Here is a 110076-nt window from a genome sequence, read left to right as displayed (position 1 = left end):
ACGGGCCTGCTCGAACAGGTCGGACTCGACCCCGGGGCCGTGCGTGCCCGCTCGCCCGCCGAGCGGCTGGCAGCGTACCTCGAGACGCCCTTCGAGCGCATCGAAGCCGAACTCCCGGCCTGGCCGCTGGCGACGTACGTCGACGGCGGGACACGGACCGTCCGCTGTCTCCCCCACCTGCTCGACCGACTGAGCCTCGTCTACCCGGCCGCCGCGTCGGAACTCGACGGCAGTTCGCTCCTCCGGCGGGCCCTCGACGGGTTCTACCGGGGGCCGGGGACGGCCCTCGTCGACGGCACGACCGAACCGGCAGCGGTCCCGGCGGACGGCGACGGGGTGACGACCCGGTCGGCCGGCGACGTGGCGACCGCGGACCGGCTCGCCCCGGAGCTCCGGAACGCCCGGCTCCACGGCTGGCTCGCCGACGGGACCCCCATCGAGGCGTTCAAGACGACCCCCACCGCCTACCGGAACCGGCTGGCCGCCCAGTGCGACCGGGAGGGGCCGCTCGATATCGCCGTGGTCTGCAACGACACCGACATGACCGGCGAGCGAGCCGTCGCCGACATCTACCGCGACCGGGCGGCCGACCTGGAGGTCGACGTGACGGTCCACGGCTCGCTCGACCGGTACGCGCTGGCCGACCTCCTCCAGCAGCCGTGTGATTTCGTCCACTACATCGGCCACTGCGAGCGCGAGGGACTGCGATGCCGGAACGGCTACCTCGACGTGGCCGACCTGGAGACGGTCCGGGCGCGGACGTTCTTCCTGAACGCCTGTGGCTCGTACCAGCAGGGCCAGCGCCTCGTCGAGCGCGGGAGCGTCGCGGGCGCCGTGACGCTGACGACGGTGTTGGACCGGCACGCGGCGACCGTCGGGACGGCGTTCGCCCGCCTGCTCATCCGCGGGGTGGGCTTCGAGCGAGCCCTCTCGCTCGCCCGCCAGCAGATACTGATGGGTAGCGACTACGCCGTGGTCGGCGACGGCACGTACGCGCTGGCACCGGCGGCGTCGCCAGCGGTGCTGCACGTCTCCGAGGGCGAGAGCGAGGGCGAGGGCGGGTTCGAGGTGGGCCAGGAGGTCCTCTCGGCCGACGCCACCGGGCGGAGCCACCGCTCGCCGTTCGGCCGCTGTGACCGACTGGACGGCCGGCCGGCCAGGGTCGAACTGAGCCGGGAGGAGACGGTCGCCCTGCTCCGGGACCGCTCCCTCCCGGTGTGCTACGACGGTCGCCTCCACTGGTCGACCGACCTCGCCGCGGAGCTGACGGTCGGCGACACGTGACCACGGTCACGCTGACGGTCGGCGACCCAGGCAGGGTCGGGACGGCGATCGGCGACCCGGGCGGGACGAGCCGGGAGCCTTTTGTATTACTGGACCGAATAACCACCCGACACCGGGCAATCGTCCTCGATCGCCCGATGACCGCCGAACGCGCCCCGTCCGCGCTCGAGACGCCCAGTTCCTCACAGTTGGCCAATAAATTAATATATACTTCAGGTCATAGTTACACCAGCTATCATGGATGCTAATCTACTCGAGAACAGTATCGCCGAGGTACTCTCGGAAGCACTAGACAACGTCGACGAGTCGGTCTTCGTCGTGAATCCGGCCTCGGAGACCGTCGAAGAACTCGTCGACGTGCTCTCGACCGACGGTGGGCCGACGGTCCACCTCCTCGCCGACGAGGGCGTGCTGAAGGCCGTGCTGGACGACTTCATCGTCGCCAGTCGCGCCGCCGACCTCGTCGAGGCCGGACGCCTCGAGCTCCGGACGTACCAGAACGGCGACAACACGCTCCTCGTGACCCAGGACTCCGTCGCAGCACTCGTCGCCGGTGGCGGTCGGGTCGCCGCGCTCGCGACCGACGACGGGGAGTTCATCGAGGGTGCGTACGACGAGTACGCCGACGCGTGGGAGGCGGCCGAACCGTACAACCTCCGGACCCCCGCCATCTCCCGGGTCCGCGAGACGCTGCGTGAATCGCTCGGGCCGGACTCCGCCGACGACTTCGACGCCGTCCTCGCGACGCTGGAGACCGCCCGCGGCGACGGCGAGGGGCTGGACGAGGTGACGATCAGCCTGCTCGTGGCCGCGAGGAACCGCGAACTCCTCTACGACGTCAGCAAGTGGGGCGAGGACATCGGTATCGCCTCGAAGGCGACGTTCTCGCGGACGAAGACGAAACTCGAGGAGAACGACCTCATCGACACCGAGAAGGTGCCCATCGACGTCGGGCGACCGCGCCTCCGGCTCCTGCTGGGCGACGAGGAATTGCAGGACTCCGACATCGAGGAACTGGTCAGCGCCACGCATTCGGCGCTGGCCGCGGCCTGAATCGGAACCCAAGGGGAACGGAACGGGACGAACGGGGACGGGACGAACGGTGATTTCTCGTGGGGGCTACTGCTGATAGCGGCGCGTGTCGTCGCGGTCCGGGGGGCCACCGGCGCCGGCGGCGCCACCCGTCATCTCCTCGTAGGTCATCCCCGAGAGGTACTCGTCGTAGGTCACGTCGTACCCCGAGCGGAGGTGGAAGTCGATGTTCCCGGTCTCGACGGCCGACTGGAACAGCATGTGAACCCCACGCCGGACGAGTTCGTCCAGCTCGTCGGGGTCGTAGGCGGCCGCCAGGAGCGCCAGTTCGTTGCGCGTCTCACGGTCCAGCGACAGGTCCATCGCCTCGCCCAGTTCCGCGTACGTCGCCTCGATGTCGGCGGACAGCTCGTCCAGACTCATACCCCGACCGAGACCGGCGACGGGCTTGAGGGCTGTGCTGTCCGCGTGTGGGCGAAGCGACCCGACGGCGTCGCCCCACCCGACCCGGGAAAGTGGTCCATCCGACTGAACTCTCCAGTTACCCAGAATACTCGGAACTTATCCCGGATCCTTCTCGGTTATTCCACCGGTATCGGAGCTCATTCGTGCTGGAACGTGGCGTCGAAGAAGGCCACCTCCAGCTCCACCGACCGGCGGAACAGCCGGTCGACGCGCTGTGCTCGACGGGGGGACAGCGCCGGACCCACATCATCCAGCGCCTCGCGCAGCCACCCGACGAACTCGCGGAACGCGGGCACGGCGTGCAGGTCGATCCACTCGTCGAGGTAGAAGCGGTCGGGGCGAGGCTCCTCGGCCGCTGCGGTCGCCCACTCCAGATACACCCACTCGACGGGAACGAGGACGGCCAGCGACTCGGCGTAGCCCGCGCGGGCCGCGCGCCCGAGCAGATCCTCGAACGCGCGGGTGACGGCCCACAGGTCCGGGTCGGTCCGGTCGCCCTCGGGAACGTCCAGCGCGTCGAACGAGCGCCGGAAGAACTCATCCTCGTCGGTCCCCACCGTCGTGAGGAAGTCGGCCAGTTCCACGCGTGCCTCGACGGTCGGGGCGTGCCCCGCGGCGTGGCCGACCAGCGACGTGAGCGCGTCGACGAAGGCGTAGTCCTGGACGAGATAGCGACGGAAGACGGCGTCCGCGAGCGTGTCGTCCCCCAGTTCGGTGACGAACCGGTGTCCGGTGGCGTCGGTCCAGTCCGCGCCCGTCCGGGCGCGGAGCCACTCGGTGTAGCGGTCGGCCTCGTGCTCGGCGAAGTCGGCCGGAACCGTCGCTCCGGGGTCGTGGTCGCTCATACGCCCCACCCCTCGTCGCGGTACGCGGCGTCCCAGAAGCGGTACTCGTAGCGCGCCGACGTGTGGAACAGGTCCCGATAGCGCTCGCGAGTGCGCTCGGGCGCGCCCGCGGCGACCTCGTCGAGCAGTTCCCGGCACCAGTCCGCGAGGTCGGCGAACTCCTCGCTCGTGTACGTCCGTATCCACTCCGCGTAGCGCTCCTCGTCGGGGAGGCCATCGGCCGCGAGGCGCTCGGCTGTCTCGTTGAAGCCCCACATGCACGGGAGGAGCGCGGCGACGAGGTCGCCGAACGTCCCCAGCGCGGCGACCCGGACGAGGAAATCCGTGTACCCACGGGTCGTGGGCGAGGGGTCGGTGGCCTCCAGCTCGGCCTCGGAGATACCGAACTCGGCGGCGTACGACCGATGGAGGTCCATCTCCGTGTGGAGCGTCTCGTGGAGCAGTTCCGCGAACCGACCCATCCGGCCGAGGTCGGGGGCCTTCGCGGCACCGAGCGCGAACACGCGGTTGTACTCGACGAGGTAGACGTAGTCCTGCCGCACCCAGCGCCGGAACGGTTCGGGGGCGAGCGTCCCGTCGCCGATACCCGCGACCATCGGGTGCTCGACGATGCCGGTGACGACCTCGTCGTGGAGGGGTTCGAGTTCGTCCGTGAATCCCATGTCGCTCCTCCGTGACGAACCGACTTATCAGTTGATGGTATCAACTAGTTATACCCACGGCGGCCGCACCGCGCTCCCGGGTCGCAACACCCAACTCCGCCACCGAAACACCAGTCGGGATAACCCACCACATACACGAAATCCGGACGAATCGGACGTCATCCATACATTCTCAGGAAGTTGGAATCACCGTTCAGGATGATATGGATACCAGTCGTAGGTGTATCTGTAAGGTGACCACTGATGTCAACTAAGACCCCAACCCGAGAACTCGACACCGAGATATTCGGTCGTGAGGCGCACTTCGAATACAGCGAACACTGGCTCGGCTACGCACTGGTCTCGATGCGGGTCGTCATGGGCTGGGTCCTCCTCCAGGGCGGACTCACGAAGCTCATCACGTACCTCGACGCGAACCCGGAGAACAACTGGACCGCGTCGGGCTTCCTGCTCCACGCGATTCCGGAGGGCAACCCGCTGACCGGGTTCTTCGCGAGCATGGCCGGGATGCCGCTGGTCGACGGCCTCGTCATGTGGGGACTGACCCTCACCGGCCTCGGCCTCATCATCGGCGCGGCGGTGCGCTGGAACGCGTTCTGGGGCGCCGTCATGATGATGTTCTTCTGGGCGGCGAGCCTGACGGGCGGCATCATGGCCGGACTCCCCGTGGCCCACGGCTGGGTCGTCGACGACCACCTCGTCTACGCGGCCCTCCTGTTCGGCCTCGGCGCGGTCGGCGCGGGCCGCATCCTGGGCGTGGACGCCATCGTCGAGAAGATGGCGGTCGTCCAGAACAACCGCTGGCTCCGCCTGCTGCTGGGCTGAACCCACTCTTCTTTCGCGTGCTACTCGACAGCTAGCTCCGCGTCCGCCTCCTGCTCACTCCTCGCTCGCCGAGCGGTAGCCCTGGCGGACATCGTTCAGATAGGAGTTCGCGATGGCGGCGACGACGAGCAGGAGTCCGAGCCCCGTGAGCGCCATCCCGGCGGTGACGCCGACGAACTGGCCGGCGAGCCACGCCACCGCGAGGCAGACGACCGCCGCGACCAGGAGCCGACCGGTCGTGTGCATGGGTGGGGCTCCGATGGCCAGCCCTTTGAGGGTGGTGTCGCGGCGCCCCCTCCGGTGCGCGACGCCGACCACCCGGAACCGCCACCGGTAAAGTACCGCCCGCCCGGACTCCGGGTGATGACCGACGCCGGGCCCGGGCCCGAGGAACTGGCAGACGGCACCGCAGCGGGCGCTGCCCACGAGGACGGCGATGCACCTGCCCTCCCCGACGACACCGAGGCGGTCGAGCGGGTCCGCGAGGCGCTCGTCGCGTGGTACGAGGCCGACCATCGCTCCTTCCCGTGGCGCGAGACCGAGGACCCCTACGAGATCCTGGTCTCGGAGGTGATGAGCCAGCAGACACAGCTCGACCGCGTGGTCGAAGCCTGGCACGACTTCCTCGACGAGTGGCCCACCGTCGAGGCACTGGCCGACGCCGACCGTGGGGACGTGGTCGGGTTCTGGACCGACCACTCGCTGGGCTACAACAACCGCGCGAAGTACCTCCACGAGGCCGCCCGACAGGTCGTGGCGGGTGAGGTGGATGGCGTCGATGCGGGCGAGTTCCCTCGGACGCCGGAGGGACTGCAGGAGCTGATGGGCGTCGGCCCGTACACCGCGAACGCGGTCGCATCGTTCGCGTTCAACGAGGGGGATGCGGTGGTCGATACGAACGTCAAACGGGTGCTGCATCGGGCGTTCGATACCCCGGATGAGGACGACGCCTTCGAGCGTGTCGCTCGCTTCCTGATGCCCGCTACCGAGTCCCGCGTCTGGAACAACGCCATCATGGAACTCGGTGGAGTCGCCTGCGGGAAGACCCCGAACTGTGACGAAGCGGACTGCCCCTGGCGGGAGTGGTGCCACGCCTACGCGACCAACGACTTCACCGCGCCGGACGTGCCCACCCAGCCCGACTTCGAGGGGAGTCGGCGACAGATGCGGGGCCGGGTCGTGCGTGCGCTCTCGAGCCACGGGGAACTCGGGCTCGACGACCTCGGGCCGCGCGTCCGGGTCGACTACACGCCCGACGGGGAGTACGGCCGCGAGTGGCTCCGGGACCTGGTCGAGGACCTCGCCGACGACGGGCTGGTCGCCGTGGCCGACGCCGACGAGGGGGTCGTCGTGGAACTCCGGCGCTGAACTGTCGAGGAGCGCGTCGCTGCGAGGGGCTACTCCGCTACCTGCCCATCACTCGTCGGTGCCGGTGCCGCCGTCGGCGTCCGGCAACAGCCCTCGCCGGCGCTTCGCGCGGCGCCGGTACTCCCCGTTGGGGTCCTCGGGACTGAACGGCGCGGGCGCGCTGTTGACCGCCTCGGCGCCGCACTCGGGGCACTCGTCGCCGAGCGTGTACACCGGCCGGTCGTGGGCCTCGCGCCAGTCGGAACAGACGTGGATGTCGGATTTCATGGGAATCGGGCAGATTATCGACCGCCGGTCGTGATTGTCGAGCTATCTCTCCACCCCACCACTTATGCGCCGTTATTCGTCGTCAGTACGGCGCTCGCGGTGGAACTCCCCGGTGCCACCGGCGCCCTCGATGGCCTCGCGGGCGCGACTCGCGGCCTCCTCGAGCTGGCTCTCGGCGGTCTTGTAGTTGGGCGCCTGCACGCGGATGCGGTACTCGGGCGCGCCGACGTACGTGACCTCGAGGTCGATCTCGTCGGGAACCTCGCCGTTGCCCTCCGCGGCCTCCAGGGCCTGCCGGACGGTCTCGACGCCGTCCGGGCCGGGCGCACGCAGGTCGACGTAGCCCGTCACCTGCACGTACGGGACCGAGACGTTCTCGCGGGCGGTCTCGACGATAGCGTCGGCGTCCTCGTCGGAGAGGTCCGTGGACTCCAGTGCCTCGTGGCCGTGGATGGCAGCCTGCTCGAAGCCGTCGTACAGCGACCCGAACTCGGCGAACAGTGCGTTCGCGACGGTGCTGTACTGCTCGTCGCTCATGTCCTCGCCGAAGGCGAGCTCCATCCACTTCTCGGCCTTCTGCTCGGACTTCCACTCCTGGATCTTGTCCGAGCGCTGGTGGTCGTTGACGTCCTTGATGGAGAGGTCGATCTGCTGGGCGTCCTCGTCGACCTCGAGCACCTTGCAGACGACGCGCTCGTCGACGCCGACGTGGTCACGGACGTTCTTGATCCAGCCGGAGGCGACCTCGCTGACGTGGACCAGTCCGCGCTTGTCCTCGTACTCCTCGAGGTCGACGAACACGCCGAAATCCTCGATCTCGTCGACCCGGCCGACGACGAGTTCCCCGGGGTCGGGATAGCCGCTGAATTTCATACGCGACGCTAGCCCGCTGGCGGGGATAAACCCACCGAGAATCGCGACCGCCCATCTCGGGGCCGAGTGGGCCGTCCGCGGGGCACGAGACAGCGGCCACGGCGCTGGTCAGGCTAGCGGTTGAGCGAGAGGAAGACGAACCCGACCATGACCGCCATCCCCACACTGGCGAGGATGAACGCGACACCGTCCGAGAGTCCGCTCTGCCGCAACGAGACGACGGCGGTGAGCGTCACCGCGACCGCGACGGCGGTCGCACCGACCCAGAACGCGCCCTTGCGGGCGGCTCCCTTCCACCGGGGCTCGTTCTCGCGCTCGTAGTCCTCGAGCAGGGTGTGCTCCCCGTCCTCGGCGCTGGCCGGCGCGTTGATGACCTCGTCCGGGAGGTCACCCGGGTCAGGGTCGGAATCGGGGCTGGGGGCACCCTCCGCGACGGGCTCTGCCGACTCGTCCGGTGACGCAGCCGGCTCATCGGGGTCGTTCTGGGGGGCGCTCGACCCGTCAGGGGCTGTTTCGACCCCGTTGATGGCCGCCTCGACGTCCTCGTCGGTCGCCTCGGGGTCGACGGTGTCCTCGGACTGCCCCTCGGACGACTCGTCCATACCACCCTCTCGCCCCGGTGGGGGAAAAACCGTTGCGGAGAGCCAGGGCGATTCGCGCCCCGAGTCCCGGCGCCGGCCGATAACTGCTGGCGCCTCGGGGCAACGTTTACGGTCGCGTCGGGAGTGGTATCACCCGCTATGGCAGATATCGAGTCCACCACGACGAACGACTCCGGTTTTCACAGTCTGAGTATCGTCGGCGAGTTCGAGCTGAGCATCGACGCCACGACCGAGGACGGGCCCTCCCCCAACGAGGTGCTGGTGGCGAACTACGCCTCCTGTTATACCTTCGCGTTCCGCGCCGGCGCCCAGCGTAACGACTACGACGACCTCGGCAAGATCCAGACGGATGCCTCCGCCGACCTCGACGACGACGACGACCTCGAGTCTATCAGCTTCGACATGCACGTCGAGGCCGACCTCGACGACGACGAGCAGGACGAGCTGAAGGAGCTCGCCGACGACATCTGCCACGTCCACGCCGCCCTCCGTGAGGGACTCCACGCCGACGTCAGCATCCACCCCGGCGCCGACCTGTAACGGGGCCGAACGCCGTTCTCCGCCTGCATCCCGCTTCGCAAGTTCTATTGCCGGCTGTCGGCTACCGGTGGGCATGGACCTGCGCGTCATCGAGAACGAGGAGACCGAACTCTCCATCGAGATCGCCGGCGAGGACCACACCTTCATGAACGTCCTCAAGGAGGCCCTGCTGGAGACGGAGGGCGTCGCCGCGGCGACCTACGACATGAATCCCGAGCAGTCCGGTGGTCAGACCGACCCCATCCTCACCATCAAGACGGAGGACGGCACGGCGCCGCTGGACGCGCTGGAGGCCGCCGCCCAGAACGTCAGAGACAAGACGACGACCTTCCGCGACGCGTTCGAGTCCGCTGCCGCGTAACACGCTCTGAATTCCTACGCGGATTCCTGCCAGTCGTCTCCGTCGGCCGTCCAGTGACGCCGATTCTCTCCCCGCGACTGCGGAGCGGAAGTGAAGCCAGCAGCATCGTGCTCCGCCTGTCCGGTCGGTACGGGACATCTGTTGCCGTTCCGGTCGCCAGCTGGAGTCGAAACACGGGGCAGCCCTTAGAGCCGGACCGGGACCCCGCGCTCGTCGAGATAACGTTTGACCTCGTCGATGGAGAACTCGTCGAAGTGGAAGATGCTGGCCGCGAGCGCCGCGTCGGCGCCGGCCTCGGTGAACACCTCGTAGGCGTCCTCCGGGCCGCCACAGCCCGAGGAGGCGATGACGGGGGTCGAGACGGCGTCACAGACCGCCCGCGTCAACGGGATGTCGTAGCCGTCCTTCGTCCCGTCGGCGTCGATGGAGTTGACGAACAGCTCGCCCGCACCGCGCTCCTCGGCCTCCTGGGCCCACGAGACCACGTCGGTGCCGGTGCCCTCGCGGCCGCCCTTGACGGTACACTCGAACCAGCAGGACTCCCCGTCGACCTGTTCGTAGTGCTCGCCCGCCTCGTCGTAGCGCCGGCGGGCGTCCACGCTGATGACGATGGCCTGACTCCCCACCGAATCGGCGCCCTCGGTGATGAGTTCGGGCCGCTCGAGCGCGCCCGTGTTGATGGAGACCTTGTCGGCACCCGCGCGGAGCGTCTCGACGATATCGGCCTTCGTTCGGATGCCGCCACCCACCGTGAGCGGGATGAACACCTCGTCCGCGACGGCGGAGACGGTGTCAAGCATCGTCTCGCGGCCGTCGGCCGAGGCGGTGATGTCGAGGAAGACGAACTCGTCGGCGCCCGCGCGATTGTACGCCCGGGCCATCTCCACCGGGTCGCCCGTGTACTGCAGGTCCTCGAAGTTGACCCCCGTGTACACCTTCGCGTCGCCGTTCTCGTCCAGGTCGACGTCGATGCAGGGGATGATGCGTTTGGTGAGGGTCATCGACTCGTATCCGAAGGGAGTCGGCGGGCGGCTTTGACGGTGACGGTTCGGGCGATTCGTCGCGCACCCGACCGGCGGCCGGTCGGCGCTGTCGACAGGGGAAACCTTATGCGCCGGAGCCGTGGCATCTGCTGACATGGGGGGTGATGCACGAAACCGATTCGGCGGCAGGACGACCCGTCTCGGAATCGCGGTGGCGACCGCGACGCTGGTGCTCATCGCGGGCTGTACGGGCATCCCGTCACCGGGGGCGAACGACGGCGCGACGGCGACGGCCACACCGTCACCGACAGTGACCGCGACAGCCACACCATCGCCGACAGCGACCGCGACTGCAACAACCACGCCGTCACCGACTGCAACCGCGGGCGGCGCCGGTGCCGAAACGCCGACGCGGACACGGCAACCGACACCCACGTCCACACGAACGCCCACGCCCACACCAACAGCCACGGTAACGGCGACTCCGACACCGCGCTCGCCCGAGACACGGACGGCGACGACGGAGCCGAGCGGAACCCCGACGCCGCGCGATGCCGACGCGGACGGGTACACGGCCGAGGAGGACTGCAACGACACCGACGAAACGGTCCACCCCGGCGCCGAGGAGGTCCGCGACGGGAAGGATAACGACTGCGACGGGGAGATCGACGAGGGCACCACACCAACACCCACAGCGACACCGCGGGACGCCGATGACGACGGATACACGGCCGAGGAAGACTGCAACGACACCGACGAAACGGTGTATCCGGGGGCGCCCGAGCGGCGTGACGGGAAGGACAACGACTGCGACGGACAGGTCGACGAGGGGACGACTCCAACGCCGACACCCTGACCGGGAATCCTGCCCGGTCCGCCGGGGCGCCGATGTCGTGAAGCGACCCCGGTACACCCTTCAACCCGCCCGGACCTACCGGTAACCAATGAGTACGGAGGTCGAGACCGACGGGCCCGACCGTGACCCCGCAGACATCAGCAAGCGCGAGGCGTGGGTGATGGCGGCCCGGCCACAGACCCTCCCGGCGGGCGCCGCACCCGTCATCGTCGGGACGGGTCTCGCGCTCCGCCTGGGCGAGTTCGCCGCGCTGCCCGCGCTCGGCGCGCTCGTGGGGGCCCTGCTCCTGCAGATCGGGACCAACTTCGCGAACGACTACTACGACGCGGTGAAGGGCGCCGACACCGAGGAGCGCGAGGGGTTCACCCGCGTCACCGCGGGCGGGCTCATCCCCGCCGCACAGGTCAAACGTGCGATGTACGCGACGTTCGGCCTCGCAATCCTCCTCGGGACGTACCTCGTCTACGTCGGCGGCCCGGTCATCGTCGTCGTCGGCCTCTCCTCGGTCGCGGCGGGCATCCTCTACACCGGCGGGCCGTACCCGTACGGCTACCGGGGGCTGGGCGAGTTCTTCGTCTTCCTGTACTTCGGCCTCGTCGCCGTCACCGGCACCTACTACGTGCAGGCGGTCGCCAGCGTCGCCGGCATCCCGCCGTTCGACGCGCCGCTGTCGGTCGTGCCGCTCGCCGCCGTGGTCGCCGCGCTCCCGGCCGCGGGCCTTTCGTCCGCGATCCTCGTCATCAACAACGTCCGCGACCGCGAGACGGACGCCGAGGCCGGCAAGCAGACGCTGACCGTCCTGCTGGGCTACCGTTTCTCCCGCGTCGAGTTCTGCGCGCTCGTTGGGATGGCCTACGCGGTCCCCGCGGTGTTCGCGGCCACCGGCTGGGGGCTGTGGACGCTGCTCCCGCTGGCGACGCTCTCCGGTGCCCTCGACATCGGCGAGACGCTGCTCGAACGCACGGACGGCGCGGCGCTCAACCCCGCGCTGGAGAAGACCGGGAAGCTGCTGGCCGCGCACTCGGTGCTGTTCGCCGTGGGGCTGGTCCTGCCGCGCTTCGTATGAACGTCGAACCGTTCGCGCTGGCGCTCTCGCGGCCGCTCGCCACTGCTCGCGGCGAGATATCCGAGCGCGAGGGGTTCGTGGTCCGCGTCTCCGTCGACGGGACGACCGGCGTGGGCGAGGCCGCGCCGCTGCCGGACTGGACGGAGTCACTCGCGGAATGTGAGGCAGCACTCGAAGCGGTCGGCGCTGGCGACGAGCCACCGACTCCGGACCACGACGCGCTCGCCGGCGCGCCGGCGGCCCGCCACGCGGTCGCGAGCGCGGTGCTTGACGCGAGAGCGCGGGCGGCGGGCGAACCGCTGGCCCGGACCCTGGCCGACGAGGTGGGCGAGGGGTCTACGCCCGCGGCGTCCGTGCCGGTGAACGCCACCGTCGGTGACGGCGACCCCGAGGCGACGACCGACGCGGTCGCAGCGGCCGTCGTCGACGGCTTCGGAACGGTGAAGCTGAAGGTCGGGGCGCGGTCCGTCGCGGCCGACATCGAGCGCGTCGCGGCCGTCCGGGACCGCTGTCCGGATGTCACCCTCCGGGCGGACGCCAACGGCGCGTGGGACCCGTCGACGGCCGAGCGCGCGCTCACGGCGTTCGCCGACCACGGCGTGGCCTACGTCGAGCAGCCACTCGCGGCCGACCCGACCCCGGAGTCGGGCACGCGACGCGACCTGCAGGCACACGCCGAGCTCCGGGGGCTGGGTGTCGGCATCGCGCTCGATGAGTCACTGGCAATCGGCGAGTCGCCCGTCACGGCGGCACTGGACGCGGACGCGGCGGACGTACTCGTGCTGAAGCCGATGGCACTCGGCGGCCCCGACCGCGCCGTGGCCGCCGCTCGCGCGGCACGTGAGGCCGGTGTCGAACCGGTCCTCACGACGACCATCGACGGGGCGCTGGCGCGCGCGACCGCCGTCCACGCGGCCGCCGCAGTACCGGACGTGGCGGCCTGCGGCCTCGCGACGGGCGATCGGCTGGAGCGCGACCTGCTCGATATCGACCCGGTCCCAGTCTCCGACGGGCGGGTGCGGGTCCCGGACGGCCCCGGCGTGACGGGGACGACGCGATGGCACCAGGGAGGAACCGACCGGGTGTGAGATTGCGGAAGACGGAGCGAAACAGCAAATACCCCCACGTCGCAAGTCCGTTGTCGTGCGCGACTGGTTGGCCCACCGGGCGACAGCGACACCGGGAGCGACGGCGCTCCGCGTCGCCGACGGTGCCGCGGCAGCCGGCGACGGTGAAGACGGGCCGACCACCTACCGCGAACTGGACGACCGCGTCGAGGAACTCGCCGGGCGCCTCTCGGCGATGGGCGTCGGCGTCGGAACCCACGTCGGCGTCTGCCTCCCGACGCGCCCAGTGTTCGTCGAACTCGTCCACGCGGTGATGCGGCTGGGTGCCGTTCTGGTGCCGTTACACGCCCGCTCGACCGCGGCGGAACTGGCCGAGCGGGCGCTGCAGGCCGACTGCGGGCTCGTCTGTGGTGACGCGGCGACGGAGGCCACCGTCCTGGCGGCGGCCGAGCGCGCGGCCGACGCGGGTACCGACCTCCCCGTGGCCACCATCGACACGCCCCGCGAGGGCGCGACGGCGCTCGCCGACGCGACGCCGGAGACGTTCGACCTCCCAGCATGGTCGCCGGGGCGGCGGCTCTGCCTGCTGTTCACCTCCGGGACGACCGGCGACCCGAAGGCGGTCGACCTGCGGATGGGCAACGTCCTGGCGAGCGCCACCGCCTCGGCCTTCCGGCTGGGGCTGGACCCGGCGGACCGCTGGTTCGACCCGCTCCCGATGAGCCACATGGGCGGGCTGGCGCCGGTCTACCGCTCGGTCTGTTACGGAACCACGGTAGCCCTCCGGGGCCCCGACGCGCCGGGGCAGCAGGATGACGGGGACGGCGCGGCCGACAGCGTCGGCGGCTTCGACCCCGACGCGGCGCTCGACGCGATGCACGAGACGGGCGCGACCTGTACATCGCTGGTGCCGACGATGCTGTCGCGACTGCTCGACGCCGGTAGCCTCCCCGACTCGCTCCGATTCGTCCTGCTCGGCGGCGCGCCGGCGAGCGACGAGCTGCTGGAGCGGTGCGCCGAACGCGACGTGCCCGTCGCGCCCACGTACGGCATGACCGAGACCGCCTCGCAGATCGCGACGGCACGCCCGTCGGAGGCACGCGCCAACCCGGGGACCGTCGGGAACCCCCTGTTCACCACGGAGGTCGCCGTCATCGGCAGCGACGGCGGGGCCGTGGCGCCCGGTGAGCGGGGCGAGCTCGTGGTCAGCGGGCCCGCCGTGACGCCGGGCTACTACCGCGATTCGACGGCGACCGAACGGGCGTTCGGGCCCCACGGATTCCACACGGGCGACGCCGGTTACCGTGACGAGGACGGCCGCCTCTGGGTGCTCAACCGGCTCGACGACCGACTCAATCCGGGCGGCGAGACGGTCGACCCCGGCGAGGTCGTCGATGCCCTCCGCGCGTTCCCGGGTATCACCGATGCGGCGGTCGTGGGGCTCCCGGACCCGGAGTTCGGCGAGCGCGTGGCGGCGCTGGTCGTCGCGGACGGTGCTGTCGAGGCGGCGGCACTCGAGCGCCACTGCCGGGAGCGACTGGCCGGCTACAAGCTCCCGCGGACGGTCGGCCTCACCGATGCGCTCCCCCGGACGGCCTCGGACACCGTCGACCGCGAGGCGGTCCGCGCCCGCCTGCAGGCACCGGACGCCGACACCACCGTCTTCGAGCTGGGCGACGGCGCCAGCACGGAGGCCGCCGACGCCGAGGGCGAGGACTGAGCCACCGCTCCGTCCGGAACCCCGGGGCGCGCCCTTTTTGTACGCCGACCGGCTATCGCCGCGTATGACCGTTCTATCGTTCGACGAGAAGGGCGCCGACGTGGTCTACGAGGGGACGGAGTTCCGGCTGGACGCCGAGCTCATCGAGGAGGCCACCCAGAAGAGCTACCCCGACGTGACCGACCACGAGGTGCTCCAGATGGTCGAGGAGGACCCCGCACTCTCCGGCGAGCCGCGACGCGTGAAGGATATCCTATCGTAATCGAGTTATCCAGCCCATAGGAATCAGAAGCAGCAGATACGTGAGAAATCAACACCATTCTGAAGTAGCCGAGTAGCTTCGGACTTACTCCGCGAGGACACCTCGCCGCCGAGCCAGCACCACCACGCCGGCCACGAGCGCCACGGCTGCGGCAGTGGGGCCGAAGCCGGGCTGCCCGCCGCTGCTGGTTCCGTTCGTGCCGTCGGTCGGCGGGAGCGGCGTCTCCGTCGGCGTGGGTTCGGGTGGGGTCTCCCGGAGGACCCCGTACGCCCGCTCGCGGTCGACGCGCGGGAACGACCGGTCCCACTCGCCGGGCATGTGGACCGTCGTGCTCTCGTTGACGGCCGCGAGCGCCCGGACGTCGGCCTCAGTCGGCCGGACCGGCACCGCCCCCTCGGCGTAGACGTACACCACGGAACCGCCGTCGGGTCGCGGCCGGGCGACGGCCTCGCGGACGACCAGGTCGGTCGGCAGTTCGCCGGTGGTATCGTTGCGCAGGAGCGGGCGGAAGGCACTCAGGTTCCCGAAACGGGCCGCCCCCTCGATGCGTGCGGCCTCGTCGGTCACGTTCAACTCGAAGCGGGCCGTCCGGAGGTCGCTCCGTTCGAACGCATCGAGCACCTCCTGGGTGTCGTTGAACTCCTCGCGCTCCGCGGCGCGTTCGGCGGGCGAGGCGAACTCGTCCTCGACGCCGGCCCGCGAGAGGTTCCGGAGGCCGTCGACGGCGTCGGCCAGCAGCCCCGGCCGGACGGCCGCCACGCTGGCGTTACCCCGGAGATGGTCACCGTCGGCGCGTGCGTGCAGGTCGCCCGTCAGGTCGAGCTGCGTGACGCCGCGCTCGTCCAGCTCGGCGACGTACGCGTCCCAGTTGGTGGTCCGGTAGCGACCGGTCACCTCGACGGTCGCCTCGCGGGCCCCGGGCCGCTCGTAGGTCGTCCCGAGGCGGTACTCCCGGACGAGCCCCGCCTCGCGCGCGGCGTCGAACCGGGTCCGGAAGCCCCGGACGTAGCGCGCGACGGTCTCGTTGGCGGTGAGGTTGTACGCGGTCGCCAGGTCGAGCGCGCCGTCGATGGCCCGGTCGTAGCGGTTCAGGCGGAGCTCCGTCGAGCCCTCGAACCGGCCGTCACGGTAGGTCGCGTCGACCGCGGCTCGCTCGACCCGGAGCGCGAACAGGTCTGCGGTGATGCGCTGGGCCTGCAACGGGTCGAGCCCGTTCTCCTCGTCGGCCGTGAGCGCACCCAGCGCCAGGGGGCGCAGCCGGGCCTTCACCCCCTCGTACCGGACGACGTAGCTGACGACCACGCGACCCCCCTCGCCGTCGCTCGCGTTCCGGAACGCGTAGTCACGGAGTCGGAGCGACGTGTTGGCGACCTGCCGAGCGTCCTGGCCAGCGAAGCGGCGTTCGAGCGTCGCACGAGCCCGCTCGCGCGTGGACCAGTTCCCGACCGCCTCGGCACCCACGCTGCTGTTGCGCTCGACCGCGAGTCGGTAGACACCCGGCTCCTCGGTCAGGACCGCCGAGAACCGGAACGGGTCGGCCATCCCGGCTGCAGCGGGCGCGACCCGTGCCGTCCCGTTGCTCCGGAGCGTGAGGTTCCGGGGCCCGACCCGGGCGTACGAGTCGGTCTCCGCGCGCTCCAGCACCGCTCCCGCCGCCGCGGAGCCGTTCAGGGTCACCGTCGCGCGCCCGTCGAGCGTCGCGCCGGCACGCTCGCCCGTTCGCGCGCCCTCGAGGGCCAGCCGGAACGCCTGCAGCTGGGCCGGGCGCTCCGTCGCGAACGTCCCGCCGGCGGCGAGCCGGTCGGGCGCTGCACGCGTCGCGAACGAGAACGTCCCGGGGAACGTCTCGCCGTCCTCGGCGAGCTCCGAGCGGTCCGTCTCGTACAGCCCGTACAGCAGCCCCTGCCCCGTGACGAGGCCGAACGAGGCGTTGCGGACCTCGTCGAGCGAGTCGTCCTCGACGGTGGCGTTGGCCCTGCTGGCGGCGTCCGTGCCGTTCGACACCAGTATCACGTCCCCGTCACGCTCGACGTAGACGTGGTCGGCGTCGAGCCCGTCGCTCTCGTTGGTGCCGTCGGACTGCGCCAGCGCCGGGCGTGGCGTGGCCCCGACGGTGGTCGGCCCGGGGGCCATCGCGGCGGCCGCCGCCGGCTGGATGGCGAGGAGGAGGGCGAGGACGAGGGTCGATACGACCGACAGACGGTGGCTCGGTCGGAGCGAAGCCATCGTCCGATGGGGTACTCGCCGGAACGAAAAGGTTCGCGCTACCGGGATGCTTACCGCGTGCCGATGTCACCGCCACGGCGGGCGGCGGTACTCGCCCCCGGCCGCGCCCGCCGGATGGACCGGGACGGGCGCCCCGTCCTGCCACTGCACCACGCGCGGGACGCCGGCCCCGAGGTCGGGCGGGGGGTCGTGGGGGAACCTGCTGTCCGGGCCCTGGAAGGCGAGTCGGCGGTACGCGGCGCTGTCCTCGAGCGTCACCCGTTCCAGCCGGTCGATGAGTTCCCCGACGGGCATCCCATCGTTCGGCGCGGCGACCCGGAGTATCCGGACGGCGTCGTACGCGTACGCGGCCTCCGGGGCCGGCGCCCGGCCGAACCGGTCCCGGTACGCCGCTACGAACGGCGGCGGGTGGTCGGGGCGAGCGGGAACCGCCGCCGGGACGAGTGTGAACGCACCGGCCGCGTAGCCGTCGACCGACGCCCCGAACGAGGGCCGCGCTACCGGCGGCAGGTAGCCCCCGAGCGCGAAGGGTGGCCGCTGGTCGCCCCAGTCGCGGACGAGCTTCGATGCGCAGGTGTCGGCGACCGCGACGAGCGCGTCGGCGCCCGCCTCGGCCACCTCGTCGAACAGCCCGGCGTACGTCGTCCCGCAGGTCCCGGACTGCTCGACCGTCTCGACCACCTCGACGTGGTCGCGGAGCCGGTCAGCCAGGTGCTCGCCGAACGGGGCGAACCAGGGGCGGTCCGTGACCAGTGTCGCGACGCGCTCCCAGCCCGCGGCGTCAGCCTGCCCGGCGACGAACCGGGACAGCGGCTCGACCAGCGTCGCCGTGTTCGGCGGTCCGGCGCGGAACAGCCCCCGGTAGTCGTCGTACCGCTCGCCCACCAGTCGGGCGAGTCCCGGCCCCGACGCACCGGTCGTGAGGTGGACGGACGACGACCCGACGTGTTCCGCCAGTTCCCGAACGACCGGGGTGAGGTAGCCGCCCACGGTCGGTCCGACATCACCGCCCGATACTCGCTCGGTGTACGCCCCACTGGCGACCTGCGGCGACGCCGCCGTGTCGAGGACGACCGGCTCCAGGGGCCGACCCGCCAGTCCACCTGCGCGGTTGACCGCCGCGGCGCCCAACCGCGCGCCCTCGGCGATGGCGCGCCCCGGCGGGAACGTGTCGGGGTCCGGGGCGAAGACGCCGAGCCGCACCGGCTGCTGGCCCGTCGTCGGCGACCGCTCCGTCGGTTCGGAGTCGCCGAGCAGGGCCGAACAGCCGCCGAGCACGGCGCTGCCGAGCAGCGAGAGGGCCCCGCGGCGACTCGCACTCGGGGGGACCATACGTGCGGGACGGCGAGGGCGCACGGAAAACAGTTCCGTCGGTGAAACCGTCGTCAGTCGTCGTCGGCCGAGAGGCGGACCCGGCCGCCCTCCTCGATGGTCTCCGGGAAGATCTTCCCGGGGTTGAGCGTGTCTTTCGGGTCGAGCGCGCCCTTGATGCGGCGCATCGCCTCGACGGCACCCTCGCCGTGCTCGAGTTCGAGGTACTCCCGCTTGCCGCCGCCGATGCCGTGCTCGCCGGTGCAGGTGCCGCCCATCTCGATGGCCTTGCGGACGACCGCGTCGTAGATCTCCTCGCCCGTCTCCACCATGGCGTCGTCCTCGGGGTCGACCATCACGGAGTAGTGGACGTTGCCGTCGCCGGCGTGCCCGAAGACGGGGACCATGATATCGTGCTCTTCGCCCAGTTCCTTCGCGTAGCGGATGATGTCGGGGTACTTCGAGATGGGGACCGTGATGTCGCCCGGGTGGATGGGCCGGAGATCCGGGTCGTAGCTCTGGAGGGCGAAGGCCAGTTCGGTGCGGGCCTTCCAGAGTTCGGCCATCCGCTCCTCGTCCTCGCTCATGTCGAACAGCGAGACGTCGTGGCTCTCGAAGATGGTCTCGCAGAAGTCGATCTCCTCCTGGACCCCGTGGTTGGCGTGGAACTCCAGGAACACCATCGGCTTGTCCGGAAGGCCCGTATCGAGGTAGGCGTTCGACATCTCGGCGGCGAGCGAGTCGATGAGTTCGATCTTCGCCACGTCGACGCCCGAGCGGACGGCGTCGTAGATGGCGTTGGTCGCATCGTCGAGGTCGTCGAAGACCGCGCGCCCGCCGCGGATCTGTTCGGGCAGCCCCTCCAGTTCGAGCGTCGCGCGGGTGACGACACCGAGCGTCCCCTCGCTGCCGACGAGGATGTCCTTCAGGTTGTAGCCGGCGCTGGTCTTGACGGCCTTCGACCCCGCCTCGATGACGGTCCCGTCGGCGAGGACGGCCTCCAGCTCCAGCACCCAGTCGCCCACCTCGCCGTACTTCACCGTCTTCTGCCCGGAGGCGTCGTTGACGATCATCCCCCCGATGGTCGAGATGTTCGCCGAGGACGGCATCGGCGGGAAGAACATCCCCTCGGACTCGACGGTCTCGTCGACCTTGCTCCCCATCACGCCGGGCTGGACGTCGATCTGGAAGTCGTCCGGGCGGACCTCCAGCACGTCGTTCATCCGGGTCACGTCCATCGAGATGCCCTTGAACTGCGGGACGGCATTGCCCTCCAGCGACGTGCCCGCGGCGTACGGCGTCACGGGGACCCCGCGGTCGTTGGCGGCCTCGAGGACCGTGCTCACGTCCTCGGTCGACTCGGGCCAGACGACGGCGTCGGGTGTGACGCCGCGGCCGGCCTCCTCGGCCCCCCAGTCGGCAGCGTGACTCCCGCGGTCGGACTCCCCGAACGAGACTTGCTCCTCCGGCAGCAGGTCGGCGAGGAACGCACAATCGTACGACATACCCGGTAGTGCACGGGCAGGCGATGATAAAGCTATCCGCGCGGTTCCGGGGGGGTTCTTGTCGAGGCACTGCGCCGCCGCCTCGTCACCGAGTCACCGCGGCACCGCGGCACCGCGGCACCGGCTACCGCCGTGGCGTATCGGCCCGAAGGGACAGGGGAAAGAACGCGTCGGCGCGGTGGTGGGTCCGCGCCGACACGGAACGGGACGGAGCGGAGCACCCGAAACGGGGAAACGGATGCTCCACTTCCGCCTGTGTCGCTTACAATGATAAACGTTTGGAGCTTTTCGCCTAACAGTATCGTTTATACGGCGGGCGAGCGACGACCAACCCATGCGAGCCATCCAGGTGTCCGCGTTCGGTGACGCGGGCGAACTCGAACAGATCGAGCAGGACGTTCCCGAACCGGACGACGGGCAGGTCCGTATCGAGGTGAAGGCCGCGGGCATCAACTTCGCGGACATCATGCAGCGCCGCGGCCACTACCACGGCGGTCCGCAGCCGCCCTACACGCCCGGGATGGAGGTCGCGGGCGTCGTCGACGCCGTCGGCGACGGGGTCGGCCGGGAGGTCGGCGACGAGGTGGTCTCGATGGTCAACGGCGGCGGCTACGCCGACTACGCCATCGCCGACGCGATGGGGCTGATGGACATCCCCGGCGAGATGAGCTTCGAGGAGGCCGCGGGCTTCCCGGTCCAGTACCTCACGGCCCACAACTGCCTGTTCGAGTGGGGCGGGCTGGAGGAGGGCGACTCCGTGCTCGTCCACGCCGCGGCGGGCGGGGTCGGCACCGCGGCCGTCCAGCTCGCCAGCAACGCCGGCGCCGAGGTGTTCGGCACGGCCTCGACCCAGGAGAAGCTGGACAAGGCGGCGTCGCTGGGCTGTGACCACCCCATCAACTACACGGAGGAGGACTTCGTCGAGGTGGCCAAGGCCGAGACGGACTACGGCCTGGACATGGTGCTGGACGGCATCGGGAGCGACACCACCGAGCGCTCCGTGGACGCGCTCAAGGAGTTCGGCACGCTCGTCGTCTACGGCGCCGCCTCGGGCGAACCGGGCGCCCCACCGACCGACAAGCTCCTGTTCGGCAACGTCACCGTCGAGGGCTACCACCTCGGCCGCGCCATCGAGCGCAAGCCGATGGAGGTGATGGGCGCTGTCCCCGAACTGACCGAGCTGCTCGGCGACGGCACGCTGGAGGTCCAGGTCGGCGAGACGTTCGACCTCACCGACGCCGCCGAGGCCCACCAGTACATCGAGGACCGCAAGTCCTCGGGGAAGGTCGTGCTGACGCCGTAGGCAGGTAGCAGATTTTCATTCCACTTCCCATACCCAACACAGCGTATTACTATACAATCCCGAATATAAGCCATATAAGATTCAACTAGACTATATACCGACACCAGAAGCGACCTATACCGTCGTTTTGTGGTTCCTGAACTTAGAGAAGATTTTTACAACCCGTGGCACGATTCCGGACGATGCCCCGCTCAAGACGGTCCCTCCTCGAAGCGACAGGTCTCGCGCTCGGCGGTGGAGCGCTCGCAACACTGGCCGGCTGTACCAGCACCTCCCCGACCGGCGGCGCCAGTTCCCCGGCCGGGCCCTCCGCGACAGACGAACCGACGCCGGCGGACGGGACGACCGAGTCGGTGTCGGTCGACCTCGCACAGTGGCTCCCGAACCCGGCCTCGTCGCCGTTTCGGGACGGCTACGGTGTCCGGATGTTCGATATCGCGGCCATCCGGCGGCACCGGGAGGCGATGCACGAGAACGCCTATCGCCGCCTCGAACGGGAGATGCTCTACCCCGCCCCGGACAGGTACGTCGACGCCGCCGACATCGCTGCCTCGGTCGGGGTCGGCGACGCACGGGTGGCCATCGGCTCGTTCGACCCGGATGCCATCGGTGAACGCATCACCAGCGACGGCGACTCGTCGACGCCGACCGCGGAGCGAACCCCGACGACACCGACGCGGACGCCCTGGTCGGAGCCCGAGCAGTACGAGGGCTTCGACATCTACGGCACCGAGTACGTCTACGCCGTGTCGGAGGACGTCCTCATGGAGGTATCTCCGATGAGGCCCGAGAGCGACGGCGCGGGTCCGTACGCGAAGGCCATCATCGACGCGGGGGCCGGCGAGGCGGCCAGCTACGCCGACGGCAACGCGTACGTCGACGCGATGCTCGGCACCGTGGACGACCCGCACGCGCTCTGGTGCTACCCGGAGGCGATGGACGGCTCCACGACCCGCGGGTTCCGGGCGGACGAGATAACGGGCGGACTCAAGTCGTGGCGGTTCGGCACCGAGACGACCCACCTCACGTTCGCGAACACCTACCCCGACGCCGAGGCAGCCGAGGCGGAGAAGCTGGCGTCGTACATCGAGTCCGAGTCGGACCGGTTCGGCCCGTACGACGGCCTCGACGTCGAGGCCAGCGGCCGGCTGGTCTGGACGGACGGCGATATCCCGACCGGCGAGTTCGACCACCTGTCGGCCGGTGGTCCCGAGGACGGGGTCACCACGCCGAACTGAGGCCTACGCGTCCGGCTGGAACGTCGTCGCGTCGCGCAGGGCCCGCACCTGTTCCAGCAGGTCGCTGATGTCCTCGCCCTCGCTCCCGACCTGCGTGACGTGCCCCAGCTTCCGGAGCGGCCGGGCCTCGCGCTTGCAGTACCAGTGGAGGGCAGCGCCGTCCGCCCGCAGCACCTCGTCGACGCCCCGTAGCTCCGCCGGCCGGTTCTCGTCGACATCGCCGAGCAGGTTGGCGTTCGCGGTCGGCGCCCGGCGGTCGGTCGCGCCGAGCGGCCAGCCCAGCACCGCGCGGACGTGGTTCTCGAACTGCGAGGTGAGACAGCCCTCGATGGTCCAGTGCCCGGAGTTGTGCGGGCGCGGGGCGATCTCGTTGACCAGGATGGCCTCGCCGTCGTGGTCGTCGGGGTCGACCTGGAACAGCTCGATGCCGAACGCGCCGCGCCCGTCCATGGCGTCGAGGACCTCGTCGGCGACCTCCTGAGCCCGGACGCGGATGGCCTCGTCGGCCCGGGCCGGCGAGATGGACTCGCGGAGTATCTCCTCGCGGTGGATGGTCTCGGTGACGGGGAACGTATCGCGCTCGTCGGCGCCGCGCAGGCCCATCACCGCGAGTTCGCGCTCGAAGTCCAGCATCTCCTCGGCCATGGCTGGCCCGGCGATGGCCTCCATCGCCGCCTCGACATCGCCGGGGCCCTCGACGGGGACGTTCCCGCGGCCGTCGTAGCCACCCTCGCGGGCCTTCAGCATCAGCGGCCAGCCCAGCTCCTCGCCGGCGGCGTGGAGGTCGTCGGCGTCGTCCACCTTCCGGTAGGCCGGGACCGGGATACCCCGCTCGACCAGCGCCTCCTTCTGGACGTACTTGTCCTGGATGGTGCGCAGCGTCTCCGGTGCGGGGTGGACGGGCGTGCCGGTCTCCTCGGCGACACGGTCCAGCGTATCAGGGTCCGCCAGTTCGATCTCGAAGGTGAGGAGGTCGGCGCGCTCGCCGAGTTCACGGAGCGTCTCGTAGTCGTCGAAGTCCCCGACCACCTGGTCGCGGACGACCGAGCGCGCGGGACAGTCCGGCGTCGGGTCCGAGACGACGAGTTCGACGCCGAGCGGGCCCGCGGCCTCGCCCAGCATCCGGCCCAGCTGTCCCCCACCGACCACGCCCAGGGTCGGGCCGGGAGTGGCCAGCGTCCGCGCATCGAGACCGTCGGAATGAGTCATGTCCGGGCGTCCACGGCGCCCGACCCTACCGCTTTCGCTTCCGGGTAGGCGGGAGAAACAGCACAGAGCGCCAGCTCGGGCGAGGTTAGCCGGCGGCCCGGAGCCGCGCCTGCGCGGCGCGGGCGTCGTGGACAGCCTCGTGGGTGTCGCCGGACGCTGCTATGTCGGCCCGGGGTGCCGACCGCTGAACGTCGGCCCGGGGTGCCGACCGCTCGACATCGGCCCGGGGTGCCGACCGCTCGATGTAGACGACCGTCGAGATGGCGTCCTGACGGATCAGCACCGTCTCCTTGCGGTAGTCGTCGCCGAGTCTCTGGTCGAGTTCCTCGGCGTGGGACCCCCGAGCGACGACGACCGGCGGGACCGACTCGAGCGAGTCGAGTTCCGCCGTCGAGTTGGTGCAGGCGACCTGCATCCGGTCCTTCTCGAAGTACCACGGCATCGGGAGTATCTTGAACCACTTGATGCAGGCGGGCGTGCGGACGGCCGATTCGGCCCCGTCGACGTAGTAGGAGCCGTGGACGAGCACGTCCGTCTCGGCGGGGTCGTTACCCGCCGAAACGGCCTGCATCTCCGCGATGAGCGGCCGCCACTCGCCCTCCGGCTGTGCGTACTGGACGAGCGAGTCCGGCCCCTCCTCGGGTTCGGCGTAGACACCGGTCACGCCCTGGTAGCCGGTCGCGCCGGTCGCAGCGAGCACCAGCACGAGGACGAGGAACACGCTGATGCCGTCGTCCTCGCGGTAGGCGTCGACGCCCCAGCGGAACAGGATGGCCGCGCCGACGGCGGCAGGAACCGCGAGCGGGACGAGCGCGTTCACGACGATCCACGCGCCGTAGATGTCCGTCCCGAGCGGGTAGCCGACGACGGAGGCAAAGCCCCAGAAGGCGGCGAACATCACCAGCGCCCGCGGCCGGCCGGCGGTGTAGCGGTCGGCGACGAAACCGACAATCGAGAGGGCGAACAGCGGACCCGCGTAGAGGACGGTCGATTCGAGGAACCGGGCGAGGAAGCAGAGGTACCCATCGATGAGGTTGTCCTTGTTACACCCCGCCTCGGTCGAACCGCCGAACCAGTACTCCAGGCCGGTCTCGATATCGGAGACCGTCGCGTCGACGAGCGTCGGGAACTGTCCGGGCTGGCCGAGTACAGCGTACAGACCGACGCCGTCCGGCGCCGCCGCGCCCCGCGGCGCGTAGAAGAACAGCGTCACGACGCCGACGATGAGGAGCGCGACGAGCGCGTGGCCGATGTAGTAGCCGGGACTGACGACGAAGCGTGTCAGGGCGGCCTCGATGCGGTCGAACCCGCTGGTGCCGGGCGTCGAGAGCAGGCGGTCCGAGACGAGCACGCCGGCGCCCGCCCAGCAGAGCAGGTACACCAGCGCGTTCTCCTTCGCGGCGAACGCCAGCGCGACGAAGAACACGCCGACGTGGAAGTACAGCGCGGGCGAACGCGTCGTCTCGAGGCTGAACAGGTCGGCCAGCACCCCGCCGGTCCTGCTCGAACGAGCGGCCACCGAGGTGCCGCCGTCGGTCGCGGCGGTCTTCGACTCGTGGCGGGCCCGGCGGGCGTCCATCGCACGGACGAAGAACCCGAACGCGACGAACGAGAACCCGGCGACGAGGATGGTCGACCGGGAGAACCGGGAGTAGTACAGCAGGATGGGGTTGAAGCTGAGGAACAGCGCCATCGCGACGAGTTCGCTCCGGCGCAGGTGCTCGCGGAACAGGAGCGCCGTGGCGGGCAGGAGGCCACCCACCAGCGCCGGGACGACCCGTGTCGCGAAGTCCGTCGTCCCCAGCACGGAGAACAGGAACGTGTTCAGGTGCTGGATGAACGGCCCGTGGATGATGTAGCGGTAGCTGAACGAGCTCGTCCGCATGTACTCCAGCGTCCACCAGGCGACCCGGCCCTCGTCGAAATGCTGGACGCGGTCACCCAGCAGGACGAGCCGCGCGACGAGCGCGAGGACCGTGATGCCCAGCACCAGCCGGAGGGTGCGCTCGGTGCCGGTGCCGAGGTAGTCGGCGAGGAACGGTCGCCGACCGGTGCGGACGCGCTCGGCGGCCGGGTCCGGGTCGGAGGAGGATATGGACCCGGTCCCGTCGGCTGGGTCCGGGTCGGGGGAGGGCGTGGACCCGGTCCCGTCGGCCGGTTCACTGTCGGTACCATCGTCGGCAGCGGGGGCCTCACCATCCGTGGGGGGAGCATCTGTTGGCCCCGGATCGCCGTCGTCGGCGCCGGGGTCGTCGTCAGGGGCGGCCACCATCGCTACGGACTGTAGCCGCTGCCCTTAGAATCCTTCTGGTTGCTCCCGAACCGAGACACACCGCTATCGGCACGCACCGGGCGGGAGGGGTGGGGAGGGGAGTTACGCCTCGAACGGGTCCTGCACGACGACCGTGTCCTCGCGCCCGGGACCGACACCGACGGCGTAGATGTCGGCGTCGAGTTCGGCCGCGATGTAGCCGAGGTACTCCTGGGCGTTCTCGGGGAGGGCGTCGTAGCCGCGCTCGGCCACGTCGCTCCAGTCGGCCTCCGGCCAGCCGTCGAACTCACGGTAGACCGCCTCGCAGTCGGCCCACTTCTCGGTCGTGGCCGGGATGGTGAGTTGCTCCTCGCCGTCGCGCTCGTACGCGTGTCCGACCTTCACCGTGTCGAGGCCGGCGAGCGTGTCGACGTGGTTGATCGCGAGGCCGGTGAAGCCGCTGGCTGTGGCAGCGTGCCGGAGCATCGGCATGTCGAGCCAGCCGACCCGCCGCGGGCGACCGGTGACGGTACCGTACTCGCCACCCTCGTCGCGGATGTAGGTCGCGAGCTCCTGACCGCGCTCGGAGGTGTCGCCGCCCTCGGGTGGGGTCTGCCCCTCGACGTGGCCGAGTTCGGTCGGGAGCGGACCCATCCCGACCCGCGAGATGTACGCCTTCACGATACCGACGACCTCGCCACGACCGACCACCGTCGGCCCGAGTCCCGTCCCGACGGTCGCGCCGCCGGCCGTCGGGTTCGAGGAGGTGACGTACGGGTAGCTCCCGTGGTCGATGTCGATGCCGGTGCCCTGCGCACCCTCCATCATGATCTGCTCGCCCGCCGCGCGTCGCTCGGCGAGGAAGGCCCCGCAGTTGACGGTCATCCCCTCGTCGGCGAGCCGTTCGCCGAACGCGCGGTAGCGCTCGAACAGCGTGTCCTCGTCGAACGCCTCGGGGACGGTGACCTCGATGCCGAAGTCGTCGGCATCGAGCCCGTCGAGGTCGAGGTCGTACACCTGCTCGACGAGGGCCCGCTTCTGTGGCACCACGTAGTCGAGGCGGTCCCGGAGCACGTCGGGGTCGAGCAGGTCGCCGATGCGGACCCCGCGCCGGCCGGCCTTGTCCTCGTAGGTGGGGCCGATACCGCGTCCGGTGGTGCCGACGGCGATGTCGTCCTCGCTCTTGACGTCCTCCTCGAGGCCGTCGAGGACGCGGTGGAACGGGAGAATCGTGTGTGCGCGCTCGGCGACGCGGACGTCGGGGTCGAGCCCGCGCTCGCGAAGTGTATCGAGTTCGTCGAACAGCGTCGCCGGGTTGACGACACAGCCGTTGCCCAGCACGCCGATCTTCCCACGGACCGCGCCCGAAGGTACCAGCGAGAGTTTGTACTCGATGTCCTCGTGAACGACGGTGTGGCCAGCGTTGTCGCCGCCCTGGTACCGCACGACCACGTCCGCCGCCTCGCCGAACACGTCGACGATCCCCCCCTTCCCTTCGTCGCCGAACTGCGAACCGACGATAGTGACAGTCATCCGCCCCAGCGTGCGGCGTGGCCGAACAAACCGATTGCGGTTCCCCGGGGCCGCCGCCACTCGCGCATCTGGGCGCGCGTGCGCCCCGAGCGCCCCCGATTCGGCCACTCGGAGGCTGCCGCGGTCGGAAGGGTTAACATGGTCCGAGTGGTACGCGGTACCGATTCCGGACATCCGTCCGCCGGGACGCCCCCGAATCGGACGGCGTGAGGGCAACTTTTAAACCCTCGTCTCACGAGTTAACACGTGCCATGATAGATCGGCTCGAGAAGGAAGTCGACATGCTCGAACGCCATCTGCAGGTCTTGCGGATGGTGATCGAGAACGAACCCATCGGCATCGTGAAGATGTCGAACGAGACTGGATACCCCCACCACAAGGTCCGCTACTCCCTCCGGGTGCTCGAGGAGGAGAACCTCATCGAGCCCTCCAGCCAGGGTGCCATCACGACGGAGGACACCGCCGACTTCGTCGACGACCTGGACGGGAAGATCGACGAGATCGTCGAGAAGCTCGAAGGGATGAAGATCGAGGACATCCCCGAGATCGAGGGCTGAAGCGGCCGACCCTGTCTCAGAGCTCCGGCACCGAGAGATAGAACGACTCGTCGCGGTCTTCGACGAGGCAGAGGTGGAAGCCCCGGCCCCGCGATAGTTTCACGTAACTCTCGCGCTTGTCGCGGCTCAACAGGCTCCCACCAGTGGCCTCTTCGGCCGTCGCGAGCGCCTCCGGCTCGAAGAAGGCGCCCGTGGCGGCCATCGCGCACGCCAGCGACCCCGACTCCTCCGACACCGTTGACCCGCCACGGACGAGGGCCGCCAGTTCCTCGTCCTGTGTCGGCTCGCGGGAGTCGTCCAGCGTGGCGATGACCAGCGGCTCGCCCATCCGGTTTCGGGCGACGAGGTCGAACGTCCGGTCGTCGGCGACCGTCGCACCGAACTCGATCCGGTCGATGTCCGGCAGGGCGCCGTACAGGTCCGCCAGCTTCCCCTGAGCCCCCGTGTCGCGGATCTCCAGCGGCAGCTCGCTCACCAGCCACCGGGCGAACCGGTACTCCTGCGTGCTCTCGAGGAAGGCGTCGAACTGCCGCCCGTCGACCGCGACGGCCTCGGCATCGAACTCGGTGTGATGCTCGAGCCGGAGGTTCTCGATGACGCCCTCGCGGCTGACGCCATCCGAGAGGTCGTCCAGGGTCGGCTCGCTCTTCGAGCGGTAGCGGACGAAGAGGTTCGTCCCCGAGAGCGCCTCCTCGGGCGTCATCGCGGTCTCCGGCGCGGCGGCACCGGCCCCCAGGTCGTGGAGCCGCGTCTCGAGGTTCTCGACGCGCGCGGCGAGGTCGTCGCGCTCGTCCCGGACCGTCCGCAGCTCCGATTCGAGACGGTCGACCTCCGCCTCCAGCCGTTCGACCTCGTTCTCGCGGTCGTCGAGCGTTCGCTGGAGCGCCGCCATGTCCTCGCCGGACGCCGCCGGTTCCGAGGATGCCTCGGAGGCCGACTCCTCGTCCGTGGGTGTCTCGTCCGGCGACTCGGCCATGGGGGGCCCGTCCGACGACGCTGCCGCTCCTGGCGGCTCGGACCCGGGAGCAGCCTGCTCGACGGAGGTTACCGCCGCCTCGATCTCCTCGTCGTCGGCCGGGCCCGCCGCGGGCGCGGGCGAGGAGTCGGCTTCGGCCGTGTCGGCTCCGGGGCCGCCCACGTCGCTATCGTGACCGTCGCCACCGTCATCACCGTCGTCGCCGCCGGTCAGGTCCACCGCCAGCGTGTCGGCGTCGTCTGCCGGCGTGCCGGATGCCGTGTCGCCGGGAGATGACGTGTCGGACTCATCGTCGCGGGCCGACCCGGCCTTGGCATCCGCCTCGCCCCCGGGCTCTGTCTCGGGCTCGCTGGTCGAGTCGGGTCCAGACTCGGGGATGTCGGCGTCCAGACGCGGGTCGTCCGCGCTGGTCCCGGTACCTGCTCCAGCGACACCCTCGCTCGCGGACGAGTCGGACTCCCCGGCTGCTGCACCGGCGCCAGCCGCACCAGCGGCACCCGCGCCGGCCGCCCCGGCGCCGGCTGCACCAGCCGCGCCAGCGCCCGCGGCCGTCCGGTCCTCGCCGCCGGGGATCTCGGTTATCTCGAGGTCGACCGCGGTGACGGTGTAGATGCCGACCTCGTCGCATGAGCGTTCGAACGCCTCCTCGTCCTCCAGCAGGCGGCGGGACTGGCCGACGAAGGCGACGTGCTTCGCGCGCCCGCCGTGGTAGACGGAGTAGTAGTCACCCGAGAGGACGTTCTCGGAGAGTTCGACGTAGCCGGTGAAGCCGCCCGAGAGCCGCTCGTGGACCTCCTCCAGCGGCGTGTCCTCGGTGTAGTAGCGGCCGCGCTCCTCGCCACCGGTGGCCTGCATGGTGAACAGCAGGGGGAGGGCGGCGTGTGGTGCCTCGTACGCGGTCCCGGTGGCGTCCTCGAAGGCGTCGATGTCGCCGGGACGGAGCCCGTGGTCGGCCTCCTCGTCCGTCTCGAAGACGCCGACGACGCGCCCGCGGAGCATGAAGCAGACGGCGCCGTCGGCCTCCACGGCGCCGGTGAACTCCCGGTCGGCCAGGTCGTGTAGCCCGCCGAACCCGCCGTCGTACTGGCGGCCGTCCCACTCGCGCATCTCGGCGACCGCGCGGGTTGTCATGTCCAGCGGTGGGATCGGTCCGCCCAAAGACCTTCCGGGCACCAGCATCCACCCCGGAACCGGCGGCTCCGGGGCGGCGTCCGGGAACTGCCGACACCGGAGCGAGGAGTTTACGCTGGTCAGCGACCCTCCTGTATTACCTAACACCTGTAACCCATCCCGGTGGTATTAAGCCGGAGCGTGTGCCACACGTGCTCGCATGACTCTGGAACTCGAGGATATCGACCGTGTGACCGTGCTCGGTGCGGGGAGCATGGGTCACGGCATCACCGAGGTCGTGGCGCTGGGCGGCTACGACGTGACGATGCGGGACATCAAGGAGGAGATCGTCGAGGACGGCTACGACGACATCAAGTGGTCGCTGGAGAAGCTCGCGGAGAAGGGCCTCGTCGACCAGGACCCCGACGAGGTGCTGGACCGCGTGGACACCGCGGTCGACCTGGAGGCGGCCGTCGAGGACGCCGACCTCGTCATCGAGGCCGCGCCCGAGAAGCTCGACCTGAAGCGCGACATCTACGGCGACCTCGAGGAGTACGCACCGGACCACACCATCTTCGCCTCGAACACCTCGTCGCTGCCGATCACGCAGATCGCCGAGGCGACCGAGCGGCCCGAGCAGGTCGTCGGCACGCACTTCTTCAATCCGCCGGTGAAGATGGACCTCGTCGAGGTCATCTACGGGGAGGAGACCACCGACGAGACCGCCGATCTCGCCTACGAGTTCGTCGAAGATATCGAGAAGACCCCCATCTACGTGCGGAAGGACGTGCGCGGGTTCGTGGTCAACACCGTCCTCGGTCCGTTCGGTGACGAGGCCGCGTGGATGGCCAGCGAGGGCGTCGCCAGTGTCGAGGCCATCGACGCCGCGATGGTCCACCAGCGGGGCTACCCGATGGGGCCGTTCGAGCTGTCGGACATGACCGGCATCGACATCGGCTACGACGTGGCGAAAGAGGCCGGCCGCGAGGTCGCCCCCATCGTCGAGGAGAAGGTCGAGGCCGGCGACCTCGGCCAGAAGACCGGCAAGGGCTACTACGACTACGAGGACGGCGAGGGCACGACCTACGAGCCGGGTGACGGTGAGGGCGTCGACACGCTCCGCATCGAAGCCCGCATCATCAACCGCGCGGCGTACCTCGTCCGCGAGGACGTGGCGACGCCGGAGGCCATCGACACCGGGATGCGCCTGGGCACCGGGTTCCCCGAGGGGCCGTGCCGCCGCGCCGACAAGATCGGCCTGGACGTGGTGCTCGAGAAACTGCAGGACCTCCACGAGGAGTACGGCGCCGAGCGCTACGAGCCGGACCCGTGGCTCGTCGAGAAGGTCGAGGCGGGCGAGACCGGCGAGGACGCCGGGAGCGGCTTCTTCGACTACGGCGGCGGCGAGGACGGCACCCGCGACTACACCACCATCAACCACGAACTGCACGACGACGGCCTGCTCGAGATCGAGCTCGACCGGCCGGCCCGGATGAACGCCCTCAACGACGACCTGATGCAGGAGACCGTCCACCTGCTCAACACCGTCGACACGGACGAGGTCCGCGCGGTGACGTTCGAGGGGAACGGTGACCGCGCGTTCTCCGCGGGCGCGGACATCACCGGTTTCTCCGGCATCGCCCCGCACGAGGTGGAGGTGACGGAGTTCTTCCAGACGGTCAACGACTTCCCGCGGCCGACGCTGGCGAAGATCGACGGCTTCTGTCTGGGCGGCGGCCACGAGCTGGCGCTCGCGTGTGACCTGCGCGTGGCAACCGAGGATTCGGAGTTCGGCTTCCCGGAGATCGACCTCGGCCTCATCCCGGGCGGCGGCGGCACCCAGCGCGCGATGCGGATGCTGCCCGAGGCGCGCGCGAAGGAGCTCGTCTTCCGCGGCAACCGCATCTCCGCCGAGCGCGCCCACAAGTGGGGGCTCATCAACTGCGCCGTCGACAGCGAGGACTTCGAGGAGATCTGCGAGGAGTTCGTCGACGACCTCGTCAACGGACCGCCCATCGCGCTGAAGAAGGCCAAGCAGGTGATGAACAAGGGCGCCGACGAGAACATGGAAGCCGGCCTCGAGATGGAGTCCCAGGCGTTCGGCCTCCTCCTCACGACCGACGACATGGAGGAGGGCGCCATGGCGTTCATGGGCGACCGCGAGCCGGAGTTCGAGGGCAAATAGTGACCGGAACGGAGGGTGACGGCACCGAGTCGGCGGCCGACGCGGCCGATGCGACCCGCTCTCGCGACCTCGTCGGCGGCTCCGGGGACCCGGTGGACGCCGACGCGGCGGACCTCGCCGGCTCCGAGGCGCTGGAGCAAGAGCTCCGGGAGCACGGCCTGTTCGCCTGGCTCGACCTCGACATCGTCGCGGTCGAACCCGGGCGGGCGGTGTTCGATCTGCCGTTCGACGAGAAGTTCGCGAACATCTCGTCGGGGACCGTCCACGGTGGTATCACCGCGACGGTCATCGACACGGCCAGCGGCTTCGCCCTCCGCTCGACGTTCGAGAACCCCGCCCACGCGGCGCTGACGACGACCGACCTCAACGTGCGCTACGTCCGGCCCGCGCGCGACGACCTCCGCGTCGCGGCCGAGGTCGTCCGCGCCGGGTCGAGCATGGGCGTCACGGAGTGCGAGGTCACGACGATGCACGAGGGCGAGCGGAAGGTCGTCGCGACCGGCGGGACGACGTATCGACTGTTCAGGAACGCGGACGCGGACGAGGACGAGGACTGACAACCGATGACAGACACAGACGACGGCGACGACTACAGCATCTACGCGAACACCGAGGAGGGCGACACCGACACCACCGGCGGTCGGACCATCACGGAGGCCGACATCGCCAACTTCGCCGGCGTGAGCGGCGACTTCAACCACCTCCACATGGACGAGGAGGCCATGAAGGAGTCGATGTTCGGCGAACGCATCGCCCACGGGATGCTGGTGTTCTCGGCCGCGACAGGCCTGCTCTGGCAGAACCGCACACCCGAGGAGCGCGACGCCGTCGTCGCGTTCTACGGCATCGACGACCTGCGCTTCCGCGGGCCCGTCTTCGCCGGCGACACCATCCACGTCGAGGCCGAGGTGGTCGAGAAGCGCGAGTCCGACAACCCCGCCGCGACGGGGACCATCCAGTACGACGTGGAGGTCGTGAAGCAGGACGGCTCGACCGCCATCTCCTGCTCGATGCTGTCGCTAGTCGAGTAAAGCGCACATTTTCTATTTATCCGATGTAATAATCTATAATTCTTCGCCAACCCAATATATTCTAGATCCTCATCTATTATCGGGACCGACAGTCACGACGAACCTGAGTTGAAAGCCCTCGCCCGTTCTCCCTGTCACGACGCGCCCCCACACGACAGAATCCTGTTGAAAGCCCCCGCCCGCTCGACTCGCGCGGCTCGCTGCGCTCCTCGGTCTCACTTCGTTCGGCCTGCGGTGCTTGCGTCGCCGTGCTTCGTCGAGCGAGCGGCCCCTTTCAGTCCCGCCCTGTCGCTCGTTCGACCGAGCGTTCGCGCGTGGTGGTTCCAGCGGGGCGCTAGCGTCCCCACACCTCCCCGCGCTCGCGCCGGGGCGGCTCCCCACGCTCGCTTCGCTCGCGGGTTCGCCGGGATGGCGCGAGCGCGCTTCCTGTTCTCGGAACCGGCCGGCCGTGTAACTGCTCTCCGGCCGGGAGCGCGTGGTGATCAGCTTGTCTGCGAACCCGCGCGACCCGGGGAAGGGCAGGTGCGCCGCGAGCCTCGACAGGCCACGCCCCTGGTGGACTCGAAGGGCGAGCGCTCTCGACCCCGCCCGGACGACGCAAGGACCGCAGGCCGCCTCTGGCGGCCGAGGACCGCAGCGAGGCCCGGCGGGTCGAGAGCGCGAGGGCTTCGGAGGTCGTCTCGTCGCTGCGGTCCCTGTCGTGTGAGCGCGCGAGGGCTTCGGACAGGACTCCGGTGTCGCCGCCACCGTCGCTGCCGTCGTAATCACGAGAGAGCGTTCCCCCCTCGGCAGCGTGGCCGTCGTCGTCCGAGAGGGCTAGCCTCAAAACACTGGAACCCCAACACCAGGGTGATGGAACCACCGCGCGGCGAGTCGTCGGTTCGCGGGGGTCGGTCGGCGGGTGGCGACGCGGACGCGGGCCTCGTCAGTCGCTCCGTTCGCGTCGGGGCGCCACCGTTCCGGGCGGTCGTCGCGGCGGCGGAGAGTCCGCGGACGGTGTGGGCCGCGCCGGGCGAGGCGACCGTCGTCGGGAGCGGCGCGGCGGCCACGCTCACCGCGACCGGTGACGACCGGTTCGCGGCGGTCCGCGAGGCCGCCGCCGACCTGTTCGCCAGCGGCGACGTCCATGCCGGCACGCTCGCTGCGCGGCCCCGCCTGTTCGGCGGCTTCGCCTTCCACGAGGAACACGTGGCCCAGGGCGGCGAACCGCCGTGGGGCGACTACCCGTCGGCGGGCTTCCTCCTGCCGCGCGTGCAGCTCACCTACACCGGGACGGACCCGACCACGGGCGACGCGGACGCCGGGTCGGAGGCGTGGCTGACCGTCACCGCTGTCGGCCCGGACGCGTCGGCGGCGGCCGTCGAGACCCGGCTGGACGAGGCTCGCGAGACCGTCGAGTCGCTGCCGGCACCGGGGACGGTCGCCGACCCGCCGGGGGTCGCCGACCGCCGGCGGACCACCGACCGCGGCGCGTGGCGCGACTCGGTGAACGCCGCCCTCGGCCGCATCGAGGCCGGCGACCTCCGGAAGGTCGTCCTGGCCCAGGCGCTGGAGGCCGACCTCGAACAACCGCTGGACCTCCCCGATACGCTGACCCGCCTCGCCGGGCGCTACCCGGACTGCTATCGTTTCCTGCTGGAGCCCATCCACCCCGACGATGCCATGGCCGACGCGGGCGATGCGGGGGACGCCGACGACCCCCGTCCGGGCTTCTTCGGCGCGACGCCGGAGCGTCTCGTCGACCTCACCGGCCGCACCGTCGAGACGGGCGCGCTCGCGGGGACGACCGGGCGCGGGGAGACGCCCGCCGAGGACGAGTGGCTGGCCCAGGAGCTGCTGGCCGACGACAAGAACGTCCACGAGCACGAGCTCGTCGCGGACGCCATCCGGGAGCAGCTGGCGCCGTACGCTGCCTCCGTCTCGACCGGTGAGCGCCGCATCCGTCGGCTCGCGACGGTCCAGCATATCGAGACGCCCATCACGGCCGAACTCGCCGCGGACCACCACGTCCTCGACCTCGTGGAGGCGCTCCACCCGACGCCCGCCGTCGGGGGACTGCCGCCGGACCGTGCGCTGCAGACCATCCGCGACACGGAGCCGTTCGACCGCGGCTGGTACGCCGCGCCGGTCGGCTGGTTCGACGCCGCCGGCTACGGCTCGTTCGCGGTGGCCATCCGCTCCGCGGTGGCGAGTCCGGACGACCGGCAGGTGACGATGTTCGCGGGCGTCGGCCTCGTCGCGGACTCGGACCCCGACCGCGAGTGGGACGAGGTCCAGCTGAAGTACCGGCCCATCCTCGACGAACTGGAGTAGCTGACGACACCCAGCCCGGACCGCCGCGCCCGTCCGGTGGTTCTTAGCGCCGACCGTTCGTAGCCGGAGGTATGCACCAGGCCACGCACGACGGCGACGGAGGGACAGCGTGACCGACGGCCCACGCGACGACGACCCGCCGACGACCGACGCACCCAACCGGAACACGCTCTGGGGCCGCGTCATCGTGCAGGAACTCGTCCGGAGCGGCGTCCACGAGGTCTGCCTCACGCCGGGCAGCCGCTGTACGCCCCTCACCAACGCCTTCGCTGAACACCCCGACGTGCGGACGTTCACCCACATCGACGAGCGCTCGTCGGCGTTCTTCGCGCTCGGCCGGGCGAAGGCCACGGGCCGGCCGACGCCGCTCGTCTGCACCTCCGGCACCGCGCTCGCGAACTACCATCCCGCGGTGATGGAGGCCGCCAACGCCCGGGTGCCGATGCTCCTGCTGACGGCCGACCGCCCCCGCGTACTGCAGGATTCGGGCGCCAACCAGACCGTCGACCAGGAGAAGCTGTACGGCGACGCCGTCCGCGCGTATCGCACCCTCCCAGAACCGGAGGTCGAGGACCGGAAGGTCCGGGCGCTCCGCACGGCCGTCGCGCGGGCCGTGACCACGTCGACCCGGGAGGCGGGGCCGCCCGGCCCGGTCCATCTCAACGTCCCGTTCCAGAAGCCGCTGGAGCCGACGCCCGTGGCTGGCGACGTGCCCGGGGACTGGGGCGACGACACACACGCGCTGGCCGCGAGCGGGCGCGCTGACGAGCGCCCGTACGTGGCGACGACGCCCGGGCGACCGGACCTCTCGGCGGCCGACCGCGCCCGCGTGGTCGAGGCCGTCGAGGACGCCGAGCGTGGCCTCGTCGTCGCCGGGCCCGCGGACGCGCCGACGCCCGACCGCGACGCGCTGCTCGGGCTGGCCCGCGCGACGGGCTTCCCGGTCCTCGCCGACCCGCTGTCGGGCCTCCGCTTCGGCGAGCACGTCGATACCGACGGCGTCTTGGTGTGCGGCGGCTACGACTCGTTCCTCGACGCCCCGGCGTTCGACCCCGCCGCCGACGCGAGCACCCATCCGGCTCCGGACCTCGTCCTCCGCTTCGGCGCGTCCCCCACCTCGAAGACGCTCCGGCACTACCTCCGGGACGCGACGCGTGTGGCCGGCACCCGCCAGTTCGTTGTCGACCCCGCCGGTGGCTGGCGTGAGGCCGAGTTCGTCGCCTCCGACCTCGTCGTGGCGGACCCGACCCGGCTCGCGGCCACCGTCTCCGGCCGTGTCGAGGCCGGCACCGACCCGGCGTGGCGCGAACGGTTCGTGGCGGCCGAGCGAGCCCACTGGGCGACGGTGGCGGAGGCTCCGGACCCGGACGAGCCGCCTCACGAGGGGCAGGTCCTCGCGACGGTCGCCGACCGCATCCCGGACCCGGCAACGCTGTTCGTCTCGAACTCGATGCCGGTCCGGGACCTCGACCGGTTCGGCGAGCCACGCATGGCGGACCTGCGCGTGCTGGGCAATCGCGGCGCCTCCGGTATCGACGGTATCGCCTCCTCGGCGCTGGGGGCGGGAGCCGACGACGACCCGCTCGTTCTGGTGACGGGCGACCTCGCGTTCTACCACGACGCGAACGGCCTGCTCGCGCTCCCGCGCAACGACCTCGACGCAACCATCGTGGTCATCAACAACGACGGCGGCGGCATCTTCCACGTCCTCCCCATCGAGGAGTACGAGGGGTTCACGGAGTTCTTCCGGACGCCGCTGGGGGTCGACCTCTCGCACCTGGCGGCCATGTACGGCTACGACTTCGGGCGCGTCCACGCCGAGCGCGACGGGCTGGACGCCTTCGCGGACCTGTTCGACGCCGCCGTGGGCGCACCCGGCGGTCACGTCGTCGAGGTGGTCGTGGACGGCGAGGCGTCACACCGCACGCGAGAGGCGCTGCACGAGCGCGTCCACGAGGCGGTCGAGGAAGCGGCTGGAGCGGCTGTCAGCGAAGAGTAGCGGGCGTCGAGGTCAAGGAATCAGCTCTATGGCGTCTCGATGACGATGGCCTCCGACCCACAGAGCATACAGCCGCCGGCGTGGCGCCGGGCGACCATCTGCCGGCCGCAGTCCAGACAGTGGAGGAGCTGGTTGTCGCTATCGCGGAGTTCGGCCACCACCTCTGGAGTCTGCGGGGGGATGCAAGCGGTCGGGCCGTCCCCGGTGTCGACCCGCTGGTCGGTTTCGTCGGGCACATCCGGATTACCGGCTCTGACGGTAAGTGTCTCCCGGCCATCCACCGAGCGTCGGACTTAACCGCGTGCACCGTACCTCACCGGACGTGTTCGCGAGCGACGATGCCGACGGCAGCTGGCTCGGTCGGTGGCGCCGATCCCTAGCACTCGGCGGACTCACGCTGGTCGGAGCCGTCGGTGCCGGACTGGCATGGGCCCACCACCGCGACCTGTCCCCCGAAGAGCTCGAACCGGAGTACGCCGAGGGCGAGGACGACTTCCTCGACGTGGCCGGGATGCGGGTCCACTACCGCGACGACGGCCCGCGCGACGCGCCGGTCCTGCTCTGCCTCCACGGGACCTTCTCCTCGCTGCACACCTGGGACGGCTGGGTCGAGGAACTGACCGACGAGTACCGTGTCGTGCGCCCGGACCTCCCGGGCCACGGCCTGACTGGCCCTCACCCCGACGACGACTACACGATGGCCGCGTACGTCGCGTTCGTGGCCGCGTTCCTGGACGAACTCGGTATCGAGGAGTGCGTCGTCGCCGGGAACTCGCGGGGCGGCGAGATCGCCTGGCAGTTCGCGCTCGACCACCCCGAGCGCGTCCCCGCGCTCGTGCTCGTGGACTCGATGGGGTTCCCGATGGCCTTCGACAGCCCGTTCGGTATCATCGAGTTGCCGTGGGTCCCGAACGCCATCGCCCGGCTGACGCCCCGGCGGCTCATCCGCCGGAGCGTCCGCGACATCTACGGCGACCCCTCGCGGGTCTCGCCCGAACTGGTCGACCGCTACCACGACCTCATCCGGCGCGAGGGGAACCGCGACGCGGGCGTCGAACTCGTCCGGCGCGATGTGAACGCCGTCCACCGCCACGGGGAACTCGCCGACCTGCGGGTGCCGACGCTGGTGCTGTGGGGCGAAGAGGACTACCTCATCCCGCCGTGGTTCGGCAAGGACTTCGCCGAGACGCTCCCGGACGCCGAACTCATCACGTACGCGGACGCCGGTCACACGCCGATGGAGGAGATTCCCGAGCGGACCGCGGCCGACGTGCGGCGGTTCCTCGGTGCGCGGCTGGACGGCGAGGGATGACCGGTGCGCTCCCGGCCGTCACCCGGGTGCGCGCGGTCGGTCGAGGGCGCCTCAATCCAGGTACGTCGAGACGTACGGGCCGTCCTGGAAGTAGCCCAGCTTCTCGCGGTAGTACTCCCGGACGCCGATACCCGAGATGACCGAGAGCTTCGAGTAGCCCGCGTCGCGGGCGCGCTGCTCGGCCTCGCGCAGGAGCTTCCGGCCGTACCCCTGGTGCTGGTGTGAACCGCCGTCGCCGCCGCCGGCCTGCCCGACGCCGACCTCGTTGCCGTAGACGTGCAGTTCGCGAATCAGCGCCGCGTCCTGTAGCTCCCGGCGGACGGGCTCATCTGGGAACCGCAGTCGGCAGAACCCCACCAGCAGGTCCTTCTCGAAGTCCTCGTAGCTGATGAACTGCTCCATGCCGCCGGCGGCCTCGTACTCGATGGTGTCGCGGGTCACGTTCTCGGGCTGTTCGTCGTTCATCCCGACCTCCCGGCAGCGGATGCACTCACACTCCCAGCCGTGGTCGTCCATGACCTGCCACGCGAGCTGTCTGAGGTTCGACTTCTGGACCCCGGCCTCGATGTGGCCGGCGGGGATGTCGCGTTGCACCCGCTGGAGGCGGACGTACCGCGGCAGGTCCCGCATCACCTCGGCGACCAGTTCGGCCGCGCGCTCGCTGGACAGGGGCTCGAACTCGCCGCGGCGGTACATGTCGTAGGTGACGGTGTCGTCGACCACCAGGGTGGGGTAGATCTTCAGGTAGTCCGGGCGCCACGCGGGGTCGCTGAACAGCTGCCGGAAGTCCTCGACCACCATCCGCTCGCTCATCCCGGGCTGACCGGGCATCGTGTGGAAGCCGACCTTGAACGCCGCGTCCCGGAGCCGGCGGTTCGCGTCCATCGACGCCTGCACGCCGTGGCCCCGGTGCATCTCCCGGTTCACGCGCTCGAAGGTGGTCTGGACGCCGACCTCGACCTTCGTCCCGCCGAGCGACAGCATCCGGTTCACTTGCTCCGGGTCGCACCAGTCGGGCTTCGTCTCGAACGTGACGCCGATGCAGCGCACGTCACCGGTCTCGTTCTCGGCGATGACGTCCTCCAGGTACGAGAACTCGGGCGGCCCCTCGGGCGCGAAGCTCTCGGACTCCGAGGGCGTCGCTTCGGCCCCGGGGTCGAACTCGTTCATCGCCTCGAGCGCGCGCTTGACGAACCACTCCTGATAATCGTGGGAACGGGCGGTCATCGTCCCGCCCATCACGATGAGTTCGACCTTGTCGACGGGGTGGCCGATCTTCCGGAGCTGGTTCAGTCGCAGCGTCACCTGCCCGTACGGGTCGTAGTCGTTCTGCTGGCCCCGCGCTGCGGCGGGCTCGTCGCCGGTGTAGCTCTGCGCGCTGGAGAACTCGCTGTCCGGGCCGCCGGGGCAGTAGAGACATTGCCCGTGCGGGCAGTTGTGGGGCGCGGTCATCACGGCGACCGGGGAGACCCCCGACGCCGTCCGGACGGGCTTGCGCCGGAGGACCGACTCCAGCTCGTCACGGCGCTCCGGGATGGCGTCCATGATGTCGCTGTTGCGCGGCACCTTCGGCGCGCCGTGGCGCGAGCAGGCGTCGAGCTTGGCGCTCTCGACCTCGTCGCGCTCGAGGTCGCCCGCGAGAACGCGCTCGGCCAGTTCCTCGATGACGCGCTGGAACGCCTCGGTCTCCTCCGGTGGCTGGTCGGTGTCGGTGCTCATCGTCCGCTGGTTGCTGGTGTTCGGGTGGGCGCGGGCAAATGTCTCCCGGTCCAGACCCCCAGCCCGGTAGACGCCCCCATTCTTGTGGGTTCCGTGAGTCACCGCGCCCATGAGCGACGACGACGCACCCATCCCCCGCGGCGTGAGCCGCGACACTCTCCTCGATATCCTCGCGGGCTGGTACGAGGCGGGCGCCGCCGAGGAACCGGCCCACACTGGAACCGTCGCCGACCGTACGGGGCACCCGGACGCGACCGCCCGGCAGACGCACTTCTTCGAGGCCATCGGTGCGCTTGAACCGGCCGACGACCAGCGACACCGCCTCACGGAGCGCGGGACACCGCTCGCCGCCGCAATCGCCGACGGCGAGGACGACCTCGCCCGTGAGCGCGCGTACGGGCTGCTCGCGGCCTGGCCGCTCACGGTCCGCGCCCGTGACCTCCTGCGTGGCGACCCGCTCGGCGAGGACGACCTCCTCCCGCGGCTGGCGTCGTTCGCGGACGCCGACCTCGACGCCTCGCGCGACCGCGTCGGCCTCCGGACCCTCGTCGACGTGTGGACGTGGGCGGGCGCGCTCGACCGGGCCGACGACGGGCGCTACCTGCCCGGTCGGGTCGACCCGGGGAGCGGTGGTGGGGGGCCGGGAACCGACGCGGGTGGAACGGCGGACGAGACGGTCCGTGTCGGCCTCGAACTCTCCGTCGACCTCGACGCCGAACAGGTCTCCGAACTGGTCGCGGGCGTCAAACGCGGTCTCGAAGCGGGCGAGGGGCCCCACGTCGAGACCAGCATCTCCGGCGCGGACGTGGCGGTCGGGCCGCCCGGCGACACCGACGGCGAGGAGTAGCTACCGTCCGCCCTGCACCACACTCGCGGGGTACGCGACCGAGAGCGCCTCCGGGACCACCTCGCAGTGGAGGTCGGTCAGGTCCGGCAGCGGCGTGCCGTCGATCTCGGCGGGCAGGGTGCCGCTCGCCGCGCCGGTGCCGGCGCCCGCCCGCACGTCGAACGTCCCGCCGGTGAAGTGGTGGACCGCGGGGTGGTCGAGGTGGTCGCCGTTCCGGGCCGCCCGCGCGATGGCGAGCGCCTCGCGCCCGCCCACGGGTTCGAGGACGAGCGCGTGGAGGGTCCCGTCGCCCGGACGCGAGTCCGGCAACAGGCGTGTCGTGCCGCCCCGGTAGCGCCCCCCGCCGACGGCGACGAGGCGAGCCTCGCCCGCGAACAGGCGCTCGTCGGCGCGACCCACCCGGACCGCCACGGGGTCGGCGAACAGCGTCGCCGTGGCCGTCCCGAGGAGGTACGCCAGCGGCCCCGGGAGCGCGCGGAACCGCTCGGCACCGTCCAGCGCGTGCCGGAACAGCCCGACCGTCACGCCCAGCACGGAGTACCGGGCCTCGGTCGGCGGCTCCGTCTCCACGGCCGCCAGTTCGAGCGGTCGCCCCACGACACCCTCGCCCAGCCGTGCGGCCAGTTCGCGCCAGTCCGTGTCGCCGTAGAGGTGCCGGTAGACGCTGTTTCCCCGGCCCGCCGGGACGACGAACAGCGGCGGCGGGTCCCCGCCCGTCTCCTCGCTCCACGCGTACAGCGCGCTCGCGACCTCGCGGAGCGTGCCGTCGCCGCCGACGCTGACGAGCAGGTCCACCTCGCCCGCGAGCGCCCGCGTCGCCCGGGGCACGTCGTCGGGCCCCTGCGTCACCTCGCGCTCGACCGTGTCACCGTAGCGTGCAGCGAACGTCCGCGCGAGCCGCCGGCCCTCGCCGTCGCCGGAGGTCGGGTTGACGACGGCCCCGACGCGGTCGGGAACGGTCGGGGTCGCACCCACCCGGGCGACCGCGTCGGCGTCGGCACCCGCGTCAGCGTCGGCGTCGTCGCTCATGGTCCCAGCACCGCATCCACGTCGGCGAGCGTGGCGTCCGTCTCGTGGACATCCCGGACCGCCCGGGCGATGCGCTCGGCGTCGTCCGTCTCGGCGCCGCGGGCCACCATCGCCTCCGAGAGCTTCCGGCGGGCGATGGCGCGCGTCTCGTCGAGCGCCCGCCCCGCGAACCCGGGCGGATGCTCGCACGTCTCGCTGAACTCGCGGCCGTCCGCGAGCCGGACGGTCACCCGCGCGCCCATGGCCTTGTCCGCCCCCGAGAGGTCGTCGGGCAGCGGGCGCTTCCGGACGAACCGGAGCAGCGTCGGGAGGTTCTTCAGTGCGGTCACGGGCCCGACGCTCTTCGCCGAGTACGGGATGACCTTCCAGCCGACCCGTCGGAGCATCGCGCCCAGCGGCACCTCCGACCGGAGCGCCCGCATCGTGAACTCGGGGTCGTGTTCGATGTGGACACGGTCGGCCAGTTCCCAGACGGCCTCGTCCCCGACGCGCTCCGGGCGCAACTGCCGGGGCGTGTGCTCGCCGTCCCGGAGCGCCACGGCCACGTTGTACGGGATGGAGAAGTTGAGCGACGCGAGCGGGCTCTCCGTGCGGTCGGTGTAGCGGTTCGCCAGGCGGTCGACCTCGTGGCTGAACAGCGAGCCATCGACGCGGACGCCCGTTATCTCGGCGCGGTCGCTCTCGGGAGCCACGGCCTCTCTCACCTCTTTCCGGACCTGCAGTGCGGCGTGAACGGGCGCCGTCACGTACGCACAGCCGGGGTACGGCTTCACCGTCACGGCGCGGGTGTGCCAGCGCTCGCCCAGCCCCCCGAGGAACTCGGGGAGTGGCAGGTCCGAGAACTCGTCGAGGAAGCCGTCCTCCGCCGCGACGATGTCGGGGTTCCCGGTCAGGCCGTTCCGCGCGGCCGAGACCGCCGACAGGCCCGTGAGGGTCGGCTCGGCCGCGGACAGCACCTTCGCGTCGGACCCGAGGAAGTCCGGGACGAGCGGCCAGGGCGGCTGTCCGAGCGCGATGGCGATGGCGTCGGCCAGCGTGTCGGCGTCGTCGCCCTCGACCACGCCGCGCGCGACGGCAGCGCCGACGCTGTGGACGTATGCGGTCTGCTGGCCCCGGAACGGGCCGACCGCGGCCGCGCTGGCGATGCGCGCGGCGATCTCGTTGGCGGCGACGTGGGCCCGGAGCGCGCGACGCCCGGGGTACTCGAGATCGGCCGCGTGGGCCTCCGCGAACAGGTACGGGACGAGCGCGGCGCTGTGGCCGGTGTGTCCCCCGAGAACCGTGTCGTCGAAGTCCATCGCCATCGCGAGCGCGGCCGCGCCGTAACACGCCCCCCGGACCGGCATCGGCCCGGCACCGGGGAGCGTCGCGGTCGCGCCCTCGTCGGCCGGGAACTCCGCCCGGACGGTGTCGAGGACGTGCTCGCCGACGGGGTGGTCGAGCGTCCAGACGGCCGCGCCGACGGTGCTGGTCAACTGCGCGGCCGCGGCCCGCCGGACCGGGGCCGGGATGCGACCGAACCGGAGCCCCGCCGCCCACTCCGCCGCGGTCTCGACGAACGGGCGCTGCTCGGGGCCGGCCTCCTCGGGTGCCTCCACCGCGTCCCCGGCCGCCACCGCACCCTCGGGCGCCGCGTCGTCGCTCGCCACCGTGGACTCGCCGGGCGCGTCCGTCGCCATCAGGCCGCCCTCCGTCGGTGTCGTAACGGGGTCGTGATACGGCGTCTCATACCGGCTGGTGCGCCGAGAGTGACTAATCGGTGTCGGTCATGCGGGCGTGGGGCGGGCGGCGGGAGCGATGGGGGCGATGGGCGGGCTCAGGCGGTCTCGAGATAGATACTGACCGACCCGTCGGCCACTCCGGACTCCAGCTCGCCGCCAGCGCGCTCGACGAGCACGTCCGCGACCGAGAGGCCGACATCGCTACCGACCCCGCCGAGCATCGGGTCACCGCCGTCGGGCGTCGTCTGCCCGGGGACCGTGACGCTGACGACCACGCCGTCCCCGTCGAGCGTCGCCGAGAGTGTCGCCCGCCCGCTCGTCGCGAGCGCCTCCGTCAGCAGCGAGTTGACGGCCTCCCCGAGCGCGGGCGAGGAGCGGACGGTCACGTCCGGGAGCGGCTCCGCCACCGAGACGGCGGGGTCGCCGTCGGCGTGGGTGGCCCGGAGCTGTTCGACCTCGGCCCGGAGAAGCCGCGGGAGGTCGATCTCGCTGGCCGGCTCGTCGTCGGGGCCCGCGATGGCGCTCACCTGCTCGACCAGCGTGACGATCTCCTCGCCCCGGAGGCGTGCGTCCCTGAGGTCGTCGTCGACCTGCGGGTCGTCGCTCCGGTCGCGCGCGAGTTCGACCTTCGCAAGCAGGATGTTCATCCCGTTGAGGAGGTGATGCCGGAGCAGCCGGTTGAGATGGTCCAGCTTCTCGCGCTCGCGCTCCAGTTCCTCCCGCTGTTGCTCGGTCCAGACCTCGTAGAGCCCGATTCCGAAGCCGGCGAGCGCCCCGCAGACGACGGTGCTCGTCAGCACGAACACCGGCTGGTCGATGACGTACCCCTCGCGCTGGAGGAACAGCGCCAGCCCGCCGAGCGTCCCGATGCCGGCCATCCCGGCCGTGCTCCACTCCAGCATCCGCGTCGCGGTCCGCTCGTCGAGCTCGTCCGTCAGCAGCACCCAGAGCCCGGACCCCACGAGCGCGATGGCGAGGAAGGACGGGAGGACCGTCCCGAGCGTGATGGCGAGCCGGCTCTCGGTGGGGTCGTAGGCGCTCCAGATGACGAACAGTCCGGTCACGCCCAGCCCTGTCAGCACCGTAGCGCTCCCGAGTCGCCGGGCGCCTTTCATCGTCTGAGATGGAAATCACGCGCCCATAAAAGTGAGAGGGGCGTTATCAGTTCGTGAAAACACCCACCTACAGCCGCTCGCCGCGGTCGGCTGCCCGGACGACGACCGTATCGGCCGCCAGGTCACCGAGCCGCTGTTTGTCGTCCGTGAGGTAGATGGCGACGAGGCCGACGATGTAGAACACCGGCAGCACGTCGACGATCCGGAGCACCGTCCGGATACCGGCGTCGGTGTAGTCACACGCCTCGCCCCGTTCGGTGACGACGACCAGTTCGAAGACGTGTTTCCCCACCGTCTTCCCGTACGTCCCTTCGAACACGAAGAAGTAGAGGAGGAGCAACAGCCCGGTCAGGCCGCCTCCGAGTTCGGAAGGGAGACTGAACGCCCCCGCCACCAGCCCCCCGACGATGGCGACGAGGATGGCGTCGACGACGAACGCGCCGACGCGGCGTAACACCACGTCGTCCTGCGTTCCCATCTGCGGTTTCGGTCGCTCGAACAGCTCCATGACGCGCCGTGCGTGACGGCCCATTATAAACCCCGGCGGGTCCGTCCGACGCGTGTCCGCCCTCCCACGCGTCGCCCACGTTGCCGTCCCCGCCCGCGGTCGTTCGCGACTGGCGCCCCACCGCCGAACCGGTTTGAGTCCCCGGGTCCTCCACGGCGTATGCGACGACGACGGCTCCTCGGCGTGCTCGGCGCCGCCGGGGCGACGGGGCTGGCGGGCTGTACTGGCGGCGGTAGTGGCGCCCCTGGGGGTGATGGGTCGGGGAACGGGGACGGAGCCTCGACGACCGGCACCGGGACGCCGTGGGGGCTTCCCGACCACGCCTCGCTGCCGGGACTGGACGCGGAGCCGGTGGTCGGCCCACCCCCCGGCGAGGCCCCGGGGCTCGTGGTGGCCTTCGAGGACCCGTCCTGTACCGTCTGCCAGCGGTTCGAGAAGAACACGTGGCCGAGACTGGAGTCCGAACTGGTCGCGAGCGGGCAGGTCAGCTTCGTCTACCGGGTGATGCCCATCACGTACCAGTGGGGCAAGCCGGCGACACAGGCACTTGAATCGACGTACGCGTTCGCCCGCGAGGCCGGGCAGGACCGAGACGCGCCGGCGTTCTGGGGGCTGAAGGCCGCCTACTACACCGAGCGCGAGCGGTTCGCGTCGGGCGACGTGCTCGCGGAGACGGAGGCGTACCTCGCGAGCGAGACCGACCTGGACGCGGCGGCCGTCGTAGCAGCCGCCCGCGAGAAGCGCCACGATGCGGCCGTGCAGGCCGACCTCGCGGCGGGGAACGAGGCGGGCGTCAGCGCGACCCCCACGTTCTTCCTGTTCCGGGACGGCGAGTTCCGGACGGCCATCAGGGGCGCACAGAGCTACGACGTCTTCGCTACGGCGCTGGGGTTCTGATGGTGGGCCCCACGCGCTCGGCATCGTGGTCGCTCCCCCGGCTGCCGACCCGGAGCGACGACTGGCGGCTGATGGCCCTGACCGCACGGCTCGTCCTCGGCGGGCCGGCGTACGCCGCCCTCGCGCTGGGGGGTGCGGTCGTCGCGCTCTCACTGTTCGTCTTCTCGCTCAACCTCCCGCTCGTCGGCTTCGCGCTCTCGCCCGGCATCCCGGTGGCCGACCGGCTGACGCTGCTCGTGGAACTCTACCCCTTCCTCGGCCCGGGGTTCGGCGTCGTGCAGGGCGTCCTGTTGCTCGTCGTGGCCGCGCTGGTCGGCGTCGACGTGTCCATGGCGGTCTACCACGTCCGCGAGCACGACCTCTCGGCCGCGAGCGGCAGCGGCCTCGTCGGGGTCGTCCTCGGGACACTCGGCGCGGGGTGTGCGGCCTGCGGGTCCGCCGTGCTGGCGGGACTGCTCGCCCTGTTCGGCATCGGGTCGCTGACCATCCTGCCACTCGACGGGCTGGAGTTCGCGATCCTCGGGCTGGTGGCGGTCCTGCTCTCGATATTCTGGTTGGCCGACGGGATGCGTGGCGGGGAGATACGCGGCTGTCCGGTCGACCTGTAGCCTCGTGGGCCGCCGACCCCTGGCGGCGGACGCGTCGAGCGGGTTCCGACGTTCGAAGCGGTCGCGGGGTTTTTGCTCGGGCGTCCCCGTTGCCGGGTATGGAGGCACGGGAGCGAGCGTTCCGGGAGTTCGCCACGCTCGTTCGGGACCGGGAGGGGTCGTTCGTCGACCGCATCGACGAGGCACTGGAACTGGGTCGCTCGGCGCTCGGCGTCGAGTACGGCTCGCTCGCCCGCATCGACGACGGGGAACACACGGTCCTGGCCGTCGCCACGGCGGGTGAGGCGCTGGGCACTGTCGGCGACAGCCGACCGCTCGGGGAGACGTTCTGTGAACTCCCCGTCGCGGACCGCGAGCCGGTCGCGTTCGGACGCGTCGAGGACGGACCACCGGGCACCGCCGACCGGACGGTCCACACCGCCGACGGGTTCTCCTGTTACGTCGGCGCGCCCGTCACCGTCGACGGCCGTGTCTACGGCACCTGCTGTTTCACCGGGCGGGCCCCACGGGACCCGTTCGCCGACTGGGAGCGCGAGCTGGTCGCGGCGCTCGCGAGCTGGATGAGCGACGGCCTCACCGCCCGGGCGCGGGAGCTCGCCCTCGCCTCGGAGAGCGACCGGCTCGACGGCTTCGCCGCGATGATCGACCACGACATCCGGGAGCCGCTCTCGACCGCGCGCGGTCACGCACAGCTCGCACACGAAGCCGCGGCCGACATCGACGGGGCCGTTGACGAGGTCGCCCGGCACACCGAGGCCACCGTGACGGCGCTCTCGCGGACCGAGCGGCTGGTGGCCGACCTGCTCCGGCTCGCCAGCGATTCCGAGCGCGCGGGCGGGGCGGGCCCGGTGGACGTCCGCACGGCCGCCGAACACGCCTGGGGCGAGGCCACCGACGGCGAGCCGCGCGGCCGGCTGACGACCGAGCCCGGCGTCCGCGTTCCGGCCGACGAATCGCTGTTGAAGCGGCTACTGGCGGAGACCTTCCGGTTCTGCCTCGAGACGGCCGGCGAGAGCGCCGACCTCGACGCCCCGGGACGGCTCCACGTCCGGGTCGGCTCGCTCGGCGACCGACCCGGGTTCTTCGTCGCGGACGACGGCCCGGGGTTCCCGGGCGAGAGCGAGGACCGCCCGGCGGCGGAGGAGCGTGGACTCGGCCGCATCGAGCGTATCGCGGCCGCGCACGACTGGGCGGTCACCGCCGGGCTCAGTGCGGAGGGCGGCGTCCGTATCGAGGTCGAGACCGACGAGGGGATCTGGCCCACATCGGCGACGCCGGAGCACGTCCGGCACGAGGCCCCGGCCGGGCAGGACGATATCGAGGGCGCACCCGACACGGGGGAGGGGGAGCCGGAAACGGACGCCGGCGAGAGAGAGCCGGAGGCCGACACCAGGGAGGGAGAACCGGAAGCCGACACCGGTGCCGGCTCCGACTGAACGGGGGGACCGGAGAACAGGAGAACGACGGTACGTCGGGACGAGAGCCCCGGATCCGCACTCAGACGCTCGCATCGACCGCCCGGCCTCCGTCCGTCAGTTCACCGCGGAGCACCGAGAGGAAGGCCTCGGGGAACTCCCCGTGCGGGAGCAGGTCGGCGTCCTCCAGTACGACGAGTTTCACGTCGGCGCGCTCGGCCAGTTCACGGCCCTGTGAGAGGGGCGTGACCTCCGAGACGCCGCCCCAGCAGACCGTGACGGGCGTCCCCGACTCGCGGATCTCACCCAGCAGTGCCCCGAGGTCGGCGTCGAGGTTGAGGAAGCCGCTGAGGAACGACGCCGGCGCGTAGCGGGCGCCCGGGACGTGGGTGGTGGCGTAGTCGTACGCGACCCACTCCTCCGGGACCGCGGCCGGCGAGGAGAACCCGTGGTCACCGAGGAAGTAGCGGATGGACGCCTCCGAGCTGATGAGGTTGTGGACCGCCTCACCGACCAGCGGCGCGCGCAGCAGCGACCGGATGGCCGGGGAGCGCCCGGGGAACGCCGATGCGGTCGGGGAGACGAGGAACAGCTGGCGGACGGGCGCGCCCTTCTCGGCGACGGCGGCGGCCGTGTAGGCGGCGACCAGCGAGGACGCGACGACCGCCGGCGGCTCCGGCTCGTCGCGGGGGGCCGCGCCGTCCCCGCCGACCGTCCCCTCGGCCACATCCCGGAGGAAGTCCGCGACGAAGGTGACGTACAGCGTCGCCGAGTACAGCAGCGGCGGGCGGTCGGAGTGGCCGAAGCCGGGCAGGTCCGGCGCGAGGACGTGGTGGTTCTCGGCGAGGTCGTCGACGACGTAGCGGAACTCGTGGCTGGAGCCGGCGGCGTTGACCCCGTGCAGCAGGACGAGCGTCGGGTCGGCGGGGTCGCCCGCCTCGGTGTAGGCCACATCGAAGCCACGCCAGCGGTAGGTCGCGAGCGGCCGGCCGAGCGGCGGTTCCAGCTCGTCGGCGTCGCCACGGAGGAGCGCGTTCCCGCCAGCGACCGCGCCGACGGCACCAGCGGCCCCCAGCAGGGCGTTCCGGAGTTTCATACACGTTCGGACGGCCGCCTGTCGGGTAAATCCTGTCGACCCGCGGCGACACGTGCCGTCGCCGGCCGGTGGTTCGTACGTCGCCGCAAGGGAAACGGCCGACGGCAGATATTATCGAGTTATCGTAGATTATGACCGCGAGACCCACCCATGGACATTCTCTCCCGAGAATAATCCGAGAATTAGAAGTAGAAGAGTACTATTCCGACTCGCCGAGGCAGTCCCGGAGCGGCTGGACCACCTCGTCGGCGACGGTGTAGGGGTCCGTCTCGCGGGCCATCACGTCCTCGACGAACGTGTCGATGCCGCCCTGTGCCTCGAGTTCGCGCTCCAGCAGCGCGCGCGTGTCCTCGCGGAGGAGCCGGCGGATCTCCTCGGCGTAGCGCTTGTGGGTCTTCGCTTCCAGCTGTCCGGTCCGTTCGAGGAAGTCGCGGTGGTCGTCCAGCGTCTCGAGGAAGCCCTCGACGCCCTCGGCGGTGTTCGCGACGGTCTGGACGACCGGCGGCACCCACGCCTCGCCCTCGTCGGTCTCGACGGGGCCGCCCTGGTCGGTGGTGGAGCCGGGCGTCCCGGCCGAGCCGGGGCCGGTGATCTCGGCACTCGGGTCGGGGTCGGCACTGTCGCTGCCCGCGGTGCCTCCCTCGTCGGGCCCGTGGTGGCCCGTCGCGTCCGTGCCCGCGCCGTGGTAGCCGCCCGTGCCGGCCGCGGGCGAGGCATCGCGCATCATTATCATCTCCTTCAGCTCGGAGACGGTCCGGTCGGCCCCATCGAGGTCGGCCTTGTTGACGACGAACACGTCGCCGATCTCGAGAATGCCGGCCTTCAGCATCTGTACGTCGTCGCCCGAGGAGGGCGGGACCAGAACCGCCACCGTATCGGCCGTGCGGACGATGTCGATCTCGTTCTGCCCGGCGCCGACGGTCTCGACGATGATCTTGTCCTTGCCGAAGGCGTCCAGTGCCTTCACCGCGTCCGTCGTCGCCGTGGAGACGCCACCCAGTTGCCCGCGGGCGGACATCGAGCGGAAGAACACGTCCATGTCGCCGACGTTGGACGCCATCCGGATGCGGTCGCCCAGGACGGCCCCACCGGTGAACGGGGAGGACGGGTCGATGGCGATGACGCCGACCGTGAGCCCGCGCTCGCGGTAGGTCGCGGCCATCTTGTCCACGAGCGTCGACTTCCCGGCGCCAGGGGAGCCGGTGATGCCGACCACGTCGGCGTGACCGGTGTGCTGGTGGAGCTCCCGGACGAGGTCACGGTAGCCGGGCGAGCGGTTCTCGATCTTCGTGATGACCCGCGCGAGGGCACGGTGCTGCCCGTCGAGCAGGTCGTCTATCAGTTCGCCCATCCTCTGGCTACCGGTCGTGAGCGTTCTCGCGAACGAAGTCGATGGTCTCCTGCATCGACGCGCCCGGCCCGAAGATCTCGGCGACGCCGGCCTCCCGCAGCGCCGGCCGGTCGTCCTCGGGGATGATGCCGCCGACGATGATGAGGGTGTCCTCGAAGGCGCCGTACTCCTTCAGCCCCTCGACGATCTTCGGGACGAGCGTGTTGTGCGCGCCCGAGAGGATGGAGATGCCCAGCACGTCGACGTCCTCCTGAACGGCTGCCTGCACGATCTCGTCGGGTGCCTTGTGGAGTCCGGAGTAGATGACCTCGAAGCCGGCGTCCCGGAACGCCCGCGCGATGACGTGTGCGCCGCGGTCGTGGCCGTCCAGCCCGACCTTCGCGACCAGGCACCGGATGTTCCGCTGCTCGGGTTCCTGTTCCGTGCTCATATGCCCCACTGCGGGCGGGTGGCGTTTGACTCTAACGGAGGTTTCGGCCTCCTCGTGGCTGTTTGTCCTGATGCAACCGTGGTTGTGGTCGAGGGGCGCCGTCGCGACGTCCGGGAGATGGTCTGTCCGTCTCTGGTCCGTTACCGCCCCTGTGCCAGCCGTTCACCGGTTCGACTCGGCAGGCCCGCCTCCCGGCAGGCCGCCTGCACCGCGGCGATGTCGTACTCCACGCGGTGCAGGTGGGCGGTCATCGGGTCCGGGGCCGTGTCGACGACGGCGTACGCGGCCCGCGGGTCCCCGTCCCGGGGCTGGCCGACGCTCCCCGGGTTGAGGATGAGGCGGCCGTCGATGGTCGCCTCGTGCTGTTCGTGCGTGTGGCCGAGGATGCAGGCGTCGTGGTCGTCGAGGTAGGGGCGCATCTTCGGGAACGAGTGGGGGCGGACGTACTGGTCGACGTGTTCGGGGTGGTCGTGGACCATGAGGACGCGGTCGTCGGCGAGGTCGACCGACCGCGGGAGGCTCCGGAGCCACTCCAGCTGGCCCTCGTTCAGCTCCTCGGAGGCGAGTTTGAGCCCCTCGTGGGCCATCTCGTTCATCGAGTACCGGTTCGGCGTGTCGGCGTTCCGGTCGTGGTTCCCCTCGACCGTCGCCGAACACCGCTCGCGAACGAGGTCGACACACTCGGCGGGCCAGGGGTTGTAGCCGATCACGTCGCCCGCACAGACCAGCCGGTCCACGGGCGGCATGTCCTCGAGCACGGCCTCCAGCGCGACGAGATTGGCGTGGATGTCGGAGATGACCCCGAGTCGCATACGGCGGGCTACTGCGGGCGGTGATAACGGTCTTGGGGTGGCGTGTGACTCACCGTATCACGTCCAGTCCGGGACTCGTGTCGAACTCGTCGGTCACCGGGTCCTCGCCGCGCGTGAACAGGTCGTCATCGTCGTCGAGGTCGTCGTCGTCGAACTCGACGTGCGGGAGCCGTTCGGGCTCCGGTTCGTCGGGTCGTTCGACGCGGAACAGGAACAGTTCGTGCGTCCGCGTCGCCGTGAGCCGGTAGCTGGACAACGTCGCCCGGGTATCGCCCGTCTCGCCGTCTTCCGTCCCATCTCGGTCCACCTTGCCGTCCTCCGCCCCGTCCCCCTCCCCTTCAGCCTCGTCGAGGGCGTCCCGGGCCGTGTCGATGGCTGCGTCGATGGCCGCGTCGTTCGGCGAGTGGGACCGGAGGTGCGCGAGGACCGGCCCGCCCGCGCGCCAGTCCGACGGTTCGCTCGACACCGGCGTCGCGAGGGTGTCTCCGGCGAGGGCCTCGGCATCGATGGCGCGGTGCTCCTCGTCGCGACCGACGTGAGCCACGACACGGCCCCGAAAGCGGTGGAGGTCGTCGGCGAGACTCCCGAACTGGGTCCGTGTGCCCAGCGCCTCGGCCAGGGCCGCGGTCACGTCCTCGGCGACCCGTTCGACGGGGTCGTCGGTGGTGTCCGTGGCCCCGGCCAGCGGGCCACGCTCGTCGTGCCCGCCGGGCGCCAGCTCCGTCGCCCGGCCGTGTTCGACGGGGACGACGGCGTCGGGGCCGAACCGGTCGCGGGTGTCCGGGAGCCAGCCCGACTCCGCCTCGAGCAGCGGTGCCGGTGGGTTCGCGGCCTCGATGGTCGGAACACAGACCGCGGGACTGGCGATGCCGCCGCGGAACGTCGCGGCCAGGTTCGCCGCGACCGTGACGGCGGCCGGGTCCGTCCCGTCGACGGCCGCCACGAGCACGTCGTACCGGGCGAGTTCGTCGCCACAGAACCGCTGGAGCCGGCCCGCGCTCTCGAGCGTGAGGTGCGGGCGGCCGCCACGGCTAGGACGTTCCAGCGACTCCACGACGTGCCACGCCGTGGGCTCCCACTCCTCGACCTGTGTCTCCTCGCCCGGCAGGTCCACGCCCACCGCGTCCACGTCCGTCGGGACCTGCCCGGCGAACGCGTCGCCCCGGAGCCGTCGGCCGATACCCGTCAGCCGCCCGACGCCCGCCGCGCCGACACCGACGACGGCGACCTGGACGTCCTGTACCTCGCCCGGTGGTGTTGCCTCCCCTTCCCCCTCGAGAACCTCCTCGACGATATCCCGCATAGGTGGGTCATGGGCCGCCACCGACAAGAATCTGCGTCAGACGATAGCACGGCCCTCCCACCGACCCGTTCGGTAAATTCTTGCCCCGGACTCTCGCAACGTGGGATGTATGATCGACATCGACGACTCGCCGCTCTGCCGGGACGGCAAGGTGCTCATCCTCGCGTACGACCACGGCCTCGAGCACGGGCCGGTCGACTTCGAGGAGGTTCCGGAGAGCGCGGACCCCGAGCGGACCTTCGAGGCCGCGACCCACCCGGCCGTCACGTCCATCGCGGTCCAGAAGGGCATCGCCGAGGCCTACTACGAGTCCTACGAGGACGACGTGGACCTGCTGATGAAGCTCAACGGGACGTCGAACCTCTGGATGGGCGAGCCGGACTCGGCCGTGAACTGCTCGGTCGACTACGCCTACGACGTCGGCGCCTCCTCGGTCGGCTTCACGCTGTACGGCGGCTCCAACAACGAGATCGAGATGGCCGAGGAGTTCGCCCGCGCCCAGGAGCGCGCCCGCGAGTTCGAACTCCCGACGGTCATGTGGTCGTACCCCCGTGGCCAGGGGCTGAAGAACGACACGAAGCCCGGCACCATCGCGTACGCGGCGCGCCTGGCGCTCGAACTCGGCGCGGACGTGGCGAAGGTGAAGTTCCCCGGCTCGCAGGACGCCATGGAGCAGGCCGTCCGGATGGCCGGCCCGACGAAGGTCGTCATGTCCGGCGGCTCGAAGACCTCCGACCGCGCCTTCCTCGAGGACGTGAAGGCGACCATCGACGCCGGCGGGAAGGGCCTGGCCGTGGGCCGCAACGTCTGGCAGCGCGAGAACCCCCACCGCATCCTCGATGCCCTCGAGCAGGTCATCTTCGAGGAGGCGACGGTGGACGAGGCGCTGGCGGCCGCGGAGTAACCCCGGATGGCCGACCAGAACACGGACCACGCGCTCGCGCGGGCCGGCCCGACCGTCACGCGGGTCGTCGAGACGGTCGCCGAGACCGCGCCCGACGTGCGCGGTGGCCTCGCCGGGCGCCGGATGTACGACCCGGACGCCGACGAGAACCCCAGCGGCGAGCAGCAGCTCGCGGCCGACCTCTACGCGGACGACCTGCTGGAGGACCGCCTGCTCGCCATCGACGGCGTCGGCGGCTACGCCAGCGAGGAGCGCGAGGAGATGAGCCTCGCCGACGACGAGGGGTACCACGTCGCCTGCGACCCGCTCGACGGCTCCTCGAACCTCAAGTCCAACAACGCGATGGGGACCATCTTCGGCGTCTACGACGCCGCACTCCCGGCCGCGGGTGACCACCTCGTCGCGGCCGGCTACGTGCTGTACGGTCCCATCACGACGATGGCGCTCGCCGTCGAGGGCCACGCCAGCGAGTACGTCGTCGCGGACGGCGACCTCGAACTCGACACCGCCGACCTCTCGCTCCCGGACGACGCCGTGGTCTACGGGTTCGGCGGTCGGGTCCCGGACTGGCCCGACGACTTCGCGGCCTACGTCGACGGGGTGGAGGACGAACTCAAGCTCCGGTACGGCGGGGCGATGATAGCCGACGTGAACCAGGTCGTCACCTACGGCGGGGTCTTCGCCTACCCGGCGCTTTCGTCCGCGCCGAACGGGAAGCTCCGGCTCGTCTTCGAGGGGGCGCCCATCGCGTACGTCATCGAGGCGGCCGGTGGGGCCTCCTCGGACGGTGGCCGATCCCTGCTCGCCGTCGAGGCCGAGGAACTCCACCAGCGGGTACCGGTCCACGTCGGGTCCACGGGGTACATCGAGCGGCTCGAGGCCGCGCTGGACTGACCGGCGACCGATTCGGGCCGGTCGGAGGGTCCCGGAAACACTCAATTCCGGGAGAGTTCCCGACGATGGAAAACCCTTTCTCCGGCCCCCATGAGGGGCGGCACATGAAGGTACGCATCTCCGGGGATGCCAGCGCGGACGAGGCGGCGGCCATCGCGGACGCCTTCTCGCGCCACTCCGGGAGCGACACGGTCGAGGTGTACGTCGGGGACGCCGAGGAGCCGGCCGCCACGCACGAGGTCACCGAACCCATCGACGACGGGAAGGAGCCGACCGAGCGCGAACGGGAGCTCCTGGAGCAGATTGAGGAGATCGAGTCCGGCGGGAAGGAGAAGTACAAGGAACGCCTCTCCGAGCAGGGCAAGCTGTTCGTCCGCGACCGCATGGACCTCTGGTTCGGCGAGGAGGCCGGCGACGACAGCGAACTCAAGTTCGAGGACGGCAAGTTCGCCGAGTTCGACGCCGACGACGTGCTCCCGGCCGACGGCCTCCTGACGGGGGCGGCCACGTTCGAGGGGCGGGACCTCCACTTCATGGCCAACGACTTCACCGTCAAGGCGGGGTCGATGGCCGAGAAGGGCGTCGAGAAGTTCCTCCGGATGCAACAGCGCGCGCTGAAGACCGGGCGGCCCGTCCTCTACCTGATGGACTCGTCGGGGGGGCGCATCGACCAGCAGTCGGGCTTCTTCGCCAACCGCGAGGGCATCGGGAAGTACTACTACAACCACTCGATGCTCTCCGGGAGGGTGCCCCAGATATGTGTGCTGTACGGCCCCTGCATCGCGGGCGCGGCCTACACGCCGGTGTTCGCGGATTTCACCATCATGGTCCGCGGGATGAGCGCCATGGCCATCGCCTCCCCGCGGATGGTGCAGATGGTCACCGGCGAGGACATCGACCTGCAGGAGCTGGGCGGCGCCGAGATGCACGCGAAGTACTCCTCCTCGGCCGACCTCATCGCGGAGAACGAGGAGCACGCCCGCGAACTCGTCGCGCAGCTGGTCACCTATCTGCCCGACAACAGCGACGAGCAGCCGCCTCGCGCCGACGCGAAGCCGCCGAAGTACGCCCCGAAGGGCATCGACGAGGTCATCCCCGAGGACCCGAACCGGGCGTACGACATCCGCGAGGTGACCGACCGCGTGGTCGACCGGAACTCGCTGTTCGAACTCCAGCCCGACTACGGCGCCGAGATCCTCACCGCGTTCGCCCGCATCGACGGCCGCCCGGTCGGCATCGTCGCCAACCAGCCCGACGAACGCGCCGGCGCCATCTTCCCGGACGCCGCCGAGAAGGCCGCACAGTTCATCTGGAAGTGCGACGCCTACAACATCCCGCTGCTGTACCTCACGGACACGCCGGGGTTCATGGCCGGCTCGCAGGTCGAGAAGGAGGGCATCCTCGAGAAGGGCAAGAAGATGATCTACGCCACCTCCAGCGCGACCGTCCCGAAGCAGTGCGTGGTCCTGCGGAAGGCGTACGGGGCGGGCATCTACGCGATGTCCGGCCCGGCGTACGACCCCGAGTCGACCATCGCGCTCCCCTCCGGCGAGATCGCCATCATGGGTCCCGAGGCGGCCATCAACGCCGTCTACGCCAACAAGCTCGACGCGATCGACGACCCCGAGGAGCGTGCCCAGCGCGAGGCCGAACTCCGCGAGGAGTTCCGCGAGGAGATCGACGTCCGGAAGATGGCCAGCGACGTGGTCATCGACGAGGTGGTGCCGCCGAGCAGCCTCCGCGAGCAGCTGGAGCGGCGCTTCGAGTTCTACGAGGGTATCGAGAAGGACCTGCCCGACAAGAAGCACGGCACCGTCCTGTAGCGGGTCCTCGGCGGCCATCAGCGGCGTACTGCCGTGTTCGCTCGACGACCCGGATCAGCCGCTGGTGACGCCGCTCAGCCACCGATGACGATGACCCCGTCGTCGGTCTCCGTGGCTTCGGGTGTCGGTGTCGCGGTTCCAGTCGGCGTTGGCGTGGATGTCGCGGTTCCAGTCGGTGTCGGCGTGGGCGACGCCGTCTCGACCGACCCGCCGTCATCGGGCGTCGCAGTCGGGGTGGCCGTCGAGTCGTCCGGTGCCGTGGGCGTCGGCCCGGCCGGCGTCTCGGGGCTCCCGGCGGCCGAGAGGTCCCCCACGCTCCCCACGCCGGCGACGGCCGCCATCCCGCCCACGAACAGCACGGTGCCGACCAGGAACAGCAGGCGCTGGTCGAGGTCGCTACCCGTCTGCGACGCGTCCGCCGCGGACGAGTCCTCCGACTCCGTGGACGAGGGCATCATCCCCCCGTTGCGCACCTGTCCGGTTTACAATACTGTGCCTAATCGTGGATTAGGAACCGGATAGCACGGACGCCGCTCTATGGACCGCAGATTCAATTACAATACCTGACCTATTGATACATTATATCCAGAATAAATATCCTACAGTGGCTATAAAAGTGCTTATTCCTCCGTTTCCGTTCGGTCGCTCGGCCACTCCTCGGCGTCCAGTGGTTCCCCGTCGAGGAACGCCGCGATACCCTCGCGGGCGTCGTCGGTGGCACAGAGCCCGGCGAAGTGCTCGTTCGAGCGGTCCAGCGCCTCGCCGTACTCCAGCCCGGCGAGTTCGTTCACCGCGCGCTTGCCGCGTCGCAGGGCCTCGGGGCTCTTCGCAGCCATCGTCTCGGCGAGGTCCATCGCTGCCTCGACGTGCTCGCCCTGCGGCGCGACCCGATTCAGCAGCCCCCACTCGCGGGCCGTCTCGGCCTCGATGAGGTCACCCGTCAGCAGCAGTTCCGTTGCGCGCTTCTTCGGGAGGCAGTCCAGCAGCGGGACCGCCGGACCCATGCAGAACAGCCCGACCTTCGGTGCCGTCGCACCGAGCATCGTCCCTCTCGCGGCGACTGCGAGGTCGCACGCGGCGACCAGCCCGATGCCGTTGGCCGCGGCGTGGCCGTGGGCCGCCGCGACGACGGGTGTCCGCATCTCCTGGATGGTGTGGAACGGCTCCTCCATCCGGGTGACCCACTCCTCGTGGGCCGCTTCGCTCGCGTCCGGGTCGTACTCCGAGAGGTCGATACCCGCGGAGAAGGCGTCCCCGGCGCCGTCGACGACGATGGCCCGGATGTCGTCCTCGTCATCCAGTGCGTGGAGGGCCTCGTCCAGTTCGGTCGCCAGGTCGGTGCTGAACGTGTTCATCGCCTCGGGGCGGTCGAGAGTGATGCGCCCGACGGAGGCCTCGCGGCGGACGGTCACGGTGTCGTAGCTGCCGTGTGCGTCGGTGCTCATGCGAGCGTGTACCGGACGATGGCGTGTTAAAGTGGGGCGCTAGTCGGGCCGAGGGAGGTCAATCGCTCTCGGCTTCGCCGCGAGCCATCGCCTCCGCGACGGGGCCGGCCATCTCGATACCGCCCGAGAGGTCGACCTGCGGGTAGGGGATGTTGATGTCGTTCTCGTCGAACCGCTGTTTCACGTCGGTGACGTACTCGCCGCGGGTGCGGACGAAGTCGGCGCGCGAGGGGTTGGCGATCCAGAAGCGGCTCTGGAGGCCGACGTACGAGTCGGCCAGTTCGGTCAGCCGCACGGACGGCGCGGGGTCGTCGAGGATGTCGTCGTGCTTCTCGGCCTCCTCCAGGATGATGTCGGTGGCCTGCTCGATATCGTCCTCGTAGCCGATGCCGAAGACGAACTTCATCCGGAGCTTGTCCTTCGCGACGGGGTTCTTGATGACGCCGTCGGTCAGGGTGGAGTTGGGGACGGTGAGGAGTTCGTTGTCGAAGGTCCGGACGCGCGTGACGCGCAAGGAGATGTCCTCGACGATTCCGGACCGGTCGTCCCACTCGATCCAGTCGCCGATGCGGAACGGTTTGTCCGTGTAGATGAAGACGCCGGCGACGAAGTTCGCGATGACGTCCTGCATCGCGAAGCCGATGGCCAGCGTCGCGGCCGCGGCGACGGTGGCCAGCGACTGCAGGATGCTGCCGAAGCCGGCCAGCCCGAAGGCGATGCCGATGGCGATGAAGACGATGACGCCGCCGACCACCTTCTTCAGCGGCCGTTTGGCATGCTCGTCCAGGTCACGCCGGTCGAGGAACCGGCCGAACAGCGGCGTCACGAGGACGCGCCCGAGCAGGTAGATAGCGACGAAGACGACGATGAAGACGACGGCCGCTGCGATGGGGGCTGCCAGCGAGGCGCCCACGCCGAGGCTCTCGATGAAGCTCTGGACGAAGCCGGTGGGGTCGGTCGCACCTCCGGTCTGAGCGGGGACCAGCGGCAGCGTCATCGCCGGAACACCCCGGTGTGCCCGCGGGTGCGGAACAGCGTCGCCCCTGCGCGGTCGGCGAGTTCCTCGGCGAGTTCCTCGGTGGTGGTGCCGCCGCGGGCCGACCGCAGGAACTTCACCTTCACCAGCTCCTCCGCCTCGAGCTGGTCACGCAACTCATCGACCACCGGGTCCAGCCCGGCCTTGCCCACCCAGACCGTCACGTCCAGGTCGTGGGCCCGCTGGTTCAGGTCGTCCGTCATGTGTGCCGGCGTTCGTGTGCGTCCGGTTTAAAGGCTACACACCTGGCCGAGGCACGAACGGCGTTTCACGCCCCCGAACGGCGCTGCGTGGTCAGTCGTAGGGGTAGCGCGCGTGCTCGCCGCAGTCGCAGGTCACGACGACGTGGCCGTCCCGGGTCCGAACGCGGGCGTTCCGGCCAGGGATCAGGTACGCGTCGCAGCGGTCGCAGGTGAAGCGGCGGAACCGCCGGGGAAGGGTGAGGCGATGGCGCTCGGCGACCCGGCGGGCGAGGCGGACGTACCGCTTCGCACGGTCCTGTCGGTCCGCGCGGGCGGCCTCGCGAGCGAGGTCGTGTAGACGCTCGACCCGCTCGGTCGCGATGGTCCGGTCGCTCGTGTCCACGACCGCATTCCGACCGGCCCCGGGTTGTGCGTTGCGGGTCCGGCCGACCTCTCGCTCCAGGTCTCGGAGGGTATCACCGGACCCCGTACCGGGCCGGTGGAGGGTGCCCGGATGTGACGGGTCGGCTTCGAACGGGCATGCATCCGTAGCGAAGAGGTTTCCCCGGTAAGAACCTTGGAGACGTATGAACAAGCACCCACGGACTGTCGTCGGTCACATCGTCGAGTTCGTTTCGCTCACCGAGCGCCGTCGTCTGCTCGTGGTTGTTGGAATCCCGGTCCTGTTCGTGGCGCTGTTCGAACTCACCGCCAACTTCGGAGTCCTCGTTCTCCTCCTGGCCGCGGGGTTTGCCACGTTCCTCTACACCCGAACGACGGCCCGGAAGACGCTGGCGGCCAGCGTCTATGGAGCTGGAGTGCTGATGTGCGGGCTCTTCGTACTCGAGCTGTACCTGAACGGGGCGCAAGGCAGCACGGAGCCGTTGATCGGCACTGCGACACGAGTTATCTGGTGGGCGGTTGCGGGTACCTTGCTGATCGGGCTCGGGCTCTGGGTACGGCAGGTCGAGCTCTGAGACAGCCTCACGGGGAGTACCTGCCCCGACCACGCACTCCGCTCTCTGGACCGGACTGCAGGCGCCGATTCCTGCGCCCCCGCACCCGTCCGTTTCAAGCCCCCGCCCCACGACGCGACCCGCATGACGGGTCTGTACTACGAGGAGTTCGAGGTCGGCGAAACCATCGAGCACGGGAAGCGCCGCACCATCAGCGAATCCGACAACCAGCAGTTCTGCGATATGACGATGAACCAGCAGCCGCTGCACCTCGACGCCGAGTTCGCCGCGGACACGGCGTTCGGCGAGCGGCTCGTCAACGGGCTCTACACGATGGCGCTCGGCGTCGGGCTCACCATCCCCGACACGACGGACGGCACCATCGTCGCGAACCTCTCGTACGACGAGGTCGAGCACCCGAACCCGACGTTCCACGGGGACACCATCCGGGCGCAGTCGACGGTGACGGACAAGCGCGAGACCAGCGACGGCGAGCGCGGTATCGTGACGATGCACGTCGAGATATTCGCGGTCAACCGCGAGGACGACGAGGGGGAGGACGTGCTCGTCTGCGAGTTCGACCGGACGGCGCTGTCGCTGAAGCGGGAGCACGCCGAGGACTGACGGGGAGTCCGACGACGGCACAACGGTTATTCGCCGCGCCGACGAGCCGCCGCCATGGAGCCCTCCACAGCGCCCGACGGGGGCGCGCCCGACAGCGAGGAGTTCGACTGGTTGGCCCTCGACGAGGACGAGACGGTCGTCTGGGCCGACACACCGCACGAGATGTCGCTGGTGCCGGCGTTCATCGTCGGCGTTCCACTCTCGCTGCTGCTGGTCGGCATCCCCATCCTCGTCGGTGCGTACCTCTCACACCGGAACACCAACTACGTGGTCACGACGACGGCACTCTACCGGAAGACCGGTATCCTCTCGCGGAACGTCCAGCGCATCGAGTTCGACAAGGTGCAGGACACCTCCTACCGGCAGTCGTTCTTCGGGTCGCAGTTCGGCTACGGGACCGTCGACGTGAGCACCGCCGGCGGGACCGGGGTCGAGCTCTCCTTCACGAACGTCGCGGACCCGCAGGCGCTCCAGCGCCGCATCAACGAGCGCATCCGCACGGACCGGGACACCGGCGAGGACCGCGACAAGGCGGCCGTTCTCGACGACATCCTCGCCGAGCTACGGGCCATCCGGACCGCCGTCGAGGATGACAGTGGCGCCGGCACCCCGGCGGTCGACCCCGCCGAGGACCGCGAGACATGACCGACGACCTGCTGTTGCACGCCGACGAGGAGGTCCTCTGGGCGGGGTCGCCCAGGCTGTCGGCTGCCATCGGTGCGGTCGTCGGTGGACTGGTGCTCGTCTCGGGGGGTGTCGCGGGCGCCGTCTTCCTCCCGCCGGAGGCATCGCTCTTCGCACGGGGACTCGTGGCGCTCCTGATTCCGGTCGGGCTCGCGGTGCCCGTCTACCGCGTCGTCGAACTCCGGCGGACCCGGTTCGCGGTCTCGGATGCGGCCGTGTACGCCCGCTCCGGTGTGCTCTCGCGCGAGGTCCGGCGGGTCGGCCTGGAACGGGTGCAGAACTCCGCGTACACTCAGAGCATCACCGGGTCGCTGTTCGGCTACGGGACGGTCACGTTCGAGTCGGCCGGCGGGCCGTCGGCGACGTTCTTCCGCATCGAGACGCCCCGCGAGGTCCGTGCGCTGGTCGACCGACGTGCCGAGCGCGCACGCGACCCGGTTCCCGGAACCATAGAGCAGTGGACCGAGGTGCTGGCCGAGGTCAGGGAACTGCGTGCGGCCATCGAGCGGCGCGGCGGGGTACGGGAGTGACCTCGGTCAGACGAACAGCGTGGCGTTGACCAGCACCGCCAGGACCGTCGGGAGCGAGAGCCCGGCCGGGACCGCGAGCTGCTGGTGGCGCGGCAGGACCCGCCAGAGGGTGACGCCGATACCCAGGACGGCCAGTTTCGCGGCGACGAACCCGGGGTAACCGGCGTGACCGAGCAGCATGCGGACGAGCGGGTTCCCCTCCACGGCGGCGAGATACTCCAGCGCGTAGATGGTGGTCGCGAGGTCGAGCACCGTGGCCACCACCAGCGTCCCCCACAGCGCGGCCGCCAGGTCGTCTCGCTCCACCGGCAGTACGTTCGACAGCCCCCGTTCTTCGAGCGTCAACACCCCCGGCCGGCGTCGAACCGGCCCCCGGGCCAACCCGTAGGGGTCCACCACCGAATGCCGCTGCCGCGACCACCACCGGACCCGCACCACGCACACCGCGACCACCACCGGACCCGCACCACGCACACCGCGACCACCACCGGACCCGCACCACGCACACCGCGACCACCACCGGACCCGCACCACGCACACCGCGACCACCACCGAACCCGCACCACGCACACCGCGACCACCACCGAACCCGCACCATGCACACCGCGACCGCGCCCGTCGTCGTGACGGTTCCCACCACGGCGACCGTCTCGCACCACCACCACCGCACTCCCTGCTTCCGACGGGATGGAAAAGGGGTTTCTGACAATTCGGTCAAAACGACCGGACCGGTTACGGCCGTCCGGCCCCTGTCGGCCGGTATGGAGTTCCTCGGTGCGGTCCGGGAGCGAGGCGTCGCCGCGGCTGCGCGCGCCCCCGACGCCGCGACGCTCGCCCGGGTCGGCCTCGGCCTGATGGTCCTGCTCGCCGGCATCCACAAGCTCCTCGCGCCGAGCGCGTGGGCCGTCTACGTGGTCGACTGGCTGGCACCGTTCCTCGTCGTCTCGCCGGTCGAGTTCATGCTCCTCAACGGCTGGCTCGAACTCGCCTTCGGCCTCGCCATCCTCGTCGACCGCTACACCGCGTTCGCGGCGGCCGTCGCGGCGGTCTCGCTCACCGCGACCGTCGGCTATCTCGGCATCGTCTGGGCCGCGGCGGGTCGGTTCGGGGACGTGCTGGCTCGGGACGTGGGGCTGGCGGCGCTGGCGTGGGCGGTGCTGGTGGAGGCGCTCCGGGAACCGAGCGGCTGACCGCACCCGCGTGAGAACACCTGGCGTGCTGTTCCCTGCATTCGGGCATAAGCCATGGGCCGGGGCCCATCCGATGACAACGGTCCCCACGGGTTTCCACCCTCGCGTCGGAAGCGATGGCTGGTCCCCATGGACGAAGACAGGTATCCGCCCGAGAGCGGTCGCCGGCGGTTCGTGAGGGGTGTCGTCGGTTCGAGTAGCCTCGCAGCGATGGGCACCGGAACGATGGGTGCGCTCAACATCGCCACCAACACCGGACCCTCGACCGGTGGACCGACTGACTACATCGGCATCGAGAACACCGACGGCCCGGCCCCCCGCGGGATGCCGATCGTCCCGCTCACGACCGACGACGAGGGGTATCTGAAGGGCGTCTGGCCGGAGACGACGGTCAGGGAGTATCCGGACGGGAGTACCGCCACCGTCACCGCCGAGGACATCGGCAACGTGACCTACAGCGGCCGCTGGTTCCAGTACTGTGGCATCCAGACCGCCGCCGGTCTGGAACCGGAGGCCGACCAGGACAACTTCCTCCGGTCGAGCCCGGGCCTGTTCGACTGGCAGGCGGACATCGAGCCCGGGACGAAGCTCACCCTGGAGCATCTCGACGATTACGAGGAGTGGCAGGGACCCGTCGGGTCAGCCGGCGCCGGGAAGGCCGCGCAGGCGACCTGGCGCTCCGAGGCTGGCGAGGGGGAGGAGGTGAAGCAGCTCCCCGTCCAGGTCCTCCGGTCGCCCGCGGTCTCGGACCTCCCCGACGGACACGAACACGGTGCCTTCCTCGAGGCGGCCACGGAAGCGGACTGCATCGCCTGGCTGGACAAGTGCACGCACTTCTGCTGTACGCCCGGGTTCAACAGCTTCCCCGATGCCCCGAAGTTCGGCGCGGCAGATGCCGTCTACTGCCAGTGCCACCAGTCGGTGTACGATCCGCTCTCGCCCGTGGCGTTGTCGTTCAACGCCTTCCCACGGCCGGACTGAGCGCGGGACGGCAGCTCCTCGTGCCCGGTACGGCCGCGTTCAGTACGAGCGCGGCATCCCCAGTTCGTGCTCGCCGAGGTAGTTGAGGATCATCTCGTTGGAGACGGGTGCGGTCTTCGTCAGCCGCAGGTTCCGCCAGATGTCGAACACCTCGTACTCGGGGGTGAAGCCGTTGCCGCCGTGGGTCTGGATGGCGCGGTCGGCGGCCTCGAGGCCGAACTCGCTGGTCAGGAGGCTCGCGGAGTTGGCCTCCGTGCCGCAGTCCTCGTCCTCGTCCCACAGCTTCGCGGCCTTGTAGGTCACCTCGCGAGCAGCCGTCAGCTTGGCGTACGACTCGGCGATGGGGTGCTGGATGGCCTGGTGGGAGCCGATGGGGGCACCGAAGACGTTCCGGTCGTTTGCGTAGTCGACCGCGAGGTCGACCGCGCGCAGGCCGCCGCCGAGCGCCGAGGCGGCGCCCGCGATGCGCTCGGTGTTGAGCGTGTCCCACAGCAGGTAGAGCCCGCCGTCGACCGTTCCGAGGACATCGTCCTCGGTCACGCGCAGCCCGTCGATGTCGACCTGGTACTGCTTCTCGAACCAGGGGAGCTCGACCTCGACGTGGGTGAGGTCGATGGCGTCCCGCTCGGCGGGGTCCTCGACGAGGAACAGGGTGACGCCACCCGTCGGGTTCGACTTGTCGAACTCCGCGGTCCGAGAGACCAGCAGCATCGTGTCGGCGTTCTCGACACCGGAGATGAACATCTTCTGTCCGCTGACCGCCCACTCACCGTCGCCCACCTCCTCGGCCATCGTGTCGATGTTGAGCGTGTTCGTCCCGGCGGCAGCCTCGGTCAGGCCCATGCAGAACGTCACGTCGCCGTTCGCGATGCGCGGAAGGTACTCCTGTTTCTGTTCCTCGGTGCCGTGGCGCTGGATACCGATGCCGCCGAACACCGGCGTGAGGACGAAGACGATGCCACCCATCGTCCCGGCCCGCGACAGCTCCTCGATGACGATGGTCATCTCCAGCATCCCGAGGCCCTCGCCGCCGTACTCCTCGGGGATGGCGACGCCGAGCCAGCCGGCGTCGGCGAGCGCGTCCCAGTACTCCTGTGGGAACCGGTACTCCTCGACGCACTCGCGCCAGTACTCGCGCGGGAAGTCCGCCGCGAGGTCCTGTACCGAGTCACGGATCATGTCGTGCAGGTCCGCTTCACCTGTTGCCATGTCCCGTGAGAACGAGCAGCACAACTTAGCGGTTGCCCCCGGCAGGATGAGGGTCTTTATGGCCCGATGGGACTACCCGATGGTGGCCCGGCCGACGAGCGACGCCACCTCGAGTTCGAAGATCCGGATCTCGACCGCCGAGACCGACTCGTCGAATATCCGGACGGGGCCGAACCAGTCGTTGACCGTCGCGGCGTCGATGCCGTGCTCGTCGGGGTCGACCTCGTGGAGGTCGCCCCGGGCGAGGATGCTCCAGGACTCGTAGTCCCCACCGTGGCCGTAGACGAGGAACTCGGGGCGCTCGGTCGCCGCGAGGAACTCGAGCTTGTCGCTCTCCCCGTCGTCGGTCAGCCGGACGTAGAACTGGTCGCCGTCGTAGTGGTAGTCGACGGGGACCGCGTAGGCGTCGCCGCCGTCGGCGAGCGAGAGGACGCCGACGTGGTGGGTCGAGAGCAACTCCTCGACGTCCTCGTCGCGGAGCCCTCGCGTCGTGGCGTACTGGATGTTCTCCATGTCCATACGCGAGAGGACACACCACCGCGGCTTCAACACTCCCGCTGTTCTCGGGGAGTGAGAGCCATGGCGGGGCCCACTGAGTGCTCGGCGCTTCGACCCAGGTCCACGATCAGCGGATGCGCGGCTGGCCGGGTGATGGACCGCGATGAATGGTCGGACTCCCGAGGTTGCCTGGGGGTTCCAGCACGGGTGAGGCCTGCTCGCCTTCTCCACCCCGCGACCCCACGGGCGACAGGTGTCCCCGATACCGATGCTCGCTTCCGCGCCTGACGGGGTTCTCGGGGTTAACCGGGCTCGTACCTCCCTGCAGAGGCCGGTGCCCGGACCGCTGCCCTCGTGGGACGAGGCTTCTACGTTGGCTCGCAGGGCCCGCACTGGTTCTCCCAGACGCGCCCGGTGTTCGGTCCCAACATGAAGACCGTTGGAGGCGATGGAGCAGTGGCCTAACTGCCCGACCTAGTCCGATTTGAAGGTATACCGTTCCGGCTTAAGGGCCTTTCGGGAAGTCGCCGCGAACGAGCTGTCGTGCCCCGCGCCGAACCACTGCACGGCGGTGGGTTCAGAGTAGCCCCAGCGTCCGGGCGTACCAGGCGGCGCTCCCCGCGGGCACGATGGAGACGGCGGCGAGCACCCACCGCTGGTAGGTGAGTGACGCGGCGTTGCCGCCGATGACATCGACCCGAGCGGTGAGGGCGAAGGAGACATCGATGACGAGGATGAACAGGCCGAACACGAGCGCGGCGCCCGCCACCAGCGCCGGGTCCGAGCGCTCCTCGCGCCCCGCCGCGAAGACGATGATACTCACGAACGCGAGCAGGCCAGCGGCCAGCGGCGTCACGGCGCCCGACCCGTAGTACGTCGACACCGACGACGCCGTCTCCTGCAGGTACGGCCACACCAGCGCCGCCAGCACGAGCAGACAGCCAACGATGCCCAGCGTCGGGGCCGCCTTCGTCCGGTCCATGTCGGGCGGTGCGGGCGTCCGCGTCTTAACGACGGCGTCTCGGGGTGCGCGGGCGGGCTGTGGAGCCGTCGCGCTCGGCCCCCCGAGGCACAACGGATAGGGTCCCCCGGACGGAAGGGCTGGTATGGCCCTCGGAGGCGCGACGAAGAAGCTCCAGCAGATCGTCGACATGGCGGAGGAGACGTACAAGCGACTGAACGAACTGCGCGACCAGGTCCAGCAGATGCGCGAGACGGTCATCGACACCAACCGACGGGTCCGCCGGCTGGAGCGGGAACTCGACGACCAGGGGGCGCTCGTCGAGGCGCTCGCCCGCGACGCCGACGTGGACGTCGAGCAGGTGCTCGCGGAGGCGGCTATCGAGGAGGCCGAACCCGGCGAGCCGGACCCGGCACCCGACGCGCGCGCCGACGCGGGGGAGGATGGGTCCGGAGCCGACGAGGGGGTCGCCGACGCCGAAGGGACCGGGTCGTAGAGCGCCTGTGGGGGCGCTCCCCCCGGTGTGGACGGGAGCCTGATGGGACCAGCTAGCCCAGAAGCCGCTGGTGGACGACCTTGATGCAGCGGTCCTGGACGAACTTCCGGCCCGACTCCTCGACACGCGCGCCGGCGTCGTCGTCGCGGATGTTCAGCTGGAGCCACACCGCGGCCACGTCGTCGCGCGCGAGTACCTCGTCGACGATGCCGGCGACCTCCTCGCTTGGCCGGAACACGTCGACCACGTCGACCTCCTCCTCGACCTCCGAGAGCGAGTCGTAGGCGGGCCGGCCCTGTATCTCGTCGGCGGTCGGGTTGACCGGAATCACGTCGTAGCCGTGTTCGACGAGATAGCGCGGGACGCCGTGTGCGGCCTTCCCGGGCGAGTCGGACATTCCGACCACGGCGATGGTATCCATCTCGAGTATCTCGCGCAGTGCCGCATCGGAGTTGACTGGCATGTGTAGAACAACTCCCGGACGAGGGTAAAGGTTGGCGCGGCGGTGCGTCACGGGAGCCGACGCCGTCGAGGTGCGGAATCGTCAGAACCGGAGATTCCGCCGCATTCATGGGCAGTCCACGGCCGTTCGCCGGCCGGGAGCGGTGGCAGTGTACCTCGCAGTTTTTATCATCCACGCCGGGCGGAGGTAGTGTAGATGACACGGCCGGGCGCGATAGGAGTCGTCGTATTCCTCGTGGTCGCCAGCGTCGCGCCCGCGCTGGCGCTGCCCGCCACGGCTGGCGGCGCCAGCGCGCCGGGCGGCCCCGCGGTCGCACAGGTCGGGAACCAGGACGTCGACTCCACCGAGTTCCGTATCAGGGTCTACGAGAACACCTCGGCACGGTGGACGTTCGTCTACAAGGTGAACCTGAACAACGAGTCCGAGCGCGAGGACTTCCGGGCGTACGCCGACCGGTTCAACTCCCAGGAGACGGAGCTCTACACGAACTTCAAGGAGCGCGCACGGAGCGTCACCGCGCAGGGGACCAACGCCACGGGCCGGCAGATGAACGCCTCCGGTTTCTCGAAGGACGCGCAGGTCGTCGCGCTGACGGACAACCAGGGCATCGTCCGGATGAGCTTCCGCTGGTCGAACTTCGCGACACGCGTCGACGGGACGGTCGAGATAGGTGACGTGTTCACGGGCGGCTTCTACATCGGCCCGGGCCAGCGGCTCGTCGTACAGCACGGGCCGAACCTCCGGTTCCAGTCAGCCGCGCCGCAGCCGATTCTCGACGAGGACTCGCTGGCCGCGAGCGACACGCTGACCTGGGTCGGCGAACGCTCGTTCGTCGACGAACGGCCGCAGGTCCGGCTCGTCTCCCCGTCCAGCCCCACGCCGACAGATGGACCCGGCGACCCCACGGAGTCGACGACCCCCACCAACGGCTCAACGGGCTTCCTCCCGATCCTCGGGCTCGGCGTGGTCCTGCTGCTCGGCCTCGGAGCCGCGCTGGCCTACGGCGCGGGCGCGCTCCCGGGCCGCGACGACGATGGGGGCGCGGCGGCAGACGACGCGAGCGGCTCCGGCGGTTCGGGTGGCGGCGCCGCGGCCGAGGCGGGCGACGCGGGAGCGGCGGGCGCAGGAGCCGCGGGCGCGGCCGGCCAGTCCCCCGAGCCGGCCGTCTCCGACGAGGAACTGCTCGAGGACGACGAGCGCGTCATGCGCCTGCTCGAGGAGAACGGCGGTCGGATGAAGCAGGTCAACATCGTCGAGGAGACCGGCTGGTCGAAGTCGAAGGTCTCGATGCTCCTCTCGGACATGGAGGACGAAGAGCAGATATCGAAGCTCCGCGTCGGCCGCGAGAACATCATCTCGAAGAAGGGGATGGAGCCGGACGCCGCCGGGTCGCCGTTCGACGACGAGGAGTGAACCGGCGACAGGCGAGCAGGGGCGGTCACCGCCGCCCGATACTCGTCGCGAACAGTTCCCCGCCGTCCGGGGCGTGGACCTCGACGGTCACCTCCTGCCCGAGTGTCCGCGCCGCTTCGAGCGAGGGCGGGTCGGCGGTGGCGCGGAGGGTACCGTCGGTCGCGACCCAGAGGTAGCGCCGGTCGTCGCCGAACGGCTCGTCGAGTGTCGTCTCGTACAGCGTGCCGTTGGAGATGACCGTCACGATGGCGCCCTCGGGGACGGCGTCCCCGTACAGGTGGACCAGTTCGATGCTGGACTCGTTGAACCCGAACACGTCGAGTTCGAGCTGGAGCGATGCGCTCGGCGGGACAGCGTCGACCCACGCCGGTCGCTCGGGAGCGGCGGCGCCGAGCTGGACCACCTCGTAGGTGGTGTGGTAGGTCTGGCCCTCGCCGTAGTCCACGCGGACGTCGGCGCTCCGGATGATGCCGTTCTCGTCCACGACGAGCGTGGAGACGGTGTCGGTCACGCCGTCGTTGCCGACGCGGTCGATGGTCGCCGTCAGCGTGATGTAGTCGAGCCCGTCACCGCTCTCGACGCTCGTCACCTCGTGGTCGGTACCGGCGAACTGGATGTCGCGCTGGAGGCTGCCGAACCAGACGAAGTACTCCGCGGGGTAGAGTCGCTTCTGCAGGTCGTATGTCGTCGACCCGCTCTCGATGTGGCGGTTGTACTGGTGGGTGGTGTTCACCCAGACGCTGTTGACGATGACGCTCTCGTTGCCCTCGAAGTCGAACCCGGAGGAGGTCCCGTTCAGGTACGCGACCTCACCACCGGGTCCGGCGGTCAGGGTGAGGTTCAGCCGGTTGCTCGGCTCCCCGTTGTAGGTACTGGTCACGGTCTGGTTCACGACGAACCCGTCGGCCAGGAGGCCGCGCTGATGGGCGTCGATGAGCGTGACTGGGTTCTCGATCCGCTCACTGGTGACGCCCGGGGCGAGCTCCTCGGCGCCCCCCGGCGTGGGCGTCGGGGTGGCCGTGGGCGTGTCAGTCGGGGTGGGCGTCGGGGTCCCTGCGGGGCCGCCGGTGAGTGAGGAACAGCCGGCGAGCAGGACGAGCAGCGCGACGAGGCTCACGATGGCGCGGTTCATGCTGGTGGTACGTCACCAGCTGGCGTAGATTGGCGGGTTGATTCTCAGCGAATGGGACAGATATATGCGAGGTACTGTCTCTCTACGTGATAGTGATGATTTATTCATGCCAAAGTCACACAATATCCATTTTATATGGGTTGTATGGGGAACTGAAGAAAAATTCTCGCGGGGCGCCCGGACTGACCCGTGGATGCTGGTGTCGTCGAAATCGCAGCGGGCCCATCGCCCCGGCAACGTATTTCACTGTGGCCCACGTCGTTCGACGTGGCGTGGAACAGCGCCAGTACCATGACCTACACACTCGAGATCAGCGACGAACTGAAAGAGCGGATGGAGCGGCATCTGGAGGAAGACGAGACGATGGAGGAGTTCGTCGAGGAACTCGTCGCGGTGTACGAGACGGAGGGGTCCTTCCTGCGGGAGGGCTACTCGGAGTAACTCCGCACCGACATCGCTGGCCGGGCAACAGCGGTCTAACAGTTCACTCCTCGGTCCCGTAGTCGCCGCCGTACCGCATGAAGAAGTAGGCCAGCCCCAGCACCGAGAGGCCGGCCACCAGCGTGCCGACGACGAGCGACCGTGCGCTGTCCGGTACCTGCGGGACGAGGCCGCCACCGCCACTGGTGGGCGTGCTGCCGCCGGTGCCGACGTTGACCGTGCCGAGCATCCCGGCACCCTCGTGGGGATGCAGAAGTACTCGTAGGTGCCCTCGACCTCGAAGGTGTGTTCGTAGGTTCCGCCGCCGCCGACCTCACCATCGGGGTAGGCGTCGCGCGCGGCCTGCTCGCTGTCGAACCCGCCGCTGGCGAAGAACTCGGCCTCCTCTGGGATGTCGTCCTCGTACGCGGTGACGCTGTGCCCGATGGAGCCGACGTTCTCCCAGACGACGGTGTCGCCGGGTTCGATGGTTATCTCGTCCGGGTCGAACACGAGCCCATCGGTCATGTCGACCGTGTGGGTGGTGCCGTCCTGCGCGGCGGCGGCGCCAGTCGCGCCGGCGAGCGCACCGGCACCGGCTGCCGTTCGGAGGAACGTTCGACGCGAGACGGCGACTGACTCTGCGGACATACACGAAGGTAGGCGGCTCTGGGGTATGAGGACTTCTGCAGTTCCTTACAGGTGACATCCGGGGAAAGGTTCAAACCTACCCCCCGGAACGGTTCTCAACAGCGGGGAACGGTCGTCGCTTCTAATCCACTCCGGGTCCCATGGTCGGGCGAGCACATGTTCGACAGCATCCCCCTACCGCCACTCGGCCGCCGAGCCGGGGCGGGAACGGACCGATGACGCGACACGTCCTGGTCCCCACCGACGGGTCGCCGCTGGCGCGCCAGGCGCTCCGGCACACCCTGCGGGAGTTCCCGGACGCGGACATCACCGTCCTGCACGTGGTCGACCTGTTCGAGCCGACCTACGGCGAGCATCAGGGGTTCGAGCCGACCTACGAGCACATGATGGGCACGGCGGAGTGGTACGAGGCCACCGAGCGGGTGACCGACGCCATCCTCGGCACGGCGCGCGACCTCGCCGCGGACTACGACCGCGAGGTGACGACCGACTCCGACATCGGTGACGTCGACCGGGTGGTGTTGAGCTACGCCGAGGAGGAGGACGTGGACCACATCGTGCTGGGCGCCCACGGCCGAGAGGGAGCGGACAGGCCGTTCTTCGGCAGTGTCGCCGACACCGTCGCCCGGCGCGCGTCGGTCCCGGTGACGCTGATCCGGTGAGCGTACGCGCCCCGTGGACGCCCCCGGCCGTCACCGCGCGACGGTGACCGGGACGGGCGACCGGCGGACGACCGTCTCCGCGACGCTGCCGAGCAGGACGCGCTGGACCCCGGTCCGACCGCGACTCCCGACGACGACGCGGTCGACCTCGTCGAGCGCGGCGTACTCGAGGATTGTCCGGGCGGGGTCGCCGAACGCGACCTCCGTCTCGACGGTGACCCCACGCGACTCGGCGAGGGCCGTCGCCTCCTCCAGGATGCGCTCGGCGGCGTCCTGTGCGGCGTCCATCGCGTCATCGAGCCCCCGGTGGCCGTGGACAGCGAGCGCGCGTGGCGGGTCGACGACGTGCAACACCAGCAGCTCGTCGGGAGCCCCCGCGAGGGCGAGTTCGAGCGCCGCCCGCGCCGGGTCCGAGTCGTCGATGGGGACGAGCACGACCATGGCTGAGGCTCCACGTCGAGGGTGAAGAATCGGGGGGTCGGTTCCGGGATTCCGGGAGCGGGGCCGTCTGGCACGGGACGGCACCCACGAACCGGACTGGAACCGGGGAATGACAGGTGGGGGAGCCGGGGGGTGGCGACCGGGGGCGGCCGCCGGGACTACGGGAGCAGGCTCAGACCAGCAGCTGGATGTCGGCCTCGACCATCTCCTGGAAGGCGCTCGCGGCGCCGACGCCGGTCTCGACCTCGTCGAAGAAGTCGTCCTCGTCGTAGCCCATCAGGTCGATGGTCATCTGGCAGGCCTGGAACTCCACGCCCTGGTCGATGGACGTCTCGATGAGCTCGCGGACGGTGGCGACCTCGTTGTCGGCGATCTGCTTCTCCATCATCCGGGTCGTGACCCGGTCCATCCCCGGCAGCGCGCCGACCACGTTGGGGACGGGCATATTGGGGTTGCCGACGGAGCTGAGCTTCAGGTCGTCGGCCTTCTCTTCGTGGAGGATCTCGAGCCCCCAGAAGGTGTGGAATACGGTCACGTCGTAGCCGAAGGCGGCCGCCGTGCTCGCGAGGATGAGCGGCGGGTAGGCCATGTCGAGGGTCCCCTTCGTCGCGATGATGACCATCTTCTGGGGGTCGTCGTCGACGTCGCTCCGTACGGCCGCGAGTTCGTCCTCCAGTTCGTCGATGCGGGACTGGAGTGCCTCGAACTCCTCGGCCGAGGGCGGCCCGTCGGGGGTGGGCTGGGTGTCAGTGCTCATCGTTACTCGGTCTTGCGGATGTAGTGCTTGTAGACGGCCTCGCCGTCCTCGGTGTCCTCCTGCTGGTCGACGAGCTCGGCGTCGTCGGTGGAGTCGGCCCAGCCCTTGATGTCGCTCATGCTCCCGGAGTCGGTCGCGACCACCTCCAGCGTCCCGCCGGGGGCGAGCCCGTCGAAGGCTCCCTTGGTCTTGACGACCGGCATCGGGCAGTTCTGTCCCTTCACGTCGAGCGTCTCGGTAGGTGTTTCCGTACTCATGTTTCGGATGTCCTCTATTGGGACTATCGCACAATATTGGCTTGCCCGTGATAAGGATATCGATTATTGCCCAAAATGAGCATAACTGTGGCAACGAGTGCGCACGCCTGAAACAACTGTTGTGGAGGCAGATACCCAACAATATGGTCTTTATGGGAGTTCTGAGGGTTATGGCGACGGACCGTGAGCTCGAGACCGACTGTCGCGACCATTCTGCGCGCGAGTGGTATTGCGTTAGATTGGAAATACTATGCAAAATCTTAAGTCGGTCACTCCAGTACGAGGGAATGCACACATGAATCCGGAAGAGTTGGGCGTCGAGATGCCCGACGTGACTGTCGAATCGACCAGTCCCGAGCAGCTCAAGGCCCGTATCGACGACGGGGAGGAGGTCACGCTCCTGGACGCCCGGATGTCGAGCGACTACGAGGAGTGGGCCATCGAGGGCGAGAACGTCGAGGCCATCAACGTTCCCTACTTCCAGTTCCTCGACGAGGAGATCGACGACGAGGTCCTCGAGCAGCTGCCCGAGGACGAGCACATGACCGTCCTCTGCGCGAAGGGTGGCTCCAGCGAGTACGTCGCCGCCGAGCTGCAGGTGCGTGGCTACGACGTCGACCACCTCGAGGACGGGATGAACGGCTGGGCCTCCATCTACGAGGCCGAGGAGGTCACCGACTACGACGGCGCCGGCACGGTCGTCCAGTACCAGCGCCCCTCCAGCGGGTGCCTCGGCTACATGGTCTACGATGGTGACGAGGCCGCTGTCATCGACCCGCTCCGCGCGTTCACGGACCGCTACCTCGAGGACGCCGACGAACTCGGCGTCGAGCTGACGTACGCCATCGACACCCACATCCACGCCGACCACATCTCCGGCGTGCGCGCCCTCGCCGAGGAGGGCGTCGAGGGGGTCGTCCCCGCGGCCGCCGCCGACCGCGGCGTCACCTACACCGACCAGGTGACCCTCGCCGAGGACGGCGACGAGTTCGCCGTCGGTGACGCGACCATCGAGACCGTCTTCACGCCCGGGCACACGACCGGAATGACCAGCTACCTCGTCGACGACAGCGTGCTGGCGACGGGTGACGGCCTCTTCATCGAGAGCGTCGCCCGCCCGGACCTCGAGGAGGGCGACGACGGCGCGCCCGACGCGGCCCGGATGCTCTACGAGAGCCTGCAGGAGCGCGTCCTCACGCTCGACGACGACGTGCTGGTCGGCGGCGCCCACTTCAGTGACGCCGCCGAGCCCGCCGAGGACGGCACCTACACGGCCCCCATCGGCGACCTCGTCGACCGGATGGACGCGCTGTCGATGGACGAGGACGACTTCGTCGACCTGGTCCTGGCGGACATGCCGCCCCGCCCGGCCAACTACGAGGACATCATCGCCACGAACCTCGGCCAGCAGGAGGCCGACGACGAGGAGGCGTTCACCCTCGAACTCGGCCCGAACAACTGCGCAGCCAGCCAGGATGCGCTCACCAGTGACTGAGGCGAGATAGATGCTCAGTGGACTACTCGGGCTGGAGGCGTTCTTCCCCAACGGCGTCAGTCACTACGCCATCGGCGGCCTGCTCGTCGGACTCGGGACGGCCGTCATCTACTACGGGACCGGGATTCCCGCCGGCGCGAGTACGTTCCTGGAGTCGACCCTGTCGTACGTCTCCGACCGGGACCGGTTCCAGCAGTACCGCGCCTCGCGTGACTGGCGTGTCGTCTTCACCGTCGGCATCGTCCTCGGGGCGGCCGTCTACGCCGTCGTCTTCCAGGGCGGCGCGTGGACGACCGAGGTCGCCCCGTGGCGGCTGTTCGTCGGCGGGACGCTCGTCGGCGTCGGCACCCGCGTCGGGAAGGGCTGTACCTCCGGCCACGGCATCTGTGGCGTCGGCTCGGTCTCCCGGACGTCCATCGTCGGCGTGGCGACGTTCATGCTCGTCGCGATAGTGGTCGCGAACATCGTCGCCGCACTGGGGGTGACACCGTGAGCGCGAACACGGGCCGGCATCCGCTGTTCCTGCCGGTCATCCTCGTCGGCGGCCTGATCTTCGGCTTCGGGCTCGGCTTCAGCCAGATGGCCCGTCCGGAGGTCGTGCTCGACTTCCTCACCTTCGAGGACCTCGGGCTCCTGTTCGTGATGGGCGGCGGCTCCGTGGTCGCCGGTCTCGCGTTCTGGGTCGTCCCGCGCTTGCGCGACGGGGCCCCCCTCACCGGCCGCTCGTACCGGCGGCGGCTGAAGTCGTTCGACCGGCGCGTCCTCGTCGGTGGGAGCATCTTCGGCGTCGGCTGGGGCCTCGCCGGTATCTGTCCCGGCGCGGCCTACGCCAGCCTCGGGGTGGGCAACTGGCCCATCCTCTACGCCATCGCCGGGATGTTCCTCGGCGCGTACGCGCAGGGGGTCTGGCGCAGCCACCGCGCCGACGATTCTGCCAGCCCCACACCGAGCGACGACTGACGCGGCCCCCGATTCTCCCTCATCCGAACGGACCGAGAATCACCCCGTACAGCAAGGGTGCTCCAGTTCCAACCGTCGGCAATGACATCCCCCGTGTCCCCATCGCCGACTGCATACCTCTCCGGCGAACGCGTCGTCGATATCGCGGGTGACCTGCTCGGGGTCGACTCCCAGAACCCGCCGGGGGACACCCGCGAACTCGCCGCGCTCGTCGAATCGTTCCTGGACGACCTCGGTATCGTGACCGAGCGTGTCGCGGTGGACCCGGCGAAGCCGAACCTGCTCGCCACCATCCCCGGCGAGCGCGACCGGACGCTCCTGTTCAACGGCCACCTCGACACGGTCCCGTTCGATGTCGACGAGTGGACCCACGACCCGCTCGGCGAGCGCGACGGCGACCGGCTCTACGGCCGCGGCGCGACCGACATGAAGGGGCCGTTCGCGGCCATGCTGCACGCCGCAGAAGCGTTCGTCGAGACCGACACGACGCCCCCCGTCGACCTCGCGTTCGCGTTCGTGAGCGACGAGGAGACCGGCGGGGGCGCCGGAGTCAGCGCACTGCTGGAACGTGACGCCGTCGATGCCGACACCTGCGTCATCGGCGAGACGACCTGTGCCGGCGGGAACCACTCCGTGACCGTCGCCGACCGCGGGAGCATCTGGCTCACGCTCCGGGCGAGTGGCGAGGCCGCCCACGGCTCCCGGCCGATGCTCGGGGCGAACGCCATCGACCGGCTCTGGGCCGCGATTACGGCCATCCGGAGCCGCCTCCCGGCCCGTGACCTCGACCTGCCGGCCGCGATGGACGCCATCGTCGAGGAGTCGGTGGCCTACTACGAGCCGACGATGGGCGCAGAGACGGCCCGGACGCTGTTCGAACATCCGACGGTCAACCTCGGCACCATCGCGGGCGGCGAGAGCATCAACACGGTCCCCGGCTCCGCGAGCGCCGAACTCGACATCCGTCTTGCCGCCGGCGTCGAGACGCCCGCGGTGCTGGCCGATATCCGTGACTGCCTGGACGACTACCCGCACGTGACCGTCTCGGACACGAGCTGGTCGGTCGGCACCTACGAGCCGCCGGACAGCCCGCTGGTCGAGGCGGTCGCCTCGCTCGCCGCGGACGTGACCGACGAGCGCGTCTACCGCCGGAGTGCCACCGGCGGCGGCGACGCCAAGAAGTTCCGCAACGCCGGCATCCCGACCGTCGAGTTCGCGCTCGGGACCGACACCGTCCACGCCGTCGACGAGTACACCACCGTCGACGCGCTCGCCGGGACCGCCGAGGTCTACACCCGACTGCCGGCAGCCTACGCCGAAGCGGTCGACTGAACGGTACCCCTTTCCCCACCATCTTGGAATTACCACGCAATACTATACCCAGTGGGGACCGAGATGAGACCAGACCCATGAGCGAGACACAGGCGGAGAAGACGGTCGATGCGCGCGGGGCGGCCTGCCCCGGACCCCTGATGGACCTCGTCGGTGCCATCCGCGAGGTCGACTCCGGCAGCGTGGTCGCACTGCTGAGCGACAACGACCAGTCGCTGGTCGACGTGCCGGAGTGGGCCGACGAATCCGGGAACGAGGTCGTCGCGACGGAAGAGGAGGACGACTACTACCGTATCCTCGTGAGGAAAGCATGACACAGGAGGTCGTCATCGTCGGCGGCGGGACGGGTGGGTCCGTCCTCGCCAACGACCTCGCCGACCGGTTCGCGTCGGAGATCGACGCGGGTGACGTGCGCGTCACCCTCGTCAACGACAGCGAGGACCACGTCTACAAACCCGTCTGGCTGTACGTCCCGTTCGGCAAGCGCGAGCCGTCGGACGGCCGGCGGCCGCTCCGCGACCTCGTCGACAGCCGCGTCGACGTCGTGGTCGACCGCGTCACGGACATCGACACGGACGCCCAGCGCCTGACCTACCGCGACGGTGGCGGGCCGGGCCGGTACGACAAACTGGTGCTCGCCACGGGGTCGACGCTGGCGCCCGACGAGATTCCCGGCCTCGCCGAGGGCGGGCACAACTACTACACCGAGGAGGGCGCGCTGGCGCTGCAGGACGAACTGCTCTCGTTCACCGAGGGCCACCTCGTCCTGAGCGTCATCGGGTCGCCCCACATGTGTCCCGCGGCGCCGCTGGAGTTCGTCTTCATGGCGGACGACTGGTTCCGCAAGCGCGGGCTCCGCGAGGACATCGATATCACGTACACCTACCCCATCCAGCGGGTCCACGGCAACCCCCACATCGCGGAGTGGGCGGCACCGCTGATGGAGGAGCGTGACATCAACGTGGAGACGTTCTTCAACGCCGAGGAGATCGACGCCGAGAACGGCGTGATGACCTCGATGGAGGGCGGGGAACTCGACTACGACCTGCTCGTTGCCATCCCGCCCCACCGCGGCATCGACCTCGTCGAGGAGGCCGGTCTGGGCGACCGCGGCTGGGTCGAGGTCGACAAGGGAACGCTCGAGGCCGTCCACGCCGACAACGTCTACGCCCTCGGTGACACCGCCGACACGGGCGTCCCGAAGGCCGGTAGTGTCGCGCACTACCAGGCCGGCGTCGTCGCCCAGCGCATCGCCAGCGAGCTCCGGGACCGCCCGGCGACGGAGGTCTACCACGGCAAGACGGTCTGCTTCATCGAGACCGGGATGGACGCGGCCTCGTACGTCGAGTTCGACTACGAGACTCCGCCGTCGCCGCCGAGTCCTTCGAAGAAGCTCCACTGGGCGAAACTCGCGTACAACGAGTCCTACTGGCTGACCGCACGGGGGCTGCTCTAACCATGGCCGACGACGAGACACCCCGGACAGAGACGGACGGCTCCGGCGAGGCGGCCGAGAGCGAGGCGGTCGAGGAAGCGGCCGAGGAGACACCGGAAGGAGCGGAGGAGCTGACGGGCCGCGAGCAGCTCGAGGCGGCCATCGAGGAGAACCCCGAGGCCGTCGCCGAGTTCGTCGACCGGCTCGACGCCGTCAACGAACTGCTGGACGTGCTGGCACTGGGTGAGGAGGCGATGACCGACGAGATGGTCGTCGAGCTGGCCGACACTGGGTCGACGCTGGCCGAGTCCGCCGACGGGCTCGCCACCGAGGAGACCGTGCGGCTCGCCGAGGGCGTCGGTGCGAACGGGGACGAGCTGGCCGACGCGATGGAGACGCTGGTCGAACTCCAGCGGAGCGGGGCGCTCGACGAGCTGGCCGAGCTGGCGGACGTCCTCTCGCTCGCGACCGACGCGATGACCGACGAGATGGTCGTCTCGCTCGCCGGCACCGGGTCCAGCCTCGGTGAACTGGCCGACACCGCCGCCGAACCGGACACCCGGGACGGCCTCGCCCGGCTCCTGTCAGCGGTCGGGTCCGCCGAGCGGACCGAACCGGAGTCGCCCAGCACGCTCTCGCTCGTGAAGTCGCTCCGCGACGACGAGGTGAAGCAGGGGATGGGCTACGTCGTCGCCCTCGCGAAGGCCATCGGCTCGGGTGCCGGCGACCCCGGGGAGGGAGTCTGACCCCGGGCGGAACCGTCTCGACGCCACAATATATTTGTATGTATTGGGAACTACCAACAATACTATGAACGCGCGCCGCCACGTTACACGTATGCGCGCCGTGTACGCCACCGACCTGTCCGACGCCATCGAGACCGCCATGGGCTCCCGGATCTGCCTGGAGTGCCTGGAGCGGTACGGAATCACCGAGATCCACCTCATCAACGTGACCAGCCCGAACGTGACGACCGGGATGCCCGGGAGCGACTTCGGCAAGCGGGCCCGGAAGGGGCTCGACCGCCAGCGCGAACTGCTAGAGGCCGAGGGGTTCGACGTGGAGACCCACGTCGTCCGCGGGACGCCCCACCGGCGCATCAACGGGCTGGCCGAGCAGGTGAACGCCGACCTCATGATCGTGGGGTCACGCGGGAAGAGCCCGCTCCGTGAGCGGTTCATCGGCGGAACCGCCCGGAACGTCGCCCGGACCGCCGTGCGACCGCTGCTGGTCCAGCGCATCGTCGAGACCGACGAGGCGGGCCACGAGGTCGCCAACGAGCACCTGTTCCAGCGCGTGCTGTACGCGACGGATTTCTCCGAGAACGCCGAGCGCGCGTTCGAGCAGTTCCGTAACCTCAAGCGCGCCACGCAGGAGGCGACGCTGGTCCACGTGACCCCGCCGGAGCGCCGCTCGGAGCCGGAGGTCGTCGAGGACGCCGAGGAGCGCCTCGCCGAGCTGGCAGACCGGCTCGAGGGGATGGGCATCGAGACGCGGACGATGGTCCGGGCGGGCGAGGCCAGCGAGGAAATTCTCGCGGCCGAGGCCGAGGTGGACCCGACGAGTATCCTCATGGGTTCGCGCGGCCGGAGCCGCCTCCGCCGGCTCCTCCTGGGGAGCACCTCCGAACGCGTGACGGCACGGGCGAACTCCAACGTCCTGCTGGTCCCGCCGGTCGCCGTGCGCTGAACGGCGCTCGGGGCGACGACCTGTCGGGGAGCGGACGGCTATCACAACTCCCTTGCCCTCCCCCCGAGTGGAGTCGGGTATCAGGTGGTTCACGTGACCAAGAAGAGCGAGTACACGGGCGATTACCCCGACAAGACGCTGTATCTCCCCGGCCCGACCGAGGTCCGCGACGACGTCATCGAGGCGATGTGCGAACCGATGTTCGGCCACCGGATGGACCGGATGACGGACCTCTACACGACCATCGTCGAGGACACGAAGGAGTTCCTCGGCACCACGAACGACGTCATCGTCCTGACGGCGTCGGGCACGGAGTTCTGGGAGGCGACGACGATGAACCTCGTCGAGGACCGGATGCTGGTCCCGACCTCGGGGAGTTTCAGCGAGCGCCAGGCCAACGTCGCCGAGCGCCTCGGCAAGACGGTCGACCGCATCGAGTACGACTGGGGCACGGCGGTCAAGCCCGAGGACGTGCGCGACGCGCTGGAGGAAAGCGACGAGGGCTACGACGCCGTCGGGATGGTGATGAACGAAACCTCCACGGGCGTCCGCAACCCCGTCGAGGCGGTCGGTGACCTCCTCGGTGACTACCCGGACACCTACTTCGTGGTCGACGCCATCTCCTGCCTCGGTGGCGACTTCGTCGACGTAGAGGCCCACAACATCGACTGCATCTTCACGTCGACGCAGAAGGCGTTCGCCATGCCGCCCGGCCTCGCGGTCTGCACGGTCAGCGACGCCGCCCGCGAGCGCGAACTCGAGAAGGACTCGGCCTCGTGGTACGGCGGCTTCCAGCGCTGTCTGGACTACTACGACCGGAAGGGCCAGACCCACTCGACGCCCGCCATCCCGCTGATGCTGGCCTACCGCAAGCAGATGAAACACATGCTCGAGGAGGGCCACGAGGCGCGCGACCAGCGCCATCAGGAGATGGCCGAGTACACGCGCGACTGGGCCCATGAACACTTCGGGCTCTTCCCGGAGGAGGGGTACGAGTCACAGACCGTCACCTGCGTCGAGAACACGCAGGGCATCGACGTGGCCGCGACCATCGACCAGGTCAGCGAGGAGTACGACATGGTCTTCTCGAACGGCTACGGCGACATCGGCGAGCAGACGTTCCGTATCGGGCACATGGGCGAACACGACGTCGAGAGCATCAAGGCGCTCACCGACGCCATCGAGGACGTCGCCGGGCTGTAGTCGGTCCGTCCGGTGCCGTCGGCACCCCTGGGCGGGCCCGTGCGGACCCTGCTTTATCACTGTCCCGGCTGTAGTCGTGCCATGCTCTCTCGAATTCTGGTGCCGATGGACGACTCGGAGATGGCGCAGCGAGCGCTCGAGTACGCCCTCGAGAATCATCCGGACGCCGAAATCACCGTCCTGCACGTCGTCGGGGAACCGTCGTCGATGTGGGGGGCTGCGACGGGGCTCGCGCTCGAGGAGAACGTCGAGGAGGCCGCCGAGGAGCGCGCGGAGACGGTGTTCGACCGCGCCAGGGAGCTGGCTGCCGACCACGACATCGAGATAACCACCGAGGTCAAGCTGGGCGATCCGACCCGGGCGATTCTGAACCGGGTCGAGGACTTCGACGCGGTCGTGATCGGGACCCACGGCGGGTCGATGGCCGACCGCCTGTTCGTCGGTAACGTCGCGCAGAAGGTGTTCCGCCGGTCCCCTGTCCCCGTAATCGCCGCCCGCTAGGGGCGGCTGCTAGTGGTACGCCTTCTCGCCGGCCTCGATGGGCACCTCCAGCCAGTTCTCGCCCGGCGGCAGCGGGCACTCGTACCGGTCGGAGTAGGCACACGTCGGGTTGTACGCCTGGTTGAAGTCCAGGAGCCACCCGTCCGGCGAGCGGTGTTCGTCCGCCTCGAGGTCGATGTAGCGCCCGGCGCCGTAGGTCTCGTCGCCGCTCGTCGCGTCACGGAACGGGACCCAGAGCCGGTCCTCGTCGGGGTCGCTCTTGTAGGCCTGGACGACGACCTCCTCGCCGTCGATGTCGACGCGGAACTCACCCCAGCGGAGGTACTCCTGCTCGCCGTCGGTGCTGGTGGCGACCGTGACCCGCTCTTTCTCGTCGTGCTCGTGGAGCGGGACCCGGAACCGGTAGTCCTCGTCGGGCGGGTAGTGCGAGAGGCCGTCGAAGTCGGCCCGTTCGTGCGGGGTGAGCGGCGAGTGCTCGCTCTCTGCGAAGTACTCCTCCTTCCGCTGGCGCTGGGTCTGTAGCTGCTGCTTCCAGTTGGTGCTCATGTGGGAGTGTAGGGTCTCCACCGGAACAAGTCTTTTGCAGATTCTACAATACTGGGACTGTTGCCGTCTCGCTGTCTCACTGCCACGGACTCCTGCAGGTCACGGGCTGGAAGAAGCCCCGGACGCCGGGGTGGAAAACGGAGCGGTCGGAGTGCCTCCCCGTTGGAGGCCGGCTTCAGTCCGCGGTCTGTGCCGTGGTCGAGCTCTCGGCGGTCCGCAGCTCGCGGATGGAGCTGACGACTACCGCGCCGCTGACGAGCAGCGCCGCGCCGATGATGATGACCAGGGCCACGGTGTCGAGGACGGGCATCTCGATGATGCCACCGATCTTCCGGACGGCGACCGCGATGGCGCCGAGCAGCAGCATGACGCCGAAGTAGACCTTGATGTCGTCCTCGTCGACGAGGCTCGTGGCCGCGGCGCCGAGTCGGGCGCCGAAGGCGCTCCCCGCCAGCAGCGGGACGACGATGGCCAGGTCGACTGCGCCGTCCATCGCGTACAGGAAGCTGCCGATACCGCCCGAGAAGACGATCTCGAACAGGTCCGTCCCGACCGCGACCGGGACCGGGACGCCGATGAGGTAGAACAGCGCGGGCATGCGGATGAACCCGCCGCCGACGCCGAGTAGCCCCGACAGCAGCCCCGTAGCGAAGGCCACGCCGAGAATCATCCAGAGCGACACCCTGATGCCGCCCTTGAGCTTCATCATCGGCGGGATGCGGTAGGACTGGATCTTCTTCGCGATGTCGGGGATGTCGTCCGGGTCGATCTCCCCGTCGGCCTCGTCGTGGCTGACGCCGCTGTCGCCGTCACCCTTCATCGCGGTGTAGGTGACGAAGAGGCCGATGCCACCCAGCAGCGCGACGTACGCGACACTGACGAAGGTATCGGCCAATCCGATATCCTGGAGCCTGTGCAATCCGATCCGTCCGACCTCGATGCCCGCGGTCGTGCCGGCGATCATCAGGACGCCGAGCTTGTAGTCGACCTGGCCGAGGTCGCGGTGTTTCAGGGTCGCGATGACGGAGGTCCCGAAGACGAACGCGAGGCCGGACGCGACCGCCACGTCCGGCTTGTACCCCATCACCAGCAGTGCCGGGGTGACCAGGAAGGACCCGCCCATCCCGAAGAACCCGAACAGGAGGCCGATCAGGACGCCGAAGCTCGCGAACATCGCGAGCAGACTCGCGGCGATGCCGAACACCTCCATGTTCACTCACCCCGGAGTATCTTGGCGATGGTCGGGCCGAGCACGCTCTCCAGTGCACCGTACCCGACGTACAACACGAGTGCCTCGAGGAGTACCGCCCCGATGAGGATGGCGGCCCCCGTCGGCCCCGTCAAGTTCTCAATACCGAACATCGTTGCACACCTCGTACAGTCTTGTGTATTCCATGGGAATCTGCGCAGGCGAGGATAACCGATGTCCGGACTTAACGGTTTTGGGTACAGCACACAATACAAGGTCGGGATAGGCTACGCATGGTTGGACATAACTTATGGATAACTACGGCCCGAGAACGGCGTCTAAGAGTACCGAATGGATGTCTCCGGTGAGTTCTCGCGCGCGCTGCTCCTGCCCGAAGTCGGCAAAATATATCTCTGAGAATTCCCATCACCATACATGGCTGTCGAGAAGACGTGCCCCGACTGCGAGGTGTCGCTCGAACGGATGGAACTGCAGGGGACCGACCTGGCGGGTGAGCTCGCCATCGTCTCGACCTCGTCCTCCGAGGGTTTCCTCGGGAGCCTGCGCGCGGACGAGATACTCACGCCCGTCCCCTACGTCTGTCCGGAGTGTCGCCGGACGCTGTGCTACGCCGAGGACTAGCCCGGTGACCGTCGACGGGTGACTCGTATGCGTCGTTCGAATCTGGCTGTATTGGGAAATATCCACAATTTTATACTGCTCGAACCCCTCGTCTCGAACACGAATGCCCGACGCCATGACGGACTACCTCCAGCAGGACATGGAGTGCGAGGGGCTGCTGGAGTGCTTCCACGGCCTGAAAGGACTGGACCGCGAGGTGTTCGGCGTCCTGACCAACGCCGATGAGGCGCTCACGGTCGACGAGATCGCCGCGGCCGTCGAGCGCGAGCGCTCGACCGCCTACCGGTCGATCCAGCGCCTCCTCGATGCTGGTCTCATCCGGAAGGAGCAGATCAACTACGACCAGGGTGGATACTGTCACGTCTACCGGCCCGCTGGCGGGTCGGAGATGGCCGGGGAGATGCAGCGGCTGCTCAACGACTGGTACGCGAAGATGGGCCAGCTCATCCGCGAGTTCGAGGACAAGTACGAGGGCACGGAACCGGAGCCCCCTATCGAGCAGTAACGGTATCCGCGCGACTTCCTCTCGGCCTCGGCTCGGGACCGTCTCCGGTGTCTTGTTGCTTGTGCAAAAATCGCGCAAACATTTTAACCGCACAACACCAACTGTTCTCCGATACCGATGCCAGACCCGATGTCAGAGCAACTCCAGCAGGACATGGAGTGTGAGGGGCTGCTGGAGTGCTTCCACGGGCTCAAGCAGCTCGACAAGGACTGCTTCCAGGCCCTCGTCGACGCGGAGGAGGCGATGACGGTGGACGAACTCGCCGACGTGGTCGACCGCGAACACTCGACGGCCTACCGTGCGGTCCAGCGGCTCCTGAAGGCCGGCTTCGTCCAGAAGGAACAGATCAACTACGACCACGGCGGCTACTACCACGTCTACTACCCCACCGACGCCCAGCAGATGTCCGCCGACATGCAGCGGATGCTCAACGACTGGTACGCGAAGATGGGCCAGCTCATCCGCGAGTTCGAGGACAAGTACGAAGGTACCGGCAGCGTCGAACTCCCGAGCTGAGGCTGCGAACGTTGTTGCCAGCCGGAAGATGCGATTATATCAGCTGCAGGGGTCGAAGGGGCGGGTTAGTCTGGCTGCTGTTCGGATAAATATATTATCTGCGATTCAATCGACCTTTCCACTCAGTACGCGTGCAGCGGTGGCGACGGGGTCCCAGACCGGGCTGAACGGTGGCGCGTAGGCCAGGTCGAGGTTCTCGACGTCCTCGACGGTCATTCCCCCGTGCAGCGCGGTGGCGACGGTGTCGATGCGCTTCACACCCTCACGGCCGACGATACTGGCGCCGATGACCCGGCCGCTCTCCCGGTCGGCCATGAGCATCACGGTCAGTTCCTCCGCACCAGGGTAGTAGTGGGCCCGCGAGGAGGCCTGTATCTCCACGGAGACCGGGTCGAAGCCCGCGTCGCGGGCCTGCTCCTCGTCGGTGAGGCCCGTCCGGGCCGCGCCGATGTCGAACGCCTTGACGATGGCCGTCCCCGCCATCCCGCCGACCTCGGTCGGCGTCCCGGTCACGGTCTGCCCGATGGCGCGGCCGGCGCGGTTCGCGGTCAGTGCGAGCGGCACGTGGTCGGGCGCGTCGGTGACCACGTTGTGGGCCTCCGCGCAGTCGCCGGCGGCGTAGATGCGGTCGAAGTTCGTCCGCCCGTAGGCGTCCGTGGCGATGGCGCCCGTCTCGCCGACCTCGATGCCGGCGTCCTCGGCGAGTGCCGTGTTCGGCGCCACGCCGACGCCGACGACCACGATGTCAGCCGGAACCGTCTCCGCCTCCAGCGCCACGCCGTCGACGGCGCCGTCACCGGTGAACCCCTGGACGGCCGTGTCGAGGTGGAGGTGGATGTCCTGCTCCCGGAGGTGGTCCTCGACGACGGTTGCCACGGACTCCCCGAACGGCTGGAGGACGTGTGGCAGCATCTCGTACATGTGGACCTCGAGGCCACGCTCGTCGAGCGCCTCGGCCATCTCGATGCCGACGTACCCTCCGCCGACGATGGCGGCGGTCTGTGGCTCCGCCTCCGTGACGTAGTCCTGGATGGCGTCGGCGTGGTCCATGTCGTGGATGGTGAACACGCCGTCGAGGTCGATGCCGTCGAACGGCGGCTCGATGGCGTGCGCGCCGGTCGCGATGAGGAGCTGGTCGTACGGCTGGTCGAACGTCTCACCGTCGCCCTCGACCCGTACGGTGCGGGCCTCGGGGTCGATTCCGACGACCTCGTGGCCCGTCCGCAGGTCGATGTCGCGCTCCTCGCGGAACTCCTCGGCGGTCACCTGCACGAGGTCCTCCAGCTCCTCGATCTCGTCCTTCACGTAGTACGGCATCCCGCAGGCCGCGTACGACACCCACTCGCCCTTCTCGAAGACGACGATGTCGAGGTCCGGGTTCTCGCGCTTGGCCTTGCTCGCTGCGCTCATTCCTGCCGCGTCACCGCCGATGACGACGAACGTCTCTGACATAGTCGGAGGGAAGCACGGAGGTCGGGAATGGAGTACAGGTGATCCGCAGTGTTTTGGAAACAGCGAAAGACTGTTTGTGGATGCGAGTCCGAGTCGTCACCCGGGGAGGAAGACGTTGACGACGGCCACCACGAGGCCTGCGAGCGCCATCCGTGCTGCAGCCACGTACCAGCGCTGCCCCGAGATGGAGCCCATGTAGGCGCCGAAGACCCCGAGGACACCGATACCGAGCCCGACGGCGATGGTGGCGGCTTCGACCATCGTCAGGAGGCCACCCTCCAGCAGGAACGGCGAGAGCGGGATGAGGATGCCGAGAATCGGCCCCATACCGCTGGCCACTGCGTGGAGGAGGCGGGCGGTCGACCGTTCGCGCTGGATGCGGGTGTCGTCGAGGTCGGTGAGCATCGCCTTCTCCATCCGGAGGATCTCCGCCTTCGTCTCGGCGCGTTCGATCTCCCAGACGCTCCAGACCGCCGAGGTCCCCAGCCCGACCGCGGCACCGAGGCCGATCTTGATGACCGTCGCGCCGTCCGGGATGCCCGACAGGACCGCGCCGACGACGACGCCGATGCAGGTGAGGGTGCCGTCGAACCCGTTGGAGACGAAGTAGCGCCGGGCGATGGGGAGGACGTCCTTCCGTCCGAGGATCTGTGACAACCGCTCTCGGAGTGGCGGCACGGTTCAGCGGTCCTGCGGCGTCGGTCGTTCCTGAACGACGTAGTCGCCACAGGCCACCTGGTCGACGGAGTGGACGGTGCCGCCCTGTCCCTCGATGGCGTCCCGAACCGAGTCGAACTCGAGGTCCGTGCCCTCGAACGTGAGTTTCAGGTTCTGCACCTCGTTGTCGAGTTCGATGAGCGAGGCGTTGACCGCCTCGACACTCTCGACGTCCCCGACCCGTCGGCTGAACTCCAGCACCGAGGGCTCGTGTGGCTTCAGCACGTCCAGCACCAGCCGGCGAATGGGCGCCATACCCCCGGGTGCGCCCGGACGCATCTAAAGCGTGGTGTGTCTTCCGGGCAGTGGGTCACGAGCTGTGGTCGACGCCGATGGTCACGTCAGCACGTGCGGCCAGAGGAACCGGATGAGCAGGTAGGCGGCGCCGGTCGTCAGCAGGATGACGACGGCGTCCAGCAGCACGCCCGCTCGCAGCATGTGGTCGCGCTCGACGTAGCCGGCGCCGAAGACGATGGCGTTGGGTGGCGTCGCGTCCGGGAGCAGCAGGACGACCATCGGCAGCCCGATGGCCAGCCACTCGACGAAGGTTATCTCGAAGCCGAGGAGCTCGTTCAGCTGGCCGACACCTGGACGGGGTTTATGCCCTCCGCCGGCTCTCGCCCCGCGAGAACTGGAACCGTAGCGAAGTTGTCCCCCGCCACAGTCGAGCATGGATATGTCGTCCGAACCGGGTCACCGTCGCCATCACGGAGGAGACGAGGGGCGTACGCGCGTGGATGGTGGGCGTCCGCGAGGGGACGGCGGTGGTGTCGCGTGAGCGCGCCCGAGGGCCCGGGCGCGAGCGAGGCCGCTACTCCCTCTCTCAGCCGCGAACTCGGGCTGTTCGAGGTCACGGTGTACGGTGTCGGTCTCATCCTCGGGGCGGGCATCTACGCCATCCTCGGCGAGGCCACCGCCGTCGCCGGGGAGTCCGTTCCGCTCGCCTTCCTCGCGGCCGCCGTCGTCGCCGGCCTCACCGGGCTGAGCTACGCGGAACTCGCCTCACGGTACCCGAAGGGCGAGGGAGACTACGTCTACGTCCGGGAGTCGCTCCGGAGCAAGCGCCTCGCGGAGGTCGTGGCGGTGCTGCGGGTGTTCGTCGGCGCCGTCTCGGCCGCGGCCGTCGCGCTCGCGTTCTCGGGGTACCTGACCGCGTTCACCGACGTGTCGCCGGCGCTGACCGCGCTCGCGCTGGTGGTGCTGGCCTCGGCGGTCAACTTCTGGGGCATCGAGCTGTCGGCGAAGCTCAACGTGCTGTTCACGGTCGCCGAGGTGGGCGGGCTCGCACTGATCATCTGGCTCGGCCGGAACACGTGGGGCTCGGTCGCGGTCCTGGACGCGCCGTTCGGCGGCTCGGGCATCGTCGCCGCGACCTTCCTCGTCTTCTTCGCCTACCTCGGCTTCGGCTCCATCGTCAACGTCGCCGAGGAGACCCGGGACGCGACCCGGACGGTGCCACGGGCCATCCTGCTCTCCATCGGTATCACGACGGTACTGTACGTGCTGGTGGCGTTCTCCGCGGTCGGCCTCGTCGACTGGCGGGCGCTCGGTGCGTCGGCGTCGCCGCTCGCGCTGGTCGCGGAGGCCGGGAGCGGCGCGGTCGCCGGGTCCGTCGTGGGCGCCATCGCCCTCACCTCGACCGCGAACACGGTCCTCATCCTGCTGGTCTCGACCTCGCGGCTGCTGTACGGCGTCTCGAAGAGCGAGTACCGCTCGTTCCCCACAGTGTTCTCGCGCATCCATGCCGGCCGTCGGACCCCGTACCTCGCGGTCGCGCTGGTCGGTGGCCTGACGATACCGTTCGTCCTGCTGGGCGACCTCGGGCAGGTGGCGGCGCTGGCGAACGCCGCGCTGCTCGTCGTGTTCGTGATGGTGAACGTAGCGCTCCTGAAACTCCGCTTCGACCACCCCGACGACCGGTCGGGCTTCACCGCGCCGCTCACCGTCGGGCGGCTCTCGGTCACCGCGCTGGCGGGGCTGGTGACTACCGTGGCACTGCTTGGGGTCTACCTGTACGGGCTGCTGTAGTCGGAATATTCGGCAATCCGAGCTGCAAAACCATAGAACCCCAGATATTTATAAAATCGCCAGAGATAAATCGGGTATGTGGACGATATCGAGAGCTCGCCGTGGGCTCCCCCGCGCCTATATCGACTCGTAGATGTCGACGCCCGACGAGGCACCGATACGGGTCGCGCCGGCCTCGACCATCTCCACGACCTCCTCGAAGGAGTGGATGCCGCCGGAGGCCTTCACGCCCATGTCGGGGCCGACGGCCTCGCGCATCGCCCGGACCTCGTCGGTGTCACAGCCGCCCTCGTAGCCGACGGCGGTCTTGACGAAGTCCGCACCACCCTCGTCGACGAGTTCCGAGGCGTGGCGGATCGCCTCGTCGCTCAGCGTCGGCGACTCGATGATGCACTTGAGCGTCTGCTCCCCGACGGCCTGCTTCACGGCCCGGATGTCGTTGACGACGTACTCGTAGTTCCCGTTCGTGAACGCCGTCCGGTTCATCACCATGTCCAGCTCGTCGGCGTACTGGAGCAGTTCCTCGACCTCGGCCCGCTTCGCCGACGAGTTCTGGACCCCGTACGGGAAGCCGACGACGACCACCACGTCGGCCTCGTCGCCGAGGATATCCGACGCCAGTTCGGCGTGATACGGAACCACGCAGGCAGCGTTGAAGCCGTACTCCAGCACCTCCTCGCAGAGCTCGCGGACCTCGGCCTCGGTCGAGTCCGGCTCCACGTTCGTGTGGTCGATGAGCTCCACCACCCGCTCGGGCTCGGCGCGCAGGGTCTCGGCGTCCATGCGCGAAGCGACTCGGGCGAGCGGCTTCCGTGTTTCGGGGGGACGGTGCCCCTCACTCGTCTCGCATGCCGCGGGTGCCGGCCGGCCCAGCAGGTCCGGCGGTTCGAACACGAGGCCCGACACCGGGTGTCACGGAGTCACCTCACCACCAGACTCGTCCGTGTCCCGCACCGCCGCTCTCTGCTCGGGAACGAGGTCGAGGTCCGACTCGATGTCGCCCAGGACCAGCAGCGAGTAGTAGCGGAGGTAGGTCACGACCGGAACCTGCGCCAGCGCGAACGCGGCGAGGACAGCCAACAGGAACAGGGCGCCCAGGACGACGAAGACGGCGAGACCGACTGGTTCGGCCACCAGGAAGACGCCGAAGCCGACCGCGAACAGGATGCCGAACGGGAGCAACAGCACGAGCGCGGCGAGCGCGACCACGATGCCGACGAGGACGCCGGCGGTCGCCGAGAGGAGGAACCCGACGACCGCGTACGCGAGGTACTGCTTCCACTCGCCCCGGAGCGACGACCAGAGCCGCCGCCACCCCGAGAGGACGCCGCGGTCCTCGGCCATCATGATGGGGACGACGAAGGCGGTGGTGAACGCGTTGACGAGGGCGGCGACGAGGGAAAGGACCAGGAACACCGGGATCAGGAGCAACAGGAACGCGAGCGAGACGCCGATGCTGGCCGGTCCGATATCCAGCGCCGAGAGGACGACCGGGCCGATGACGAGCAGGAGGCTCCCGAGGACGACGACACCGAGCACCAGCCGGAAGCCGAACAGGCGGGCGCCCTGTCGCCACCGGTCGGACCAGAACCGGCGCAGCGCGACCGTCTCCGACCGCACCGCGTCCACCAGCACGAACTCCATCACCGACGAGACGAACAGGAAGAGAAGTCCCAGGAGGAGAACGGCAGCGACGACGGCACCCACGACGAGCCAGAGCTGTGGCCCGATATCGACGTTCGGGGTGGATCCCGGCGGGATGGGCTCACCACTGCCGGTCCCGCTCCCGGAGGTCTGGAACCCGGGGAAGCTGGCACCGGGGACGCCAACGAAGAACGCGATCAGGGCGAGTTTCAGCCAGGTCCGCGGCTCGACTGGGGTGAGGAACGATCTCGTGGCCTCGAGCGCATCGTCGAGGTCGTCTATGGGATGGAGGGCCATAGGCGGGGGTTTCGCGCCGTCTGATTTAGTAATGGGTGGTGCTGCTCCAGTCAGAACCCCCGCGGGAAGCCTCGCTTCCGGTGCGCCATCTCCGAACCGAATCGCTCGACGATGGGTCGACTCGCCACGGATTCCGGAGCCAGCGGAGCCATGTGGATTCGGGGCACGGCGTCGGGGAAGCGCAACGGTTAATAAGGCCAGTCAGTTACGACAAAACGCGCTCTGGTAGTGTAGTCCGGCCAATCATATTGCCCTCTCGAGGCAATGACCAGGGTTCAAATCCCTGCCGGAGCATCCGACTTCTCACGCCCGTCCAGTCGTCCCTGTCACCGATTCGGCAACTCATCCCTCGCTGATATCGCTGTCCTCGCCCTGCAGCCGTGGGTCGATAGCGGGTGCTCGCTGTCGGTCGCTGGCCCGCCGGCGCGCACTGCCGACCAGTGATTCCTCCTCCCCCTCGATTCTGACCTCGTGATCGTCGAGGTGTTCACGCGCGATACGTTCGAGCGGCGATTCGCCCCCATGCGATGTCGTCGGTGCTGTCCCGTTGGCTGACCCAGTCGTCGATTCATCGTCCGAGGTGGTCGGTCCATCCTCTGTCGCTGGAACGCTTCCCGTCTCCGTGTCGGGCGCGGTCGCCACGTCGGTCAGGAACAGCATATCCGGGTGACTGTCGGCGCCCCGCTTGTAGCTCGACACGGTTCCCCGCAGCCGCCGGCGTGCCGGTTGGTCCTCCTCCCCCGTTCCAGACGCGGTGCCGAGTACCTTCACCGTCACCTCCGGTGATGGCTCGGCGACGTACCAGCTCCCGTCCCGCCGCGTCAGCTCCAGAACGCCGCGTTCGCCAGCCGTCTCGAACCAATCTGACATCGGTACGCTCTGCTGCGGCATCGTTTAAGAAGTTTAGACCGATGGCGACCACTTATCGAAAGAGCCCAACGCCTACCACCTCTCCCCGCCATCTCCGGATGATGACCGACACGGAGCGTCACACCATCCCCGTCACGGACGGGGAGTCACTCGTCGCGGTCCACCACCCGGCGCCGGACCCGGGTGCCGACTGGTTCGTCTGCTGTCACGGCTTCGCCAGCGACAGGACCGGGAGCTACGAGAGCCGGTGCGAGCGCGCGGTCGCGGAGGGATACCACGGTGTCCGGTTCGACTTCCGGGGCTGTGGCGAGGCCGACGGCGCGTTCGCCGCCGCGACGCTCTCGGCGCGCATCGCGGACCTCCGGGCGGTCCTCGATTTCTTCGACCCACCGGCAGGGTCGGTCGTGCTGTTCGGCTCCAGCTTCGGCGGGAAGACGGCGTTCCACGCTGCCGTCGGCGACGGTCCCGGAGGCGACGGCACACGGGACCCCTGTGTCCGGGCACTCGTGACCCGCGCGCCGGTCACCCACGGCCGGGCGTTCGACCCACTCGCCGAGGCCGTCCGCGCGCAGGGCGAAGTCGAGTACGCCCCCGGGTTCCCGGTCGACGAGCGCCTCGTCGACGACCTCGCGGGCTACGACTTCGGCGACGTGGCCGACCGGCTCGACGTGCCCGTCGCCGTGTTCCACGGGCGCGACGACGACTCCGTCCCGCTGTCCGACAGCCTCGACGCCGTCGGCGCCCTCGCGGCCGACGCGTCGCTGTGGGCGGTCGCCGACGAGGGGCATCGGTTCTCGCGGCCGGCGGAGGCCCGGATGCGGGACGCACTGTTCGACTGGCTGGGGCGGCTCGGCTGACGGAGCGGCGCCTCAGACCTCGACGAGCACCTTGACTGCCTCGCGCTCGTCCATCATGCGATAGCCCTCGGGCACGCCGTCGAGCGAGACGGTCTCCGTGAACACCGGCGCGGGGTCGAGCGTCCCCTGTAGCACGTCCGCCAGCAGCTCGTCGGCGTACGCGCGGACCGGCGCGACGCCGCCACGGAGCGTGATGTTGTCGCCGAACAGCGGGTAGAGGTCCAGCCCGTCCATCCCATGGGGGACGCCGACGTAGCCGACCGTCCCGCCGGGGCGACAGACCTCGACGGCGGCCTCCATCGCGCTCGCGGCGCCGACCGCCTCGACGACGTGGGTCGCGCCACCGTTCGTCAGTTTCTGGGCCCGCTCGACCGCCGCCTCATCACGGGCCGCGACCGTGTCGGTCGCCCCGAACGCCGTGGCCATCGACAGGCGGTCCTCGTGGTGGCCCATCGCGACGATGCGCTCGGCGCCGAGCCGGCGGGCCGCTGCGACCGCACAGAGGCCGACGGCGCCGTCACCGACGACAATGCAGTCGTCACCTGCCCCGACACCGGCGCTGACCGCCGCATGGTGGCCGGTTCCCATCACGTCGGTCAGCGGCAGTATCGAGCGGAGGACGGCCTCGTCGTCGGCGTAGCGGTCCGGAACCCGGACGAGCGTGCCGTCGGCGTGTGTCGCCCGGACGTACTCACCCTGCGCGCCGCCGTCCGCGCCGCTCCAGGAGCCGCCGTTCACGCAGGAGGTGTGCAGACCCTTCCGGCAGAACTCGCAGGCGCCACAGGACTGGAGGAAGGGTGCGAACACGCGGTCACCCGGCTCGACCGAGACCACGTCCTCGCCGACGGCCTCGACGATACCCATCGGCTCGTGGCCGACCCGGCTCCCCTGCTCGCGGTCGCTCTCGCCGCGGTAGAACCAGAGGTCAGAGCCACAGATGGCGGTGTGCGTGACGCGGACGACGGCGTGTTCGGGCCCCTCGATCTCTGGTTTCGGGCGGTCCTCGATGCGGATATCACCGGGGCCGTGGAAGACGGCGGCGCGCATACCGGGATGTCGGACGGGAGCCGGAAGAAGGCTCGTCCCGGACGCGGGCCAGCCCCGACAAGAACGACCCCCGGATGCGCGCGGAAGGTTTTATCGGGTGACCGCCGGAGCATGGGATATGCGACAGGGACGCACACATCGCGGGAGGGCGTGGCCGTGAGCTACGCTCGTGGCACCATCGCGGCGCTGGTCGACGCCGTGGTCCCGGCGACGCCGGGCACCGGGGACGGCGTGCAGGCAGCCGGGGCACTGGACATCGACCTCGACGAGACCGTCGAGACGGCGTTCAACGAACTCCAGGAGGCGCCCGAGGGGCCCATCAGGTCACTGGGCTACGAGACGATGCCGTTCGCGCCGCTGCTGGCGCTGCTGCTCGATGTCGGTGCGCTGGAGCTCATCCTGAAGCGGGAGCGCGAGGCGCCGCTCCAGGCCCCCGACGAGCGGTTCACTGGTGGGCCGTTCTCTCGGCTCGCGAGAGAGGACCGGATGCGCGCGATTCGGCTGCTGGAGGCCGACGGCGTCGTCCCCGCGCTCGACGAGCGGTTCGGGGATGCGCCCATCGGTATCGTCGCCTACCTGATGCAGGGCGCGCTGTTCATCACGACGATGGCGGCGTACAGCGACTGGGGCGACGACTCGGAGCGACCCCAGGGCTGGGAACAGGCCGACTACCCCGGTCCCGCCGACGGGTACGCCGTCCACATGGGCTACGAGGTCGACGAGTTCGAGGAGAACGACTACGGCGCGGACGCCGAGGAGGGTGATGCCGAATGACCGGGTCGGGTGTCGACATGAGCGACCCGGATGTGGTCGTCGTCGGGGCGGGCGGTGACGCGCCGGCGCTGGCGTGGCGCCTCGGCCAGCAGGGGATCGACGTACTGTTGCTGGAGGCCGGGCCGTTCCACGGGAACGAACAGTTCCCGAACCCCCACAGCGAGCGTGGGAACGCCGCCTCGGCCTCGACAGAGGACCTCTCGGGGGACCTGCTCGACCAGCAGTTCACCGCCCGCGAGGGCGACATGGGCAGCCCCGTCGACGGCAAGCTGCGCTGGGGGCCGGCAGACGCCGAGCGTGCGCCGTGGGCCCGGACGGTCCCACAGACCGGTGTCATCTCGCAGGTGGCCGGCGTCGGTGGCACGACGCTGCATTACTACGGCAACCACCCGCGGGCGTTCGTGCCCTCGGTCGACCAGCAACCACACTGGCCCATCGACTACGCCGACCTGGTGCCGTACTATCAACACCTGGAGGCGGTCCACCCGGTGAAGCCGGCACCGACGACCCCGAAGGCCGAGCTGTTCTTCGAGGGCGCACGGCGGTCGGGCTACGACCTGACGACGGGCCTGAACGTCGAGGACGAGGGGTACCGGCCGTTCCCGAACGCCATCCACCAGCCCGACGAGTCCCTGCGCCGGGACGGCGACTACGACGGCGACTTCCGCGACGTGTCGGGCGACACGCTCGCCTGCCACGAGCATCAGGGCGGTCCGCATCCGCGCGGTGCGGACTTCGAGGACCGGGCGAAGCGTGGCTCGCTCACGTCGCTCGTGCCGAAGGCGCTCGCGACGGGGCACGTCGAGATCCGGCCGAACGCCTTCGCGACCGATATCCTCACGCGTGCCGGTCCCGGCCCCCTCGAGGCCTGTGGCGTCGCGTATCGCGACACCTGGACCGGCCGCACGCGCCGGGTCTTCGCGGACTGTGTCGTCCTCGCCGCGGGCTGCATCGAGACGCCGCGACTGTGGCTCAACTCGGGGCTCCCGGACGACGGCTGGGTCGGCAAGGGCCTCACGACCCACCACTTCGACTTCGTCTCCGGCACGTTCGACTCGGACACGCTCGAGGAGCTCATCGGCCAGCGCAAGGTCGAGCCCCACCAGGGCCAGGCCGCCGGCTCCCGGCTCGACGTGCCCGGCAAGGGCGGCATCGCGGTCAACACCTTCGCGCCCGGCATCACCGCGTCGGTGATGTTCTCGGAGTCGGTCGACGGCTTCGCCTTCGAGAACGACACGACCGGCGAGCCGTGGGACACCCAGGGACGGGTCACCGGCACGAAGCTCAAAGAGGAGATGAGCGACTACCGGCGGATGCTCACCCTCATCTGCCACACGGACGACCGGCCGCGGCAGGACAACGGCGTCACGCTCGACGAGGCCACCGAGGACGAGCACGGCCCCGTCGCCCGCATCGACTGGTCGCCCCACCCCGAGGACGACGAGCGCCGCGACGACCTCGCGCGCCGCGCCAGCAAGCTGCTCGACGAGGCCGGCGCGAACCACATCCACCGCGCCGGCGCCGCACCCATCTTCCTCCATCTGCAGTCCTCGATGGCACTCGGGAAGGTGCTCGACTCGGGCGGCGAGGCGCTGTCGGTCGACCGCCTGTTCGTCGCCGACCACTCCGCGCTCGCCAACGGCGTCGGCGGCGCGAACCCCACCCACACCGGGCAGGCGCTCGCGCTCCGCACCGCCGAACATCTCGCCGAGCGCTACTTCGACGGCGTGGCGGACCCCATCCCCGCGAACCCGACGCCAGCCTCGGCCGACGACTGAGGCGGCTGGTCGCGGCCCCGTCTTCGCCCTCCCGGTTCTCGCGCCCGACTCGTCCACGGGAGCGCGGCAGGTGGTCAGTCACATGGGCGCGCGCTGGCGGCTGTGCCGCAGGCCAGCCGCCGAGCACGCGCGAGGGCTGAGCACCACAGCCGAGCGAACGAAGTGAGCGAGGCGAGGAGCGCAAGCGGGTGGGGAGGCATGAGGCTCGCACTGGCCGACTGACGAACGACGGTCCTGGTGGATTCGAAGGGCGAGGCCGCTACGGGAAGCACGGCGAAGCAAGCACCGAGGAAGCGAAGCGACTGAGGCGCACAGCGAGCCGCGCGACCGTAGCGGTCGAGGGCTTCGTGCGTGTTCATCGAACGGTAAAATGCACTCGTACATAGATAATGGATAGTTTATTGGCCAAAGTTAAATATAATTAACTTCTACGAATTATAGTGATATTATACTGTTCCTACTCCCGCAGGTCTTTCCGACGGATCTTCCCGGTCGAGGTCTTCGGCAACTCCTCGACGAACCGGATCTCGCGGGGGTACTCGTACTCCGCCAGCCGTTCCCGACAGGACGACCGCAACTCGTCGCGAACGCGGTCGTACGCCCTCGAATCCAGCCCCTCGACGGGCTGGACATACGCCGCAATCACTTCGCCGCGCGTCTCGTCCGGCTCCCCGACCACGCCGGCCTGCTCCACGTCGGGGTGGTCCAGCAGGACCTGCTCGACCTCCAGCGGGCCGACGCGGTAGCCCGCCGTGAGAATCACGTCGTCGGCACGCGAGCGGAAGCGGACGTACCCCGACTCGTCGCGCGTCGCGAGGTCGTCCGTGAGGAACCAGGTCTCTCCGTTGCGCTCCACCGTCTTCGCGGCGGTCGCCTCCGGCCGGTTCCAGTACTCGTCGAAGAAGACGCGCCGGTCCCACGGGCGCAGGGCGATCTCCCCGACCTCGCCCTGGGCGACGGGCTCTCGCGTCTCCGTGTCCAGCAGCGCGAGGTCGTAGCCGGGGAACGGCTTGCCCATGCTCCCCGGCTGGGCATCGAACCAGCGGCGGTTGTTGCCGACGACGAGGTTCAACTCCGTCTGCCCGTAGAACTCGTTGACCGAAACGCCCGCCAGTCCCGCGCCCCACTCCAGAATCTCGGGGGTGAGTGGCTCCCCGGCCGAGCCGATGGCCGACAGCGAGAGGTCCCAGCGCTCGGTCGGCGAATCGACGGTCATCAGCATCCGGATGGCCGTCGGCGGGAGGAAGGCGTGGGTCACGTCGAACCGCTCCATCAGGCCGAACGCCCACTCCGGGTCGAACGACTCGCGCGGCGCGCCGACGACGCGGTGGCCGTGGTGCCACGCGCCCAGCAGCGTCCCACCGAGCGCGGCGCCCCAGGCCCAGTCGGCGGGCGTCCAGACGGTCACGTCGTCGGCCGGAACGCCCTCCCGGACGCGATACCCCTCGAAGAACTGCTGGGCGGCGGCCGCGCGCCCGAGCCACAGCGCGTGCGAGTGGAGGACACCCTTCGGCGGGCCCGTCGAGCCGCTCGTGTACATGATGGCCGTCCGGGTCGAGGGCGTGGCATCGTGGGGCTCGAAGTCGTCAGCACTCGCCTCGTCCGCGACCGCCGCGAGCGGCTCGTGACTCGCGCCGAGCGCGTCGGCCACGGCGGCCGCCGCATCCGGGTCGGCATCGACTGTGAACAGCGACGCCAGCGCGGGCAGGTCGGCCGACTCCAGGTCCGGGAGGACGCTCCCGGCAGCCACGACCGCGACGGCGTCGGCGTCACCGAGCCGGTGTTCCAGCGCGTCCCGCCCGAACAGCGTCGTCAGCGGGACCGAGACCGCCCCGGCTTTCCAGCACGCGAGATGCGCCAGCGGCGTCGCGACGACCTGCGGGAGACAGACCCCGACGCGGTCGCCCGGCCCGATGCCGCGCTCGCGGAGCCCCGCCGCGAGCGCGTCCGAGCGCGCGTCGAGGTCTCCCCACGCGTACCGTTCGACGTGACCCTCACCGGCGGCGTCCTCGGACGCCACCACGAGCCCCGTCGCGCCCGCGTCGTGCTTCCGGACCATATCGACGCCCGGGTTGTACGTGTCGGGGAGGTCCCACTCGAAGTCGGCGCGAGCCGCCTCGTAGTCGTCGTAGGTCGGCATCACCTGCCACATGAGCGGGGTGTCTCGGGGGGCGAGTATGGGAGTTGTGGGCTGGAGCCAGCGAACGCCCCCCGACGGCTCGCCCCGGACGACAGGCGGGCACGGCCCCAATCGAGCGGCCGGCCCGCGGCGACAGGTGGCCCGTGGCGACAGGTGGCCCGCGGCGACAGGTGGCCCGTTAGCGATGAGTGGCCCGTGGGCGATGAGTGGCCCGTGGGCGCGTCAGGGCGGCCGCAGTGCGTAGGCGTGGCCGGGCGGCCCGTCGGCACCCTCCGGCGCGCGTTCGGTGACGTAGATACCGTCCTCGGTCAGGAGCGGCGTGCTGGTGACCCAGCCGTCGAGTTCCAGTTCCCACACCTCCGTCCCGTCGCTGGTGTCGAGGGCGTAGACCGAGCGGTCCTTCGACCCGACGACGACGCGGCCCCCGGTGGTCGCGGGGCAGCCGACGATGCGGCCGCCGGTGCCGTAGCGCCAGAGTTCGCGCCCGCTGGTGGATTCGAGCGCGTACAGATTGCCGTCGTGGCTTCCGACGAAACAGACCCCGCGACCCACGTCGATGGCGGGGCCGCTCATCACCATCCCGTTCGTCTCGAACGCCCACTCCTCCGTTCCGTCCGCGAGGCCGACGCGGTAGACGTTCCCGTCCCACGAGCCGAAGAAGGCGCCGCCGTTGTAGGTGGCGACGGGTCCCTTGATGGCGTCGCCCGTCTCGAACCGCCACTGGAACTCGCGCTCCGGGTAGCTCCACGCGTACAGGTAGCCATCGTTGGACCCGACGACGAGCCGACCGGCGTCCCGGTCGATGGCGATGGTCGAGTGCGGGTGGTCGGTCACGCGGCGGTCACCCCACTTCCCGCCGCCGGTATCGGCGTCGACGCCGAACACGCCGCCGCTGGGGGTGTAGTACTCCACGGCGATGTAGACATCGCCCTCGTGGTAGGCCGGCGAGGAGCCGATGGCGTCGCCGAGCTTCCGGCGCCACACCCGCTCGCCCGTCCCGAGGTCGAACGCGTACAGCGCGCCGTCGTACCCGCCGATGTAGACGAGGCCCTCGGCGACGGCGGGCGTGCCGTGGATGCCACGCGTCGCCTGCTCGATGGCCGACGCCCACACCGGCTCGCCGTCGGGTGTGAACGCCCGCAGTGTCCCGTCGTCGCCCGGGACGACGAGGCGGTCGGTCGCGCTCTCGTCGCCCGTTGCGCTCCGGACCTCGTCGGCAGGGACCCGGACGAAGCTCGCCTTCGCGGCGGTGTGGTCGCCCGTGTTGACGGGGTGGGACCACGCCACCTCGACATCGTCGGGGATGGTCGCGTCGGTGTGGAAGCCGCGGCGCCGGAGGCCCCCCCGGAACTGCGTCGTCGCGGCCCGGGCGAAGTCCGAGCTGGCGGGGTCGGCGAGCGTGGTACAGCCGGCGAGCCCGGCAGCCGCGGCCGCACCGGTCCCGAGCCGGAGGAATCCGCGGCGGGAGGGCGTGACCCGTCGGTCGGTCATGACCGACTCCACTCCGGGCGCCCACTTCTGCCTTCGCCTCGCCGGCTGTACCGCGCTCGCCCGGCGCGTATCGGTCCTATCCCTCGATGGGGTCGGCACCCGTGGCATCGAGCCGGAGCCGGAACTGGAGGTGGATCGCCTGTGCGAGGACGTACAGCGCGACGCCGCCGACGAACGCGCTGGTCGCCACCTCCGCGACGGTGACGTTCACGCCGCTGGCGGCGTAGGGGCTCTTCCCTGCGAGCCGGATGTAGGTCTCGACCGCGCGCATCCCACCGTGGCCCAGCAGGGCGTATCCCAGAGTGAAGACGATAGCGATGCCGCCGGTGCCGAGGCCGAGCAGCGAGGCCACCTCCTCGAGCGAGAGGAGAGTGTGCGCCCGCTCCTCCGTCATCTCCCCGTCGAGCCGCAGGCGCGCAGCCGCGAGGGTCGCCAGCCCCAGCCCGCAGACGAAGACGACCACCCCGCCGATGAGCCCGAGGACGATGACCTTCGGCGAGGCGGTCGGCACCTGCGAACCAAGCGCCTCGCGAACGTCGCCCGGGAACGCCGCCATGAGCGGCAGCACCGCCGCGAGCGCGAACAGCAACCCGCTCTGGGCCCGCAGCTTCTGGGGAATCGGCTGGCGGAAGAACCCCTGCCGCCTGAACCGGAGGCGCTCGTACGCGGACCCGTTCAGCAGGGCCTCCGCCACGTGGTCGACCGGTCCGTCGTCCGCCCCACTCACGGCGCCCTCACCCCGTTCTCGCGGTACATTACGGAACCGAGTTACGCACAGAGGAGTATATACCCGTCGGCAGTGTCACACGTTGTCAACCTCCGGCGGCTGCTCCCGGTGTCGCTGTGTCGTCGACACGCGGTCGCTGGCATCACTCGCTGCCGATCGTGACAGACAGCGGACGCGGCGGGAGTGAGCGAACGCTTCGCGTTCGCGAACTACGCCGCGGCCGCGAGTGAGGAGCGCAGCGACGAACGAGCGGACGCGGCGGGATCCTCACCGGAGCGAGACGTTCCGGGCGCGCTCGCTTCACTCGCGTGCCGGGCTGCGACTCGCAGGGTTCGAACCCGCCAGGTCGTTTTCACGCCTCGCTTCGCTCGGCGGAAAACGGACGCGGCGGGATTCGAACCCGCGATCGAGAGGTTAGGAACCTCTCGCCCTGTCCACTAGGCCACGCGTCCTGCGGGAGGGTGGGCGAGGCGGTGAGAAAAACGTGTCCGTCAGTTCGTCCCGGTATCGGTCTCGGTGTCGGACTCGGCTTCGCCGATGACCGTGTCGTTCTCGGTCTCCTCGGCGCCCGTGGTGGCGTCCTGGGCCTGAGTGACTCCCTCGTTCTCCTGGCCCTCGCGCATCTCCTGGAGTTCCTGTTCGACCTCCTCGCGGCCCTTCTGGAACTCACCCATCGCCTCCCCCGTCGAGCGCGCCAGCTTCGGCAGCTTCTGTGCGCCGAACAGCAGCACGATTATCAGCAGGATGACGATGAGTTCCGGCCCACCAGGCAGCCCGCCGAACAGCGGTACGAATGTGTCGAGCATCTATGGACGCACTTGCTGTCAACGAATTATATGCCTTTCCCTCGGGTTCACTCCGTGGTATGTGTCTCGGTGGACGTGGCGGCTGTCTCCGCCGTCTCGGTGGGAGCTCCCTCCTGCATCTCCGCCAGTTTCCTGTTCGACCTCCTCGCGGCCCTTCTGGAACTCGCCCATCGCCTCCCCCGTCGAGCGCGCCAGCTTCGGCAGCTTCTGTGCGCCGAACAGCAGCACGACGATGAGCAGGATGACGAGCAGTTCCGGTCCGCCGGGGAGTCCACCGACGAACAGCGGCAGTGGTTCGAGCATCACGACCGGCAGTGGCGTAGCGCCGCTTGTAGGTCTTTCATCGGTATGTAGGTCTTTCCCCTGGCGGTCGGGCGGAGAACGAGGGGCACCCGGGGGCTTTTGGCCGGTGGTGACCTCGGTCCGGCCATGAGCGATACGCCGGACGAGACGAATGCGGACCGCGTGACGGGGTCACGCGGCGACGGCGGCCGGGAGTACGACCCGACGGCCGACCACAGCTTCCCGGACGAACGGGTCAACCGGGCGCTGGAGGCCATCGAGGAGGACGAGGAGATCGCGGCCTACCTCGAGGCACAGAACGTCAACCCCGTCGCCAGGAAGGGGTACAACGACCACGGGACCAAGCACATCGGCATCGTCCGGAACCGGGCGCTCTGCCTCTACGACCTCCTGAAGGCCGGCGGCGTCGAATTCAACGGCGCGACCGGACAGGGCCTCGAGGAGGCCGACGAGGCCGTCATCATCGCGCTGGCCGCGACACTGCACGACATCGGCCACGTCGTCCACCGCGACGAGCACCCGTACTACTCCATCCCGCTCGCGGCGGACCTGCTCGACCGCCTCCTCCCCGAACTCGGCTACGACACCGCCGAAGCCGTCCGCGTCAAGGGCGAGGTGCTCCACGCCATCCTCTGTCATCACACCGAGGAGGACCCGCTCACGCTCGAGGCCGGGGTCGTCCGCGTCGCGGACGCGCTGGACATGGAGCGCGGGCGCTCGCGCATCCCCTACGAGAAGGGTGGCCGCGGCATCGACACCATCTCCAGTCGTGCCATCCGCCGGGTGTCGCTGCACGATGGCGACGACCGGCCGGTGCTCGTCGAGATCGAGATGACCGACGCCGCCGGTGTCTACCAGGTCGACGAACTCCTCAAATCGAAGCTACAGGACTCGGGCCTCGAACGGGAGATCCGCATCGTCGCGGTCCACACGAACGGCGACGGCGGCGAGGGCCAGCTGCTCGAACGCATCGAGCTCTGAGTCGCGCGTTACTCCGTGACGAACCCGGAGCCGCGCAGGTCCACGTCGCCGTCGTCGGCGATCCCGGCCTCGCAGTCGAACACCGCCCGGATGGTGTTGACCGTCTGCTGGTCGTGCATCCCCGGGTCCATCGCGAAGATGCCGAACAGCCCGCCCGAGCGGATGCGCGAGGTGAACACGTGGAGGAACCGGAACGCGGTGCGCACGTCCGTGTACATCAGCAGCGTCGAGATGGAGGCCAGCCCGACACGGATGCGGTCGCCCGCGCCGGCGTCGTCGAACCGGTCGACGAGCTTCGCGAACTCCAGGCTCATCCCGGTCAGATCGCCCGGTGACCCGAGCCGCCGGACGGGCGCGCCAGCGACCTCCTCGGGCCCCTCGCGACCCGTGCAGTCGATGAACCCGACGCGCCCGGCGTCGAACGCGTCCCGCTTGCGGAGCGACCGGACGACCTCCGGGGCCCCGCGGTCGGTCGAGATGAGGATGGTCGTCTCGTCGGCCTCGCCGGCCTCGGACAGCAGGTCGTAGATGTGCTCCTGAACGTCCATCGAGGAGCCGGAGACGAGGAGGCTGGTCCCCCGGTCGAACGCCACCGTGCCGTCGCCGAGCGTGGTGGTCCGGTAGCTCATCGGTCCTCACCCTCCGTCGAAGCGGACCCTTCGCCGTCGGCATCGCGGTCGCCGTCGTCTTCGGCGGCGTCCGAGTCCTCCGCGAACGGGTCGGACACGTCGCCCTCAGGGGGCTCCACGTCCTCCCCGGCCCCGGACTCGATGTCGCGCACCATCGCGACGAACTCGCCGCTCTCCATCTCGGGCATGGCCGCGTCGATGTCGGCCTGCAGCTCCTCGATACGCGCCTCGAGCTCCGCGTACTCCTCGGAGTTGGAGATCTCCTGTGCGGATTTGGCCGACTGCAGCGCCGACCGCTTCGACACCAGCGAGTACAGCTCCTGCTCCAGCCCCTCGTAGTTCGACCGGGCGAGCAGCCGCTCGACCGTCTCCAGGAGCATCTCCTTCTCGACGGGCTTCGTGAGGTAGTCGTCGAACCCCATCCGGATGATGTCGAAATCCGGCTCCACCGCCGTCACCATCGCCACCCGGCAGCCGGGTGCCCGCTCGCGGATCTCCGCCAGCACCTCGTCACCGGACATCCCGGGCATCAGTCGGTCCAAAAGCGCCACGTCGACCTCGTCGTCGATCTGCTCGAGTGCCTCGGAGCCGTTCTGTGCGGTCCGGACCTCGTACTCCCCCTCTAGCCACCGGGCGTAGATCTCGATGAGCGGGGGCTCGTCCTCCACCACCAGTACCGTCGGTTGCTCTGAGCCCATCTATGTCTCTGTGGCTTTCGTCGGATAGGGTATAGTAATTCCGCCGAGCGAACGAGTCCGCTGACCGGCTCTGGAGCTATCGTTCGTCGTCGTCCCCCGCCCGAAGCATGGTTATATAGGTTTCTCGCGTACCATCCTGGTAGGTGACAACAACACTCATCGCAACGGCGTCTTGCTCGTTCTCACCGAAGTCCCTGTCCATCTCCTCGCCGAACGTCTGATCGAAGATCAGTTGCAGTTCGGCTGTGCCGTCCTGCGGTATCGCTGGCGTGCTCAGTGGGCTCCCCCCCTCGTTCTCCACTGCAGGGGAGTCGAGTGCTCCACGGACCCCCTCGATTCCGGGGCCGGAGAGCGCGATACCATCGATCTGGTCCGGGCCATCGGTGACGTTCGTGACATCCGACTTCGCGGCCTGGACTTCGGAGTCGCTGATGGCGTCGCCCGGGAGCAGAACCGTATTGATGAGGCTGAAGATGAGGTTCGCGTCCTCAACGACACTCCTCGTGTGGTGGACGGAGACGTAATTGAGCTTCACTCTCTTGATGTTCCGCGAAAGCCCCTCGTTCTTCAGGGTGAGGTTCACTGCGTTGGCTTCGGTGATTGCTGCATCAGTGAGCCTGACGGGGCTGGTGCCCGCGGGACTGACGAACACCGACGCGTTCTCAGGAGAGCGCGGGTCACTGTTGCTCGAGACGATCGGGTTCAGCGTCCCACGAACGCCGTCACCGTCGAAGTCCCCCTTGAACTGGACCTCGGAGCCGGAGAACTGGGTTCCGCTGGTCAACGTGGCCGTGGCGACACCGTCCTCATCCGTCGTCAGCGTCACGTTGTTGACCCCGCCGGTCGTCGTGTTCGACAGGGCCGCCCCCGCTCGACCGCTTGTGATGTTAGCGATCAGTTCGACACCGCTGACCGGGTTGTTGTACCGGTCGCGAACCGTGGCAGAGACCTCGGTCTGCCCGGTCGGACTCAGGCTGACCGACCGCTCGTCGACGGTCACGTACTTCGGCCCCGGGTCGGCTGGCGAACCGGATTCGAAGCCGATCTTCGACATCCGGAGGTCGTACTGCGTGTCGGGTTCGAACTCCAGTCTGATGTAGTTCGTGCCCCCAGTGTAGCGGTAGCGGCAGTCCCGAACGTAGCGATCGTTGTCCGCCGTCGCGTTACCGAACGAGGATTCCGCGACGGTCTGATACCCACTCTCCGTAAGCACCTGTATCTGGCAATGATCACCTGGCTCGAGTGCGTCGTCGTTGGCGCCTCCCGGGTCGTCGATCTCACCGGCCAGCAGCGTTCCGGTCCACTCTGACTCGTTGATTCGCGTCGGCAGCCTGAGGGTGAGGTTGTTACGGTTCGGAGCCTGGATGTCGTTGATACCACGTACTGAAGCCCCACCGCCGGTGCTCAGGGTCTCCGTCCGAACAGTTCTCGTCAACTGTCCAGAACTACTGAGGCCGTCACCCAGCAGGCGCAGGTTGATTTGCTTACCGTCGACAATCGATCCTGTCGACTCTATGGTCGTTGACTCCTCCCGCTGGTTGTACAGGACTCCGTACTCCATCGCCGTCGTCGGCGCGTTCTGGTAGAGGTTGTAATCTGGTTCGTAGGTCAGGCGAGAGGTAGTGAGACTGAAACTCTCGTTGATCTGCCCGCTAAAGTTGGTTCCGAGCGTATTGATGATGTAATCCTGTGTCTCCCTGTCGGTGCCGGAGACGTTGAATACGTAGATATTCCGCGGTTCGCTCGTTCGCAACGCACCTGTCGGTGCTGGTGGGTTGTACAGTACCAGCCGCTGCGGGTAGGTCGTACCTGTCGCGACTGAGGCAACCTCACCGGAGCCCGTTATCGAACTCCGCGAGATGGCTGCACTTAGCTTCGAGAGGTCCCGCTGCACCTCCTGGTTGTGCTGGAACTCCACCTCGTTGTTCGCGTCGGGCACCGCCTGCGTCTGGACGATGGCCAGTAGCGAGACCAGCAGCCCGAACACGAGGATGGAGCCGATGACCTCGCTCACGCCGCGGTCGTCGAGCCAGCCGCTGTCTGCTCGTTCACCGCGCCGTTCCGTCCGCCATTTGGTTCGTGTGTCTGCCATGGTTCAGAGGAAGATGAAGACCGCGAGCGCGATCGCCACGAGGACGATGCTGTACTTCAGCCCCGCGAGGATGTCGTTCTCGGCGAGCTTGCCGGCGAGCAGTCCGCTCCCGGCACCCTGGATGAGCGCCGAGTGGAAGAAGATGGTCCGGTACTGGTCGACCGGAACCGTCGACACGGTCAGCAGGTCGGTGTTGCCCTGTGCGTCGGTGGCCATCTGGCCGATCGGCTGGAGATACGAGGTGTCCAGCAGCACGATGACCGCGAGGTAGACCAGGAAGCCGATGGCGACGATGGCCGTGTACGCGGACATCTCCTGGCGCCGGTTCTGCTCGATCTGGTAGCGGTTGCGCGTGTCCTCGGCTGCGATGGAGATGATCTCCGAGAGGTCCGAGGAGGAGCGCGACCCCTTCGCGATGAGCTTCATCGTCCGGGTCACCTGTGGGACGCGGAGCCGGTCGGCGAAGGAGAGGAGTGCCCCTTCGATGTCGTGGTTCCACGTGATGTCGTTGCGGACCTTGCGGAGCTCGTCGGCCAGGGTCCCCTCGGACCAGCGCGAGACGAGGTCCAGGGCATCGACGAGCCGGATACCCATCTGGTTGGCGCTGGAGAGGATGTTGAGCGTGTCGGGGAAGCGACTCGAGATGCGCTGCTCCCGCCGGCGCTCGGCCTCGTAGAACAGCGTCAGCGGGACCGTCGTGACGAGGAACGGGATGACGGCGTAGCCGACGGTATGCTTGATGGGCGTCCGTCCCATCCCGGCGAGACTCGTCTGGAGCTGGCCCGAGACGACGAGTAGCCCGACGGCGAGGAGCGCCGCCGGCACGGACACCGCGAGCGACAGCAGCGGGTTCCGCTTGCGGATCTCCGAAATCGGGTTCCGGACGAGTTCGAGCAGCTCGTCGCGGCGCTTCCGTTTCTCGTACTCCTCGAAGTGCGGGTCGGACTCGGCCGCATCGCTCGGGTCCACGTCCTGCTCCTGGGACAGCTCGACATCGTGTTCGTGCTGTGCGTACGGCTTCGACAGCAGGTCGATGAGGACGATGAACACGACCATCCCCGCCGGGAGGAACAGGTAGACCAGCGCCTGCGTCTGGGCGAGCGAGTCCCCACCGAGCAGGCTGATGACCATCAGCGTCACGATGAGGAACAGCGGCGCCGCGACGAACATCACGACGAAGATCTCGCTCAGGATCGACAGCGTCTCCAGGAAGTTCTCCTGCTCCTGCTTGGCCTCGTTCATGTACGTCTCGGACTCGTCGGAGAGGAAGGTGCTGAAGTCGCTCCCGGAGTCGAGCACGGAGAGCGTGTCGTCGAGGAACTGCTCGAAGTTGTCCGAGGGCGTGAGGTTCCGGGCGTCGCGGATGGCCGTGAACAGGTCGTTCCCGAACAGCTCCACGTCGCGCACGATCATGTCGCACTCGCGTGCCACCTCGCCGTAGACGTCCTCGGCCTGCGCGACCTCCTTGATGACCTCGAACGTGTTCATCCCTCCGTGCGACAGCGCGTACATGTAGACGATGGCGTGTGGGAGCAACACGTCGATGTTGCGCTGGCGTTGATTGACCACCGTCCGCGGGTAGTAGTAGCGGGCCATCGCCGTCCCGCCGCCGAAGACGGCGATTCCGAGCAGCCCGAAGACGAAGGCGATCAGCGGCCCCAGAACCGGCGCCAGGACGCCGCCGACCGCCGGGAGCTCCGTGATCGGCGCGAAGGCGCCCATCGCCATCAGCTGCGCGGAGAGCACGACCCCCAGTACCAGCCCGACGACCGCCGCTCCGATGGTGTACCGGGCGGTCGAGGCCAGGTAGACGTCGTAGGTGACGCCGAAGCGGGCCTGGTTGAGCCAGCGCTGGAGCTTCCGGAACCGGTCGGGCTGTTCCCGGAAGTAGGTCCGGAAGTAGCCGTGCTGTTCGCGCAGTTTCGCGCGCTCCTCCTCGCTCAGTTCCGACCGCTCCGGGAAGTACTGCTCCAGCTCGTACTCCGGGACGATCGGCGTATCGTCGACGTTCGGTGAACTCATCGGTAGAGTTCGTCGGCCTCCTCGTCGATACTCAGGTCATCGGGCGAGAGCGTGCCCTGCTGGACCTTCTGCATCAACTCCTCGCGGTCGTTGCCGAAGGCGTGGATGGCCGC

General features: G+C 69.5%; 116 protein-coding genes, 2 tRNA genes, 1 other RNA gene and 2 pseudogenes (2 of these 121 running past the window's edge). 56 read left to right on the top strand and 65 right to left on the bottom strand.

The features are described 5' to 3' along the window. Together NL114_RS14460 and tbsP are read left to right on the top strand one after the other, a co-directional pair. On the top strand, nt 1–1284 hold the 3' portion of the coding sequence (locus NL114_RS14460; RefSeq protein WP_254821625.1) for a hypothetical protein. The gene continues 741 nt to the left of window position 1, outside the view; only the last 1284 of its 2025 coding nucleotides appear in the window; its start codon lies beyond the left edge, outside the window; its stop codon occupies nt 1282–1284. Nucleotides 1285–1521: 237 nt separating this feature from the next. Further along, nucleotides 1522–2337: a transcriptional regulator TbsP gene (gene tbsP / locus NL114_RS14455; protein WP_254821624.1), complete on the top strand. Its 816-nt coding sequence runs from the start codon at nt 1522–1524 to the stop codon at nt 2335–2337. A 66-nt stretch (nt 2338–2403) separates the two neighbouring features. On the opposite strand, the gene NL114_RS14450 is transcribed toward tbsP, so the two are convergent. The 3 genes from NL114_RS14450 to tenA all read right to left on the bottom strand — a co-directional run bounded on the left by NL114_RS14450 (nt 2404) and on the right by tenA (nt 4288). Beyond that, nucleotides 2404–2739 carry a ribbon-helix-helix protein gene (locus NL114_RS14450; RefSeq protein ID WP_254821623.1) on the bottom strand — a complete coding sequence of 112 codons (336 nt, stop codon included), beginning with the start codon at nt 2737–2739 and terminating at the stop codon, nt 2404–2406. A gap of 179 nt (nt 2740–2918) precedes the next feature. Then, nucleotides 2919–3626: a TenA family protein gene (locus tag NL114_RS14445; RefSeq protein ID WP_254821622.1), complete on the bottom strand. Its 708-nt coding sequence runs from the start codon at nt 3624–3626 to the stop codon at nt 2919–2921. Then, nucleotides 3623–4288: a thiaminase II gene (gene tenA / locus NL114_RS14440; RefSeq protein ID WP_254821621.1), complete on the bottom strand. Its 666-nt coding sequence runs from the start codon at nt 4286–4288 to the stop codon at nt 3623–3625. Before tenA ends, NL114_RS14445 begins: the two co-directional genes overlap by 4 nt. A gap of 243 nt (nt 4289–4531) precedes the next feature. On the opposite strand from tenA, the gene NL114_RS14435 reads away from it, so the two are divergent. Further along, on the top strand, nt 4532–5113 hold the full coding sequence (locus tag NL114_RS14435; RefSeq protein ID WP_254821620.1) for a DoxX family membrane protein: 582 nt from the start codon (nt 4532–4534) through the stop codon (nt 5111–5113). A gap of 54 nt (nt 5114–5167) precedes the next feature. Here the strand turns inward: NL114_RS14435 and NL114_RS14430 are convergent, their stop codons facing one another. After that, nucleotides 5168–5359 (bottom strand): hypothetical protein, encoded by a 192-nt coding sequence (locus tag NL114_RS14430; RefSeq protein WP_254821619.1) that lies wholly within the window; start codon nt 5357–5359, stop codon nt 5168–5170. A 117-nt stretch (nt 5360–5476) separates the two neighbouring features. Between NL114_RS14430 and NL114_RS14425 the strand changes: the two genes are divergently transcribed. Continuing rightward, nucleotides 5477–6481 carry an HhH-GPD family protein gene (locus NL114_RS14425; RefSeq protein WP_254821618.1) on the top strand — a complete coding sequence of 335 codons (1005 nt, stop codon included), beginning with the start codon at nt 5477–5479 and terminating at the stop codon, nt 6479–6481. A 48-nt stretch (nt 6482–6529) separates the two neighbouring features. Here the strand turns inward: NL114_RS14425 and NL114_RS14420 are convergent, their stop codons facing one another. From NL114_RS14420 to NL114_RS14410, 3 genes are all read right to left on the bottom strand, one after another. Further along, nucleotides 6530–6748, bottom strand: coding sequence for an RNA-protein complex protein Nop10 (locus tag NL114_RS14420; RefSeq protein ID WP_254821617.1), 219 nt, complete (start codon nt 6746–6748; stop codon nt 6530–6532). Nucleotides 6749–6820: 72 nt separating this feature from the next. Beyond that, nucleotides 6821–7621 carry a translation initiation factor IF-2 subunit alpha gene (locus NL114_RS14415; RefSeq protein WP_254821616.1) on the bottom strand — a complete coding sequence of 267 codons (801 nt, stop codon included), beginning with the start codon at nt 7619–7621 and terminating at the stop codon, nt 6821–6823. A gap of 113 nt (nt 7622–7734) precedes the next feature. Next, on the bottom strand, nt 7735–8223 hold the full coding sequence (locus NL114_RS14410) for a hypothetical protein (protein ID WP_254821615.1): 489 nt from the start codon (nt 8221–8223) through the stop codon (nt 7735–7737). A 138-nt stretch (nt 8224–8361) separates the two neighbouring features. Here NL114_RS14410 and NL114_RS14405 point away from each other — a divergent pair, with 138 nt between their 5' ends. Next, on the top strand, nt 8362–8763 hold the full coding sequence (locus tag NL114_RS14405) for an OsmC family protein (protein WP_254821614.1): 402 nt from the start codon (nt 8362–8364) through the stop codon (nt 8761–8763). 73 nt (nt 8764–8836) lie between these two features. After that, nucleotides 8837–9124 carry a DNA-directed RNA polymerase subunit L gene (locus NL114_RS14400; RefSeq protein WP_254821613.1) on the top strand — a complete coding sequence of 96 codons (288 nt, stop codon included), beginning with the start codon at nt 8837–8839 and terminating at the stop codon, nt 9122–9124. 185 nt (nt 9125–9309) lie between these two features. Here NL114_RS14400 and hisF read toward each other — a convergent pair whose 3' ends face one another. Then, the gene (gene hisF, locus NL114_RS14395; protein ID WP_254821612.1) at nt 9310–10125 is read right to left on the bottom strand and encodes an imidazole glycerol phosphate synthase subunit HisF; all 816 of its coding nucleotides are present in this window, start codon (nt 10123–10125) and stop codon (nt 9310–9312) included. A gap of 136 nt (nt 10126–10261) precedes the next feature. On the opposite strand from hisF, the gene NL114_RS14390 reads away from it, so the two are divergent. The 5 genes from NL114_RS14390 to NL114_RS14370 all read left to right on the top strand — a co-directional run bounded on the left by NL114_RS14390 (nt 10262) and on the right by NL114_RS14370 (nt 15078). Next, a complete protein-coding gene (locus tag NL114_RS14390) occupies nt 10262–10963 on the top strand; it encodes a putative metal-binding motif-containing protein (RefSeq protein WP_254821611.1) in 702 nt (233 codons plus the stop codon). An 88-nt stretch (nt 10964–11051) separates the two neighbouring features. After that, nucleotides 11052–12029 (top strand): 1,4-dihydroxy-2-naphthoate polyprenyltransferase, encoded by a 978-nt coding sequence (locus NL114_RS14385; protein WP_254821610.1) that lies wholly within the window; start codon nt 11052–11054, stop codon nt 12027–12029. Beyond that, nucleotides 12026–13117, top strand: coding sequence for a mandelate racemase/muconate lactonizing enzyme family protein (locus NL114_RS14380; RefSeq protein ID WP_254821609.1), 1092 nt, complete (start codon nt 12026–12028; stop codon nt 13115–13117). Before NL114_RS14385 ends, NL114_RS14380 begins: the two co-directional genes overlap by 4 nt. Nucleotides 13118–13172: 55 nt before the next feature. Further along, nucleotides 13173–14816 carry a class I adenylate-forming enzyme family protein gene (locus tag NL114_RS14375; RefSeq protein ID WP_254821608.1) on the top strand — a complete coding sequence of 548 codons (1644 nt, stop codon included), beginning with the start codon at nt 13173–13175 and terminating at the stop codon, nt 14814–14816. A 64-nt stretch (nt 14817–14880) separates the two neighbouring features. Continuing rightward, complete coding sequence (locus NL114_RS14370) at nt 14881–15078, top strand: DUF5800 family protein (RefSeq protein WP_254821607.1); 198 nt, start codon at nt 14881–14883, stop codon at nt 15076–15078. Between the two features lie 84 nt (nt 15079–15162). Here the strand turns inward: NL114_RS14370 and NL114_RS14365 are convergent, their stop codons facing one another. The 3 genes from NL114_RS14365 to NL114_RS14355 form a co-directional block, all read right to left on the bottom strand. Then, on the bottom strand, nt 15163–17304 hold the full coding sequence (locus NL114_RS14365; protein WP_254821606.1) for a hypothetical protein: 2142 nt from the start codon (nt 17302–17304) through the stop codon (nt 15163–15165). 66 nt (nt 17305–17370) lie between these two features. Continuing rightward, entirely contained in the window at nt 17371–18636 is a 1266-nt protein-coding gene (locus NL114_RS14360; protein WP_254821605.1) for an ABC transporter substrate-binding protein, read from the bottom strand. 53 nt (nt 18637–18689) lie between these two features. After that, the gene (locus NL114_RS14355; RefSeq protein WP_254821604.1) at nt 18690–20120 is read right to left on the bottom strand and encodes an FAD-binding oxidoreductase; all 1431 of its coding nucleotides are present in this window, start codon (nt 20118–20120) and stop codon (nt 18690–18692) included. A 334-nt stretch (nt 20121–20454) separates the two neighbouring features. Here NL114_RS14355 and NL114_RS14350 point away from each other — a divergent pair, with 334 nt between their 5' ends. Then, complete coding sequence (locus NL114_RS14350) at nt 20455–21423, top strand: quinone oxidoreductase family protein (RefSeq protein ID WP_254821603.1); 969 nt, start codon at nt 20455–20457, stop codon at nt 21421–21423. Nucleotides 21424–21605: 182 nt separating this feature from the next. Further along, the gene (locus NL114_RS14345; protein WP_254821602.1) at nt 21606–22661 is read left to right on the top strand and encodes a hypothetical protein; all 1056 of its coding nucleotides are present in this window, start codon (nt 21606–21608) and stop codon (nt 22659–22661) included. A gap of 3 nt (nt 22662–22664) precedes the next feature. Here the strand turns inward: NL114_RS14345 and NL114_RS14340 are convergent, their stop codons facing one another. From NL114_RS14340 to NL114_RS14330, 3 genes are all read right to left on the bottom strand, one after another. Further along, nucleotides 22665–23870, bottom strand: coding sequence for a 5-(carboxyamino)imidazole ribonucleotide synthase (locus NL114_RS14340; RefSeq protein ID WP_254821601.1), 1206 nt, complete (start codon nt 23868–23870; stop codon nt 22665–22667). A gap of 85 nt (nt 23871–23955) precedes the next feature. Beyond that, on the bottom strand, nt 23956–26142 hold the full coding sequence (locus tag NL114_RS14335) for a flippase activity-associated protein Agl23 (protein ID WP_254821600.1): 2187 nt from the start codon (nt 26140–26142) through the stop codon (nt 23956–23958). Nucleotides 26143–26244: 102 nt separating this feature from the next. Further along, on the bottom strand, nt 26245–27654 hold the full coding sequence (locus NL114_RS14330; protein WP_254821599.1) for an adenylosuccinate synthase: 1410 nt from the start codon (nt 27652–27654) through the stop codon (nt 26245–26247). 251 nt (nt 27655–27905) lie between these two features. On the opposite strand from NL114_RS14330, the gene NL114_RS14325 reads away from it, so the two are divergent. Next, a complete protein-coding gene (locus NL114_RS14325) occupies nt 27906–28211 on the top strand; it encodes a hypothetical protein (RefSeq protein WP_254821598.1) in 306 nt (101 codons plus the stop codon). 16 nt (nt 28212–28227) lie between these two features. Here the strand turns inward: NL114_RS14325 and NL114_RS14320 are convergent, their stop codons facing one another. Next, entirely contained in the window at nt 28228–30318 is a 2091-nt protein-coding gene (locus NL114_RS14320) for a DUF7527 domain-containing protein (protein WP_254821597.1), read from the bottom strand. A gap of 199 nt (nt 30319–30517) precedes the next feature. On the opposite strand from NL114_RS14320, the gene NL114_RS14315 reads away from it, so the two are divergent. From NL114_RS14315 to menD, 5 genes are all read left to right on the top strand, one after another. Further along, entirely contained in the window at nt 30518–32482 is a 1965-nt protein-coding gene (locus NL114_RS14315; protein WP_254821596.1) for a 3-hydroxyacyl-CoA dehydrogenase/enoyl-CoA hydratase family protein, read from the top strand. Nucleotides 32483–32574: 92 nt separating this feature from the next. After that, nucleotides 32575–33039: a PaaI family thioesterase gene (locus NL114_RS14310; protein ID WP_350355430.1), complete on the top strand. Its 465-nt coding sequence runs from the start codon at nt 32575–32577 to the stop codon at nt 33037–33039. 6 nt (nt 33040–33045) lie between these two features. Further along, on the top strand, nt 33046–33513 hold the full coding sequence (locus NL114_RS14305; RefSeq protein WP_254821594.1) for a MaoC/PaaZ C-terminal domain-containing protein: 468 nt from the start codon (nt 33046–33048) through the stop codon (nt 33511–33513). An 852-nt stretch (nt 33514–34365) separates the two neighbouring features. Further along, the gene (locus tag NL114_RS14300) at nt 34366–35826 is read left to right on the top strand and encodes an isochorismate synthase (protein ID WP_254821593.1); all 1461 of its coding nucleotides are present in this window, start codon (nt 34366–34368) and stop codon (nt 35824–35826) included. A 109-nt stretch (nt 35827–35935) separates the two neighbouring features. Continuing rightward, entirely contained in the window at nt 35936–37825 is a 1890-nt protein-coding gene (gene menD, locus NL114_RS14295) for a 2-succinyl-5-enolpyruvyl-6-hydroxy-3-cyclohexene-1-carboxylic-acid synthase (RefSeq protein WP_254821592.1), read from the top strand. A 26-nt stretch (nt 37826–37851) separates the two neighbouring features. Here menD and NL114_RS14290 read toward each other — a convergent pair whose 3' ends face one another. Then, entirely contained in the window at nt 37852–38061 is a 210-nt protein-coding gene (locus NL114_RS14290) for a hypothetical protein (protein ID WP_254821591.1), read from the bottom strand. A gap of 65 nt (nt 38062–38126) precedes the next feature. Here NL114_RS14290 and NL114_RS14285 point away from each other — a divergent pair, with 65 nt between their 5' ends. Then, nucleotides 38127–39137, top strand: coding sequence for an alpha/beta fold hydrolase (locus tag NL114_RS14285; RefSeq protein ID WP_254821590.1), 1011 nt, complete (start codon nt 38127–38129; stop codon nt 39135–39137). A gap of 51 nt (nt 39138–39188) precedes the next feature. Here the strand turns inward: NL114_RS14285 and NL114_RS14280 are convergent, their stop codons facing one another. Beyond that, nucleotides 39189–40856, bottom strand: a complete 1668-nt coding sequence (locus NL114_RS14280) for a tRNA uridine(34) 5-carboxymethylaminomethyl modification radical SAM/GNAT enzyme Elp3 (protein ID WP_254821589.1) — start codon at nt 40854–40856, stop codon at nt 39189–39191. A 109-nt stretch (nt 40857–40965) separates the two neighbouring features. On the opposite strand from NL114_RS14280, the gene NL114_RS14275 reads away from it, so the two are divergent. After that, nucleotides 40966–41703 carry a hypothetical protein gene (locus tag NL114_RS14275; RefSeq protein ID WP_254821588.1) on the top strand — a complete coding sequence of 246 codons (738 nt, stop codon included), beginning with the start codon at nt 40966–40968 and terminating at the stop codon, nt 41701–41703. On the opposite strand, the gene NL114_RS14270 is transcribed toward NL114_RS14275, so the two are convergent. The 4 genes from NL114_RS14270 to NL114_RS14255 all read right to left on the bottom strand — a co-directional run bounded on the left by NL114_RS14270 (nt 41704) and on the right by NL114_RS14255 (nt 46076). Continuing rightward, the gene (locus NL114_RS14270) at nt 41704–42732 is read right to left on the bottom strand and encodes a diacylglycerol/lipid kinase family protein (RefSeq protein ID WP_254821587.1); all 1029 of its coding nucleotides are present in this window, start codon (nt 42730–42732) and stop codon (nt 41704–41706) included. Next, entirely contained in the window at nt 42729–44411 is a 1683-nt protein-coding gene (locus tag NL114_RS14265) for an MmgE/PrpD family protein (RefSeq protein WP_254821586.1), read from the bottom strand. Before NL114_RS14265 ends, NL114_RS14270 begins: the two co-directional genes overlap by 4 nt. Before the next feature lie 137 nt (nt 44412–44548). Then, on the bottom strand, nt 44549–45568 hold the full coding sequence (locus NL114_RS14260; RefSeq protein WP_254821585.1) for a hypothetical protein: 1020 nt from the start codon (nt 45566–45568) through the stop codon (nt 44549–44551). Nucleotides 45569–45635: 67 nt separating this feature from the next. Further along, on the bottom strand, nt 45636–46076 hold the full coding sequence (locus tag NL114_RS14255) for an RDD family protein (RefSeq protein ID WP_254821584.1): 441 nt from the start codon (nt 46074–46076) through the stop codon (nt 45636–45638). Nucleotides 46077–46235: 159 nt separating this feature from the next. Here NL114_RS14255 and NL114_RS14250 point away from each other — a divergent pair, with 159 nt between their 5' ends. The 3 genes from NL114_RS14250 to NL114_RS14240 all read left to right on the top strand — a co-directional run bounded on the left by NL114_RS14250 (nt 46236) and on the right by NL114_RS14240 (nt 49017). After that, a complete protein-coding gene (locus NL114_RS14250; RefSeq protein ID WP_254821583.1) occupies nt 46236–46973 on the top strand; it encodes a DsbA family protein in 738 nt (245 codons plus the stop codon). Next, entirely contained in the window at nt 46973–47581 is a 609-nt protein-coding gene (locus NL114_RS14245; RefSeq protein WP_254821582.1) for a hypothetical protein, read from the top strand. Before NL114_RS14250 ends, NL114_RS14245 begins: the two co-directional genes overlap by 1 nt. Nucleotides 47582–47679: 98 nt before the next feature. Further along, the gene (locus NL114_RS14240) at nt 47680–49017 is read left to right on the top strand and encodes a GAF domain-containing protein (RefSeq protein WP_254821581.1); all 1338 of its coding nucleotides are present in this window, start codon (nt 47680–47682) and stop codon (nt 49015–49017) included. Between the two features lie 61 nt (nt 49018–49078). Here the strand turns inward: NL114_RS14240 and NL114_RS14235 are convergent, their stop codons facing one another. From NL114_RS14235 to NL114_RS14215, 5 genes are all read right to left on the bottom strand, one after another. Next, nucleotides 49079–50092 carry an alpha/beta fold hydrolase gene (locus NL114_RS14235; RefSeq protein WP_254821580.1) on the bottom strand — a complete coding sequence of 338 codons (1014 nt, stop codon included), beginning with the start codon at nt 50090–50092 and terminating at the stop codon, nt 49079–49081. 199 nt (nt 50093–50291) lie between these two features. Beyond that, nucleotides 50292–51443, bottom strand: coding sequence for a methylmalonyl Co-A mutase-associated GTPase MeaB (meaB, locus tag NL114_RS14230; RefSeq protein WP_254821579.1), 1152 nt, complete (start codon nt 51441–51443; stop codon nt 50292–50294). Between the two features lie 7 nt (nt 51444–51450). Continuing rightward, the gene (locus NL114_RS14225) at nt 51451–51873 is read right to left on the bottom strand and encodes a cobalamin B12-binding domain-containing protein (RefSeq protein WP_254821578.1); all 423 of its coding nucleotides are present in this window, start codon (nt 51871–51873) and stop codon (nt 51451–51453) included. Nucleotides 51874–52013: 140 nt separating this feature from the next. Then, nucleotides 52014–52685: a metallophosphoesterase family protein gene (locus NL114_RS14220; protein WP_254821577.1), complete on the bottom strand. Its 672-nt coding sequence runs from the start codon at nt 52683–52685 to the stop codon at nt 52014–52016. Nucleotides 52686–52734: 49 nt separating this feature from the next. Next, the gene (locus tag NL114_RS14215) at nt 52735–53988 is read right to left on the bottom strand and encodes a hypothetical protein (protein ID WP_254821576.1); all 1254 of its coding nucleotides are present in this window, start codon (nt 53986–53988) and stop codon (nt 52735–52737) included. A gap of 109 nt (nt 53989–54097) precedes the next feature. Between NL114_RS14215 and NL114_RS14210 the strand changes: the two genes are divergently transcribed. The 3 genes from NL114_RS14210 to NL114_RS14200 all read left to right on the top strand — a co-directional run bounded on the left by NL114_RS14210 (nt 54098) and on the right by NL114_RS14200 (nt 57609). Then, nucleotides 54098–54892, top strand: coding sequence for a class I fructose-bisphosphate aldolase (locus tag NL114_RS14210; protein ID WP_254821575.1), 795 nt, complete (start codon nt 54098–54100; stop codon nt 54890–54892). Nucleotides 54893–54898: 6 nt separating this feature from the next. After that, on the top strand, nt 54899–55786 hold the full coding sequence (locus NL114_RS14205; protein ID WP_254821574.1) for a class 1 fructose-bisphosphatase: 888 nt from the start codon (nt 54899–54901) through the stop codon (nt 55784–55786). A 104-nt stretch (nt 55787–55890) separates the two neighbouring features. Next, complete coding sequence (locus NL114_RS14200; protein WP_254821573.1) at nt 55891–57609, top strand: acyl-CoA carboxylase subunit beta; 1719 nt, start codon at nt 55891–55893, stop codon at nt 57607–57609. Between the two features lie 74 nt (nt 57610–57683). Here NL114_RS14200 and NL114_RS14195 read toward each other — a convergent pair whose 3' ends face one another. The 5 genes from NL114_RS14195 to NL114_RS14175 all read right to left on the bottom strand — a co-directional run bounded on the left by NL114_RS14195 (nt 57684) and on the right by NL114_RS14175 (nt 60675). After that, nucleotides 57684–58067, bottom strand: coding sequence for a hypothetical protein (locus NL114_RS14195; RefSeq protein ID WP_254821572.1), 384 nt, complete (start codon nt 58065–58067; stop codon nt 57684–57686). A 162-nt stretch (nt 58068–58229) separates the two neighbouring features. After that, entirely contained in the window at nt 58230–59054 is an 825-nt protein-coding gene (locus NL114_RS14190; protein ID WP_254821571.1) for an enoyl-CoA hydratase/isomerase family protein, read from the bottom strand. A gap of 58 nt (nt 59055–59112) precedes the next feature. Then, a complete protein-coding gene (locus NL114_RS14185; protein ID WP_254821570.1) occupies nt 59113–60051 on the bottom strand; it encodes a mechanosensitive ion channel family protein in 939 nt (312 codons plus the stop codon). Next, a complete protein-coding gene (locus NL114_RS14180; protein WP_254821569.1) occupies nt 60048–60293 on the bottom strand; it encodes a YhbY family RNA-binding protein in 246 nt (81 codons plus the stop codon). The genes NL114_RS14185 and NL114_RS14180 overlap by 4 nt, the downstream gene beginning before the upstream one ends. 91 nt (nt 60294–60384) lie before the next feature. Then, a complete protein-coding gene (locus NL114_RS14175; protein ID WP_254821568.1) occupies nt 60385–60675 on the bottom strand; it encodes a ribonuclease P protein component 4 in 291 nt (96 codons plus the stop codon). A 184-nt stretch (nt 60676–60859) separates the two neighbouring features. Between NL114_RS14175 and NL114_RS14170 the strand changes: the two genes are divergently transcribed. From NL114_RS14170 to NL114_RS14155, 4 genes are all read left to right on the top strand, one after another. After that, nucleotides 60860–61249 (top strand): hypothetical protein, encoded by a 390-nt coding sequence (locus NL114_RS14170; protein ID WP_254821567.1) that lies wholly within the window; start codon nt 60860–60862, stop codon nt 61247–61249. A gap of 123 nt (nt 61250–61372) precedes the next feature. Next, nucleotides 61373–61852: a MaoC family dehydratase gene (locus NL114_RS14165; RefSeq protein WP_254821566.1), complete on the top strand. Its 480-nt coding sequence runs from the start codon at nt 61373–61375 to the stop codon at nt 61850–61852. Between the two features lie 54 nt (nt 61853–61906). Further along, the gene (locus tag NL114_RS14160; RefSeq protein WP_254821565.1) at nt 61907–62497 is read left to right on the top strand and encodes a PH domain-containing protein; all 591 of its coding nucleotides are present in this window, start codon (nt 61907–61909) and stop codon (nt 62495–62497) included. Beyond that, on the top strand, nt 62494–63066 hold the full coding sequence (locus tag NL114_RS14155; RefSeq protein ID WP_254821564.1) for a PH domain-containing protein: 573 nt from the start codon (nt 62494–62496) through the stop codon (nt 63064–63066). Before NL114_RS14160 ends, NL114_RS14155 begins: the two co-directional genes overlap by 4 nt. 6 nt (nt 63067–63072) lie before the next feature. Here NL114_RS14155 and NL114_RS14150 read toward each other — a convergent pair whose 3' ends face one another. Next, a complete protein-coding gene (locus tag NL114_RS14150) occupies nt 63073–63372 on the bottom strand; it encodes a DUF5658 family protein (RefSeq protein ID WP_254821563.1) in 300 nt (99 codons plus the stop codon). A 455-nt stretch (nt 63373–63827) separates the two neighbouring features. On the opposite strand from NL114_RS14150, the gene NL114_RS14145 reads away from it, so the two are divergent. Both NL114_RS14145 and NL114_RS14140 read left to right on the top strand, forming a co-directional pair. Beyond that, nucleotides 63828–64256: a DoxX family membrane protein gene (locus NL114_RS14145; protein ID WP_254821562.1), complete on the top strand. Its 429-nt coding sequence runs from the start codon at nt 63828–63830 to the stop codon at nt 64254–64256. Nucleotides 64257–64385: 129 nt separating this feature from the next. Next, on the top strand, nt 64386–65237 hold the full coding sequence (locus NL114_RS14140; RefSeq protein WP_254821561.1) for a Rieske (2Fe-2S) protein: 852 nt from the start codon (nt 64386–64388) through the stop codon (nt 65235–65237). 39 nt (nt 65238–65276) lie between these two features. On the opposite strand, the gene NL114_RS14135 is transcribed toward NL114_RS14140, so the two are convergent. The 4 genes from NL114_RS14135 to NL114_RS14120 all read right to left on the bottom strand — a co-directional run bounded on the left by NL114_RS14135 (nt 65277) and on the right by NL114_RS14120 (nt 67926). Then, nucleotides 65277–66446 carry an acyl-CoA dehydrogenase family protein gene (locus NL114_RS14135; RefSeq protein ID WP_254821560.1) on the bottom strand — a complete coding sequence of 390 codons (1170 nt, stop codon included), beginning with the start codon at nt 66444–66446 and terminating at the stop codon, nt 65277–65279. A 72-nt stretch (nt 66447–66518) separates the two neighbouring features. Continuing rightward, nucleotides 66519–66965, bottom strand: a complete 447-nt coding sequence (locus NL114_RS14130) for a pyridoxamine 5'-phosphate oxidase family protein (RefSeq protein ID WP_254821559.1) — start codon at nt 66963–66965, stop codon at nt 66519–66521. Nucleotides 66966–67113: 148 nt separating this feature from the next. Beyond that, nucleotides 67114–67429: signal recognition particle sRNA (ffs, locus tag NL114_RS14125), an RNA gene on the bottom strand. Nucleotides 67430–67521: 92 nt separating this feature from the next. Continuing rightward, nucleotides 67522–67926: a DUF7548 family protein gene (locus NL114_RS14120; protein ID WP_254821558.1), complete on the bottom strand. Its 405-nt coding sequence runs from the start codon at nt 67924–67926 to the stop codon at nt 67522–67524. A gap of 124 nt (nt 67927–68050) precedes the next feature. On the opposite strand from NL114_RS14120, the gene NL114_RS14115 reads away from it, so the two are divergent. After that, on the top strand, nt 68051–68401 hold the full coding sequence (locus NL114_RS14115; RefSeq protein ID WP_254821557.1) for a DUF5798 family protein: 351 nt from the start codon (nt 68051–68053) through the stop codon (nt 68399–68401). A 52-nt stretch (nt 68402–68453) separates the two neighbouring features. Here NL114_RS14115 and NL114_RS14110 read toward each other — a convergent pair whose 3' ends face one another. Beyond that, nucleotides 68454–68864, bottom strand: coding sequence for a CoA-binding protein (locus tag NL114_RS14110; RefSeq protein WP_254821556.1), 411 nt, complete (start codon nt 68862–68864; stop codon nt 68454–68456). Nucleotides 68865–69059: 195 nt separating this feature from the next. Here NL114_RS14110 and NL114_RS14105 point away from each other — a divergent pair, with 195 nt between their 5' ends. Continuing rightward, a complete protein-coding gene (locus NL114_RS14105) occupies nt 69060–70277 on the top strand; it encodes a helix-turn-helix transcriptional regulator (protein ID WP_254821555.1) in 1218 nt (405 codons plus the stop codon). Nucleotides 70278–70302: 25 nt separating this feature from the next. Here the strand turns inward: NL114_RS14105 and NL114_RS14100 are convergent, their stop codons facing one another. Then, nucleotides 70303–71409: a hypothetical protein gene (locus NL114_RS14100; RefSeq protein WP_254821554.1), complete on the bottom strand. Its 1107-nt coding sequence runs from the start codon at nt 71407–71409 to the stop codon at nt 70303–70305. Nucleotides 71410–71700: 291 nt separating this feature from the next. Here NL114_RS14100 and NL114_RS14095 point away from each other — a divergent pair, with 291 nt between their 5' ends. Then, entirely contained in the window at nt 71701–71850 is a 150-nt protein-coding gene (locus tag NL114_RS14095; RefSeq protein ID WP_254821553.1) for a DUF7557 family protein, read from the top strand. 43 nt (nt 71851–71893) lie between these two features. On the opposite strand, the gene NL114_RS14090 is transcribed toward NL114_RS14095, so the two are convergent. Both NL114_RS14090 and NL114_RS21750 read right to left on the bottom strand, forming a co-directional pair. Then, on the bottom strand, nt 71894–72079 hold the full coding sequence (locus tag NL114_RS14090; protein ID WP_254824772.1) for a hypothetical protein: 186 nt from the start codon (nt 72077–72079) through the stop codon (nt 71894–71896). A 71-nt stretch (nt 72080–72150) separates the two neighbouring features. Further along, nucleotides 72151–72357 (bottom strand): annotated as a pseudogene (locus tag NL114_RS21750) (plastocyanin/azurin family copper-binding protein); the annotation flags it as partial. A gap of 338 nt (nt 72358–72695) precedes the next feature. On the opposite strand from NL114_RS21750, the gene NL114_RS14080 reads away from it, so the two are divergent. After that, on the top strand, nt 72696–73142 hold the full coding sequence (locus tag NL114_RS14080; RefSeq protein WP_254821552.1) for a universal stress protein: 447 nt from the start codon (nt 72696–72698) through the stop codon (nt 73140–73142). 30 nt (nt 73143–73172) lie between these two features. Here the strand turns inward: NL114_RS14080 and NL114_RS14075 are convergent, their stop codons facing one another. The 3 genes from NL114_RS14075 to NL114_RS14065 form a co-directional block, all read right to left on the bottom strand. Further along, nucleotides 73173–73583, bottom strand: a complete 411-nt coding sequence (locus NL114_RS14075; RefSeq protein ID WP_254821551.1) for a universal stress protein — start codon at nt 73581–73583, stop codon at nt 73173–73175. 172 nt (nt 73584–73755) lie between these two features. Next, nucleotides 73756–74340, bottom strand: a complete 585-nt coding sequence (locus NL114_RS14070) for a DsrE/DsrF/DrsH-like family protein (RefSeq protein WP_254821550.1) — start codon at nt 74338–74340, stop codon at nt 73756–73758. Nucleotides 74341–74342: 2 nt separating this feature from the next. Beyond that, entirely contained in the window at nt 74343–74597 is a 255-nt protein-coding gene (locus NL114_RS14065; RefSeq protein WP_254821549.1) for a sulfurtransferase TusA family protein, read from the bottom strand. A gap of 295 nt (nt 74598–74892) precedes the next feature. Here NL114_RS14065 and NL114_RS14060 point away from each other — a divergent pair, with 295 nt between their 5' ends. The 10 genes from NL114_RS14060 (at nt 74893) to NL114_RS14015 (ending at nt 83212) form a co-directional block, all read left to right on the top strand. Beyond that, nucleotides 74893–76092, top strand: coding sequence for an MBL fold metallo-hydrolase (locus NL114_RS14060; protein ID WP_254821548.1), 1200 nt, complete (start codon nt 74893–74895; stop codon nt 76090–76092). Between the two features lie 10 nt (nt 76093–76102). Further along, on the top strand, nt 76103–76585 hold the full coding sequence (locus NL114_RS14055; RefSeq protein ID WP_254821547.1) for a YeeE/YedE family protein: 483 nt from the start codon (nt 76103–76105) through the stop codon (nt 76583–76585). Beyond that, nucleotides 76582–77052: a YeeE/YedE family protein gene (locus NL114_RS14050; RefSeq protein ID WP_254821546.1), complete on the top strand. Its 471-nt coding sequence runs from the start codon at nt 76582–76584 to the stop codon at nt 77050–77052. Before NL114_RS14055 ends, NL114_RS14050 begins: the two co-directional genes overlap by 4 nt. A gap of 81 nt (nt 77053–77133) precedes the next feature. Then, a complete protein-coding gene (locus NL114_RS14045) occupies nt 77134–78384 on the top strand; it encodes a M20 family metallopeptidase (protein WP_254821545.1) in 1251 nt (416 codons plus the stop codon). A gap of 77 nt (nt 78385–78461) precedes the next feature. After that, a complete protein-coding gene (locus NL114_RS14040) occupies nt 78462–78698 on the top strand; it encodes a sulfurtransferase TusA family protein (protein ID WP_254821544.1) in 237 nt (78 codons plus the stop codon). Next, nucleotides 78695–79840, top strand: a complete 1146-nt coding sequence (locus NL114_RS14035; protein WP_254821543.1) for an NAD(P)/FAD-dependent oxidoreductase — start codon at nt 78695–78697, stop codon at nt 79838–79840. Before NL114_RS14040 ends, NL114_RS14035 begins: the two co-directional genes overlap by 4 nt. A 2-nt stretch (nt 79841–79842) precedes the next feature. Further along, complete coding sequence (locus NL114_RS14030; protein WP_254821542.1) at nt 79843–80565, top strand: helical membrane plugin domain-containing protein; 723 nt, start codon at nt 79843–79845, stop codon at nt 80563–80565. A 91-nt stretch (nt 80566–80656) separates the two neighbouring features. Further along, nucleotides 80657–81508: a universal stress protein gene (locus tag NL114_RS14025; protein ID WP_254821541.1), complete on the top strand. Its 852-nt coding sequence runs from the start codon at nt 80657–80659 to the stop codon at nt 81506–81508. A 93-nt stretch (nt 81509–81601) separates the two neighbouring features. Further along, a complete protein-coding gene (locus NL114_RS14020; RefSeq protein ID WP_254821540.1) occupies nt 81602–82711 on the top strand; it encodes a pyridoxal-phosphate-dependent aminotransferase family protein in 1110 nt (369 codons plus the stop codon). Nucleotides 82712–82792: 81 nt separating this feature from the next. After that, entirely contained in the window at nt 82793–83212 is a 420-nt protein-coding gene (locus NL114_RS14015) for a universal stress protein (RefSeq protein WP_254821539.1), read from the top strand. Nucleotides 83213–83221: 9 nt separating this feature from the next. Here NL114_RS14015 and NL114_RS14010 read toward each other — a convergent pair whose 3' ends face one another. From NL114_RS14010 to NL114_RS14000, 3 genes are all read right to left on the bottom strand, one after another. Continuing rightward, nucleotides 83222–83758: a DUF1684 domain-containing protein gene (locus NL114_RS14010; protein ID WP_254821538.1), complete on the bottom strand. Its 537-nt coding sequence runs from the start codon at nt 83756–83758 to the stop codon at nt 83222–83224. Nucleotides 83759–83933: 175 nt separating this feature from the next. Further along, nucleotides 83934–84968, bottom strand: a complete 1035-nt coding sequence (locus tag NL114_RS14005; protein WP_254821537.1) for a sulfite exporter TauE/SafE family protein — start codon at nt 84966–84968, stop codon at nt 83934–83936. Nucleotides 84969–84970: 2 nt separating this feature from the next. Further along, on the bottom strand, nt 84971–85120 hold the full coding sequence (locus tag NL114_RS14000) for a DUF7512 family protein (protein ID WP_254821536.1): 150 nt from the start codon (nt 85118–85120) through the stop codon (nt 84971–84973). Between the two features lie 262 nt (nt 85121–85382). Here NL114_RS14000 and NL114_RS13995 point away from each other — a divergent pair, with 262 nt between their 5' ends. The 3 genes from NL114_RS13995 (at nt 85383) to NL114_RS13985 (ending at nt 86610) form a co-directional block, all read left to right on the top strand. Then, nucleotides 85383–85589 carry a hypothetical protein gene (locus tag NL114_RS13995; RefSeq protein WP_254821535.1) on the top strand — a complete coding sequence of 69 codons (207 nt, stop codon included), beginning with the start codon at nt 85383–85385 and terminating at the stop codon, nt 85587–85589. A gap of 103 nt (nt 85590–85692) precedes the next feature. Beyond that, entirely contained in the window at nt 85693–86094 is a 402-nt protein-coding gene (locus NL114_RS13990) for a helix-turn-helix domain-containing protein (RefSeq protein WP_254821534.1), read from the top strand. A gap of 117 nt (nt 86095–86211) precedes the next feature. Further along, the gene (locus tag NL114_RS13985; protein WP_254821533.1) at nt 86212–86610 is read left to right on the top strand and encodes a helix-turn-helix domain-containing protein; all 399 of its coding nucleotides are present in this window, start codon (nt 86212–86214) and stop codon (nt 86608–86610) included. Nucleotides 86611–86715: 105 nt separating this feature from the next. Here NL114_RS13985 and NL114_RS13980 read toward each other — a convergent pair whose 3' ends face one another. From NL114_RS13980 to NL114_RS13965, 4 genes are all read right to left on the bottom strand, one after another. Next, entirely contained in the window at nt 86716–88062 is a 1347-nt protein-coding gene (locus tag NL114_RS13980) for an FAD-dependent oxidoreductase (protein ID WP_254821532.1), read from the bottom strand. Between the two features lie 96 nt (nt 88063–88158). Further along, a complete protein-coding gene (locus NL114_RS13975; protein WP_434084094.1) occupies nt 88159–88719 on the bottom strand; it encodes a VIT1/CCC1 transporter family protein in 561 nt (186 codons plus the stop codon). Nucleotides 88720–88743: 24 nt separating this feature from the next. Continuing rightward, on the bottom strand, nt 88744–89034 hold the full coding sequence (locus NL114_RS13970) for a DUF211 domain-containing protein (RefSeq protein WP_254821530.1): 291 nt from the start codon (nt 89032–89034) through the stop codon (nt 88744–88746). Between the two features lie 81 nt (nt 89035–89115). Further along, nucleotides 89116–89451 carry an anion permease gene (locus NL114_RS13965; RefSeq protein WP_254821529.1) on the bottom strand — a complete coding sequence of 112 codons (336 nt, stop codon included), beginning with the start codon at nt 89449–89451 and terminating at the stop codon, nt 89116–89118. A 102-nt stretch (nt 89452–89553) separates the two neighbouring features. Between NL114_RS13965 and NL114_RS13960 the strand changes: the two genes are divergently transcribed. Beyond that, nucleotides 89554–90807 (top strand): APC family permease, encoded by a 1254-nt coding sequence (locus tag NL114_RS13960; RefSeq protein WP_254821528.1) that lies wholly within the window; start codon nt 89554–89556, stop codon nt 90805–90807. 117 nt (nt 90808–90924) lie between these two features. Here the strand turns inward: NL114_RS13960 and deoC are convergent, their stop codons facing one another. Both deoC and NL114_RS13950 read right to left on the bottom strand, forming a co-directional pair. Next, entirely contained in the window at nt 90925–91590 is a 666-nt protein-coding gene (gene deoC / locus NL114_RS13955; RefSeq protein WP_254821527.1) for a deoxyribose-phosphate aldolase, read from the bottom strand. Nucleotides 91591–91719: 129 nt separating this feature from the next. Beyond that, complete coding sequence (locus tag NL114_RS13950) at nt 91720–92748, bottom strand: DUF7544 domain-containing protein (RefSeq protein WP_254821526.1); 1029 nt, start codon at nt 92746–92748, stop codon at nt 91720–91722. 219 nt (nt 92749–92967) lie between these two features. On the opposite strand from NL114_RS13950, the gene NL114_RS13945 reads away from it, so the two are divergent. Then, nucleotides 92968–93042, top strand: a tRNA-Glu gene (locus NL114_RS13945). A gap of 48 nt (nt 93043–93090) precedes the next feature. On the opposite strand, the gene NL114_RS13940 is transcribed toward NL114_RS13945, so the two are convergent. Beyond that, on the bottom strand, nt 93091–93618 hold the full coding sequence (locus tag NL114_RS13940) for a hypothetical protein (RefSeq protein ID WP_254821525.1): 528 nt from the start codon (nt 93616–93618) through the stop codon (nt 93091–93093). A 101-nt stretch (nt 93619–93719) separates the two neighbouring features. Between NL114_RS13940 and NL114_RS13935 the strand changes: the two genes are divergently transcribed. Then, entirely contained in the window at nt 93720–94475 is a 756-nt protein-coding gene (locus NL114_RS13935; RefSeq protein WP_254821524.1) for an alpha/beta hydrolase family protein, read from the top strand. A 12-nt stretch (nt 94476–94487) separates the two neighbouring features. Here NL114_RS13935 and NL114_RS13930 read toward each other — a convergent pair whose 3' ends face one another. Continuing rightward, nucleotides 94488–95522, bottom strand: a complete 1035-nt coding sequence (locus NL114_RS13930) for a zinc-dependent alcohol dehydrogenase family protein (protein WP_254821523.1) — start codon at nt 95520–95522, stop codon at nt 94488–94490. Nucleotides 95523–95633: 111 nt separating this feature from the next. Here NL114_RS13930 and NL114_RS13925 point away from each other — a divergent pair, with 111 nt between their 5' ends. Together NL114_RS13925 and NL114_RS13920 are read left to right on the top strand one after the other, a co-directional pair. Beyond that, the gene (locus NL114_RS13925) at nt 95634–96296 is read left to right on the top strand and encodes a hypothetical protein (RefSeq protein ID WP_254821522.1); all 663 of its coding nucleotides are present in this window, start codon (nt 95634–95636) and stop codon (nt 96294–96296) included. 17 nt (nt 96297–96313) lie between these two features. Further along, nucleotides 96314–98074, top strand: coding sequence for a GMC oxidoreductase (locus NL114_RS13920; RefSeq protein WP_254821521.1), 1761 nt, complete (start codon nt 96314–96316; stop codon nt 98072–98074). A 457-nt stretch (nt 98075–98531) separates the two neighbouring features. Here the strand turns inward: NL114_RS13920 and NL114_RS13915 are convergent, their stop codons facing one another. From NL114_RS13915 to NL114_RS13890, 6 genes and pseudogenes are all read right to left on the bottom strand, one after another. Then, a complete protein-coding gene (locus NL114_RS13915; protein WP_254821520.1) occupies nt 98532–100214 on the bottom strand; it encodes an AMP-binding protein in 1683 nt (560 codons plus the stop codon). A 222-nt stretch (nt 100215–100436) separates the two neighbouring features. Beyond that, a complete protein-coding gene (locus NL114_RS13910) occupies nt 100437–101705 on the bottom strand; it encodes an outer membrane protein assembly factor BamB family protein (protein WP_254821519.1) in 1269 nt (422 codons plus the stop codon). A gap of 76 nt (nt 101706–101781) precedes the next feature. Then, entirely contained in the window at nt 101782–102432 is a 651-nt protein-coding gene (locus NL114_RS13905) for a hypothetical protein (RefSeq protein ID WP_254821518.1), read from the bottom strand. A gap of 379 nt (nt 102433–102811) precedes the next feature. After that, nucleotides 102812–102884: transfer RNA gene (locus NL114_RS13900), tRNA-Arg, on the bottom strand. A gap of 39 nt (nt 102885–102923) precedes the next feature. Further along, nucleotides 102924–103238: a Sec-independent protein translocase subunit TatA/TatB gene (locus NL114_RS13895; protein ID WP_254821517.1), complete on the bottom strand. Its 315-nt coding sequence runs from the start codon at nt 103236–103238 to the stop codon at nt 102924–102926. A gap of 47 nt (nt 103239–103285) precedes the next feature. Beyond that, a pseudogene (locus tag NL114_RS13890) lies at nt 103286–103541 on the bottom strand (Sec-independent protein translocase subunit TatA/TatB). 126 nt (nt 103542–103667) lie between these two features. On the opposite strand from NL114_RS13890, the gene NL114_RS13885 reads away from it, so the two are divergent. Then, complete coding sequence (locus NL114_RS13885) at nt 103668–104522, top strand: HD domain-containing protein (RefSeq protein WP_254821516.1); 855 nt, start codon at nt 103668–103670, stop codon at nt 104520–104522. Nucleotides 104523–104530: 8 nt separating this feature from the next. Here the strand turns inward: NL114_RS13885 and NL114_RS13880 are convergent, their stop codons facing one another. The 5 genes from NL114_RS13880 to NL114_RS13860 form a co-directional block, all read right to left on the bottom strand. Beyond that, nucleotides 104531–105151, bottom strand: coding sequence for a DUF7504 family protein (locus tag NL114_RS13880; RefSeq protein ID WP_254821515.1), 621 nt, complete (start codon nt 105149–105151; stop codon nt 104531–104533). Continuing rightward, nucleotides 105148–105849, bottom strand: a complete 702-nt coding sequence (locus NL114_RS13875) for a response regulator (RefSeq protein WP_254821514.1) — start codon at nt 105847–105849, stop codon at nt 105148–105150. Before NL114_RS13875 ends, NL114_RS13880 begins: the two co-directional genes overlap by 4 nt. A 76-nt stretch (nt 105850–105925) precedes the next feature. After that, a complete protein-coding gene (locus NL114_RS13870) occupies nt 105926–107863 on the bottom strand; it encodes an Ig-like domain-containing protein (RefSeq protein WP_254821513.1) in 1938 nt (645 codons plus the stop codon). Nucleotides 107864–107944: 81 nt separating this feature from the next. Then, complete coding sequence (locus tag NL114_RS13865) at nt 107945–109963, bottom strand: type II secretion system F family protein (RefSeq protein ID WP_254821512.1); 2019 nt, start codon at nt 109961–109963, stop codon at nt 107945–107947. Continuing rightward, a protein-coding gene (locus NL114_RS13860) for a type II/IV secretion system ATPase subunit (RefSeq protein ID WP_254821511.1) crosses the window boundary here: on the bottom strand, nt 109960–110076 show its end. Its footprint extends 1716 nt past the window's final position; the window shows 117 of its 1833 coding nt (coding positions 1717–1833); its start codon lies beyond the right edge, outside the window; the stop codon is at nt 109960–109962. The genes NL114_RS13865 and NL114_RS13860 overlap by 4 nt, the downstream gene beginning before the upstream one ends.

The organism is Haloglomus halophilum (assembly GCF_024298885.1).
Lineage (GTDB): Archaea > Halobacteriota > Halobacteria > Halobacteriales > Haloarculaceae > Haloglomus > Haloglomus halophilum.
Note: the sequence above shows the minus strand (reverse complement) of the source record. Positions and strands in the feature narration are given on the sequence as shown.

Bases quoted from the DNA above. Each gene is read 5' to 3' on its own strand.
- NL114_RS14075 (WP_254821551.1), bottom strand. From the start codon at position 73,583: ATGGTCGTGCTCGTCCCCATCGACGACTCGGACCCGGCGCGGGCGGCG.
- NL114_RS14130 (WP_254821559.1), bottom strand. From the start codon at position 66,965: ATGGACATGGAGAACATCCAGTACGCCACGACGCGAGGGCTCCGCGAC.
- NL114_RS14190 (WP_254821571.1), bottom strand. From the start codon at position 59,054: ATGAGCACCGACGCACACGGCAGCTACGACACCGTGACCGTCCGCCGC.
- NL114_RS14215 (WP_254821576.1), bottom strand. From the start codon at position 53,988: ATGCGGGATATCGTCGAGGAGGTTCTCGAGGGGGAAGGGGAGGCAACA.
- NL114_RS13865 (WP_254821512.1), bottom strand. From the start codon at position 109,963: ATGAGTTCACCGAACGTCGACGATACGCCGATCGTCCCGGAGTACGAG.
- NL114_RS14000 (WP_254821536.1), bottom strand. From the start codon at position 85,120: ATGTTCGGTATTGAGAACTTGACGGGGCCGACGGGGGCCGCCATCCTC.
- NL114_RS14415 (WP_254821616.1), bottom strand. From the start codon at position 7,621: ATGAAATTCAGCGGCTATCCCGACCCCGGGGAACTCGTCGTCGGCCGG.
- NL114_RS14265 (WP_254821586.1), bottom strand. From the start codon at position 44,411: ATGGCGACGGACGCGCCCGGCGAGTCCACGGTGGCGAGCGACGACGCG.
- NL114_RS14165 (WP_254821566.1), top strand. From the start codon at position 61,373: ATGACGGGTCTGTACTACGAGGAGTTCGAGGTCGGCGAAACCATCGAG.
- NL114_RS14425 (WP_254821618.1), top strand. From the start codon at position 5,477: ATGACCGACGCCGGGCCCGGGCCCGAGGAACTGGCAGACGGCACCGCA.
- NL114_RS14120 (WP_254821558.1), bottom strand. From the start codon at position 67,926: ATGGACCGGACGAAGGCGGCCCCGACGCTGGGCATCGTTGGCTGTCTG.
- NL114_RS14140 (WP_254821561.1), top strand. From the start codon at position 64,386: ATGGACGAAGACAGGTATCCGCCCGAGAGCGGTCGCCGGCGGTTCGTG.
- NL114_RS14170 (WP_254821567.1), top strand. From the start codon at position 60,860: ATGAACAAGCACCCACGGACTGTCGTCGGTCACATCGTCGAGTTCGTT.
- NL114_RS14355 (WP_254821604.1), bottom strand. From the start codon at position 20,120: ATGTCGTACGATTGTGCGTTCCTCGCCGACCTGCTGCCGGAGGAGCAA.
- NL114_RS14300 (WP_254821593.1), top strand. From the start codon at position 34,366: ATGGAACCACCGCGCGGCGAGTCGTCGGTTCGCGGGGGTCGGTCGGCG.
- NL114_RS14450 (WP_254821623.1), bottom strand. From the start codon at position 2,739: ATGAGTCTGGACGAGCTGTCCGCCGACATCGAGGCGACGTACGCGGAA.
- NL114_RS14420 (WP_254821617.1), bottom strand. From the start codon at position 6,748: ATGAAATCCGACATCCACGTCTGTTCCGACTGGCGCGAGGCCCACGAC.
- NL114_RS14380 (WP_254821609.1), top strand. From the start codon at position 12,026: ATGAACGTCGAACCGTTCGCGCTGGCGCTCTCGCGGCCGCTCGCCACT.
- NL114_RS14435 (WP_254821620.1), top strand. From the start codon at position 4,532: ATGTCAACTAAGACCCCAACCCGAGAACTCGACACCGAGATATTCGGT.
- NL114_RS14340 (WP_254821601.1), bottom strand. From the start codon at position 23,870: ATGACTCATTCCGACGGTCTCGATGCGCGGACGCTGGCCACTCCCGGC.
- NL114_RS14105 (WP_254821555.1), top strand. From the start codon at position 69,060: ATGACACGGCCGGGCGCGATAGGAGTCGTCGTATTCCTCGTGGTCGCC.
- NL114_RS14245 (WP_254821582.1), top strand. From the start codon at position 46,973: ATGGTGGGCCCCACGCGCTCGGCATCGTGGTCGCTCCCCCGGCTGCCG.
- NL114_RS13915 (WP_254821520.1), bottom strand. From the start codon at position 100,214: ATGCCGACCTACGACGACTACGAGGCGGCTCGCGCCGACTTCGAGTGG.
- NL114_RS13880 (WP_254821515.1), bottom strand. From the start codon at position 105,151: ATGAGCTACCGGACCACCACGCTCGGCGACGGCACGGTGGCGTTCGAC.
- NL114_RS14370 (WP_254821607.1), top strand. From the start codon at position 14,881: ATGACCGTTCTATCGTTCGACGAGAAGGGCGCCGACGTGGTCTACGAG.
- NL114_RS14035 (WP_254821543.1), top strand. From the start codon at position 78,695: ATGACACAGGAGGTCGTCATCGTCGGCGGCGGGACGGGTGGGTCCGTC.
- deoC (WP_254821527.1), bottom strand. From the start codon at position 91,590: ATGGACGCCGAGACCCTGCGCGCCGAGCCCGAGCGGGTGGTGGAGCTC.
- NL114_RS14155 (WP_254821564.1), top strand. From the start codon at position 62,494: ATGACCGACGACCTGCTGTTGCACGCCGACGAGGAGGTCCTCTGGGCG.
- NL114_RS14040 (WP_254821544.1), top strand. From the start codon at position 78,462: ATGAGCGAGACACAGGCGGAGAAGACGGTCGATGCGCGCGGGGCGGCC.
- NL114_RS14400 (WP_254821613.1), top strand. From the start codon at position 8,837: ATGGACCTGCGCGTCATCGAGAACGAGGAGACCGAACTCTCCATCGAG.
- NL114_RS14270 (WP_254821587.1), bottom strand. From the start codon at position 42,732: ATGAGCGACGACGCCGACGCTGACGCGGGTGCCGACGCCGACGCGGTC.
- NL114_RS13910 (WP_254821519.1), bottom strand. From the start codon at position 101,705: ATGACCGACCGACGGGTCACGCCCTCCCGCCGCGGATTCCTCCGGCTC.
- NL114_RS14005 (WP_254821537.1), bottom strand. From the start codon at position 84,968: ATGGAGGTGTTCGGCATCGCCGCGAGTCTGCTCGCGATGTTCGCGAGC.
- NL114_RS14405 (WP_254821614.1), top strand. From the start codon at position 8,362: ATGGCAGATATCGAGTCCACCACGACGAACGACTCCGGTTTTCACAGT.
- NL114_RS14325 (WP_254821598.1), top strand. From the start codon at position 27,906: ATGATAGATCGGCTCGAGAAGGAAGTCGACATGCTCGAACGCCATCTG.
- NL114_RS14070 (WP_254821550.1), bottom strand. From the start codon at position 74,340: ATGAGCACTGACACCCAGCCCACCCCCGACGGGCCGCCCTCGGCCGAG.
- NL114_RS14210 (WP_254821575.1), top strand. From the start codon at position 54,098: ATGATCGACATCGACGACTCGCCGCTCTGCCGGGACGGCAAGGTGCTC.
- NL114_RS14390 (WP_254821611.1), top strand. From the start codon at position 10,262: ATGGGGGGTGATGCACGAAACCGATTCGGCGGCAGGACGACCCGTCTC.
- NL114_RS14010 (WP_254821538.1), bottom strand. From the start codon at position 83,758: ATGAGCACCAACTGGAAGCAGCAGCTACAGACCCAGCGCCAGCGGAAG.
- NL114_RS14180 (WP_254821569.1), bottom strand. From the start codon at position 60,293: ATGACGGACGACCTGAACCAGCGGGCCCACGACCTGGACGTGACGGTC.
- NL114_RS14080 (WP_254821552.1), top strand. From the start codon at position 72,696: ATGACGCGACACGTCCTGGTCCCCACCGACGGGTCGCCGCTGGCGCGC.
- NL114_RS13995 (WP_254821535.1), top strand. From the start codon at position 85,383: ATGGCTGTCGAGAAGACGTGCCCCGACTGCGAGGTGTCGCTCGAACGG.
- NL114_RS14280 (WP_254821589.1), bottom strand. From the start codon at position 40,856: ATGAGCACCGACACCGACCAGCCACCGGAGGAGACCGAGGCGTTCCAG.
- NL114_RS14030 (WP_254821542.1), top strand. From the start codon at position 79,843: ATGGCCGACGACGAGACACCCCGGACAGAGACGGACGGCTCCGGCGAG.
- NL114_RS13885 (WP_254821516.1), top strand. From the start codon at position 103,668: ATGAGCGATACGCCGGACGAGACGAATGCGGACCGCGTGACGGGGTCA.
- NL114_RS14205 (WP_254821574.1), top strand. From the start codon at position 54,899: ATGGCCGACCAGAACACGGACCACGCGCTCGCGCGGGCCGGCCCGACC.
- NL114_RS13990 (WP_254821534.1), top strand. From the start codon at position 85,693: ATGCCCGACGCCATGACGGACTACCTCCAGCAGGACATGGAGTGCGAG.
- NL114_RS14360 (WP_254821605.1), bottom strand. From the start codon at position 18,636: ATGGTCCCCCCGAGTGCGAGTCGCCGCGGGGCCCTCTCGCTGCTCGGC.
- NL114_RS13925 (WP_254821522.1), top strand. From the start codon at position 95,634: ATGGGATATGCGACAGGGACGCACACATCGCGGGAGGGCGTGGCCGTG.
- NL114_RS13985 (WP_254821533.1), top strand. From the start codon at position 86,212: ATGCCAGACCCGATGTCAGAGCAACTCCAGCAGGACATGGAGTGTGAG.
- NL114_RS14240 (WP_254821581.1), top strand. From the start codon at position 47,680: ATGGAGGCACGGGAGCGAGCGTTCCGGGAGTTCGCCACGCTCGTTCGG.
- NL114_RS13950 (WP_254821526.1), bottom strand. From the start codon at position 92,748: ATGGCCCTCCATCCCATAGACGACCTCGACGATGCGCTCGAGGCCACG.
- NL114_RS14330 (WP_254821599.1), bottom strand. From the start codon at position 27,654: ATGACTGTCACTATCGTCGGTTCGCAGTTCGGCGACGAAGGGAAGGGG.
- NL114_RS14445 (WP_254821622.1), bottom strand. From the start codon at position 3,626: ATGAGCGACCACGACCCCGGAGCGACGGTTCCGGCCGACTTCGCCGAG.
- NL114_RS14195 (WP_254821572.1), bottom strand. From the start codon at position 58,067: ATGATGCCCTCGTCCACGGAGTCGGAGGACTCGTCCGCGGCGGACGCG.
- NL114_RS14410 (WP_254821615.1), bottom strand. From the start codon at position 8,223: ATGGACGAGTCGTCCGAGGGGCAGTCCGAGGACACCGTCGACCCCGAG.
- NL114_RS14250 (WP_254821583.1), top strand. From the start codon at position 46,236: ATGCGACGACGACGGCTCCTCGGCGTGCTCGGCGCCGCCGGGGCGACG.
- NL114_RS14315 (WP_254821596.1), top strand. From the start codon at position 30,518: ATGACTCTGGAACTCGAGGATATCGACCGTGTGACCGTGCTCGGTGCG.
- meaB (WP_254821579.1), bottom strand. From the start codon at position 51,443: ATGGGCGAACTGATAGACGACCTGCTCGACGGGCAGCACCGTGCCCTC.
- tenA (WP_254821621.1), bottom strand. From the start codon at position 4,288: ATGGGATTCACGGACGAACTCGAACCCCTCCACGACGAGGTCGTCACC.
- NL114_RS14185 (WP_254821570.1), bottom strand. From the start codon at position 60,051: ATGACGCTGCCGCTGGTCCCCGCTCAGACCGGAGGTGCGACCGACCCC.
- NL114_RS13930 (WP_254821523.1), bottom strand. From the start codon at position 95,522: ATGCGCGCCGCCGTCTTCCACGGCCCCGGTGATATCCGCATCGAGGAC.
- NL114_RS14045 (WP_254821545.1), top strand. From the start codon at position 77,134: ATGACATCCCCCGTGTCCCCATCGCCGACTGCATACCTCTCCGGCGAA.
- NL114_RS14260 (WP_254821585.1), bottom strand. From the start codon at position 45,568: ATGAAAGGCGCCCGGCGACTCGGGAGCGCTACGGTGCTGACAGGGCTG.
- NL114_RS13895 (WP_254821517.1), bottom strand. From the start codon at position 103,238: ATGCTCGACACATTCGTACCGCTGTTCGGCGGGCTGCCTGGTGGGCCG.
- NL114_RS13965 (WP_254821529.1), bottom strand. From the start codon at position 89,451: ATGCTCGACTGTGGCGGGGGACAACTTCGCTACGGTTCCAGTTCTCGC.
- NL114_RS14235 (WP_254821580.1), bottom strand. From the start codon at position 50,092: ATGAAACTCCGGAACGCCCTGCTGGGGGCCGCTGGTGCCGTCGGCGCG.
- NL114_RS14305 (WP_254821594.1), top strand. From the start codon at position 33,046: ATGACAGACACAGACGACGGCGACGACTACAGCATCTACGCGAACACC.
- NL114_RS14220 (WP_254821577.1), bottom strand. From the start codon at position 52,685: ATGCGACTCGGGGTCATCTCCGACATCCACGCCAATCTCGTCGCGCTG.
- NL114_RS14145 (WP_254821562.1), top strand. From the start codon at position 63,828: ATGGAGTTCCTCGGTGCGGTCCGGGAGCGAGGCGTCGCCGCGGCTGCG.
- NL114_RS13980 (WP_254821532.1), bottom strand. From the start codon at position 88,062: ATGTCAGAGACGTTCGTCGTCATCGGCGGTGACGCGGCAGGAATGAGC.
- NL114_RS14385 (WP_254821610.1), top strand. From the start codon at position 11,052: ATGAGTACGGAGGTCGAGACCGACGGGCCCGACCGTGACCCCGCAGAC.
- NL114_RS14320 (WP_254821597.1), bottom strand. From the start codon at position 30,318: ATGACAACCCGCGCGGTCGCCGAGATGCGCGAGTGGGACGGCCGCCAG.
- NL114_RS14200 (WP_254821573.1), top strand. From the start codon at position 55,891: ATGAAGGTACGCATCTCCGGGGATGCCAGCGCGGACGAGGCGGCGGCC.
- NL114_RS13920 (WP_254821521.1), top strand. From the start codon at position 96,314: ATGAGCGACCCGGATGTGGTCGTCGTCGGGGCGGGCGGTGACGCGCCG.
- NL114_RS14345 (WP_254821602.1), top strand. From the start codon at position 21,606: ATGCCCCGCTCAAGACGGTCCCTCCTCGAAGCGACAGGTCTCGCGCTC.
- NL114_RS14255 (WP_254821584.1), bottom strand. From the start codon at position 46,076: ATGGAGCTGTTCGAGCGACCGAAACCGCAGATGGGAACGCAGGACGAC.
- NL114_RS13940 (WP_254821525.1), bottom strand. From the start codon at position 93,618: ATGTCAGATTGGTTCGAGACGGCTGGCGAACGCGGCGTTCTGGAGCTG.
- NL114_RS14060 (WP_254821548.1), top strand. From the start codon at position 74,893: ATGAATCCGGAAGAGTTGGGCGTCGAGATGCCCGACGTGACTGTCGAA.
- NL114_RS13875 (WP_254821514.1), bottom strand. From the start codon at position 105,849: ATGGGCTCAGAGCAACCGACGGTACTGGTGGTGGAGGACGAGCCCCCG.
- NL114_RS14015 (WP_254821539.1), top strand. From the start codon at position 82,793: ATGCTCTCTCGAATTCTGGTGCCGATGGACGACTCGGAGATGGCGCAG.
- NL114_RS14135 (WP_254821560.1), bottom strand. From the start codon at position 66,446: ATGGCAACAGGTGAAGCGGACCTGCACGACATGATCCGTGACTCGGTA.
- NL114_RS14430 (WP_254821619.1), bottom strand. From the start codon at position 5,359: ATGCACACGACCGGTCGGCTCCTGGTCGCGGCGGTCGTCTGCCTCGCG.
- NL114_RS14225 (WP_254821578.1), bottom strand. From the start codon at position 51,873: ATGAGCACGGAACAGGAACCCGAGCAGCGGAACATCCGGTGCCTGGTC.
- NL114_RS14365 (WP_254821606.1), bottom strand. From the start codon at position 17,304: ATGGCTTCGCTCCGACCGAGCCACCGTCTGTCGGTCGTATCGACCCTC.
- NL114_RS14275 (WP_254821588.1), top strand. From the start codon at position 40,966: ATGAGCGACGACGACGCACCCATCCCCCGCGGCGTGAGCCGCGACACT.
- NL114_RS14065 (WP_254821549.1), bottom strand. From the start codon at position 74,597: ATGAGTACGGAAACACCTACCGAGACGCTCGACGTGAAGGGACAGAAC.
- NL114_RS14160 (WP_254821565.1), top strand. From the start codon at position 61,907: ATGGAGCCCTCCACAGCGCCCGACGGGGGCGCGCCCGACAGCGAGGAG.
- NL114_RS14335 (WP_254821600.1), bottom strand. From the start codon at position 26,142: ATGGTGGCCGCCCCTGACGACGACCCCGGCGCCGACGACGGCGATCCG.
- tbsP (WP_254821624.1), top strand. From the start codon at position 1,522: ATGGATGCTAATCTACTCGAGAACAGTATCGCCGAGGTACTCTCGGAA.
- NL114_RS13935 (WP_254821524.1), top strand. From the start codon at position 93,720: ATGACCGACACGGAGCGTCACACCATCCCCGTCACGGACGGGGAGTCA.
- NL114_RS14025 (WP_254821541.1), top strand. From the start codon at position 80,657: ATGCGCGCCGTGTACGCCACCGACCTGTCCGACGCCATCGAGACCGCC.
- NL114_RS14090 (WP_254824772.1), bottom strand. From the start codon at position 72,079: ATGCTCGGCACGGTCAACGTCGGCACCGGCGGCAGCACGCCCACCAGT.
- NL114_RS14095 (WP_254821553.1), top strand. From the start codon at position 71,701: ATGACCTACACACTCGAGATCAGCGACGAACTGAAAGAGCGGATGGAG.
- NL114_RS14110 (WP_254821556.1), bottom strand. From the start codon at position 68,864: ATGCCAGTCAACTCCGATGCGGCACTGCGCGAGATACTCGAGATGGAT.
- NL114_RS14115 (WP_254821557.1), top strand. From the start codon at position 68,051: ATGGCCCTCGGAGGCGCGACGAAGAAGCTCCAGCAGATCGTCGACATG.
- NL114_RS14055 (WP_254821547.1), top strand. From the start codon at position 76,103: ATGCTCAGTGGACTACTCGGGCTGGAGGCGTTCTTCCCCAACGGCGTC.
- NL114_RS14100 (WP_254821554.1), bottom strand. From the start codon at position 71,409: ATGAACCGCGCCATCGTGAGCCTCGTCGCGCTGCTCGTCCTGCTCGCC.
- NL114_RS13970 (WP_254821530.1), bottom strand. From the start codon at position 89,034: ATGGCGCCCATTCGCCGGCTGGTGCTGGACGTGCTGAAGCCACACGAG.
- NL114_RS14350 (WP_254821603.1), top strand. From the start codon at position 20,455: ATGCGAGCCATCCAGGTGTCCGCGTTCGGTGACGCGGGCGAACTCGAA.
- hisF (WP_254821612.1), bottom strand. From the start codon at position 10,125: ATGACCCTCACCAAACGCATCATCCCCTGCATCGACGTCGACCTGGAC.